Source organism: Pseudomonas sp. PB101 (assembly GCF_009764265.1).
In the GTDB taxonomy this organism is placed as follows: Bacteria; Pseudomonadota; Gammaproteobacteria; order Pseudomonadales; family Pseudomonadaceae; genus Aquipseudomonas.
Window position 1 is genome coordinate 1 of sequence record NZ_RWIR01000089.1, and the last position, 109,629, is coordinate 109,629.

At 60.8% G+C, this 109,629-nt stretch carries 105 protein-coding genes, 2 tRNA genes, 2 pseudogenes and 1 riboswitch; of the genes and pseudogenes, 51 read left to right on the plus strand and 58 right to left on the minus strand.

Annotation, left to right across the window (positions count from 1 at the left end; all coding sequences use genetic code 11):
* Positions 1-73 precede the first annotated feature (73 nt).
* The 7 genes from EI969_RS26810 to rplM form a co-directional block, all read right to left on the minus strand.
* Complete coding sequence (locus tag EI969_RS26810; protein ID WP_160390374.1) at positions 74-487, minus strand: ClpXP protease specificity-enhancing factor; 414 nt, start codon at positions 485-487, stop codon at positions 74-76.
* 16 nt (positions 488-503) lie between these two features.
* Positions 504-1,121: a glutathione S-transferase N-terminal domain-containing protein gene (locus EI969_RS26815; protein WP_007972581.1), complete on the minus strand. Its 618-nt coding sequence runs from the start codon at positions 1,119-1,121 to the stop codon at positions 504-506.
* 150 nt (positions 1,122-1,271) lie between these two features.
* Positions 1,272-2,054: a cytochrome c1 gene (locus tag EI969_RS26820; RefSeq protein ID WP_160390375.1), complete on the minus strand. Its 783-nt coding sequence runs from the start codon at positions 2,052-2,054 to the stop codon at positions 1,272-1,274.
* Complete coding sequence (locus EI969_RS26825) at positions 2,054-3,265, minus strand: cytochrome bc complex cytochrome b subunit (RefSeq protein WP_150727963.1); 1,212 nt, start codon at positions 3,263-3,265, stop codon at positions 2,054-2,056. Before EI969_RS26825 ends, EI969_RS26820 begins: the two co-directional genes overlap by 1 nt.
* Positions 3,265-3,858 (minus strand): ubiquinol-cytochrome c reductase iron-sulfur subunit, encoded by a 594-nt coding sequence (gene petA, locus EI969_RS26830; protein WP_160390376.1) that lies wholly within the window; start codon positions 3,856-3,858, stop codon positions 3,265-3,267. Before petA ends, EI969_RS26825 begins: the two co-directional genes overlap by 1 nt.
* A 268-nt stretch (positions 3,859-4,126) precedes the next feature.
* Positions 4,127-4,519 (minus strand): 30S ribosomal protein S9, encoded by a 393-nt coding sequence (gene rpsI / locus EI969_RS26835; protein WP_003228056.1) that lies wholly within the window; start codon positions 4,517-4,519, stop codon positions 4,127-4,129.
* 14 nt (positions 4,520-4,533) lie between these two features.
* Positions 4,534-4,962, minus strand: a complete 429-nt coding sequence (rplM, locus tag EI969_RS26840) for a 50S ribosomal protein L13 (RefSeq protein ID WP_019693576.1) — start codon at positions 4,960-4,962, stop codon at positions 4,534-4,536.
* Positions 4,963-5,207: 245 nt separating this feature from the next.
* On the opposite strand from rplM, the gene EI969_RS26845 reads away from it, so the two are divergent.
* On the plus strand, positions 5,208-6,248 hold the full coding sequence (locus EI969_RS26845; RefSeq protein WP_150715505.1) for an NADP(H)-dependent aldo-keto reductase: 1,041 nt from the start codon (positions 5,208-5,210) through the stop codon (positions 6,246-6,248).
* 98 nt (positions 6,249-6,346) lie between these two features.
* On the opposite strand, the gene EI969_RS26850 is transcribed toward EI969_RS26845, so the two are convergent.
* Entirely contained in the window at positions 6,347-7,483 is a 1,137-nt protein-coding gene (locus EI969_RS26850; RefSeq protein WP_160390377.1) for an acyl-CoA dehydrogenase family protein, read from the minus strand.
* A gap of 146 nt (positions 7,484-7,629) precedes the next feature.
* Between EI969_RS26850 and EI969_RS26855 the strand changes: the two genes are divergently transcribed.
* Positions 7,630-8,625 carry a GlxA family transcriptional regulator gene (locus EI969_RS26855; RefSeq protein ID WP_160390378.1) on the plus strand — a complete coding sequence of 332 codons (996 nt, stop codon included), beginning with the start codon at positions 7,630-7,632 and terminating at the stop codon, positions 8,623-8,625.
* A gap of 174 nt (positions 8,626-8,799) precedes the next feature.
* On the opposite strand, the gene zapE is transcribed toward EI969_RS26855, so the two are convergent.
* From zapE to EI969_RS26870, 3 genes are all read right to left on the minus strand, one after another.
* The gene (gene zapE / locus EI969_RS26860) at positions 8,800-9,894 is read right to left on the minus strand and encodes a cell division protein ZapE (protein ID WP_033047639.1); all 1,095 of its coding nucleotides are present in this window, start codon (positions 9,892-9,894) and stop codon (positions 8,800-8,802) included.
* 90 nt (positions 9,895-9,984) lie between these two features.
* Positions 9,985-11,340: a tryptophan--tRNA ligase gene (locus tag EI969_RS26865; protein ID WP_160390379.1), complete on the minus strand. Its 1,356-nt coding sequence runs from the start codon at positions 11,338-11,340 to the stop codon at positions 9,985-9,987.
* 24 nt (positions 11,341-11,364) lie between these two features.
* The gene (locus EI969_RS26870; RefSeq protein ID WP_160390380.1) at positions 11,365-11,994 is read right to left on the minus strand and encodes an alpha/beta hydrolase; all 630 of its coding nucleotides are present in this window, start codon (positions 11,992-11,994) and stop codon (positions 11,365-11,367) included.
* Positions 11,995-12,138: 144 nt separating this feature from the next.
* On the opposite strand from EI969_RS26870, the gene EI969_RS26875 reads away from it, so the two are divergent.
* Positions 12,139-12,573, plus strand: a complete 435-nt coding sequence (locus tag EI969_RS26875) for a YhcB family protein (protein ID WP_150715511.1) — start codon at positions 12,139-12,141, stop codon at positions 12,571-12,573.
* Positions 12,574-12,800: 227 nt separating this feature from the next.
* Here EI969_RS26875 and EI969_RS26880 read toward each other — a convergent pair whose 3' ends face one another.
* The 8 genes from EI969_RS26880 to EI969_RS26915 all read right to left on the minus strand — a co-directional run bounded on the left by EI969_RS26880 (position 12,801) and on the right by EI969_RS26915 (position 22,085).
* Entirely contained in the window at positions 12,801-14,186 is a 1,386-nt protein-coding gene (locus EI969_RS26880; RefSeq protein ID WP_160390381.1) for an aspartate aminotransferase family protein, read from the minus strand.
* A gap of 22 nt (positions 14,187-14,208) precedes the next feature.
* Positions 14,209-15,681, minus strand: coding sequence for an NAD-dependent succinate-semialdehyde dehydrogenase (locus tag EI969_RS26885; protein ID WP_160390382.1), 1,473 nt, complete (start codon positions 15,679-15,681; stop codon positions 14,209-14,211).
* Between the two features lie 139 nt (positions 15,682-15,820).
* Positions 15,821-16,300, minus strand: a complete 480-nt coding sequence (locus tag EI969_RS26890; RefSeq protein WP_160390383.1) for an Lrp/AsnC family transcriptional regulator — start codon at positions 16,298-16,300, stop codon at positions 15,821-15,823.
* A 45-nt stretch (positions 16,301-16,345) separates the two neighbouring features.
* A complete protein-coding gene (gene doeB / locus EI969_RS26895) occupies positions 16,346-17,347 on the minus strand; it encodes a N(2)-acetyl-L-2,4-diaminobutanoate deacetylase DoeB (RefSeq protein ID WP_160390384.1) in 1,002 nt (333 codons plus the stop codon).
* Between the two features lie 3 nt (positions 17,348-17,350).
* On the minus strand, positions 17,351-18,541 hold the full coding sequence (gene doeA / locus EI969_RS26900; RefSeq protein ID WP_160390385.1) for an ectoine hydrolase DoeA: 1,191 nt from the start codon (positions 18,539-18,541) through the stop codon (positions 17,351-17,353).
* Between the two features lie 42 nt (positions 18,542-18,583).
* Positions 18,584-19,576 (minus strand): ectoine utilization protein EutC, encoded by a 993-nt coding sequence (gene eutC, locus EI969_RS26905; RefSeq protein ID WP_160390386.1) that lies wholly within the window; start codon positions 19,574-19,576, stop codon positions 18,584-18,586.
* 36 nt (positions 19,577-19,612) lie between these two features.
* Positions 19,613-20,584, minus strand: coding sequence for a hydroxyectoine utilization dehydratase EutB (gene eutB / locus EI969_RS26910; protein WP_160390387.1), 972 nt, complete (start codon positions 20,582-20,584; stop codon positions 19,613-19,615).
* A gap of 106 nt (positions 20,585-20,690) precedes the next feature.
* The gene (locus tag EI969_RS26915) at positions 20,691-22,085 is read right to left on the minus strand and encodes a PLP-dependent aminotransferase family protein (protein ID WP_160390450.1); all 1,395 of its coding nucleotides are present in this window, start codon (positions 22,083-22,085) and stop codon (positions 20,691-20,693) included.
* A 291-nt stretch (positions 22,086-22,376) separates the two neighbouring features.
* On the opposite strand from EI969_RS26915, the gene ehuB reads away from it, so the two are divergent.
* The 4 genes from ehuB (at position 22,377) to ehuA (ending at position 25,494) form a co-directional block, all read left to right on the plus strand.
* A complete protein-coding gene (gene ehuB / locus EI969_RS26920) occupies positions 22,377-23,231 on the plus strand; it encodes an ectoine/hydroxyectoine ABC transporter substrate-binding protein EhuB (RefSeq protein WP_160390388.1) in 855 nt (284 codons plus the stop codon).
* Positions 23,232-23,306: 75 nt separating this feature from the next.
* Entirely contained in the window at positions 23,307-23,966 is a 660-nt protein-coding gene (gene ehuC, locus EI969_RS26925) for an ectoine/hydroxyectoine ABC transporter permease subunit EhuC (RefSeq protein ID WP_110658949.1), read from the plus strand.
* Positions 23,963-24,619 carry an ectoine/hydroxyectoine ABC transporter permease subunit EhuD gene (gene ehuD, locus EI969_RS26930; protein WP_160390389.1) on the plus strand — a complete coding sequence of 219 codons (657 nt, stop codon included), beginning with the start codon at positions 23,963-23,965 and terminating at the stop codon, positions 24,617-24,619. Before ehuC ends, ehuD begins: the two co-directional genes overlap by 4 nt.
* Before the next feature lie 80 nt (positions 24,620-24,699).
* Positions 24,700-25,494, plus strand: coding sequence for an ectoine/hydroxyectoine ABC transporter ATP-binding protein EhuA (gene ehuA / locus EI969_RS26935; RefSeq protein WP_110658961.1), 795 nt, complete (start codon positions 24,700-24,702; stop codon positions 25,492-25,494).
* Between the two features lie 66 nt (positions 25,495-25,560).
* Here ehuA and EI969_RS26940 read toward each other — a convergent pair whose 3' ends face one another.
* The 7 genes from EI969_RS26940 to EI969_RS26970 form a co-directional block, all read right to left on the minus strand.
* Positions 25,561-26,301 carry an OmpA family protein gene (locus EI969_RS26940; protein WP_160390390.1) on the minus strand — a complete coding sequence of 247 codons (741 nt, stop codon included), beginning with the start codon at positions 26,299-26,301 and terminating at the stop codon, positions 25,561-25,563.
* Between the two features lie 103 nt (positions 26,302-26,404).
* Positions 26,405-27,046: an MBL fold metallo-hydrolase gene (locus EI969_RS26945; protein ID WP_160390391.1), complete on the minus strand. Its 642-nt coding sequence runs from the start codon at positions 27,044-27,046 to the stop codon at positions 26,405-26,407.
* Between the two features lie 87 nt (positions 27,047-27,133).
* On the minus strand, positions 27,134-29,872 hold the full coding sequence (locus tag EI969_RS26950) for a LuxR C-terminal-related transcriptional regulator (RefSeq protein ID WP_160390392.1): 2,739 nt from the start codon (positions 29,870-29,872) through the stop codon (positions 27,134-27,136).
* A 176-nt stretch (positions 29,873-30,048) separates the two neighbouring features.
* Complete coding sequence (locus EI969_RS26955) at positions 30,049-31,413, minus strand: DUF1329 domain-containing protein (protein ID WP_160390393.1); 1,365 nt, start codon at positions 31,411-31,413, stop codon at positions 30,049-30,051.
* A 28-nt stretch (positions 31,414-31,441) separates the two neighbouring features.
* The gene (locus EI969_RS26960; protein ID WP_160390394.1) at positions 31,442-33,343 is read right to left on the minus strand and encodes a DUF1302 domain-containing protein; all 1,902 of its coding nucleotides are present in this window, start codon (positions 33,341-33,343) and stop codon (positions 31,442-31,444) included.
* A gap of 338 nt (positions 33,344-33,681) precedes the next feature.
* Positions 33,682-35,364, minus strand: a complete 1,683-nt coding sequence (locus tag EI969_RS26965; protein WP_160390395.1) for a fatty acid--CoA ligase — start codon at positions 35,362-35,364, stop codon at positions 33,682-33,684.
* A 159-nt stretch (positions 35,365-35,523) separates the two neighbouring features.
* Complete coding sequence (locus EI969_RS26970; protein ID WP_160390396.1) at positions 35,524-36,153, minus strand: LysE family translocator; 630 nt, start codon at positions 36,151-36,153, stop codon at positions 35,524-35,526.
* A gap of 92 nt (positions 36,154-36,245) precedes the next feature.
* Here EI969_RS26970 and EI969_RS26975 point away from each other — a divergent pair, with 92 nt between their 5' ends.
* The 3 genes from EI969_RS26975 (at position 36,246) to EI969_RS26985 (ending at position 39,080) form a co-directional block, all read left to right on the plus strand.
* The gene (locus tag EI969_RS26975) at positions 36,246-37,211 is read left to right on the plus strand and encodes a 2-hydroxyacid dehydrogenase (RefSeq protein WP_160390397.1); all 966 of its coding nucleotides are present in this window, start codon (positions 36,246-36,248) and stop codon (positions 37,209-37,211) included.
* 32 nt (positions 37,212-37,243) lie between these two features.
* A complete protein-coding gene (locus EI969_RS26980; protein ID WP_160390398.1) occupies positions 37,244-38,242 on the plus strand; it encodes a class I SAM-dependent methyltransferase in 999 nt (332 codons plus the stop codon).
* A 40-nt stretch (positions 38,243-38,282) separates the two neighbouring features.
* A riboswitch (yybP-ykoY riboswitch) is annotated at positions 38,283-38,405 on the plus strand.
* Between the two features lie 90 nt (positions 38,406-38,495).
* Positions 38,496-39,080, plus strand: a complete 585-nt coding sequence (locus EI969_RS26985; protein WP_008016665.1) for a TMEM165/GDT1 family protein — start codon at positions 38,496-38,498, stop codon at positions 39,078-39,080.
* Between the two features lie 149 nt (positions 39,081-39,229).
* Here the strand turns inward: EI969_RS26985 and EI969_RS26990 are convergent, their stop codons facing one another.
* Positions 39,230-40,048 (minus strand): M48 family metallopeptidase, encoded by an 819-nt coding sequence (locus EI969_RS26990; RefSeq protein ID WP_160390399.1) that lies wholly within the window; start codon positions 40,046-40,048, stop codon positions 39,230-39,232.
* Between the two features lie 1,361 nt (positions 40,049-41,409).
* Between EI969_RS26990 and EI969_RS31095 the strand changes: the two are divergent.
* Positions 41,410-41,607, plus strand: a pseudogene (locus EI969_RS31095) (HAMP domain-containing protein); the annotation flags it as partial.
* 111 nt (positions 41,608-41,718) lie between these two features.
* Positions 41,719-42,462, plus strand: a complete 744-nt coding sequence (locus EI969_RS31100; protein ID WP_371926028.1) for a methyl-accepting chemotaxis protein — start codon at positions 41,719-41,721, stop codon at positions 42,460-42,462.
* 109 nt (positions 42,463-42,571) lie between these two features.
* Here the strand turns inward: EI969_RS31100 and EI969_RS27000 are convergent, their stop codons facing one another.
* From EI969_RS27000 to EI969_RS27010, 3 genes are read right to left on the minus strand one after another with little or no spacing between them, the layout of a single operon-like run.
* Complete coding sequence (locus tag EI969_RS27000; RefSeq protein ID WP_160390401.1) at positions 42,572-43,195, minus strand: SOS response-associated peptidase; 624 nt, start codon at positions 43,193-43,195, stop codon at positions 42,572-42,574.
* Between the two features lie 35 nt (positions 43,196-43,230).
* A complete protein-coding gene (locus EI969_RS27005) occupies positions 43,231-43,491 on the minus strand; it encodes a putative signal transducing protein (protein ID WP_160390402.1) in 261 nt (86 codons plus the stop codon).
* Between the two features lie 9 nt (positions 43,492-43,500).
* Entirely contained in the window at positions 43,501-43,683 is a 183-nt protein-coding gene (locus EI969_RS27010; protein ID WP_160390403.1) for a CPXCG motif-containing cysteine-rich protein, read from the minus strand.
* Positions 43,684-43,822: 139 nt separating this feature from the next.
* Between EI969_RS27010 and EI969_RS27015 the strand changes: the two genes are divergently transcribed.
* Positions 43,823-44,989, plus strand: a complete 1,167-nt coding sequence (locus tag EI969_RS27015) for a 1-acyl-sn-glycerol-3-phosphate acyltransferase (RefSeq protein WP_160390404.1) — start codon at positions 43,823-43,825, stop codon at positions 44,987-44,989.
* 77 nt (positions 44,990-45,066) lie between these two features.
* On the opposite strand, the gene EI969_RS27020 is transcribed toward EI969_RS27015, so the two are convergent.
* Positions 45,067-45,345: a hypothetical protein gene (locus EI969_RS27020; RefSeq protein WP_160390405.1), complete on the minus strand. Its 279-nt coding sequence runs from the start codon at positions 45,343-45,345 to the stop codon at positions 45,067-45,069.
* Between the two features lie 192 nt (positions 45,346-45,537).
* Here EI969_RS27020 and EI969_RS27025 point away from each other — a divergent pair, with 192 nt between their 5' ends.
* Entirely contained in the window at positions 45,538-45,744 is a 207-nt protein-coding gene (locus EI969_RS27025; protein ID WP_085724026.1) for a hypothetical protein, read from the plus strand.
* Between the two features lie 123 nt (positions 45,745-45,867).
* On the opposite strand, the gene EI969_RS27030 is transcribed toward EI969_RS27025, so the two are convergent.
* Positions 45,868-46,452, minus strand: coding sequence for a YajG family lipoprotein (locus EI969_RS27030; protein WP_150715536.1), 585 nt, complete (start codon positions 46,450-46,452; stop codon positions 45,868-45,870).
* 205 nt (positions 46,453-46,657) lie between these two features.
* Between EI969_RS27030 and EI969_RS27035 the strand changes: the two genes are divergently transcribed.
* Together EI969_RS27035 and mqo are read left to right on the plus strand one after the other, a co-directional pair.
* Entirely contained in the window at positions 46,658-46,897 is a 240-nt protein-coding gene (locus EI969_RS27035; RefSeq protein WP_104449387.1) for a hypothetical protein, read from the plus strand.
* A gap of 706 nt (positions 46,898-47,603) precedes the next feature.
* Positions 47,604-49,112 carry a malate dehydrogenase (quinone) gene (gene mqo / locus EI969_RS27040; RefSeq protein ID WP_160390406.1) on the plus strand — a complete coding sequence of 503 codons (1,509 nt, stop codon included), beginning with the start codon at positions 47,604-47,606 and terminating at the stop codon, positions 49,110-49,112.
* A 149-nt stretch (positions 49,113-49,261) separates the two neighbouring features.
* Here mqo and EI969_RS27045 read toward each other — a convergent pair whose 3' ends face one another.
* The 4 genes from EI969_RS27045 to EI969_RS27060 form a co-directional block, all read right to left on the minus strand.
* On the minus strand, positions 49,262-49,549 hold the full coding sequence (locus EI969_RS27045) for a PA4642 family protein (protein ID WP_015096805.1): 288 nt from the start codon (positions 49,547-49,549) through the stop codon (positions 49,262-49,264).
* Between the two features lie 63 nt (positions 49,550-49,612).
* Entirely contained in the window at positions 49,613-50,098 is a 486-nt protein-coding gene (locus EI969_RS27050; RefSeq protein ID WP_160390407.1) for a hypothetical protein, read from the minus strand.
* A 142-nt stretch (positions 50,099-50,240) separates the two neighbouring features.
* Positions 50,241-50,714, minus strand: coding sequence for a WbuC family cupin fold metalloprotein (locus tag EI969_RS27055; RefSeq protein ID WP_160390408.1), 474 nt, complete (start codon positions 50,712-50,714; stop codon positions 50,241-50,243).
* A 3-nt stretch (positions 50,715-50,717) separates the two neighbouring features.
* Positions 50,718-51,275, minus strand: coding sequence for a hypoxanthine-guanine phosphoribosyltransferase (locus EI969_RS27060; protein ID WP_008060214.1), 558 nt, complete (start codon positions 51,273-51,275; stop codon positions 50,718-50,720).
* Between the two features lie 164 nt (positions 51,276-51,439).
* Here EI969_RS27060 and upp point away from each other — a divergent pair, with 164 nt between their 5' ends.
* A complete protein-coding gene (gene upp, locus EI969_RS27065; protein WP_102671705.1) occupies positions 51,440-52,078 on the plus strand; it encodes a uracil phosphoribosyltransferase in 639 nt (212 codons plus the stop codon).
* Between the two features lie 2 nt (positions 52,079-52,080).
* Complete coding sequence (locus EI969_RS27070) at positions 52,081-53,355, plus strand: uracil-xanthine permease family protein (RefSeq protein WP_160390409.1); 1,275 nt, start codon at positions 52,081-52,083, stop codon at positions 53,353-53,355.
* 107 nt (positions 53,356-53,462) lie between these two features.
* Here the strand turns inward: EI969_RS27070 and hemH are convergent, their stop codons facing one another.
* Both hemH and EI969_RS27080 read right to left on the minus strand, forming a co-directional pair.
* A complete protein-coding gene (gene hemH, locus EI969_RS27075; protein WP_160390410.1) occupies positions 53,463-54,485 on the minus strand; it encodes a ferrochelatase in 1,023 nt (340 codons plus the stop codon).
* 13 nt (positions 54,486-54,498) lie between these two features.
* Positions 54,499-55,401 carry a TIGR01777 family oxidoreductase gene (locus EI969_RS27080; protein ID WP_160390411.1) on the minus strand — a complete coding sequence of 301 codons (903 nt, stop codon included), beginning with the start codon at positions 55,399-55,401 and terminating at the stop codon, positions 54,499-54,501.
* A 196-nt stretch (positions 55,402-55,597) separates the two neighbouring features.
* On the opposite strand from EI969_RS27080, the gene EI969_RS27085 reads away from it, so the two are divergent.
* From EI969_RS27085 to EI969_RS27110, 6 genes are all read left to right on the plus strand, one after another.
* On the plus strand, positions 55,598-56,584 hold the full coding sequence (locus EI969_RS27085) for an NAD(P)/FAD-dependent oxidoreductase (protein ID WP_160390412.1): 987 nt from the start codon (positions 55,598-55,600) through the stop codon (positions 56,582-56,584).
* A 154-nt stretch (positions 56,585-56,738) separates the two neighbouring features.
* Positions 56,739-57,698 (plus strand): DUF523 and DUF1722 domain-containing protein, encoded by a 960-nt coding sequence (locus EI969_RS27090; RefSeq protein ID WP_160390413.1) that lies wholly within the window; start codon positions 56,739-56,741, stop codon positions 57,696-57,698.
* Positions 57,698-58,639 (plus strand): MerR family transcriptional regulator, encoded by a 942-nt coding sequence (locus EI969_RS27095; protein ID WP_160390414.1) that lies wholly within the window; start codon positions 57,698-57,700, stop codon positions 58,637-58,639. The genes EI969_RS27090 and EI969_RS27095 overlap by 1 nt, the downstream gene beginning before the upstream one ends.
* Positions 58,640-58,660: 21 nt before the next feature.
* Positions 58,661-60,118 (plus strand): deoxyribodipyrimidine photo-lyase, encoded by a 1,458-nt coding sequence (gene phrB, locus EI969_RS27100; RefSeq protein WP_160390415.1) that lies wholly within the window; start codon positions 58,661-58,663, stop codon positions 60,116-60,118.
* Between the two features lie 99 nt (positions 60,119-60,217).
* Positions 60,218-61,000: an SDR family oxidoreductase gene (locus EI969_RS27105; protein ID WP_160390416.1), complete on the plus strand. Its 783-nt coding sequence runs from the start codon at positions 60,218-60,220 to the stop codon at positions 60,998-61,000.
* 99 nt (positions 61,001-61,099) lie between these two features.
* Complete coding sequence (locus EI969_RS27110; protein WP_056726267.1) at positions 61,100-61,405, plus strand: YkgJ family cysteine cluster protein; 306 nt, start codon at positions 61,100-61,102, stop codon at positions 61,403-61,405.
* Between the two features lie 69 nt (positions 61,406-61,474).
* Here EI969_RS27110 and EI969_RS27115 read toward each other — a convergent pair whose 3' ends face one another.
* From EI969_RS27115 to hemA, 6 genes are all read right to left on the minus strand, one after another.
* Positions 61,475-61,993 carry an acyloxyacyl hydrolase gene (locus tag EI969_RS27115; protein ID WP_160390417.1) on the minus strand — a complete coding sequence of 173 codons (519 nt, stop codon included), beginning with the start codon at positions 61,991-61,993 and terminating at the stop codon, positions 61,475-61,477.
* A gap of 124 nt (positions 61,994-62,117) precedes the next feature.
* Complete coding sequence (gene murI / locus EI969_RS27120; RefSeq protein WP_160390418.1) at positions 62,118-62,909, minus strand: glutamate racemase; 792 nt, start codon at positions 62,907-62,909, stop codon at positions 62,118-62,120.
* A complete protein-coding gene (locus EI969_RS27125; RefSeq protein ID WP_160390419.1) occupies positions 62,902-63,657 on the minus strand; it encodes a molybdopterin-synthase adenylyltransferase MoeB in 756 nt (251 codons plus the stop codon). Before EI969_RS27125 ends, murI begins: the two co-directional genes overlap by 8 nt.
* Positions 63,651-64,481 carry a peptide chain release factor N(5)-glutamine methyltransferase gene (prmC, locus tag EI969_RS27130; RefSeq protein WP_160390420.1) on the minus strand — a complete coding sequence of 277 codons (831 nt, stop codon included), beginning with the start codon at positions 64,479-64,481 and terminating at the stop codon, positions 63,651-63,653. The genes EI969_RS27125 and prmC overlap by 7 nt, the downstream gene beginning before the upstream one ends.
* A complete protein-coding gene (prfA, locus tag EI969_RS27135; RefSeq protein WP_160390421.1) occupies positions 64,482-65,564 on the minus strand; it encodes a peptide chain release factor 1 in 1,083 nt (360 codons plus the stop codon). It abuts the gene before it with no gap.
* Positions 65,561-66,850 (minus strand): glutamyl-tRNA reductase, encoded by a 1,290-nt coding sequence (gene hemA / locus EI969_RS27140; protein WP_160390422.1) that lies wholly within the window; start codon positions 66,848-66,850, stop codon positions 65,561-65,563. Before hemA ends, prfA begins: the two co-directional genes overlap by 4 nt.
* Positions 66,851-67,084: 234 nt before the next feature.
* Here hemA and EI969_RS27145 point away from each other — a divergent pair, with 234 nt between their 5' ends.
* The 8 genes from EI969_RS27145 to ychF all read left to right on the plus strand — a co-directional run bounded on the left by EI969_RS27145 (position 67,085) and on the right by ychF (position 74,001).
* Positions 67,085-68,809 carry a tetratricopeptide repeat protein gene (locus tag EI969_RS27145; protein ID WP_160390423.1) on the plus strand — a complete coding sequence of 575 codons (1,725 nt, stop codon included), beginning with the start codon at positions 67,085-67,087 and terminating at the stop codon, positions 68,807-68,809.
* A 4-nt stretch (positions 68,810-68,813) separates the two neighbouring features.
* Entirely contained in the window at positions 68,814-69,431 is a 618-nt protein-coding gene (gene lolB, locus EI969_RS27150; protein ID WP_160390424.1) for a lipoprotein insertase outer membrane protein LolB, read from the plus strand.
* A 1-nt stretch (position 69,432) separates the two neighbouring features.
* The gene (ispE, locus tag EI969_RS27155) at positions 69,433-70,284 is read left to right on the plus strand and encodes a 4-(cytidine 5'-diphospho)-2-C-methyl-D-erythritol kinase (RefSeq protein WP_160390425.1); all 852 of its coding nucleotides are present in this window, start codon (positions 69,433-69,435) and stop codon (positions 70,282-70,284) included.
* Between the two features lie 36 nt (positions 70,285-70,320).
* Positions 70,321-70,395: transfer RNA gene (locus EI969_RS27160), tRNA-Gln, on the plus strand.
* Positions 70,396-70,440: 45 nt separating this feature from the next.
* On the plus strand, positions 70,441-71,382 hold the full coding sequence (locus EI969_RS27165; protein WP_003171603.1) for a ribose-phosphate pyrophosphokinase: 942 nt from the start codon (positions 70,441-70,443) through the stop codon (positions 71,380-71,382).
* A gap of 142 nt (positions 71,383-71,524) precedes the next feature.
* Entirely contained in the window at positions 71,525-72,124 is a 600-nt protein-coding gene (locus EI969_RS27170; RefSeq protein WP_150715558.1) for a 50S ribosomal protein L25/general stress protein Ctc, read from the plus strand.
* Between the two features lie 169 nt (positions 72,125-72,293).
* On the plus strand, positions 72,294-72,878 hold the full coding sequence (pth, locus tag EI969_RS27175) for an aminoacyl-tRNA hydrolase (protein ID WP_046030136.1): 585 nt from the start codon (positions 72,294-72,296) through the stop codon (positions 72,876-72,878).
* A gap of 22 nt (positions 72,879-72,900) precedes the next feature.
* Entirely contained in the window at positions 72,901-74,001 is a 1,101-nt protein-coding gene (gene ychF / locus EI969_RS27180) for a redox-regulated ATPase YchF (RefSeq protein WP_060539413.1), read from the plus strand.
* A gap of 167 nt (positions 74,002-74,168) precedes the next feature.
* Here ychF and EI969_RS27185 read toward each other — a convergent pair whose 3' ends face one another.
* Positions 74,169-75,386 (minus strand): MFS transporter, encoded by a 1,218-nt coding sequence (locus EI969_RS27185; protein ID WP_160390426.1) that lies wholly within the window; start codon positions 75,384-75,386, stop codon positions 74,169-74,171.
* 334 nt (positions 75,387-75,720) lie between these two features.
* On the opposite strand from EI969_RS27185, the gene EI969_RS27190 reads away from it, so the two are divergent.
* On the plus strand, positions 75,721-77,778 hold the full coding sequence (locus EI969_RS27190) for a methyl-accepting chemotaxis protein (protein WP_160390427.1): 2,058 nt from the start codon (positions 75,721-75,723) through the stop codon (positions 77,776-77,778).
* 15 nt (positions 77,779-77,793) lie between these two features.
* Here the strand turns inward: EI969_RS27190 and EI969_RS27195 are convergent, their stop codons facing one another.
* Positions 77,794-78,699 carry a LysR substrate-binding domain-containing protein gene (locus tag EI969_RS27195; protein ID WP_160390428.1) on the minus strand — a complete coding sequence of 302 codons (906 nt, stop codon included), beginning with the start codon at positions 78,697-78,699 and terminating at the stop codon, positions 77,794-77,796.
* Between the two features lie 226 nt (positions 78,700-78,925).
* On the opposite strand from EI969_RS27195, the gene EI969_RS27200 reads away from it, so the two are divergent.
* The 6 genes from EI969_RS27200 (at position 78,926) to EI969_RS27225 (ending at position 84,539) form a co-directional block, all read left to right on the plus strand.
* Positions 78,926-80,044: an ABC transporter ATP-binding protein gene (locus tag EI969_RS27200; protein WP_160390429.1), complete on the plus strand. Its 1,119-nt coding sequence runs from the start codon at positions 78,926-78,928 to the stop codon at positions 80,042-80,044.
* A 15-nt stretch (positions 80,045-80,059) separates the two neighbouring features.
* Positions 80,060-80,980, plus strand: a complete 921-nt coding sequence (locus tag EI969_RS27205; RefSeq protein WP_160390430.1) for an ABC transporter permease — start codon at positions 80,060-80,062, stop codon at positions 80,978-80,980.
* Entirely contained in the window at positions 80,980-81,786 is an 807-nt protein-coding gene (locus EI969_RS27210; protein ID WP_178120847.1) for an ABC transporter permease, read from the plus strand. The genes EI969_RS27205 and EI969_RS27210 overlap by 1 nt, the downstream gene beginning before the upstream one ends.
* Positions 81,787-81,813: 27 nt before the next feature.
* Complete coding sequence (locus EI969_RS27215) at positions 81,814-82,860, plus strand: extracellular solute-binding protein (RefSeq protein WP_160390432.1); 1,047 nt, start codon at positions 81,814-81,816, stop codon at positions 82,858-82,860.
* Positions 82,861-82,920: 60 nt separating this feature from the next.
* Positions 82,921-84,372, plus strand: a complete 1,452-nt coding sequence (locus EI969_RS27220) for an amidase (RefSeq protein ID WP_160390433.1) — start codon at positions 82,921-82,923, stop codon at positions 84,370-84,372.
* Positions 84,373-84,462: 90 nt separating this feature from the next.
* Positions 84,463-84,539: transfer RNA gene (locus EI969_RS27225), tRNA-Met, on the plus strand.
* Positions 84,540-84,639: 100 nt separating this feature from the next.
* Here EI969_RS27225 and EI969_RS27230 read toward each other — a convergent pair.
* On the minus strand, positions 84,640-85,749 hold the full coding sequence (locus EI969_RS27230) for a M14 family metallopeptidase (RefSeq protein ID WP_160390434.1): 1,110 nt from the start codon (positions 85,747-85,749) through the stop codon (positions 84,640-84,642).
* Between the two features lie 164 nt (positions 85,750-85,913).
* Here EI969_RS27230 and ggt point away from each other — a divergent pair, with 164 nt between their 5' ends.
* From ggt to EI969_RS27245, 3 genes are all read left to right on the plus strand, one after another.
* Complete coding sequence (gene ggt / locus EI969_RS27235) at positions 85,914-87,746, plus strand: gamma-glutamyltransferase (protein ID WP_160390435.1); 1,833 nt, start codon at positions 85,914-85,916, stop codon at positions 87,744-87,746.
* A gap of 175 nt (positions 87,747-87,921) precedes the next feature.
* Entirely contained in the window at positions 87,922-88,224 is a 303-nt protein-coding gene (locus EI969_RS27240; RefSeq protein WP_160390436.1) for a type II toxin-antitoxin system HigB family toxin, read from the plus strand.
* Between the two features lie 3 nt (positions 88,225-88,227).
* Positions 88,228-88,599, plus strand: coding sequence for a type II toxin-antitoxin system HigA family antitoxin (locus tag EI969_RS27245; RefSeq protein ID WP_160390437.1), 372 nt, complete (start codon positions 88,228-88,230; stop codon positions 88,597-88,599).
* A 28-nt stretch (positions 88,600-88,627) separates the two neighbouring features.
* Here the strand turns inward: EI969_RS27245 and ddlA are convergent, their stop codons facing one another.
* Entirely contained in the window at positions 88,628-89,722 is a 1,095-nt protein-coding gene (gene ddlA, locus EI969_RS27250) for a D-alanine--D-alanine ligase (RefSeq protein WP_160390438.1), read from the minus strand.
* A 165-nt stretch (positions 89,723-89,887) separates the two neighbouring features.
* On the opposite strand from ddlA, the gene EI969_RS27255 reads away from it, so the two are divergent.
* Both EI969_RS27255 and EI969_RS27260 read left to right on the plus strand, forming a co-directional pair.
* Complete coding sequence (locus EI969_RS27255) at positions 89,888-90,697, plus strand: AraC family transcriptional regulator (protein WP_160390451.1); 810 nt, start codon at positions 89,888-89,890, stop codon at positions 90,695-90,697.
* Positions 90,698-90,773: 76 nt separating this feature from the next.
* Positions 90,774-91,142: a cupin domain-containing protein gene (locus tag EI969_RS27260; protein WP_110660939.1), complete on the plus strand. Its 369-nt coding sequence runs from the start codon at positions 90,774-90,776 to the stop codon at positions 91,140-91,142.
* A gap of 12 nt (positions 91,143-91,154) precedes the next feature.
* On the opposite strand, the gene EI969_RS27265 is transcribed toward EI969_RS27260, so the two are convergent.
* The 4 genes and pseudogenes from EI969_RS27265 to EI969_RS27275 form a co-directional block, all read right to left on the minus strand.
* On the minus strand, positions 91,155-91,754 hold the full coding sequence (locus EI969_RS27265) for a flavin reductase family protein (RefSeq protein ID WP_160390439.1): 600 nt from the start codon (positions 91,752-91,754) through the stop codon (positions 91,155-91,157).
* Positions 91,755-91,814: 60 nt separating this feature from the next.
* Positions 91,815-92,423: a methyl-accepting chemotaxis protein gene (locus EI969_RS31105; protein ID WP_263986916.1), complete on the minus strand. Its 609-nt coding sequence runs from the start codon at positions 92,421-92,423 to the stop codon at positions 91,815-91,817.
* A pseudogene (locus EI969_RS31110) lies at positions 92,403-93,131 on the minus strand (PAS domain-containing protein); the annotation flags it as partial. The pseudogene EI969_RS31110 and the gene EI969_RS31105, both read right to left, overlap by 21 nt.
* 118 nt (positions 93,132-93,249) lie before the next feature.
* Positions 93,250-94,563 carry an MFS transporter gene (locus EI969_RS27275; RefSeq protein ID WP_160390441.1) on the minus strand — a complete coding sequence of 438 codons (1,314 nt, stop codon included), beginning with the start codon at positions 94,561-94,563 and terminating at the stop codon, positions 93,250-93,252.
* A gap of 201 nt (positions 94,564-94,764) precedes the next feature.
* Here EI969_RS27275 and EI969_RS27280 point away from each other — a divergent pair, with 201 nt between their 5' ends.
* The 3 genes from EI969_RS27280 to EI969_RS27290 all read left to right on the plus strand — a co-directional run bounded on the left by EI969_RS27280 (position 94,765) and on the right by EI969_RS27290 (position 98,111).
* The gene (locus tag EI969_RS27280; protein WP_160390442.1) at positions 94,765-96,183 is read left to right on the plus strand and encodes a TIGR00366 family protein; all 1,419 of its coding nucleotides are present in this window, start codon (positions 94,765-94,767) and stop codon (positions 96,181-96,183) included.
* An 85-nt stretch (positions 96,184-96,268) separates the two neighbouring features.
* Entirely contained in the window at positions 96,269-97,441 is a 1,173-nt protein-coding gene (locus tag EI969_RS27285) for a hypothetical protein (RefSeq protein WP_160390443.1), read from the plus strand.
* A 145-nt stretch (positions 97,442-97,586) separates the two neighbouring features.
* On the plus strand, positions 97,587-98,111 hold the full coding sequence (locus EI969_RS27290; protein WP_160390444.1) for an SET domain-containing protein: 525 nt from the start codon (positions 97,587-97,589) through the stop codon (positions 98,109-98,111).
* 6 nt (positions 98,112-98,117) lie between these two features.
* Here the strand turns inward: EI969_RS27290 and can are convergent, their stop codons facing one another.
* A complete protein-coding gene (gene can, locus EI969_RS27295; RefSeq protein ID WP_103396157.1) occupies positions 98,118-98,762 on the minus strand; it encodes a carbonate dehydratase in 645 nt (214 codons plus the stop codon).
* 168 nt (positions 98,763-98,930) lie between these two features.
* On the opposite strand from can, the gene EI969_RS27300 reads away from it, so the two are divergent.
* Positions 98,931-99,335, plus strand: a complete 405-nt coding sequence (locus EI969_RS27300; RefSeq protein WP_160390445.1) for a serine kinase/phosphatase — start codon at positions 98,931-98,933, stop codon at positions 99,333-99,335.
* A 106-nt stretch (positions 99,336-99,441) separates the two neighbouring features.
* Here EI969_RS27300 and rimI read toward each other — a convergent pair whose 3' ends face one another.
* Together rimI and EI969_RS27310 are read right to left on the minus strand one after the other, a co-directional pair.
* Positions 99,442-99,894, minus strand: coding sequence for a ribosomal protein S18-alanine N-acetyltransferase (rimI, locus tag EI969_RS27305; protein ID WP_007978046.1), 453 nt, complete (start codon positions 99,892-99,894; stop codon positions 99,442-99,444).
* The gene (locus tag EI969_RS27310; RefSeq protein WP_160390452.1) at positions 99,887-100,633 is read right to left on the minus strand and encodes an energy transducer TonB; all 747 of its coding nucleotides are present in this window, start codon (positions 100,631-100,633) and stop codon (positions 99,887-99,889) included. Before EI969_RS27310 ends, rimI begins: the two co-directional genes overlap by 8 nt.
* 232 nt (positions 100,634-100,865) lie before the next feature.
* Between EI969_RS27310 and mksB the strand changes: the two genes are divergently transcribed.
* Genes mksB through mksF form a run of 3 tightly spaced genes read left to right on the plus strand, consistent with a single transcriptional unit; the run spans position 100,866 to position 105,668 of the window.
* Entirely contained in the window at positions 100,866-102,140 is a 1,275-nt protein-coding gene (gene mksB / locus EI969_RS27315) for an Mks condensin complex protein MksB (RefSeq protein ID WP_160390446.1), read from the plus strand.
* Complete coding sequence (mksE, locus tag EI969_RS27320; RefSeq protein WP_007981789.1) at positions 102,130-102,831, plus strand: Mks condensin complex protein MksE; 702 nt, start codon at positions 102,130-102,132, stop codon at positions 102,829-102,831. The genes mksB and mksE overlap by 11 nt, the downstream gene beginning before the upstream one ends.
* A complete protein-coding gene (gene mksF / locus EI969_RS27325) occupies positions 102,828-105,668 on the plus strand; it encodes an Mks condensin complex protein MksF (protein ID WP_160390447.1) in 2,841 nt (946 codons plus the stop codon). Before mksE ends, mksF begins: the two co-directional genes overlap by 4 nt.
* Before the next feature lie 174 nt (positions 105,669-105,842).
* Here mksF and EI969_RS27330 read toward each other — a convergent pair whose 3' ends face one another.
* The 3 genes from EI969_RS27330 to EI969_RS27340 are packed head-to-tail and all read right to left on the minus strand — an operon-like array spanning position 105,843 to position 109,408.
* Positions 105,843-108,146, minus strand: coding sequence for an intermembrane transport protein PqiB (locus tag EI969_RS27330; protein WP_160390448.1), 2,304 nt, complete (start codon positions 108,144-108,146; stop codon positions 105,843-105,845).
* On the minus strand, positions 108,139-108,762 hold the full coding sequence (locus tag EI969_RS27335) for a paraquat-inducible protein A (RefSeq protein WP_160390449.1): 624 nt from the start codon (positions 108,760-108,762) through the stop codon (positions 108,139-108,141). The genes EI969_RS27330 and EI969_RS27335 overlap by 8 nt, the downstream gene beginning before the upstream one ends.
* Positions 108,749-109,408 (minus strand): paraquat-inducible protein A, encoded by a 660-nt coding sequence (locus tag EI969_RS27340; protein WP_150715582.1) that lies wholly within the window; start codon positions 109,406-109,408, stop codon positions 108,749-108,751. The genes EI969_RS27335 and EI969_RS27340 overlap by 14 nt, the downstream gene beginning before the upstream one ends.
* Positions 109,409-109,629: the final 221 nt, after the last annotated feature.

Consider the following 109,629-nt stretch of genomic DNA (forward strand, 5'->3'; position numbering starts at 1 on the left):
TTGAGGGTGCCATCGCCGGCAAGCCGGCTCCTACAGTAATAAAAAAGGCGATCCTTGCGGATCGCCTTTTTTATTACTTCACCACTTTCAGGCTGGGTCGACCGCTAGGACGCGGCGGTTCACTGTCCGGTGGCGGAAGATCGTCATCCGGCTCGATCTCTTCGTCCTCGCCCATCGGCGATTCCAGATCGAACACCATGCCTTGGCCGTTCTCCCGGGCGTAGATACCCAGGATCGACGCAACAGGCACGTACAAGGTGTGCGGCACGCCACCAAAGCGCCCCTCGAAACTGACCGCCTCGTTATCCATGTGCAAATGGCGCACGGCTTGCGGCGAAACGTTCAGAACGATCTGCCCGTCGCTGGCAAAGCCTTGAGGCACCTGCACCGACGGATACTCGGAATTGACCAGCATGTGCGGGGTGCAATCGTTGTCCACAATCCACTCGTAGAGCGCGCGGACCAGATAAGGTCGACTGGAGTTCATAGCGGCTCCTTAAGCCTTAGCGCATGTCGCGTTCGACACCAGACAGACTCGCCTGGAATGCCTCACGCGCAAACTGGCGCTCCATGTAATCAAGCAGCGGCTTGGCTGGCCGCGGCAGTTCTATACCCAGAATCGGCAATCGCCAGAGTATTGGCAATAGGCAGCAGTCCACCAGACTTTGTTCCTCGCTGAGGAAAAACGGCTTGTCGGCGAACAGTGGCGACACACCCGTCAGGCTTTCGCGCAGTTCTTTGCGGGCAACGGCACGGGCTGCTTCCTTGGTCCGCGAATCCAGAATCAGATCCACCAGACCACACCAGTCCCGCTGAATGCGGTGTATCAGCAGGCGACTGTTGGCACGCGCCACGGGATAAACCGGCAGTAGCGGCGGGTGCGGGTAACGCTCATCCAGATATTCCATCACCACAGTCGACTCCCACAACGCCAGGTCGCGGTCGACCAGGGTGGGCAAGCTGCCGTAAGGGTTCACCTCAATCAGTTTAGGCGGCTGGCGTCCAGCTTCCACGTAAATGATCTCGGCGCTGACACCCTTCTCTGCCAGTACGATGCGCACTCGGTGGGAATAGTGGTCGGCGGGGTCGGAGTAACAGGCCAACCGATTGGTCACGCCCATGGCGATCCTCCTCGCTTGTAGAAATTATCGAAAGCTCAAAAACGAGCGCGCCCAGAGGGCGCCTCCCGCAGCGACTGGATCACCAGTTTCGCTACATCTTCAGAGGCGCCCTTGGGCGCGCGCGATTAACAGCAATAGCTTGAAGCTTTATCAGTGCACGTCTTTCCAGTATTCGCGCTTGAGTAGGTAAGCAAATACGAAGAAGAACGCCAGGTACAACAATACGTATGTACCGATGCGCTGATGTTGCAGCTTAACCGGGTTAGCCGAGTAAGCCAGGAAGGTTACCAGATTCTTGACCTTCTCATCGAACTGCTCTTCGGTCAGGGCACCGCTTTTCGGCACGATGGTCAGTTGATCACATGCTTCATGAGTCAATGGCGTGCCGGTCAGCGGATCGTATTGCTTCTTGCCGTCTTCGACGATCTGCACCTGCTTGCAACCAACCACCTGGCGACCTTGCAGGCCGGCCAGGACGTTAGGCATACCCACGTTCGGGAAAACCTTGTTGTTCACACCCCAGGGGCGCGACGGATCTTCGTAGAACGATTTCAGATAGCCATAGAGCCAGTCGGTACCACGAACGCGGGCAACCAGGGTCAGGTCCGGCGGGGCCGCGCCAAACCAGGTCTTGGCGTCCGCCGGCTGCATGCCGATGCTCATGTGGTCGCCGATCTTGGCGCCGGTGAATACCAGTTTCTCCAGCATCAACTCATGGGGAATGCCCAGGTCGTCGGCAACACGCTCATAGCGTTGGAACTTGGCACTGTGGCAACCCATGCAGTAGTTGGCGAACGTACGTGCGCCGTCCTGCATGGCAGCTTTATCGGAAACGTCGATGTCGACTTTTTCAAGCTCGGGGCCACCGTGTTCAGCTGCGAAAGCGAACACCGGCAGCGCAGCAAGCATCAAAACAGCAAATAGTTTTTTCATCAGCCAGTCACCCTTTCCGGAACCGGTTTGGTCTTCTCGAGCCTGGTGTAGAACGGCATCAGAATGAAGTAGGCGAAGTACAGGAAAGTACATACCTGCGACAGCAACGTACGGCCAGGGGTTGGAGCCAATACGCCCAACACGCCCAGGATCACGAACGAGATGCAGAACACCCAGAGCCAGATCTTGCTCAGCCAGCCCTTGTAGCGCATCGACTTGACCGGACTACGGTCCAGCCATGGCAGGACGAACAGCACAGCAATGGCCGCGCCCATGGCGATAACACCCAGGAGCTTGTCCGGAATCGCACGCAAGATCGCGTAGAACGGGGTGAAGTACCAGACCGGAGCGATGTGCTCTGGGGTCTTGAAGGCGTTCGCCACTTCAAAGTTAGGCTTCTCGAGGAAGTAGCCGCCCATTTCCGGGAAGAAGAACACGATCGAACAGAAGATGAACAGGAACACCACCACGCCGACGATATCTTTCACGGTGTAGTACGGGTGGAAGGCAATGCCGTCCAGCGGTATGCCGTTTTCGTCCTTGTGTTTCTTGATGTCCACGCCGTCCGGGTTATTCGAACCCACTTCATGCAACGCCAGGATGTGCAGCACGACCAGACCCAGGATAACGATCGGCAGGGCAACCACGTGCAAGGCGAAGAAGCGGTTCAGGGTAATGCCGGAAATCAGGTAGTCACCACGAATCCACTGGGTCAGGTCGTTGCCGATGACCGGGATCGCACCGAACAGCGAGATGATCACCTGGGCACCCCAGTAGGACATCTGGCCCCACGGCAGCAGGTAACCCATGAAGGCTTCGGCCATCAGCGCCAGGTAGATCAGCATGCCGAAGACCCACACCAGTTCGCGCGGCTTCTGGTACGAACCGTAGAGCAAGCCACGGAACATGTGCAGATAGACCACGATGAAGAACGCCGAAGCGCCGGTGGAGTGCAGCAGACGCAGGATCGAGCCGTACTCGACGTCGCGCATGATGTATTCGACGGAAGCAAACGCCTCTTCCGCCGACGGGTTGTAGCTCATGGTCAGCCAGACGCCGGTAACGATCTGGTTGACCAGAACGAGCAGCGCCAGGGAGCCAAAGAAGTAGAAGAAGTTGAAGTTCTTCGGAGCGTAATACTTGCTGAGATGGTCTTCCCACATCTTGGTCGCGGGAAAGCGTGCATCAACCCAATCCATGAACTTGCTCATCACGCTTTCTCCGTATCGACGCCAATGATAATGATCTCATCGGTCTCATAGGAATGCGGGGGAACTGGCAGGTTCAAAGGCGCAGGTTGCGACTTGTAGACGCGGCCAGCCAGATCGTAGTGAGAACCGTGGCAAGGGCAGAAATAACCGCCTACCCAGTCTTTACCCAAATCCGCAGGTGCCACTTCAGGACGGAAGGTCGGCGAGCAACCCAGGTGCGTGCAGATACCGATCAGCAGCAGGACCTCAGGCTTGATCGAACGGGTTTCGGGATCAACGTAAGTCGGTTGTGTCGAGCTCTTGGAGTCCGGGTCAGCGAGCTGGCCCTCGATCTTCTTCAGGTTCCCCAGGATTTCCGGTGTACGGCGGACGATGAACACCGGTTGGCCGCGCCATTCAGCAATCATCTGCTGGCCTGGCTCGACTTTACTGACATTCACTTTCACCGGTGCACCTGCGGCTTTCGCCTTGGCACTGGGAAACCATGACCCCACGAACGGGACCGCAGCCCCCACCGCTCCTGCAGCACCCACCACGGATGTGGCTGCTACCAAGAAGCGACGCCGGCCTGTATTCACGCCGTCATTGCTCATTCAGTCCTCTCCCATCAGCTTTGTGGCCTGTTAAATCAGGCATCTACTAAGTAAAACTATGTACTTATAAAAATTTTGCCGAATGGTAATGAAAAGCCCCAATTCTGACAAGGTAATTACCGGAGCCCATCACCCCCAAGCCTTGTAGTATAGGGCGTCTGCGGATGTGGCAAGTTGTCACAGCGCAATTCTTTGATAAATCGCAGACATAAAAAAACGCCCAGCTCCGTGAGGAAACTGGGCGTTCTTTTTTGAACGTGAAAGCGAATTAACGCTTCGAGTACTGCGGACGCTTACGCGCTTTACGCAGACCGACTTTCTTACGTTCAACTTCACGAGCATCGCGGGTTACGAAGCCGGCTTTACGCAGGGCGCTGCGCAGAGTCTCGTCGTAGTCCATCAGAGCACGAGTGATGCCGTGGCGGATTGCGCCAGCCTGACCACTCACACCACCGCCGATCACGGTGACGTAGATGTCGAACTTCTCGACAGTCTCAGTCAATTCCAGCGGCTGACGAACTACCATGCGGGCAGTTTCGCGGCCGAAGAAATTATCCAGCGAACGGTTGTTGATGGAGATGTTACCAGTACCCGGACGCAGGAAAACGCGTGCGGTTGCGGTCTTGCGACGGCCAGTGCCGTAATTTTGAGTCGCCGACATAATGTACTATTCCGTTAAAACTTCAGTTCTTGGGGCTGCTGAGCAGTATGTGGGTGTGCAGCGCCCGCATAGACTTTCAGCTTACGGTACATGTCGCGACCCAGCGGGTTCTTAGGCAGCATGCCTTTTACCGCGGTCTCGATCACGCGCTCAGGGGCCTTGGCGATCAGCTTTTCAAAGTTGATCGACTTGATGCCGCCCGGGAAACCGGAGTGGGAGTAGTAGATTTTGTCAGTGGTTTTAGCACCGGTAACACGGATCTGCTCAGCGTTGATTACGACGATGTAGTCGCCGGTGTCAACGTGAGGAGTGTACTCAGGCTTGTGCTTGCCACGCAGACGGCTCGCGATTTCGGTGGCCAGACGACCCAGGGTCTGACCAGCAGCGTCGACGACAAACCAGTCGCGCTTTACTGTTTCCGGTTTAGCAGTAAAAGTCTTCATTCTTTATAGCCTCAGGGGCCGCCCTGTAAATTAGACGGCGGATCTTACTGAATAGTGCGTACTTTGACAAGTCAAAGGCAGCCGGATACAGACGCTTTCGGGGGCTCGGGTCGGCGCGTCCGTTCAACGGCAAGATTCTTCGGCGGCGGCGCATCACTTCCACTGCAGAAAGAGGTGCGCAATTATGCAGATTGCGAAAAATAATTCAACCTGCTTTTATGATTGTTTTGCCCAAGGAGCACCCGATGGACTATCGCCAGCTAGGCCGAACCAATCTGAACGTGAGCGCCATCTGCCTCGGAACCATGACCTGGGGCGAGCAAAACACCGAGGCAGACGCCTTCGCCCAGATCGAGCGAGCCAAGAGCGCCGGGATCAACTTCATCGACACCGCCGAGATGTACCCGGTGCCACCCAAGGCTGAAACCTACGCCACCACCGAACGCTACATCGGCAATTACTTCAAGAGCCGCGGTGACCGCGCCGACTGGATCCTGGCCAGCAAGATCGCCGGCCCCGGCAACACCATCGACTACATCCGCGACAAAAACCTGCGTCACAACCGCCAGCACATCACTGAAGCGGTGGACGCCAGCCTCAAGCGCCTGCAAACCGACTATATCGACCTGTACCAACTGCACTGGCCGGAGCGCAGCACCAACTTTTTCGGACAGCTGGGCTACAAGCACCAGACCGAAGCCAACCTGACCCCGCTGGAGGACACGCTCGAAGCGCTGGACGAGCAGGTCCGCGCCGGCAAGATCCGCCACATCGGCCTGTCCAATGAAACACCTTGGGGCACCATGCGCTTCCTGGCCCTGGCCGAAGCCCGCGGCTGGCCGCGTGCGGTATCGATCCAGAACCCGTACAACCTGCTCAACCGCAGCTTCGAAGTCGGCCTGGCGGAAATCGCCATCCGCGAGCAGTGCGGCCTGCTTGCCTATTCGCCGCTGGCGTTCGGTTTTCTGTCAGGCAAGTACGAAGGTGGCGCGCGCCCGCCAAAAGGTCGCCTGAGCCTCTACAGCCGCTTCAGCCGCTATTTCAACCCGCAGTCGGAAGCAGCCTGCAGCCGTTACGTGGCCCTGGCCCGCGAACACGGCCTGGACCCGGCGCAAATGGCCCTGGCGTTCGTGACGCAGCAGCCGTTCGTGACCAGCAACATCATTGGCGCGACCACGATGGAACAACTGGAGAGCAACATCGCCAGTTTCGACCTGAAGCTGTCGGAGGAGGTACTGGAAGGGATCGAGGCAATTCACAAGGATCATCCGAACCCGGCGCCTTGATTGATTCATAACCCCAATCGCGGGCAAGCCCGCTCCCACAGGGATTACGCCGTACCTGTGGGAGCAACTGTCTTCACCATGCCACTCGTCACCGCAAATCAAAGCGACCGCGCAATGATTTCCTTCATGATTTCATTGGTCCCGGCATAAATCCGCTGCACCCGCGCGTCCGCCCACGCCCGCGCGATCGGGTACTCCCACATGAATCCATAACCGCCGTGCAACTGCACACACTCGTCGAGCACCTTGCATTGCAGGTCGGTGCCCCAGTACTTGGCCATCGCCGCGGTCGGCACGTCGAGCTTGCCTTGCAGGTGCAGTTCCAGGCAGCGGTCGACGAAGACCCGGCCGATCTGGATTTCCGTGGCCATCTCGGCCAATTTGAAGCGGGTATTCTGGAAATCCGCGATCGACTTGCCGAACGCCTTGCGCTCGCGGGTGTAGTCCAGGGTCCACTGCAGCGCCGCTTCAGCTGAAGCCAGCCCGCCAATGGCCACGGTGAGTCGCTCCTGGGGCAACTCCTGCATCAGATAGGCAAAGCCCATCCCGGCCTGGCCCAGCAGGTTTTCCTTGGGCACACGCACGTCCTGGAAGAACAGCTCCGAGGTGTCCTGGGCTTTCATCCCGACCTTCTCCAGACGCTTGCCCTTGTCAAAGCCTGGTGTGTCGGCCTCCACCAGAAACAGACTGGTGCCCTTCGCGCCAGCCTTTGGATCGGTCTTGGCGACGACGATCACCAGATCGGCCAGGTAACCATTGGTGATGAATGTCTTGGAGCCATTGATCACGTATTCATCGCCATCGAGCACAGCCGTGGTTTTCACCCCTTGCAGATCAGAACCGGCGCCCGGCTCGGTCATGGCGATCGCGGTGACCATCTCGCCGGACACCAGTTTCGGCAGGTACTTGTGCTTCAACGCTTCACTGCCGTAATGCAGGATGTACGGCGCCACGATGTCCGAATGCAGGGAAAAACCGATGCCGGTCAGGCCCAAACGCCCCACTTCCTCGATCACCACCGCACTGTAGAGAAAGTCCGCGCCCAGGCCGCCGTACTCTTCCGGCAAGTGCGAGCACAGCATCCCCGCCTCCCCTGCCTTGTTCCACAGCTTGCGGTCGATATAGCCCTGTTTTTCCCATTGCCCATGGAACGGCACCGCCTCTTTTTCGAGGAACGTGCGCACGCTGTCGCGAAAGAGCTCGTGCTCGGAACTGAACAGGGTTCTGGGGATCATGCGGCACCTTTTCTTTGTTTTTAGAAGGAGTTGACCTTCAGAGACTATGCCTCGCTTTCGACACAGGACACTGGACACATCCGACAAAAAATAAGACGATCCAGCCGTCTGGTGACCACTTCCCCCTATAAAAATAAAGTTGAATTATGTCTAACCAAGCCTCCACGCCATTGCGGCGCGTCAGCATCCTGGCCATCGACCGGGTTTTCGCTTCCACCCTCTTGCAAGCCAAGGATTTCTTCCACCTCGCCAGCCTGCGCTACGGCAAACAGCTGGGCCAGGGCCTGACACCGGCGTTCGAAACCCGCCTGGTCAGCCCCGATGGCAAACCGGTCAACACCTTCAGCGATGTGATGATTCCGGTGGACGGCGGACTGGAAAACGCCGATATCATCGTGCTTCCCGCGTTCTGGGACGATTTCGACAGCCTGTGCAAACGCTACCCGCAAGTCCTGCCCTGGCTGCGCCAACAGCATGCGCGCGGTGCCGTACTGTGCGGCGAAGCCACCGGTGTGTTCTGGCTGGCCGAAGCCGGGCTGCTCAATGGCAAGGAAGCAACCACCTACTGGCGCTTCTTCAATGCTTTCGCCGAACGCTTCCCCCAGGTGCAACTCAATCAGGACAAGCACCTGACCGACGCCGACAACCTGTACTGCGCAGGCGGCACCACCTCTGCGTGCGATCTGTACATTTACCTGATCGAGCGCTTCTGTGGCGCCAATGTGTCCCAGGCCGTGGCCCGGGACATTCTGTATGAGGTGCAGCGCAGCTACTCACCAGGACGCATCGGTTTTGGCGGCCAGAAACTGCACCAGGACGTGATCATCCTGCAAATCCAGCACTGGCTCGAAGAACACTTCGCTGACAAGTTCCGCTTCGAAGACGTTGCCCGTGAACACGGCATGAGCATCCGCAACTTCATGCGCCGCTTCCAGACCGCCACCGGTGACAAGCCGCTGCATTACCTGCAGCGCCTGCGCATCGAAACCGCCAAGGGCTTGCTGTCCGGCAGCCGCAAGAGCATCAAGACCATCAGTTACGAAGTCGGCTATGACGATGCGAGCTTCTTTGCGCGACTGTTCCGCCAGCACACGGAGTTGTCGCCGAATCAGTACCGGCAGCAGTTTCAGCAGGCGGCGTAGGCTCAAATCAATTGTAGGAGCCGGCTTGCTGGCGATTCAGACACCGCGGCTGAACAGGCAAACCGTGTAATCGTTCTTCGCCAGCAAGCCGGCTCCTACAGGGATTGCGATGACGGGCGTTTTTGTGCAAAAAAAGGCCTGCAATAGCAGGCCTTTTTGATTTTCCGAAATGTCCTACGGCTTGTGCGCCCGAGCCAGGAATTCGTGGGATTGCATTTCCAGCAGACGACTCAAGGTACGCTGGAACTCGAAGTTCAGGCGGCCACCTGTGTACAGGTCTTTAAGCTCGACTTCGGCGGAAATGATCAGCTTCACGTTACGGTCGTAGAACTCGTCGACCATGTTGATGAAGCGTCGGGCGATGTCGTCGGTGGTGACGCTCATCTGCTCGACATCGCTGAGCAACACGGCGTGGAAGATCTTGCCCAGTTCGATGTAGTCGTTCTGGCTGCGCGGGCCGTCGCACAGCTCGCGGAAGTTGAACCAGGCCACGTCGTCGCAGGTGCGCAGGGCACGGATTTCGCGGTTTTCGATCATCAGCACGTCATTTTCGACCGCCGCCGTGCATTCCGGCGTCAGCGCGCGGAAGCTCTTGCGCAGGCTTTCGTTGGCAGCTTCGTCGAGCGGATAGTGGAACAGCTCGGCCTGTTCGAGGTGACGCAGGCGATAGTCGACGCCGCTGTCGACGTTGACGATCTCGGTATTCTGCTTGATCAGCGCAATGGCCGGCAGGAAACGCGCGCGTTGCAGGCCGTCCTTGTACAGACCGTCCGGCACGATGTTCGACGTTGCGACCAGGGTCACGCCGTTCTTGAACAGCTCTTCCATGAGAGTGCCAAGGATCATGGCGTCGGTGATATCGGAAACGAAGAATTCATCGAAGCAGATCACCCGGGCTTCGGTGGCGAAGCGCTTGGCGATGATGGTCAGCGGGTTTTTCTCGCCGCCCAGGGTTTTCATCTCTTCGTGCACACGCTTCATGAAGCGGTGGAAGTGCGTACGGGACTTTTCCTTGAACGGCAGCGCTTCGAAGAAGGTGTCGACCAGGTAGGTCTTGCCGCGACCTACGCCGCCCCAGAAATACAGGCCCTTGACCGGGGTCTGATCCTTCTTGCCAAACAGCTTGCCCAGCAGGCCCGGTTTGTTTTGCTCGGCCGCGACCAGGTCGTCGTACAGGCGCTGCAAATGACGCACGGCAGTTTCCTGCGCGGCGTCGTGGAAGAATTCCGGGCGTTTCAGATCAGCTTGATATCGTTCTAGGGGCGTCATAATTCGTTAGCAAGGCAACAAAAACGGGCCGACACTGTAGCGACGGCCCCGAGGAATGGCAATCGGCCCTTGGTCGGGCCGGGCCGTTGTTTATTCCTGAACCGGTGTCAGGGCGATGCGCAAGGCTTCGATAGCCGCGTCGCGTGCGGTGCTGTCGGCGAAGGCCGGGCTGTCGGCAACGCACTCGCCTTCGAGCCAGACGCTGAAGTTCAGCGCTTCACTGCGCACGTCCAGTGGCTGACCCGATTGCAGTTGCTTGGTCACCTGACCGGCGGTCTTGCCGTCGGCGAAGTTGCGCGACAGCAGCAGCTGTTCGCCATCGGCCGCCAGCAAACGGAAACGGAAGCTGCCGTCGTCCTCGCGGAAGCTGACAAAACGTGCGGCTTTCGCGGCCTTCTTCTTGGTCGCCGCCGCCACTTGGGTCTGGGCAACGAAGGAGCGCAGGCCCACGGCTTCACGCAGTTCGTTGAGGAACGGCGTCGCTACCGCACGGGCTTTTTTCGCACCGTGTTGCAGGATGTCTTCCAGATCCGCCGGACGCTCGATCAACTGGTTATAACGCTCGCGGGATTCGCCCAATTCGTTGTCGAGCAGCTGGAACAGACGATTCTTCGCCTCGCCCCAACCCAGGCCCTGCAACAATTCGCTGCGGAACTCATCGGCCTGCGCCGGGGTGGCGAATGCCTGGAACAGGGTGAACAGGTGCGAGTTATCAGGATCCTTGGCTTCACCTGGCGCGCGGGAGTCGGTGACGATCCGCGAAATCGCGTCCTTCATTTCCTTGGCGCTGGAGAACAGCGGAATGGTGTTGTCGTAGCTTTTCGACATCTTGCGGCCATCCAGGCCCGGCAACGTGGCGACGCTCTCTTCGATCAACGCCTCGGGCATGGTGAAGAACTCTTTGCCCTGGCCAAACAGGTGGTTGAAGCGCTGACCGATGTCGCGGGCCATTTCCACGTGCTGGATCTGGTCACGACCGACCGGCACCTTGTGCGCATTGAACATCAGGATGTCCGCGGCCATCAGCACCGGGTAGCTGTACAGGCCCATGGTGATGCCGGCATCCGGGTCTTCGCCGGTCTCGACGTTCTTGTCCACCGAAGCCTTGTAGGCATGGGCGCGGTTTAGCAGGCCCTTGGCGGCGACGCAGGTCAGCAGCCAGGTCAGCTCGGGGATTTCCGGGATGTCGGACTGGCGGTAGAAGGTCACACGGTCGACATCCAGGCCACCGGCCAGCCAGGTCGCGGCGATTTCCAGACGCGAGCGCTGGATGCGCAGCGGGTCGTCGCACTTGATCAGGGCGTGGTAGTCGGCCAGGAAGTAGAACGAATCGGCATTGCTGTCACGGCTGGCGACGATCGCCGGGCGGATGGCGCCGGCGTAGTTGCCCAGGTGCGGCGTGCCGGTGGTGGTGATGCCGGTGAGGATACGGGTACGAGTCGTCATGGGTAATCGCTTGTCAGACTGCAATCAATTCGAGAGACGCGGCAGGATCAGATCCTTGAGATCGGTCAGCTTGCCATGAAAAAAGTGTCCGCATTCTGCCACTTTCAGCAGCTCATGGGGACGTTCGAGCTTGTCGGACCATTGGTAAACCAGCTGCGGATCGATCACTTCGTCGGTTTCCGGCTGGATCAGGGTCAGATCGCCCTGTTGCGGCAACTGATCCTGATCGCCCAGGCGCATGACCGCCGGTGCGACCATGAACAGGTGCTTGAGCTGTTCGCCCTGCGCTTCCAGGCGTCCGCCGAGACTTGCTGCAACAAATCCACCGAAGGAGAAACCGAACAGGGTTAGCGGCAATTGCGGGTGTTTGGCGCGAAACCATTCGGCGACTGCCTGGGCATCATCGACTTCACCGGTGCCCATGTCGTGGGTGCCTTCGCTGGCACCGACGCCACGATAGTTGAAGCGCAGGGTAATCAGTCCGGCGTCGCGCGCGGTGCGCTGCAGGGTCGATACCACTTTGTTGAGCATGGTGCCGCCCTGCACCGGGTTTGGATGGCAGATGAGCGCCAGGCCGCGAGGCTGCTCGTTGTCCAGGTACAGTGCTTCCAGTTGACCCACCGGGCCATCAATCACTACAGGGGTTTCACGCATAAGCAAGGAAGGAACTCCGTGACCTCGAATCGGGTCGACTCGTCTAGCAAATTGTCTGTGCCTGTCTATTGCGAGTGAATCGCGGTATACAGCGCAGGTTCGAGCCGTTAACGTAAAGCAAAGCCGTTTATAGAGGAAGGACTCGTGGAACACTCGCTCTTAGTTTGGTTGTTGCCGACTCTTGCCCTGGTTGTGGGTGTCGCCATTGGGTTTCTGATCGCTCGCCTTGCGCCGAATGCCGCGCCTAGCAGCACTCAACGTCAGCTGGACGATATTCAGGAACGTTTCGATAGTTATCAGAACGAAGTGGTGACCCACTTCAATAGCACCGCGACACTGGTCAAGAAACTGACTGCGAGCTATCAGGAAGTGCAGGATCATCTCGCCGAGGGTGCCAACCGCCTGGCCCTGGACGAGCAGACTCGCCAACGCCTGCTGGCCTCCCTGCACGCCGATGCGGCGCAGGCTCCGCGGGAACGCCTGACGCCCCCGCGCGATCAGGAGCCGCCTCGTGACTACGCCCCCAAAACCCCGAACTCGCCAGGCATGCTCGATGAGCATTACGGCCTGAAGAAGTAATCAGGTTTCGCGCGATGTAAAAAGCCCCCGGACATTCATTTGTCCGGGGGCTTTTTTGATTCTGATCCAGTTGCTTATGTGCCCGTACTGGCCCTATCGCGAGCAAGCTCGCTCCCACAGGGTTATTTGTTGAACACAGATGTTGCGTACGACATCAATCACTGTGGGAGCGAGCTTGCTCGCGATAGGGCCGGAACTCACGACACAAAAAGCTGCGGCCGAATGACTTACCCCAAAACCTCCCCCGCCACCTGATCGATCGCGTCCTTGGTGATGCCGACAATCAGGTCCGCTTCAGCCTCGGTCAGGACCAGCGGCGGTGCAAAACCAAGGATGTCGCCATGGGGCATCGCCCGGGCGATCATGCCGCGCTCCAGGCACGCCGCCGAGACTTTGGGACCGACCTTCAGGGCGGCATCGAATGGCGTGCGCTGTTCACGATCAGCCATGAACTCGACCGCCGCGAGCATGCCGTCACCGCGCACTTCGCCCACCAGCGGATGGCCTTCGAGGGTTTCGCGCATGCGCCGATTGAGATAGGCACCGACCTTGTCGGCGTTGGCCGTGAGGTTTTCCCGCTCCAGGATGTCGAGGTTGGCCAAGGCCGCCGCCGCGCAGATCGGGTGCCCGGAGTAGGTCCAGCCATGGCCCATGGCGCCCTGGGACTCGGAAGCCTTTTCGATCACGTCCCAGACCTTTTCACCGACGATCACCGCCGACAAAGGCGCATAAGCGCTGGTCAGGCCTTTGGCCGTGGTGATCAGGTCCGGGCGCATGCCGTAACGCTGGCTGCCCATCTTCGAGCCCAGGCGACCGAAAGCGCAGACCACCTCATCAGCGATCAGCAGCACATCGTACTTGTTCAGCACTGCCTGGATCGCCGCCCAGTAACCGGCCGGTGGAACGATGATGCCGCCGGTGCCCATCAATGGCTCGCCGATGAAGGCGGCAACGGTGTCCGGGCCTTCGGCGAGGATCATTTTTTCCAGCTCATCGGCGCAGTAGCGTACGAACGCCGTTTCATCCACGCCGGTCGGTGCCTTGCGATACCAGTGCGGGCATACGGTGTGCTTAATGCCTTCGGCCGGCAGGTCGAAATGCTGATGGAAGCTCGGCAGGCCGGTCAGGCTGCCGGTCATGATGCCCGAGCCGTGATAACCGCGATCGCGGGAGATGATTTTCTTCTTCTGCGGACGCCCCAGCACGTTGTTGTAGTAGCGCACCAGTTTGATCTGGGTTTCATTGGCGTCGGAACCGGAGAGGCCGTAGTAGACCTTCTTCATCCCTTCTGGCGCCCAGTCGATGATGCGGCTCGACAGCTCGATGATCGCCTCGGTCGAGTGCCCCATGTAAGTGTGGTAGTAGGCCAGTTCCTTGGCTTGCCTGTAGATCGCGTCAGCGACTTCGGTGCGGCCGTAACCGATGTTCACACAGTACAGGCCCGCGAAGGCGTCGATCAGTTCGCGGCCTTCGTGATCGCGGATGCGGATGCCCGAGGCGCCCGTGATGATGCGGCCCTTGAGTGCGCCGCTGGCGTGGTCATGGGCGTGAGTCGAAGGGTGCATGAAGTGCGCACGGTCTTGTTCGAACAGCGAGTCGAGTTCTTGGTTCATGGCAATCTCCTGAGAACTGGCCTTAGAACTGGCCTTGATGATGCAGACAAAAGTATTTGGTTTCGACAAAGGCTTCGAAGCCTTCGGTGCCGCCTTCACGGCCCAGCCCCGAGGCTTTCATGCCACCGAACGGGATCGGATGGCCGGTGAACTTGACGCCATTGACGGCGACCATGGCGTGGTCGAGCCGGCGGATCAGCGGGTAGATCAGGTCCAGGCGATTGGAGCAAATGTAGGCGGCCAGACCGTATTCGGTGTCGTTGGCCATCTCGACGGCCTGATCGAGGGTGTCGAACGGCATCACCCCGGCAATCGGCGCGAAATTTTCCTCGCGGTAGATGCGCATCTGCGGCGTGACGTCGGCCAGCACCGTTGGCTGGTAAAACAAGCCGCCAAGGGCGTGAGCCTCCCCACCCACCAGTCGTTGCGCGCCCTGCTGCAAGGCATCGGCGACACGTTCGGCGGTGACATCGAAGGCCGCCTGATGCATCAACGGGCCGACATCGACCTGCTGCTCGCGATCGCCGATCATGGCCGGACCGACCTTCAGCTCACGCACGGCAACGGCAAAGCGCTTGAGAAACTGCGGATAAACCGATCGTTCGACCATGATGCGGTTTGCCGCGCAGCAATCCTGGCCCGAGGTCTGGAACTTCGCCGCCACCGCGACTTTCACCGCCAGCTCAAGGTCGGCATCGGCACAGACAATGAACGGCGCATTGCCGCCCAATTCCAGCGCAACCTTTTTCACGTCCTGAGCCGCTGCTTGCAGCACCAACTTACCGACACGGGTCGAACCGGTGAAACTCACCGAACGCACGCGGCTGTCCTGCACCAGGGTTTGCATGGCCATCTGCGGCTCGCCCAACACCACGTTGAACACACCGGCCGGGAAACCTGCTTCCTCGGCGAGTTGCGCCAAGGCGAACGCCGAGTACGGTGTTTCATGGGCCGGCTTGATCACCACCGTGCAACCGGCGGCCAGGGCGGCGGCGGCTTTGCGGGTGATCATGGCCGAGGGGAAATTCCACGGGGTCAGCAATGCACAAACGCCGACCGGTTCCTTGACCGTGCCCAGGTGCGCACCGGGAATGTGGCTGGGAATGTTTTGCCCGTAGAGGCGCCGGGCCTCTTCGGCGAACCACGGAATGAAACTGGCGGCGTAGGCGATTTCGCCACGGGACTCGGCCAGGGACTTGCCCTGCTCCAGGCTGAGAATCCACGCCAGGTCTTCCTGATGCTCAAGAATCAATGCCGCCCAGCGCCGCAGAATCACGCCGCGTGCCTCCAGGCTTTGTTCGCGCCAGTCGGCGAACGCGCGGTGCGCGGCATCGACGGCGGCGACGATCTGCGGTTGATCGAGCATTGGTACATGGCCGATCAGTTTTTGATCCGCAGGGTTATGCACCGCGATGCTGTGGCCGCTGTCGCTGTGGACCCAATGGCCGTCGATGTAGCAAAGGGCCTTGAACAGCAGTGGATGTTTGTAGCTCATGGCGTTCACTCCAATCCGTGTGCGTGGAACCATGCTAGGGCAGCCGGGCCCTGGGGATTTGGCGTTTGGATGGGGTGCGGCAGGTGGTTTTTTCTGATTGGGATGGGGTGAACAGCGGATTTTGCGGTTTTCGGCGTGCTCAGGAATCTTGAGAGAGTTCCGCCGGCAAGGCGCCGCCGGTCTTGATGGTTTTGGTGACGATGTAGGTGAAGTAGCGTTCGATGCCCAGGTCGTCGAGCAGCAGTTGGTCGATGAAGCGCTGGTAATAATCGATGTCCGGAGCCTGGATCATCGCCATGTAGTCGACGCCGCCACCGGTGGCATAGCAGAAGGCGACTTCGGGCGCCTCGGTCATGCGCTGTTCGAAGCGGCGCATGTCCTGCGCGGTGTGCCGGGCCAGGGTGATTTCCACCAGAACTTGCTGACTTTTGAACACCGCGTTCCAGTCGATCTGCGCGCGATAGCCCTTGATCAATCCGAGGGCTTCGAGCTTGCGCACACGCTCCCAGGCCGGGGTCACCGAAAGATTGATCGCCTCGGCCAGGCTCGACTTGGTGATACGCCCGTCGTCAGCGAGGATTCGCAGGATTTTCAGGTCATAGCGATCGAGTTTGTGCATGGGTGGCGATCTCGTGAATGTTTAGGAGCCCCAGTGGGATTGTGGTCAGGTCAGTACTTCGGCGATCACCGCAATGGTATCGCCACACCCCACCAACCCCGGAAAATGCCGCGCCGCCAGCAAACCGCTGCGCGCCGCGCGGTATTCCACCGGAGCAACGCCGCTGCGGGTGGCGTCGTAGACGCGGGCGATCACGTCGCCCTTGTTCACGTTATCGCCCAGGTCGCGGCACATTTCCAGCAGGCCGTCGTGCTCGCTGGCGATGAAGCAATCGCCGTCGGGCATGTCGAGCATGATCGACGGCGCCGTCTGCACTTCGCCTTCAAGAATCCCAGCATGCACCAGCAGATTACGTACCCCGCGCTCGGCTATCGCCACGCTGCGCGCCGTGGATGAACCGCCGCCGCCCAACTCGGTCGTGACGAAGACTTTGCCCTGGGACTCGGCGGCGGTGTCGTACATCGCCCCGGCATCGAGTTCGAGCATGCGCATGCTGTACGGCGCATTGAACGCGCGCACGCCGGCCTCGCATTGCGCCTGTTGCTGTTTGTCCGGCAGTACATGACACGCGGCGAACGGCAAGAAATCCAGGGTGCGCCCACCGGAGTGGATGTCCAGCACGATGTCGGCCAGAGGTAGCAAAGTGCGCGTGAAATAATCCGCAATTTTCTCGGTCACCGTACCGTCCGGCTTGCCGGGAAAACTTCGGTTGAGGTTGCCCTTGTCGATCGGCGAGGTCCGCCGCCCGGCGTGGAACGCCGGGGTGTTCATGAACGGAACGATGATCACCCGTCCGCTGACGTCGGCAGCCGTCAGGCTTTGCGCCAGCTTGCTCAGCGCCACCGGGCCTTCGTATTCGTCACCGTGATTACCGCCGGTGAGCAGCGCGGTCGGTCCCTGGCCGCGCTGGATCACCGTGACCGGGATCATCACCGCGCCCCAGGCGGAATCGTCCCGGGAATACGGCAGTTTGAGAAAACCGTGCTGCACGCCTTCGCGGCTGAAATCCACCGTGGCGCTGATCGGGTTGTCTGGCAGTTCACTCATGGCTCAATCCTTCACGAACAATTGGCGCGGCACATTGCACAACGTCTCGACGCCGGTTTCGGTGATCAGAATGCTCTCGGTGATTTCCAGCCCCCAGTCATCCATCCACAGGCCCGGCATGAAGTGGAACGTCATGCCCGGTTGCAACACACTGGTGTCGCCGGGACGCAGGCTCATGGTGCGCTCGCCCCAATCCGGTGGATAACTGATACCGATCGGGTAGCCGCAGCGACTGTCCTTGTGGATACCGAACTTCTCCAGCACCTTGAAAAACGCCACGGCGATGTCGCCGGTGGTATTGCCGGGTTTTGCGGCTTCAAGCCCGGCGGCAATGCCTTCGACCACGGCTTTCTCGCCATCGAGGAAGTGCTGCGGCGGCTTGCCCAGGTAGATCGTGCGCGACAACGGGCAGTGATAACGCTTGTAGCAACCGGCGATTTCAAAGAAGGTGCCGGCGCCCTTTTCGAAGGGTGAATCATCCCAGGTCAGGTGCGGCGCACTGGCATCCGCCCCCGTCGGCAACAGCGGCACGATGGCCGGATAATCGCCGCCGTGGCCGTCCGCACCGAGGATGCCGCTGCTGTAGATTTCCGCCACCAGTTCGTTTTTACGCATGCCCGGTTCGATCCGTTCGAGGATCCGCCCGTGCATCTTTTCGACGATGCGCGCGGCGATGCGCATGTAGGCGATTTCCTGCGGCGACTTGACCGCCCGCTGCCAGTTCACCAGCCCGACCGCGTCGATCAATCGGGCCTTCGGCAGGTTTTTCTGCAGCGACAGGAACGCGGCGGCGCTGAAGTAATAGTTGTCCATCTCCACGCCGATGGTCAGCGCATCCCAGCCCCGGACGCTGATCACCTCACGCGACAGGTAATCCATGGGATGGCGTTCCCGCGACTGCACGTAGATGTCCGGGTAACCGACGATGTTCTCTGGCTGCATGAACACCGTGCGCCGGGCACCGTTGGCGTCCTGGCCGCGCCCGAACCACACCGGTTCGCCATCGAGGGCCAGCAGCACGCATTGATGAACGTAGAACGACCAACCGTCATAGCCTGTCAGCCAGGCCATGTTCGACGGATCGGTGACCAGCAACAGCTCGATGCCCTGCGCCTGCATGGCCGCTCGCACCTTGGCCAGACGCTGGGCGTATTCCTCCCGCCGGAACGGAAGATTGACGACTATCTGAGACATGCACATGCCCTCTGATAAATGACGCACGGATGAAAAAACGGTTTAACTGCCGAACTGAAAACCTTTGCCCGCCGAGCGCGCACGCTCGAAGGCCAGGTTGGCCATGGCCGTGTCCTGGGCACCGGTACCGGTGAGGTCACACAAGGTGATTTGCGTTGAATCCGTGCGACCGGGCCGTTGGCCGGCCAGCACCTGGCCGAGTTCTGCGAAGCCCGATTCGCCGCTGACCACGCCCGCCGCGAGGGCGTGATGCAGCTCGCCGAGGATGCGCGTCTGGCTCAAGCGATCGGCCACGTAGCGGTCGACCTGCGCCAGCGCACGGGGGGAAATTTCGTTCTTGTGCTCGGCGTCCGAGCCCATGGCGGTGATGTGCAGGCCGGGGTGCAAATGGCGCACATCGATCAACGGCTCGCGACTCGGCGTACAGGTGATTGCGATGTCGACATCGGCCATGGCCTCATCGATGCTCGTGCACGGCTTGACCGCCAGGCCACTGTCGCGAGCCAGCTCGACACTGAAGGCCTGCGCCTTGGCGGTGTCCCGCGCCCAGACCCGCACGCTGTCGATCGGCCGCACCAGGCGCAGGGCTTGCAGTTGCAACGCGGCCTGCTCACCGGCACCGATCAGCGCCACGCTGCGGCTGTCTTGCCGCGACAGCGCCCGCGCCGCCACGGCCCCGGCCGCCGCTGTACGCACGGCGGTCAGGTAGCCGTTGTCCAGCAGCAAGGCATCGAGCAGACCGGTGCGCGCGGACAGCAACATCATCATGCCGTTGAGGCTCGGCAAACCGATTTTCGGGTTGTCGAAAAAACCCGGGCTGACCTTGATCGCAAAGCGCTCCAGGCCCGGCAAGTAGGCGGTCTTCACGTCCACTTCACCGTTATGTTCAGGAATGTCCAGGCGCAGGATCGGCGGCATGGCCACAGCGGCAGTGGCGAGCAGCACGAAGGCCTGCTCGATGGCTTCGATGCTCGGCAGATCCAGCGCTACGCAGGCACGCAGATCGGCTTCGCTCAACAAGGTGATTTCACTCATCAACGCGGCACTCCATTGAGTCGTTATTCTGGGAATTCATGCATCGGCGCCGGTCAGCACGCGCAGGTGCTGATCGATATCGACGTTGCGTCCGCTGACCACCACCACGACCGGCCCGCGCGGCTCGATCAAGCCTTCGAGCAGCGCGGCAATCCCCACCGCCGCCGCCCCTTCCAGCACCAGGCGCTCTTCGCGGTAGGCGTGACGGATCGCATTGGCGATGGAGGCTTCGCTGAGCAGATGCAGGTGATCGCAGGTATCGCGGGTCATGGCAAAGGTGAAACGGTTGTCCAGGCCGATGCCGCCGCCAAGCGAGTCAGCCAGGGTCGGCAACTCTTCGACTTCCACGGCACGCCCGGCCGCAAGACTGGCGTGCATGGCCGCGCCGCGTTGCATGCTGATGCCGTGGGTGACGATCTGCGGGTTGGCACTTTTCAGCGCCAGCGCCACGCCGGCGAACAGACCGCCGCCGGACAACGGCACCAGCACATGGGCGACGCCCGGCTGCTGTTCAAGGATTTCCAGCCCCAGCGTGCCTTGCCCGGCGATGATCGCCGGGTGGTCGAACGGTGGCAGCAGCGTTGCGCCTTGCTCATGGGCAATGCGCTCGGCTTCACGCTGGGCGTCATCCTGGGACTGGCCGACGATGCGCACATCAGCGCCAAGATCGCGAATGGCCTGGACCTTGTTGCCCGGCACCAGGTGCGACAGGCAAATCGTCGCCTTCACGCCGTTTTGCGATGCGGCGTAAGCGAGCGCCCGGCCATGATTGCCGGTCGACGCGGCGACCACGCCACGTGCCTTCTGCGCGGCACTGAGCTGCGCCACGGCATTGCTCGCGCCGCGCAACTTGAAGCTGCCGGTGATTTGCTGGGATTCGAGCTTGAGGTACACCGGCACGCCCACATGCCGCGACAGGCTGGGCGAATGCTCCATGGGCGTACACCGGACCAACGCTGCGATGCGCTGGCGGGCGAGGTAAATATCGTTGAGCTGTAGCGCTGACATGACCGCATCCCGAAGAGGTATTGGGCGCAGTCTAAGAGGGCTGGATTGTCGCGCTGAATGTACTAGGGCAATTTAGTCGACAAAATTTCGGCGTCTTTTTTTCACTTCAAAAGTCATGGATTTGCGGGTACTGGCCGAAGATCTCGCGCATGCCGATCAGCGCATCGCGCATTTCCTCGTCACTGCATTCGGCACCGACGCACACTCGCACCGCCCGTGGCCGCGGCGTGCCGCGCACGGTGAACGGGTCGGGCGAAGTGACCGCAATATGCTTGTGCCGTAGTGCGCGCACCAGGCTGTCGACCTCCCAGTGCGGGGGAATGCCGATCCAGGCATTCAAGGCATGCGGATGCTGGCCAAGCAGGTATTCGCCAAGGTATTCGCTGACCATCGCCTGACGCCCGCCCAATAACTTGCGTTGCAACTCCACCAGCGTGTCGGCGCGCCCGTCGCGAATCCAGCGCGTGGCGATTTCCGACACCATGGGCGTGGCCATCCAGCTGTTAACCCGCAAAATGCTTTCGGTGCGCAGCGCCAGACGCTTGGGCATCACCAGGTAACCGACGCGCAAACCGGTGAGCACTGACTTGGTCATGCTGGTGCAATAGAACGACAGCTCCGGCAGGTAATGGCTGATCGGCGGTGCGCGGCGCTCATCGAGCAGCGGCCCGTAGACGTCGTCTTCGATGATGTGCACGCCGAAGCGCCGGGCAATCTCGGCTATTTCGCGCCGACGGTTGTCCGGCATCAGGCTGGTGGTCGGGTTGTTGAGGTTCGGTGTGCAGACCAGCGCGGTGATCCGCTCATTGCTGCACATGTCCTCGAAATGTTCCGGGTCGATGCCGTAGCGGTCCATTTCCAGGCCCTTGAGGGTAAACCCCAGCACCTGGGAATTGCCGATCACGCCGTGGTCGGTCAAGCCTTCGCAAAGCACCACATCATCCGGGCCGGCAAGGGATGCCAACGCCAGGAAAATTCCGTGGGCGGCGCCGTTGGTGATCAGGATGTCGTCGCGCTCGACCCGCAGGCCTTGCCGCGCGATCCAGTGCATTGCCGCTTCACGGTGCGACTCAAAACCGGCAATCGGGCGAAATGCGTGAATCCAGGGTTGATCCTCTTCGGTGCTGAGTTCGCGACAGGTTTCGCGCCAGAACTGATCATGCTCTCGGGTGTGCATGATCCGTGTGATGGAAAAATCCACCAGCGCCCGTTCAGGGCTGTCGAGAATATAAGTGGCGACCCGGTCGCTCATTCGCCGCGAGACAAAACTGCCGCGCCCGACCTCACACCTGACCAGGCCCTGGCGCTCGAGCTCCTTGTAGGCATTGGTGACGGTTTGCACACTGATGCCCATGGCGTCGGCAACATTACGTTGCGGTGGCAACCGCTGATCATTGGCCAGTACGCCCTGCTCGATATCGTCGGCGATCGCCTGGACCAGGATCTTGTATTTCGACTCGCCGCTGCGGGCGATTTCCAATGCTGCCTTCCACTTGTCCATCAGCGCCGAACCCACGTGTTTGCCAGTGCCGACAGCATCCCGCGAGAACCTGTGCAAAGCAATTGTCCTAGTGCAATGCAATGTGGCGCAGGGCTTTTGTATGCTCGGTACAGGGTCGATGCACAGGCTGCTGAACCTGCCGCCAATAACAACCAATCGACCTGTACCGGAACTGTGCCCCCAAGCTTCGGCTCAACAGGACAACGGCTCTCGTACGCTTTGCTCTTGTCACACTGCCTCCTACCACAGAGCCGTCAACGACGGGTCCACAAGAAACAGGAGATTTTATCGATGAGCAATTCCATTCCCCGCACTCCCCATGTCTTGCGTCACCTGTTCGTGGCTTGTGCGATGTTCGGCCTGGCCGTCAGCGCCCACGCCACGACGCTGGAAACCATTACGAAAAACAGCAGCATCCGCATCGGCTACGCCAACGAAACCCCGTTCGCCTTTACCGAGACCGATGGCCGGGTCACCGGTGAATCGCCGGAAATCGCCAAAGTCATCTTCGCCAAAATGGGCATCAAGCAAGTCGATGGCGTGCTGACCGAGTGGGGTTCGCTGATCCCGGGCCTGCGCGCCGGGCGTTTCGACGTGATTGCCGCGGGCATGTACATCACGCCCGAACGCTGCAAGCAAGTCATCTTCACCGATCCGCAGTACCAGTTGCCCGACGCCCTCCTGACCGCCAAAGGCAACCCGAAAAACCTGCACAGCTATGAAGACATCGCCAAGAACCCGGATGTGAAACTGGCGATCATGGCCGGCACGGTCAACTTGAAATACGCACGGGATTCCGGGGTGAAGGACGCACAAATCCTCCAGGTGCCGGACACCACCGCGCAGTTGCAAGCCGTGCGCGCCGGTCGCGCCGATGCCGCCGTGGGCACCCAATTGACCATGAAAGGCCTGGCTGCCAAGGGTGGTGAAAAGGTCGAAGCGGTCACCGAATTCAAGGATGACCCGTCGCATACCGGTTACGGCGCCCTCGCCTTCCGCCCGGAAGACAAGGACCTGCGGGATGCGGTCAACGCCGAACTGAAAAAGTGGCTGGGCTCCGAAGAGCACCTCAAGACGGTCGCCCCGTTCGGCTTCGACAAATCCAACGTGACCAGCAAAACGGCTGCCGAGCTCTGCGCTCAATAGTCGAGGCAGGCATGGCGCTGCGGCGCGATGCCTATCCCTGCTGACTCCGGATGTTGAACCATGCAGGTGTGAACAATGGGTGAATTACTTCCGCTTTTGATACAAGGCGCCTGGGTCACGCTCCAGGTGACCTTCTTCGGCTCGATCCTGGCGATCGTCGCGGCCATTCTGGCGGCGCTGGGGCGCATGTCGCCGTGGCGGCCGCTGAGCTGGTTCTCGGTCGCCTACATTGAAGTGTTTCGCGGCACGTCGTTGCTGGTGCAGTTGTTCTGGCTGTTCTTCGTGTTGCCGCTGCCACCGTTCAATCTGGAACTGAGCCCCTACAGCGTGGCCATCGTCGGCCTTGGCCTGCACATCGGTGCCTACGGCGCCGAGGTGATGCGCGGTGCGATCAGCTCCGTGGCCAAGGGTCAATACGAAGCGGCGACCGCTCTGAACTTCAGCGGCTACAAGCGCTTTCGCCGAATCATTCTGCCTCAGGCCTTGCTCGCGGCCATCCCGCCGGGCACCAACCTGTTGATCGAACTGCTGAAAAACACTTCGCTGGTGTCACTGATCACCTTGTCCGACCTGAGCTTTCGCGCTCGGCAACTGGATCAGGCGACCTTTCAGACTTTGGAAATCTTCAGCCTGGCGCTGGTGATGTATTTCATCCTCGCGCAAGCGATCAACCTCGGCATGCGCAGCATTGAGCGTCGGCTGGCGCGCGGCCGGATGCGTGGAGGTCTGTCATGACCCTGTTCGACTGGACTTATGCCTGGCAGATCCTCCCCGACTTGCTGCGCGCTTCGCTCAACACCGTGGGCATTACCCTGATCGGTTTCCTGATCGCCATCGTGCTGGGGCTGTTCCTCGCCATCGGCCGGCGCAGCCGCCTGTACTGGCTGTCGTGGCCGATCGCCGGGATGATCGAATTCATCCGCAGCACACCGCTGCTGATCCAGGTGTATTTCCTCTACTACGTGCTGCCCAACTACGGCGTCAGCATGTCGGCCATGCAAGTGGGCATCATCGGCATCGGCGTGCATTACGCCTGCTACATCGCCGAGGTCTATCGCGGCGGGCTCGATGCCGTGCCGCGGGCGCAGTGGGAAGCGGTGACCGCGCTGAACATCGCGCCGTACAGCGCCTACCGCAACATCATCCTGCCCCAGGCCTTGCGGCCGATCCTGCCGCCGCTGGGCAACTACCTGGTGGCGATGCTCAAGGACACGCCGGTGCTGTCGGCCATCACCGTGGTTGAAATCATGCAGCAGGCCAAGAACATCGGTTCCGAGAACTTCCGCTACCTGGAGCCGATCACCATGGTCGGTCTGTTTTTCCTCGCCCTGAGCATCGCCCTGGCTTATCTGGTACGGCGCCTCGAACTGCGCCTGGAGCTACGCTAATGACTTCTCCACTCTCGACCTCCAACGACCTTTCCCGGCGCGGCAACCTGACGCCGCTGCATTCGCAAGAGGCCCCGGCCATGCATCAACCGAAAGCGCTCAAGCCGATTGTCAGCTTCCAGGACGTCACCAAAAGCTACGGCAATTTCACGGTGCTCGACCATTTGAACCTGGACGTCACACCCGGCGAAAAAGTCGCGATCATCGGCCCCAGCGGCTCGGGGAAATCCACGCTGTTGCGGGTATTGATGACCCTCGAAGGCATCGATGACGGACTGATCCGCATCGAAGACGATTTGCTGACGCACATGCCCAATCGCAACGGCGTGCTGGTGCCGGCCAATGATCGGCATATCCGCCGTGTGCGCGGCAAGATCGGCATGGTGTTCCAGAGCTTCAACCTGTTCCCGCACATGACGGCGTTGCAGAACGTCATCGAGGCGCCGGTACAAGTGCTGGGCATGAAAGCCGCCGAAGCACGGGAACGCGCGGCGGATCTGCTGGAGCTGGTAGGACTGGGCAGCAAGCTGGGGCACTACCCTTCGCAGCTGTCGGGTGGCCAGCAGCAACGGGTGGCGATCGCTCGCGCATTGGCCATGCGGCCGAAAGTCATGCTGTTCGACGAAGTGACTTCAGCACTCGATCCGGAGCTGTGCGGCGAAGTGCTCAACGTGATCCGCAAGCTCGGTGCCGAACACAACCTGACGATGCTGATGGTCACCCACCAGATGGGGTTCGCCCGGGAGTTCGCTGACCGTGTGTGCTTCTTCTACAAGGGCCAGATCCACGAGCAGGGCACACCGGCACAGATCTTCGAACACCCGCAACAGGAACGTACGTGTGCGTTTCTCAGTGCGGTGAAAGAAGCCAACTGACCGGCCGAACACCCAAAAACAAATGTGGGAGCGAGCTCGCTCCCACAGGTTTTTTTGTCGCGGGTGTTATGGGTATTGCTGAACGTTACCTTGCTGCTGGCCACCATACTGCTGACCCGGAATCGCCTTGAGGTTGACCTCTACACGGCGGTTCTGCGCCCGGCCGTTGACGTCGCCGTTGCTGGCAACCGGGTTATCCGGGCCGGCACCGCGAGCGCTCAGGTTGGCACCACTGACACCCTGCGAGGTCAGGTAGGTTGCCACGCTTTGCGCACGACGCTGGGACAGGTCCATGTTGTGCTGGCGAGCACCGGTGCTATCGGTATAACCGACGATTTCGATCTGGTTCTGGTTGAACTCTTTCAGCGAGCCGGCCAGGTTGTTCAGCGGCTGATAGAAACTTGGAGCAATGTTCGCCGAATCGGTAGCGAAGGTGATGTTGCCCGGCATGATCAGCTTGATCTGGTCGCCCTGGCGCTGCACTTCAACACCCGTGTTGGCCATGCTGGCACGCAGCTTTTTCTCTTGCTGATCGGCGTAGTAGCCGTAACCGGCCGCGGAAGCACCGACCACCGCTGCACCGATCAGCGCGCCCTTGCCGCGGTTATCGTGGTTGATCGCAGCACCGGCCAGCGCGCCGGCCAGAGCGCCGAGGCCACCGTATTTCGCGGTCTTGCTCATGCCTTCGGAGCCGCTGTCCGCCTGCCCCTGAGCCTGGCCTTGAGCGCCGTAAGGGTTAGGCGCGGCACAACCGGACAAAACGGCCACAGCCGTAGCGAGAATAATCAAACGACGCGTGGTGAACATGTAGAGCTCCTACTTTTTTGCATTCTGTGGTGCAACGGACCAAGGCATTAGCCTTTGCGGGCGTTGGATCACTTCCTGGAATAAAAATTCCGCTCGTTACAAATCAGGCCCGTACAAACGGGTTTTCGCGCATTTCATCGCCCAGACGGGTATCCGGACCATGCCCGGCCACCACTATCGCCTCCTCGTCGAGGGTGTACAAACGCTGCTTGATCGAACGCACGATGGTGGCCTGGTCGCCGCCCCACAAATCCGTGCGCCCTACCCCACGCTTGAACAACGTGTCACCGGCAATCAGGAGCTTGACATCGGCAAACCAGAAACTCATCGACCCTGGTGTGTGCCCAGGCGTGTGCAGCGCCACGCCACAGCCGCAGGCCAGCTCTTCATCATCGGCCAGCCAGCGGTCCGGCGACGGCACCGGAGTGTAGGGCACACCGAACATCTGGCACTGCATTTCCAGGTTGTCCCACAGAAACTGGTCTTCCTTGTGCAGATGCAAGGTTGCGCCGGTTTTCTCCTTGAGTTGACCGGACGCCAGGAAATGATCGAGGTGCGCGTGGGTGTGAATGATGCTGACCACCTTCAGCCCCAGGGCATCGAGACGCGCCAGGATCAGCTCATGATTGCCACCCGGATCGACAACAATGGCCTTTTTCGTCACCGGATCGCCGATGATCGTGCAGTTGCACTGCAACGGGCCGACGGGGAAGGTTTCGCGGATGAGAGTGGGTTGCTGGGACATCGGGGGCCTGCTCGATAAACGGGGACGAGCGATTTTCGCACAATTGAGTATCCAGCCAATGGCCGCGACAAGTAACGTGAAAAATCCTTAACCCAGCACTCCCAGTTCCTTGGCCCGCGCCACCGCCTGAGTACGCCGCTCGACCCCGAGCTTGCTGTTGATGTGACTGGCGTGGGTCTTGACCGTGTGCAGGGAGATAAACAGTTGATCGCTGATTTCCTGGTTCGAGCAGCCTTGGGCGATCAATCGCAGGACCGCCAGTTCCCGCGCACTGAGTTGTTCCGCGGCCACGCAGGACTCCACTGCGGTACGGCTGGCCAATGCCGGCAGTTTTTCGCTGAGGCTCAGGGAAACGGGGGTTGGCGGATAATGTTGAAGCTGCCCTCGCAGCCAGTCCGGATGCTCGGCCAGCAAGCACTCAAAGGGTTGCAGCACCCCTCCACCAGCGGCGTCCAGCGCCTGAGCCAGTGCCTTGCGTGCTTCCGGTTCACGGCCGCTGCCCAGCAATAACGCCACCTTCTGGGTCAGCGCCATGGCACTGAGCATCTGGCGACCGCTTTGCTGGCCGTGTTCGAGCAGTGCATTCAATCGTCCTTCGGCCAGCATCGGCTGGCCCTGGATGACTTCCAGCAAGGCTTGCTGCAGTTCGATATGCAACGGCAGTTGCGGGTGGAACTCTGGTGGGGCCGCCGCGTTTTCGCCGTTATAGGTCTGCCCCAGACGCGCCAGCCAGGCTTCGGCCAGATCGGTGCGTCCCTGGGCCAGCCAGAGTTCACATTTGACCAGGGTGATCATGGCCAGGTAGTAGATCGGTGGCACGTCCCAGATGTGCATCAGCCGTTCGGCTTCGGCCAGTTCGGCAAAGGCCTTGGCGAACTCGCCGCTGCTGCCCTCCAGCCTGGCTATCACGCAGTGGCCGATCAGCACGCTGATGTCACGACAGGCGCGCGCCTCGCTCAACCCGGCCTGCAACCGCACTCGCGCCAATTGCGGCTGCATGCGCAGGGCCAGTAAAAAACCTTCATACAAGGTCAGCCGCGCACGAACCGCATACAGCCGTTGCGCAGACAGGCTCTGCAGGCGCTGCATGCCCTGGCGGACCTCCTCCAGCGCCCGACAGATTTCGCCCCGGGCCTGCAACACCCGGGCGCGATCGTAGTGTGCCAGCGCTTCGAACAACGGGTTGCCGACCCGTTGCGCCAGCTCCAGAGATTCGCGGTTCAAGCCCCGTGCCCGCCACAGATCGCCGTCGGCGATGGCCAGGTTGGACAGGGTCGAGAGGCACATCAGGCGTTGCCCGTAGCGCTTGGACGGAAGGCTTTCCAACGCTTCGCGGCAGTACCGCAGCGTCAGTTCGCGGTTGCCGCGCCCACGGGCAATGATGCCGCTCAATGCCAGCCACTGAGCCAACATGGACTTCTGCGCGGTGGCCGACGGAGCGGGCAGGAAACGACTCAAATGGCTGGCCAGTTCCTCGGCGGCATCCAGCTGGCATGCCATGCCCAACGCCCAGCTGTAGAGCACGATCAACCGCGGCGTGCTGATCAGCAAACTGTCAGGCAAGTCCATTTTCCAGCGCAGCAACATGCCGACGTTCTGCTCGGCCAGCAGTTGCTCTTCGGAGAGGTTTTGCACCAGGTTCGCCGCAACGTCCAGGTGACCGGCACGCAAGGCCTGTTCGACCGCCTCATCGAGCAATCCCTGGGCATTGAACCAGCGGCAGGCACGCAGGTGCAGGCTGGCGGCCGGGACCATCGACCGGGAAGGTGGCCGCGTGCGCAACAGATCGGAAAACAGGTGGTGGTATCGATACCAATGGCCATGCTCGTCCAGCGGCACCAGGAACACTTGATGGGCGAGCAGGAAGCGCAAAATCTCCCCGCTGTCATGGGCGTCGCGAACGGCATCACACAGTTCGCTGCAAAAACGTTCCTGAGGCGCCGTGTCATAGAGGAACGACTGGACCTCGGCGGGCAGGCAATCGATGACCTCTTCGAGCAGGTAATCGCGGATCAGCCCTTCCCCGCCGTGCAACGATTGTGGCAGTGCGCCATCGGTGCCCGCCTCCGAGGCGGCCAACAGCCAGAAGCGTAACCCCGCGACCCAACCTTCACTGCGCTGGATCAGGTTCTCCAGTGCCTCGCCCCGCAAGGAGCTGCTGTGCCGATCGAGCAGGCTCAAGGCCTCGTCGTGGGTCAGGCGCAGATCCTGTTCATGCAACTCAAGCAGTTGCCGCGACAGCCGCAGTCGCGCCAGGTGCCAGTCGGGACGCTGGCGACTGGTGACCATCACCAGCAAGCCATCGGGTAGATGATTGAGGAAAAATTGCAGGCAACGGTCCAGCACCGGCCCCTGGGCCAGATGGTAATCATCCAGTACCAGCAGCAATGGCGTTGCAGTGGACAGGTGCACGGCCAACTCGTCGAGCAGGCCATCCAGCCATTCTTCGAATGCGAACGGCTGATGGCGCTGGCGCATTTTCAACAATCCGAGGGACTGCCTGCCCAGGTTCGGGAAATAATCCTGAAGGCCTTCCAGCAGTCGCTCGAGAAAACGTCCCGGGTCACTGTCCCTGGGGCTCAACCCCAGCCAGAGACTTTGCCAGTGCGCCGGCAACCCCTGACAAAACTCCACCGCCAGCGAACTCTTGCCGAACCCTGCCGGTGCACTGACGAGCAGCAGCCTGCCTGCGAGCCCGGCACTCAGACGTTCGCACAAACGTGGACGCAGCACATGGCCGTCGGGCAACGGCGGGCGGAAGAAACGCCCGTCGAGTGTCGCGACAGCAACCTGTGCAGAACCTGGGGGTGTAGACAAATCAGTCATAGCCGGCTCTTGTTTGAATTGCGGGTGGCGGCGTTGCAGATGTCCGCAGACTAGCCGTAAACGGATAGGGAATGAAGGCAATTGCTACAAATGGCTACAAAAAGTCTACAAGCAAAAAAAAACGCCCCGAACCAGTCGGGGCGTTTTCAGAGGGTACAGCCTCTATTCAGTTCACCTTAGCGAACACCATCCTGACGCAAGGCGGCCGGGGTGAAGTCGCTGGTGGTGGCAGTGAAGCCGAAGTCATAAGCCGACTTCTCTTCGTTCTTCATGCCCAGCGCCAGGTAGCGACCCGACTGCAGGTCGTACAGGGCTTCGAGGGCGTACCACGGCACTTGCTTGTCGTAGTAGTTCTCGGCATGCGCCTCACCTACGCGCCACAGCTGGCCACGACCGTCGTAATGGTCGATGACTGCGGCCTGCCAGGTATCCTCGTCGATGTAGAAGTCACGCTTGGCATAGATGTGACGCTGACCTTCTTTCAACGTGGCAACCACATGCCACACCCGGCGCAGCTCGTAGCGCGCCAGATCCTGGTTGATGTGACCGGCCTTGATGATATCGGTGTACTTGAGGTTCGGGTCGTCGAGCTTGTAGCTGTCGGAGGCGATGTACATCTCTTTCTTGCCTTCGAGCTTCCAGTCGTAACGATCCGGCGCACCGTTGTACATGTCCAGGTTGTCGGAAGTACGCAGGCCGTCGGCTGCGGTACCCGGACCGTCATAGGACACTTGCGGGGCACGACGCACACGACGCTGACCGGCGTTGTAGACCCACGCCGAACGCGGCTCTTTCACTTGGTCGAGGGTTTCGTGAACCAGCAGCACACCACCGGCCAGTCGCGCCGGCGCGGTCACTTTCTGCTTGAAGTAGAACAGGATGTTGCCCGGGTTTTTCGGGTCGTAGTCCTTCATCTTGTCGCGGAACACGAACTGGTCCTGGAAGTACACCAGGCTGAACGAGCCGTTCGGCTGTGGCGTGGCCTGGGTTACCAGGCGCGTCACGCTACCACCGCGATAACGGGTGATGTGGTTCCAGATGACTTCCACGCCGGTTTTCGGAATCGGGAACGGCACGGCGGTTTCGAAGTTCTCCAGGCCGTTGCCGCCGGACACCAGGTTGGTGTTGGTGGCGTTGCGCTTGATCGCGGCGAACACGTCATCCGGCACGGTAGCACCGCGATGGGACGGATAGACCGGCATCTTGAAGGTTTCCGGGTAGCGCTTGAACATCGCGTACTGGCCCGGTGCGAGCTTTTCCTTGTACTGGTCGACGTTCTGCGCCGTGATGGTGAACAGCGGTTTTTCGCTGGCGAACGGGTTGGACAGGAAACCTTTGCTGTCGACCGTACCGGCGTTCTTCGCCATGGGTTTCCAGGCCGGGATCGAACCGTCGGCGTTACCCGCCATTTCCGCGCCCATCGGGGTCAGGCTCTTGCCCAGCTTGTCGGCCTCGGCCTGGGGAACCGCCGCGATGACGCTGGTCGCCAACAGCGAAAGCCCCAGAACACCGGCGTGGAACAGACTTTTTGTTATTTTCATATGTGTGTTCGTCCTGAAAATACTGTGCTTAGAAGTTCACGCCGAGGCTGAGCGCAACGAAGTCGCGGTCATCCACTGTGGTGTACTTGCCGTCGAAGAAGTTGGTGTAGGCCAGGCTCGCGGTGTAGGTATTCTGGTATTCGGCATCGACACCCAGGCTGACCGCCTTGCGGCCTTCCTCGAAGTTGCCGCCAGGGCCAGGGGAGTAACCGCTCACGTCATGGGACCAGGCAACGTTCGGCTTGAGGTTCACGCCGGCAAACACGTCGTTGTATTCCCAGATGGCACGACCGCGGTAGCCCCACGAAGTCGCGGTGGTGAAACCTTCGTCGTCGCAGTTGCGGCTGCGGTTGTTGGTCGGCGTACCCGGGCCGGCACCGTTGATGGTGCTGGTGTTGAGCGCCACGCAGGTATCGAGCGCGCCAGAGGCTGGCAACTCACCCGGGCCGTAGACCGGATCGCGGCCATAACGAACGTCGGAAGTGCTTTCCAGGCCGCCCACGTGGGTCACGCCTACTTCGCCTACCAGGGTCAGACGGCTGGCGCCCATGACCTGGTCGAAGAAGTGCGTCAGGGTGGTCTGGAACTGGGTGACTTCCTTGCGACGATAACCGTGCAGGTCCTGACCCGGCACGCCGGTCAGCAGCGATGCATTGGTCAACGGGTTGTTCGGGTTGTTGTTGCCGATAGGACGCACACCGGAGAACAGGATGTCGGTGGAGTTGAGTTGCACCGGAGCGTTCGGACGGTAGCTGATCTCACCGCTCCACGCCGTACCGGTAGGCAGGGTGGTGGAGAAGCTCAAGCCATACAGGCGAATGTCCTCGGGGTATTCGATGAAGTATTGCGAGTTACCTGCCACCAGCAGTGGCGCGAGTGCAGCGAATGGGCCTGGAAGTCCCGCGGCAGTGTTGTAGACCGACTGCGGCGCACCGGTAGCGCTGAAGATCGGCGCACGGCTGTGGTAGTTCATGAAGTAGGCGCCGAACTCGGTGTCCAGCGGATCGAACATGTACTTGAAGGACGCACCCCACTGACCGCTGTCGCGGGCATCACGATCGGGGCCACGACGCACCAGGACACCTTCGTTGTTGACGTCGACGCCGTTGGCGGCCAGAGGCCCCAGGGCAATGGCCGGAATTTGCGAGCGTTTGTTCAGCACGCGCAGGTTGTTGTCGCAGCCATCGGCAACGATGTCTGGCTGGGAGAAGAACGTGCCGCAGTTGTCGACGACAGTCTGGTCCCATTCAATTTGATAGAACGCTTCGGCCGAGAGGTTTTCGGTCAGGCTCTGCGACACATAGAACATGTTGACCGGGATCAGGCCTTCCTTGATCTCGGCACCCGGACGGCGGAACGCCGACACGTCGATCGGGTTGATCGAGTTGATGCCGCCGCCGATGAAGGTACTTTCACCCCAGCTCACGACCTGTTTGCCCAGACGCACGGAGCCTGGTTGATCGGCAATGGAGTAGTTGTGGTAGACGAAGGCATCGAGGATCTGGCCGCCGGCGGACTTGGCGCCTTCCTTGCGGCCCTCGTCGCTGATGTCCTTGAACGGACGGCTTTCGTCTTTCAGTTCAAAGTCGTACCAGTATTTGCCACGGACGAAAACGCCAGTATCGCCGTATTTCAGTTCAAGGTCATGGATGCCCTTGAAGATCTTCGAGAAGGTTTCCCCGCTCTTGAAGTTCAGGTGACCGTCATCAGAAGTCTGGGACAGGCCCTTGCCGCCGTTGTTGACACCGATGAGGTTCTTGTTGGCACTTTCGGTAGACCAACTGGCACCGATGGACAGGGATGAGTCGAACTGACCTTCGATTTCACCGACGTTGAAACTGACGCCGAATGCTGGCCCGGCGAGCGTAGAGGCAAGACTGACTGCCAGGGGCAGTTTCGCCCGGCGCCAGAACTGGTTTACTGATGTCATCGACGCTACTCCATGTGCATTTTATTTTTATGGCATGAGCACTTCTAAAAACGTTGTGGATAACCGGGAGCCATGGCATCCCAAAGTCACTCCAAAGTTGCATCGCCCCGGTTCGTGCGGTTGCCCCGTTCTTAAAAATCCTTGAGCGGACTATAGCCAGCAGGTAGTTGAGCTTGATCCCTCTAAAGTGTGATTTGCACCTGCCAGCCACTCTGGAACAGTCCTTTCGCCAGTCCGACGCCCGTCGGCACGGCAAGGATGGCTGAAAATTTCGATTTGACAAGCCAAGCGCTTGCTTGGTGGGGCTGGCGTGCCCTTTCGGGCACGCCGAGAGGCGCTTAAAGCGTTGAGAGGAAGGTGCTGTTGGTGGCCTGCCATTCGCTGATGTCGACGCGAATGCGCTTCTTGTCGAGTTTGCCGACGCTGGTCTTGGGAATTTCAGTAACAAGGGCGATCTGGCTCGGAATCGCCCACTTGCTCAAGTGCCCCAATTCCACAAACGGCTTGAGGTGTTCCTTGAGCTCCCGCGCCCCGATGGCGTGACCTTCACGCAGCACCAGCAGGGCAAATGGCCGCTCGCCCCACTGCGGATCGGGGATGCCCACCACTGCTACTTCACGTACCGCCACATGACGGCTGATCAGGTCTTCCAGGTCCAGGGAGGAGATCCACTCGCCACCGGTCTTGATCACGTCCTTGATGCGGTCACGAATGTCGATCACGCCCATGCTGTCCAGGGTCGCCACGTCGCCGGTGTGCAGCCAGCCACCGGCCCAGAGTTCGGCGCCCTTTTGCGGCTCGTTGAAATAGCCCTCGGTCAGCCAGGGTGCGCGCAGCACCAACTCGCCCTGGGTCTCGCCATCGGCGGGCAGGAAGTTGCCCTCGGTGTCGACGATCGCCGCCTCCACCAGCGGGCCCGGCACGCCGGCCTTGATCCGGTAGGTGGTGCGTTCGTCTTCGGTGCCGGCCATCAATTCGTCGTTGAGGTGCGCGCACGACACCAGCGGCCCGGTTTCCGACATGCCGTATGCAGCGGTCAATTGAATGCCTTTTGCCTTGGCCGCCTCGTATAGCGTGCGGTTCAGGGCACTGCCGCCGATGACGATTTTCCAGCCACCGAAGTCGACGTTCTGCGCGGCCTTGGCATTGAGGACCATCTGCAGGATGGTCGGTACGCAATGGGAAAACGTGACCTTCTCCTTGCGCCACAACTCCACCAGGTATTCCGGGTCATAGCGACCGGGGTAGACCTGCTTGAGCCCGAGCATGGTCGCCACGTACGGCAAGCCCCAGGCGTGCACGTGGAACATCGGCGTGATCGGCATGTACACGTCGTTGGTGCCCAGCAGGCGCACGCTGTCGATCGCGCCCATGATGGTCGACACGCCCATGGTGTGCAGCACCAGTTGCCGATGGGTGAAGTACACGCCCTTGGGATTGCCGGTGGTGCCGGTGGTATAGAACGTGGTCGCGACCGAGTTTTCGTCGAAATCCTCGAAGTCGTACTGCGGGCTCGCCGCGGCCAGCAACTCTTCGTATTCGCCGACGAGATTCGGCAGGTCCGCGGTTTTTTCCGGCAGGTCAGTCAGCAGCAGGGTTTTGTCGACGGTGGTCAGGTGCCCTTCGATAGCCTTGTACAGGCCGACGAACTCGCTGTTGACCAGTACAAAGCGGTCCTCGGCGTGGTTCATGGTGTAGAGGATCTGTTCCGGCGACAGACGCACGTTGATGGTGTGGATCACCGCGCCGATCATCGGGATGGCAAACATGCATTCCAGGTAGCGATGGCTGTCCCAGTCCATCACACCCACGGCATCCCCGGGCTTGACCCCGGCCGCTGTCAGCACGTTGGCCAGGCGGGCCACCCGTTCGATCAGGGTCGGGTAGCTGTAGCGCAATTTGTCGCGGTAGATGATCTCGCGGGTTTTCTCATAACGGGCACCGGACATCAGCAGCCGCTTGATCAGCAACGGGTACTGGTAAGCGCCTTCGGCCGGGGGGATAACGCGAGTCTGCAACATAAGAATCCCTTTTCTGACTGCACGGACGTGACTGAAAGTACGCACTGTAGTGCCCTTGATCGTCAGCCAAATCAGCCAAAGGAATGATTTGTAGAGCCGCGCAGATACTGGCGTTGCGCCAGTATCTGCGGAAATTTATTGCCTGTGCCGCCTACGCAATCAATGCATTTCGGTAAAGGCGAGCTTCACGCCAATCGCAACCAGCACCGCACCCATGGTCCGGTCGAACCAGTGCCCCATGCGCGCGAACCCGGCGCGTACGCGTTGCTGGCTGAACAACATCGCCACCAGGCAGAACCAGGCCGCTGTCGCCACCGCCAGGTAAACCCCGTAACCGGCCTGCACGGCCAGTGGTGTGTGCGGGTTGATCACCACGGTGAACAGCGAGAGGAAGAACAACGTGGCTTTCGGGTTGAGACCGTTGGTGACGAAACCCGAGGTGAAGGCCCCGCGGGCCGTGCGCTCCCCGGCTTCCTTGTGCAGATCGTCCGCCACAGGCTTGGCCGGCTGTGCGCGCAGCGCCTTGTAACCGATGTACAGCAGGTAAGCGGCGGCGGCCCATTTCAAGGCATTGAACAGCACGATCGACTGGGACACGATCAGGCCGATACCCAACAGCGAGTAACCCACGTGCAGGAAAATCGCCGTACCCACACCCAGCGCGGTCCAGGTGCCCGCGCGGCGGCCGTGGGTAACACTCTCGCGCACCACCACGGCAAAGTCCGGGCCGGGGCTGGCCACGGCCAGCAGGTGAATCAGGGCAACGGTCAAGAACTCTGTCCAGTACATGTGGGGCTCCTTCAGGCCAAGCGTAACTATTTATTTCATCTGGTAGGCTCGGCAGATTACGCCTTCAGTTCATTGCACAAAAGGTACAGTTGATGACGAACACTCGCCGCGCCGTTTTCCTTGATCATCCATCCCTGGACCTCGGCGACCTTGATCTCGGCCCGCTGCGCGATTGTTTCAGCGATTTGCAGTTGTTCGCGCAGACCTTGCCCGATCAAGTCATCGAACACCTCAAGGGCGCCACCGTCGCCATCAGTAACAAGATTCTGATCGACGCCGCCGCCATGGCCGCCAGCCCTGATCTCAAGCTGATCCTGATTACCGCCACCGGCACCAACAACGTCGACCTGGCCGCCGCCCGCGCCCACGGGATTACGGTGTGCAACTGCCAGGGTTACGGCACGCCGTCGGTGGCGCAGCACACGATCATGCTGCTGCTCAACCTGGCCACACGCCTGGCCGATTATCAAAAAGCCGTCGGCGCAGGCCGCTGGCAGCAGGCCAGGCAGTTCTGCCTGCTGGATTACCCGATCGTCGAGCTCGAAGGCAAAACCCTTGGCCTGCTGGGTCACGGCGAACTGGGTGGCGCTGTGGCACGGTTGGCTGAAGCTTTCGGCATGCGCGTCCTGCTCGGGCAAATTCCCGGACGCCCCGACCGGCCGGACCGCTTGCCGCTGAATGAACTGCTGCCGCAAATCGACGCCTTGACCCTGCATTGCCCGCTCAACGAACACACCCGCCACTTCATCGGCGCCCGTGAACTGGCCGCGATGAAACCCGGCGCGTTCGTGGTCAACACCGCACGCGGCGGCCTGATCGACGAACAGGCCCTGGCCGACGCCTTGCGCAATGGTCATCTGGGCGGAGCCGCGACGGACGTGCTGAGCGTCGAGCCGCCCGTCAATGGCAATCCGCTGCTGGCCCACGACATCCCGCGCCTGATCGTCACCCCGCACAACGCCTGGGGCAGCCGCGAGGCGCGCCAGCGAATCGTTGGCCAAGTGACCGAAAACGCACTGGGGTACTTCAGCGGTAAGGCGCTGCGGGTCGTCAGTTGATAAACTGCGGCACTTTTTTTTAAGGAGCAGTTATGGATCCGCGCAGTGAAGTACTGCTTCGTCAGGCCGAGTTATTCCAGGGTTCGGTGTTGTTGGCCGGGTTGCCCGCCGACGACTTGCTGGGCCGCCTGCCAGAGGCGCATGGCTGGTGCTGGCACGCCGGCGATCAGGCCGCGCTGGACGCCCGCTTCGAGGGGCGCAGCCATTTTGGCGTGAATGCACCGGAGCGCGGGTTCGATTGCGCCGTAGTCTTTCTGCCCAAGTCCAAGGACTTGACCGACTACATCCTCAACGCCCTCGCCTCGCGCCTGGCCGGCCGCGAGCTGTATCTGGTCGGCGAGAAAAAAAGCGGCATCGAAGGCGCGGCCAAACAACTCAACCCGTTCGGCAAGCCACGCAAGCTCGACAGTGCACGCCATTGCCAGCTCTGGCTGGTCACCGTGGCCAACGCGCCTGAAGCCAAACCGCTGGAAAGCCTGGCGCAGACCTACGAACTGCCGCTGGCCGAAGGCCCGTTGAAGGTCATCAGCCTGCCGGGGGTGTTCAGCCATGGTCGCCTCGATCGCGGCAGCGCGCTGCTGCTGGAACACCTGGACAAACTGCCCAGCGGTCACCTGCTGGACTTCGGCTGCGGTGCAGGGGTCCTGGGCGCGGCGGTGAAACGTCGTTATCCGCACAATCAGGTCACGATGCTCGATGTGGACGCCTTTGCCGCTGCCAGCAGTCGCCTGACCCTGGCGGCCAATGGTCTGGAAGCCGAGGTGATTACCGGTGACGGAATCGATGCCGCACCCATGGGTTTGAGCGCCATTCTGAGCAATCCGCCGTTCCATGTCGGCGTACACACCGATTATTTTGCTACCGAGAACTTGCTGCGAAAAGCAGCCAAACATCTGAAAAACGGCGGCGAACTTCGCCTGGTCGCGAACAGCTTCCTGAAGTATCAACCGCTGATCGAAGAGCATCTTGGCGTGTGTGCGATCAAGGCCGAAGGACAGGGTTTCCGGATCTACCGGGCCAAACGCGGATAAAAATTTGTACTTGCCGAATGGATTTTGCCTAGGCAGAATCCGCTCCGTCCTAGGGGAGTAGTCTCCCACGAGCGCCACGCTCGTCCGGCATGCGTCAACATACTTGGTCAACAGACCATGGCGCATGCGACCCAAGCATCCACATCAGATGGATCGCAGGGTTTGACAAGACCTATGACACGAACACCTTACCCGGGGCGGGAAGGCTGTACGTGTCATAGCCGTGTCGACCCGCCCCTTAGGAAAACCCCTGATGCTGGATTCATTACTCGTACCCACCGCAATCGTTGCCTTGGCCGAAATCGGCGACAAGACGCAACTGCTCGCGCTCATTCTCGCCGCCCGCTTCCGCAAGCCCTGGCCGATCATTGCCGGTATCGTCGCCGCGACCCTGGCCAACCACGCGGCCGCCGGTGCGGTGGGTGCCTGGGTCGGGAGTTTCTTCTCGGATACGATGCTGCACTGGATCCTCGCCGCGAGCTTCGCCGCCACGGCGTTGTGGACCCTGGTCCCGGACAAGATGGATGACGACGAAGCCAGCACCGCCCGCAAGTTCGGACCGTTCCTGACCACGCTGATCGCGTTCTTCCTGGCGGAAATCGGCGACAAGACGCAGATCGCGACCGTGATGCTGGCTGCGCAATATCCGGAGTTGTGGCTGGTGATCATCGGCACCACCCTCGGCATGCTGATTGCCAACGTGCCCGTGGTATTGGCCGGTAACTTTGCTGCGGACAAATTGCCATTGACCCTGATCCGTCGACTGGCGGCGTCGGCGTTCTTCATCCTGGCGATTGTCGCGGTGTACAAGGCAATGCAGAGCAGCGGGTGGGTTTGACGGAGTACGTCAGTAGACCGCGTTATCGTTCATCGCGGGCAAGCCCGCTCCCACAGTGATTTATGTCGTACACAAATTTTGTGCTCTACAGATAACCCTGTGGGAGCGAGCTTGCTCGCGATGGCGCCATCAGCATCACCGCATGACGATCAGGATTTCTTGGCTTGCTCGTAAAGCGGCATGACCTTCGGAATCGCCGCCTGCAAAGCCGCAATACGGCTCGCCGAGGCCGGGTGAGTGCTCATGAACTCCGGTGGCGCACCGTCCGAGACTTTGCTCATCTTGTTCCACAGGGTGATCGCGGCATTCGGGTTGTAGCCGGCGCGGGCGGCCAATTCCAGGCCGATCAGGTCCGCTTCGTTTTCATTGGCGCGGCTGTTGGGCAAGGTCATGCCGTAGTTGGCCACGGTATCGGCCAGGGCCAGGCTGTCCTGCCCCAACCCGAGCAACGCACCGGCGCCCTGCTTGGCCATTTCGATGCCGTAAGCCTTGGACATCGCCTCACGACCGTGTTCGCGCAGGGCGTGGGCGATTTCATGCCCCATGATCGCGGCGATTTCATCGTCGGTCAGTTGCAGTTTGTCGATCAACCCGGTGTAGAAGATGATCTTGCCGCCAGGGCCGCAGTTGGCGTTGAGCTCATCGCTCTTGATCAGGTTGACCTCCCACTTCCACTGGGCCGCGTCCGGGCGGAAGTTCGGCGCCTGGGCAATCAGCCGGTCGGCAATCGCCTGAACCCGCTTGGCATCATTGCTGGTCTTGTCCAGCACACCCTTGGTGGATGCCTCGCCCACTGTCTTCTGATAGGACTGGGCGTACATCTGGTCGACCTCTTGCGCGGACAACATGCTGAACATGTACTGTTTGCGCTCAACGCCTACGGCACCGCCGCTGGTGGTATTGACCGACTGGCAACCGGCGAGCAGCAGCGCCGCGCCCAGTGCACTGACAACCAAAATCTTGTTCATCAAAAAACTCCCTGAAAGCCTGCCGCGTATCCTAGGCGTGGATATGTATCGACGCCAGATACAATGGACATAAGACGCGCAATTCGGACAAAGCTCTCATCGCCGTAGAAAAAAATTCACATACGGCGACAACCCGCAGTCCATCACGCCGCGCATTGATTCAATTACGACATCCGCCACGCAAAAACAGTCATTCACGTTGCTCGCGCTCATGCCTGCCCGCCTCCCTGCCGATACACCCGGGCAGACGTCCTTTCGCGTGCGGAGCCCCCATGAAATTCAAGTCGATCCAGTTTTCCGTGGCGGCCCTTGCCGGCGCCATTGTCCTTAGTGTCGTGGCCGCGCTGGTGGTGTACGCGCTGTTTTCCGGCGCCCGCACGCAAGACATGGTCCAGGAGCGGACCCAGGCCCAATTCGAGCAAGTCATCGAACAACGCCTGACCTCCCTGGCACAAACCCAGGTCAGCCAGATCCAGCGTGAACTCGAAGCGCCGCTGCTGATTGCCGGTGGGTTGGTGCGGGTCAACGCCCTGATCGGCACACCGGGCGCCGATGGCCAGCCTTCGCTGAGTCTCAGCCGCGAACAACTGATCGGCCTGATCAAGGAAAACGTGGTCAAGAACCCGAAAATCCTCGGCACCTACATCGGTTGGGAAAAAGACGCACTGGATCACAACGACGCGGCCTACGTCGGAACTCAAGTAGTCGGCATCGACGCCGGCAACGGGCGCTTCCTGCCCTGGTGGTTCCGCAACGACGACGGCACCCTGGGCCTGGACAAGCTGGTGGACGTCGACGACCAGAAGACCCTGTCCACCGGCGTGCGCGCCAGCGAGTACTACCTGTGCTCGAAAGAAAGCAAAAAATCCTGCGTGATCGACCCAGCGCCTTACAAGGTCGGCGACAAGATCGTCATGCTCGCCTCCTTTATTGAACCGATCATGCTCAACGGTGCCTTCCAGGGCATCGTCGGCGCCGACCTGTCGGTGAATTTCATTCAGGAAATGCTCCTGGGCGCCAACCACAAGCTTTATGGCGGTGCCGGGGAAATGACCCTGATCGGCGGCAATGGCCGGATCGTTGCCTACACCAAGGATCCGAGCAAATTCGGCGAGAAGGTCAGCGACATCCTCGACAGCAAGCAGATTGCCAACATGGCCAATCTCAAGCGCGGCGAAGTCACCTACAGCGTCGACAAGGCCCAGGGCCGGATCGAGCTGTACCTGCCTTTCGGCATCGGCCAGACCGACGCCCGCTGGACCCTGATGCTGCAATTGCCGCTGAACGCGGTGATGGCGGACCTGCAGAAACTCCAGGGCGACCTGGACGCACAGCGCAAATCCGACACCTTCGGCATGGCGATGGTCGGCCTGGTGATTGCCGCGATCGGCTTGCTGGTGATCTGGCTGGTGGGCCATGGCATCGCCCGCCCACTCAAACAGATGGTGGCCATGCTCGACGATATCGCCCAGGGCGATGGTGACCTGACCCGGCGCCTCACCAGCGACCGCGCCGATGAGCTGGGCTCGATCGCCAAAGGTTTCAACACTTTCCTGGCCAAGTTGCAGGCGATGATCACCCAGGTGGTGACGTCGGTGCAGAGCGTCAGCGACTCGTCGGAACACACCGCCGACATCGCCATCCGCACCAACACCGGCGTGCACAAGCAGATGGCCGAGATCGATCAGGTGGCCACCGCCGTGCAGGAGATGACCGCCACCGCCCAGGACGTGGCGCGCAACGCGACCCAGGCCGCACAGGCCGCCAGCCATGCCGACCAGGCCGCCAGCCAGGGCATGCAGATCGTGCGCGACACCTCGAACTCGATCGGCGCGCTCGCCGTGGAAATCGGCCGGGCCGTGGGCGTGGTGCAAACCCTGGCCAAGGACAGCGAAAACATCAACGCCATCCTCACCGCCATTCGCGGGATCGCCGAGCAGACCAACCTGCTGGCCTTGAACGCGGCCATCGAAGCCGCCCGCGCCGGTGAACAGGGCCGAGGTTTTGCCGTGGTGGCCGACGAGGTGCGCAACCTTGCGCAGAAGACGCAAAAGGCTACCGAAGAAATCCAGGCCATGATCCAGCAGCTGCAACAGGGCACGCGGGATGTGGTGCGGGTCATGGAAGACAGCCAGAACCGCACGGACGAAAGCGTGCAGCACGCGGCCAAGGCTGCCGAAGCGCTGGAAACCATTACCCAGGCGGTGTCGGTGATCAACGACATGAACACCCAGATCGCCAGCGCCGCCGAAGAGCAAAGTGCGGTGGCGGACGATATCAACCGCAACGTGATCAACATCGGGCAAGTGGCCAATGAGGTGGCAAGTGGCGCGGATGAGTCGAGTGCGGCCAGTGCGGATCTGACCAAACTGGCCGAGCAGCAGCGGCGGTTGATCAATCAGTTCAGGGTTTGATCCGAGGGCCCCATCGCTGGCAAGCCAGCTCCCACAGGTTTTGTGAACTCCATAGATCCCTGTGGGAGCGGGCTTGCCCGCGATGGGGCCGGTTCAGCCAGCCAATTACTCAACCCGGAGTGAGACACTCCGGCCCATTGAGCTTCGGATCATTGACCATGTTGGCCAACACCCGCTCGCGCAATGCGGCAGGTTCACTGGCCAGCAATGCCTGCAACGCATGCAAGGGCGTCTCGGGATCCAGCCACGCGGCCTGCCCCGCCTCATCAAGAATCAACGGTCGCCGCTGGCTCGCCGCCGGCTGGGTGATCACCGCGGTACTCAGCCACACCTGCTCTTGCACCGGATACGCCTCCCAGATCGCCGCAAAAAACAGCGACGAGCCCTCCCCCGGCGTCAGCCAGTACGGGCGCTTGCGCGTCGTGCCGCGCCATTCGTAGAAACCATTGGCCGGCAACAGGCAGCGACGCTCGCGCAAGGCCTGGCGAAACATTGGCTGTTCGGCAACGGTTTCGGCACGGGCATGGGCCGGGGTGCGGGACAGATCGGTCAGCCAGGGCGGGGTCAACCCCCAGCGGGCGCGGGCCAGCGAGCGCTGACCGTCAGGCTCGGCCCGCAGCATCAACACCGAATCGTTGGGGGAAATGTTCCACTGCGCCTGCTGGTCGGCGGGAAAACCGGGCAGCGCCGCAAAGGCGGGGTTCCAGCGAAACAGGGCATAACGTCCACACATGGGGCAACACGACTCTTGATCAAACGAACGCCAGCCTAACAGACCAACGTGCCGGGATAGCTGTCCGGTTCATCGCCAGACAGCGGCAGCGCTGCATTGTACGCGGTGATCAGCTCGCGGGCGTATTCGGCCTGGTCGTTATCGACCGACAGCCCGAGCAGGCCATAGATCGGCAACTCGCCGCTGCCCCCGAGCAAGTCACGGCCCACCAGATGCGCCTCGATACCCTCGCTGGCGAGCATGCCTTGCAGCAACTCGCCTTCCATCAGGTTTTCCGGGTCGTAGATGCGCTGCATACACGCTCCTCACTCATTTTCGCTGAAGACTTCGAGATGCCATTCATCTTCATGAACCTGCAATACGAAGGTTATCGGCCTGCAGCACACCTGACAGTCCTCAATATAGGTCTGATCCCCACCGGACAGATCCAGTGAGGTCTCGACTTCCTCCCCACAATACGGACATTCATAAACTGCGCTTTCCAGCATCGCGGTCTCCCAGGTGACTTGTGCGTATAATCGCCGGTCTATTTGCAGGGCTATTTTTGTCTGGCTATTTTTTCAGACCGTGCCCCGCCGGTTTTCGAACAAAACCTTTACTTACCCTAGCCGTTTCTAACAAGAGAGCATGATGGGCGAATTCGATGCCATCCGACCTTACGACGACAGCGAAGTCCCAGCGGTGCTGGATCGGCTGCTTGGCGACAAGGCGTTTCTAGATATCCTCACCCACTTCCGCTTCCCGCGTTTCGCCGGCGCTTTAGGCTGGGCGCTCAAACCTCTTATAGCCCATCGGCTACGCCGTGAGTTTGCCGGCGTGACCTGTGTGGCCACGCTTCAGGACAAAGTCGAGGTTTACGTCGACCACACCATCGAGCGCGCCACCGACGGTGTCACCTATACCGGGGTGGAGCAATTCAAGTCCGGCAGCGCCTACCTGTTTATCGCCAACCACCGCGATATTGTGATGGACCCGGCCTTCGTCAACTACGCCGTGTACCACGCCGGCCTGCCGACCCCGCGCATCGCCATTGGCGACAACCTGCTGCAAAAGCCATTCGTCAGCGACCTGATGCGCCTGAACAAGAGCTTCATCGTGCACCGCTCGATCAGCGGACGCCGGGAGAAAATGGCGGCTTATCAACTGTTGTCGGCGTACATCAACCACTCGATCCGCAACGATTGCGCGTCGATCTGGATCGCCCAGGCCGAGGGCCGCGCCAAGGACGGCGATGACCGCACCGAATCGGCGATCCTCAAGATGTTCCACATGAGCCGCAAGGACGAGCCGTTCGGCGAAGTCATTCAGTCGCTGAACCTGACCCCGGTGTCGATCAGCTACGAGTACGACCCGTGCGATCAGGCCAAGGCCCGCGAGCTTTACATCCGCGCCACCACCGGCAGCTACACCAAGGTGCCGGGCGAGGATGACGTGAGCATCGCCAAGGGCATCACCGGCTACAAGGGCCGGGTGCATGTGAACTTTGCCGCGCCGATCAGCGAACTGTTCGAAGACACCAAGCAATTGGCCGTCGAGATGGACAAGCAGATCCTCAGCGGGTACCGCTTGTTCCCGGTGCACTACCTGGCTTATGCGCAGTGGAAAGACGCTGATCCACAGCTGCAGGTACCGACCGCTGCGCAAGTGTTCCCGGCCGAGGAACTGGCCAAGGCCCAGGAAGAATGGCAACGCCGCCTGGAAGCCTGCCCTGAAGAGCATCGTCCGTTCCTGGTGCTGCAATATGCGACGCCGGTGCGCAATCAGTACCGGGTGAAGGCAGGGTTGCCGCTGTAAGCGGTTTTTGCCAGATGTGAAAACGGCGCCCTTGAGGCGCCGTTTTTGTATCTGTTCATCACAGGTTTTGCGGTAATTCAGACTTGAGTGCTGATCCACGACACCAGCAACGCCAACCCCATGCAGGCAAAACCGAAAATGTAGAAAAACCGGTTCATGCGCAAGGTCGCCCAATCCAGCGTGGGCTCTACGTTGGGGCTGCTCTGGCGCTGCGCTTGCAAGCTGGCCATCGCGCGCAGTTCACGACGTCGGGTGGCGTGCAGCAACCAGCCGCCCGGAAAGGCAAACAGCAAGGCCAGCAGATTGATCAATTTGGCGGGATGGGCGGTAAACAGCGTCATCAAGTGCAGCGACATCACAAACCTCAGGCAAAACAGGCGTGGCAGGTGCCGGACCGGCGACCGCGGCGCGGATTCTACCGAAAGCCTGCGTCCCTGCTCTCTGTTTCCGACAAATAACGAAGCAATTGATCAATGGCTGTCCTGCGTCACGGCTTCGTCATCTGAATCGGCGACCATGCGCGCCTCGAAACCGACACGGACTACGTCATGCTCCACGCCGAAAACCAGGATCGTCTCTACCTCATCACCCCCAGCGAAGAACAACAGGCCCTCGTCGGCAGCCTCGCCTTCAACGTTCAGGACCGCCATTGGCTGGTGTATTGCGCCCTGGGCGGGCATCAACATGCGGATTTGCCGGAAACGGATTTGCTCACGGGTGTGAGTGTGCTGGACTTTTACTCGCAGGCGGCCTGACACCAACGCCCCCTGTAGGAGCGAGCCTGCTCGCGATGGTCGTTAACGATTACGCGGGGAATCTGATACCCCACGGCGCCCTCAAGTCCATCGCGAGCAGGCTCGCTCCTACACGGGCTCGCATTATTCGCCGAGAATCTGACCCACGGTCGGATCCTTGAACAGGCGGGTCAATGCATCGCTCAGCACATCGCTGACCAGCTTGGTGTTGGTTTCCTGGTTCGGCGCCATACCGAAGCGCTGGTCCAGGGACGAGCCATAACGGCCGCTGTAGCGACGGTTGCCGTTCTGTACATCGGAGCGGAAGGTCGCGCCGATGGTGGCTTCAGTCACGTACATGCCTTCCTTGGGCGATTGGTACTTCAGCTCTGCCAGGGTCACGGTCAGTTGCGGAGCATTCATGGCATTGTTCGTCGGGGTAAAGCCCAACAGACGCACCGCGGCTTCAGCCTGGGCCTGCAACTTCGGCAGAATCTGCGCGCCCTGCACGGTGATCGCGCTGGTCTCCGGGTACAGGCCGCCACGGGTGCCCAGTGTCGGCGACGGGCGACCGTCCACTACACGCACCACGACGGGCTGACCATGGCCGACCGGGGCCAGTTGAGTGGTCAGCTTGGGTTCCGGGCTCAGTTGTTGCGGGCTGTGGGCGCAGCCAACCAGGGTCAAACTGGTCACAGTGATCAAACCGAACAACAGGCGTTGCAACATGCTCATCTCTCCAGAATCAGGCACAAAACAGGCCGGCAGTATAGCGGTGCGCCACTGCGGGGAACCAGCACCTCACAGTGTTTGATGAAATCTCTGACAACCCTTGGGGTTTGCGGTTCATGTCACACAGATGTCACCACTCATACACTTGCGCGTAACGGCCTACAGGCAACCTTCTCGAAAGTCACCCACACGGTACTCCGCCATGCGCCATCTGATCTCGCTGTTCGCGCCACGCCCGCTGCACCGCTGCTTCGCCCTGCTCGACCGCAACGGCCACTGCCAGGCCTTCAAGCAGTGCAGCCTACAGCCCATGGGTGATGGCTGGGTCGAAATCGAAGAAATCCGCCTGAACTGGCTGAATCAGCCGCTGCCGGCCGGCGCTCGTGTCGTTTCGCAGCCGCACCAGCCACGCTCGCGGGCACAACAACTGCTGACGACCTGACCAAAGACCTAATAAAAGTCATCAAACACGACCATTTCCCTGCGTTTCTTAGATACAATCTCCCCCCGATTATAAGGACGTCTCCTGATCGGGCCTCGCAGCATCGTCAATGCGCTTGTATTGACACCCCGCACCGCCCACAGAGAGCCGCCCACACAGATCGAGTGAAGCTGGCGCGCTTGCTGTTTTGTTGAGCAAAACCTCCACTTTTCGCGAATCTGCAGAGCTGTCATTACGCTCGGTCACTGAGCTGTCTGCCCGTTTTTCGGGCACGGTGCCAGGCTGGGACAGCCCTTTTTGAGGTTCACGTCTTCAAAAGAGCGTGAAAAAAACGGGTTTTCACAACTTCACAAGAGTGTGGCGAGCAAATGAATAGTTTTGCGTCTGAACATGCACCATTAGCGTCTACAACAGCCCAACGACACAGGACCGAGTATTCCTCGAACACCGGAGCCTGAAGCCTGTCCGCTACGGATTTGGTTGCACAAACGGATGTATCGACCATAAGTCGAATTGCCTCCCGCGCGCTGAAATGAGTTCATATGGCTCATAGGCCCGGCAGGTAGCGTCCGTCGAAGTTGCGATAAATTGCGAAGATTCGGACATGGCGATACTGCCATGAGTTCGAGGGGCATCACTGACTCGCCCCGGAACGCCTGGCAGCCATGCCGTCAATTTGGTGCTGCAGATTTTGGAGACGCGTTAAATGGCGCATAACGAAGCAGTCGACGTAGTACTGGTAGGGGCCGGCATCATGAGCGCCACCCTCGCGGTACTGCTCAAAGAGCTCGACCCCGCGATCAAGCTGGAAGTCGTCGAGCTGATGGATTCCGGTGCCGCGGAGAGTTCCAACCCGTGGAACAACGCCGGTACCGGTCACGCCGGGCTGTGTGAGCTCAACTACACGCCGCAGGCCGCCGATGGCGCCGTCGACATCAAGAAAGCCGTGCTCATCAACACCCAGTTCGAGGTGTCGAAGCAGTTCTGGTCGTACCTGACCAAAAAAGGCACGTTCGGCTCGTGCAAATCGTTTATCAGCCCGGTGCCACACCTGAGCTTCGTGCAGGGCGACAGCGGCGTGTCCTTCCTCAAGGAACGCTTCAAGGTGCTGAGCAAGCACCACGCCTTCAACGACATGGAATACACCGAAGACAAGGCAACAATGGCAGAGTGGATGCCATTGATGATGCCTGGTCGCGACCCTGGCGAAACCCTGGCCGCCACCCGCGTGATCAATGGTACCGACGTCAACTTCGGCGCCCTGACCAACCAGTTGCTCAAGCACCTGACCAGCGCACCCGATGCCCAGGTCAAGTACTGCAAGCGCGTGACCGGCCTCAAGCGCAGCAACGGTGGCTGGACCGTCAGCATCAAGGACGTCAACAGCGGCAACACCCGTGAAGTCGACGCCAAATTCGTCTTCCTCGGCGCTGGCGGCGCGGCACTGCCGCTGCTGCAAGCCTCGGGCATCGAAGAAAGCAAAGGCTTCGGCGGTTTCCCGATCAGCGGCCAGTGGCTGCGTTGCGACAACCCGGAAGTGGTCAAGCACCACCAGTCCAAGGTCTACAGCCAGGCAGCCGTGGGTTCGCCGCCAATGTCCGTGCCGCACCTGGACACCCGCGTGGTCGAAGGCAAGAAGTCCCTGCTGTTCGGACCGTACGCCGGTTTCACCACCAAGTTCCTCAAGCACGGCTCCTTCATGGACCTGCCGATGTCGGTTCGCGCCGGCAACATCGGCCCGATGCTCGCCGTGGCGAAAAACAACATGGACCTGACCAAGTACCTGGTCAGCGAAGTGATGCAGTCGATGGAGCAGCGCCTGGATTCCCTGCGTCGCTTCTACCCTGAGGCGAAAGCCGAAGACTGGCGCCTGGAAGTGGCCGGCCAACGGGTGCAGATCATCAAGAAAGACCCGAAAAAAGGCGGCATCCTGCAATTCGGTACCGAACTGGTCGCGGCCAAGGACGGTTCCCTGGCGGCACTGCTCGGCGCTTCGCCGGGTGCATCGGTGACCGTTTCGATCATGCTCGAGCTGATCGAAAAGTGCTTCCCGAACCAGGCCAAGGGCGAATGGGCTGGCAAACTGGCAGAAATCTTCCCCGCCCGGGAAAAGGTTCTGGAAACCGACGCTGCGCTGTATCGCAAGATCAACACGCAGAACAACGTTGCCCTGGAACTGGTTGAAGCCAGCAGCGAGACCGAAAGCTACGCTTGATTCGGTGACATGAAAAACGCCCCGCTCCTGTAGGAGCCGGCTTGCTGGCGATGGTATCACCCCGGTGGATCTGACAGACCGAGGTGATGCCATCGCCAGCAAGCCGGCTCCTACAAGTTCGGGGCGTTTTTTTGCGCGTCTGAAAGATCTTAGCCGCGGGCTTTTTCGATCAGCTCGATGTAATCCGGCGCGTTGCGCTGATCCTTGATCAGGGCAACGAAGTCATTGCCGTGCTCATCCTTGCCATTCACGTCGTAACCCGCCTCGACGAAGAACGTCAGGAAACGCTCGAAATCGTCGATGCGCAGGCCACGGTAGGCCTTGACCAGTTTGTGCAGGGACGGAGAAGTCGCGTCGACCGGTTCGAAATCGAGGAACAACTTGATCTGCTCGTCGCCGATCTCGTCACCAATCACTTGTTTTTTATCTTTACGCATTGCCGACTCCAGCTCGCAGACATTTCACGGGGCGGGCAGTTTACCCCTGCGCAGGCTCAGGGCTCAACGCGCACGCGTGCTACCGGTGTGCAAGTCAGCCCAGACATGCCCATTGGCGTAGCTGAGAAACTGGCAATACACCGTGTCGTTGCGCAGCAAATCGATCACCACCCGGTATTGCGCCAGCGGGTAATAGAGGGTCAGGGTCTTGCTCGGCTGGTCGTAGACCGGCTTCTTCAGGCTTTTGCTCTCGCCGTCGAAATTGACCAGCACCTGGCTGATAGTGGCGCCCTTGTTCAGGGACTTGCCCTTGAGGCGAATCATCAAAGGCGAAGTGACTGGGATCGGCTGTTGATTGGATTGACGCTGTGCGCCGACCACCACCGAATAATCGGTGACCTGCATCAGTTGCTGCTGTTCGGGAGCGGCATCGCGCAGCGTGAGATCGTCCGGCGGCAGGAATTGACTGTGCATGGGCGCGGGAGCGGCAGCCAACGGCAGGCTGAGGGTCAGCAACAGGGCAGCGCAGCAGCGGATCAACAGGTTCATGACGGGCTCCAGGGGTGAACGCGTCCCCCTGTAGGAGCGAGCATGCTCGCGATGGTCGTCAACGATAACGCGGAAAACCAGATGCCCCGCGGTGTCCTTGGGTTCATCGCGAGCATGCTCGCTCCTACAGGGGGGTAGAAGATCAATCGAACTGCGCGTGCATCCAGGCCTGATACTCGGCGACACCAGGCTCGCCCTCACGCGGCGCCCAATGGGCCAGTTCACCCTCGCCGACCGGACGGTAAGGACCAGCCTTGCATTCGAACATCAGGCTGTCGGCCTCCAGCACCACCAAACCGTGGAACACACCGGTTGGCAGGTCCACGCCAACACAGTCCCCACCGGCCTGCAGCACGGTCTTGCTCAGCACCGCACCGGTCTCATCGAAGATCAGCACGCCCAACCGGCCCTTGAGGACCAGCAGGGTTTCGGCCTTGTTGTCGCCCAAATGCCGGTGAGGCGGGATATACGTGGACGGCTGCAGCCCCACCGCCATGCGATGGCAAGCGTCTTCCATCTGGTGGAAGTTGTGATGCTGGCGCCCGCGAGGACTGGCCGCGGCTTTCCCGGCCAGCTCGGCGAACAAGGTCTGATCCAGAAAGCGAGGCGTATCCATGTCTTACATTCCTTTAACGGCGAAAATCCCGTTGGCGTTACGCCAGTAGCCTTTGTAGTCCATGCCGTAACCGAAGATGTAGCGGTCGATGCATGGCAGGCCGACGAAATCGGCCTTCAGGTCTGGACGAGCCTTGCGGTCGTGGTCTTTGTCGATCAGCACGGCGGTGTGCACTTTACGTGCGCCAGCGTGTTTGCAGAAGTCGATGATCGCGCCCAGGGTGTGACCTTCGTCGAGGATGTCGTCGATGATCAGCACGTCGCGGTCGATGAACGAAACTTCCGGCTTGGCCTTCCAGAACAGCTCGCCGCCGCTGGTTTCGTTGCGATAACGGGTCGCGTGCAGGTAGGACGCTTCCAGCGGGAACTGCAAATGGGTGAGCAGCTTGCCGGCGAAAATCAGCCCGCCGTTCATCACGCAGAACACCACCGGGTTGCTATCCGCCAGTTCATCGTTGATGTGTGCACCGACGCGGGCGATGGCCGCCTCGACTTCAGCTTCGGTGTACAGGCAGTCAGCCTCTCGCATGATTTGACGGATATGCTCGAGATCAGCGGACATGGCGCTCTCCAGGGGGGACGGATTCAGGAAAAGCGGGCAAAGGTACGCATCCAGCGAGGCCAGATCAAGCGTTTGTGGACTAACGTACTGTATGTCTATAGGACAACACCCTCGGATAGATTAATCTAGGCCGGTTTTTTTGCCCGCCGCCGGAGCCTTTCCCCATGCCCATCCATGAGATCCGCCACCCGCTGATCCGTCATAAACTTGGCCTTATGCGCCGCGCAGACATCAGCACGAAGAATTTCCGTGAGCTCGCTCAGGAAGTCGGCGCCCTGCTGACCTACGAAGCCACCAAAGACCTGCCGCTGGAATCCTACGATATCGAAGGCTGGTGCGGCACTGTGTCGGTCGAGAAAATCGCCGGCAAGAAAATCACCGTGGTGCCGATCCTGCGTGCCGGCATCGGCATGCTCGAAGGTGTGCTCAGCCTGATTCCGGGCGCCAAGGTCAGCGCCGTGGGCGTGGCCCGCAACGAGGAAACCCTCGAAGCCCACACCTACCTTGAGAAGCTGGTGCCGGAAATCGACGAACGCCTGGCCATGATCATCGACCCGATGCTCGCCACCGGCGGCTCGATGGTTGCCACCATCGACCTGCTGAAAAAAGCCGGCTGCAAGGACATTCGCGCCATGGTGCTGGTCGCCGCGCCGGAAGGCATTGCCGTGGTCGAGAAAGCTCACCCGGACGTGATCATCTACACCGCGTCCATTGATCAGAAACTGAACGAACACGGTTACATCATCCCAGGGCTGGGCGATGCCGGTGACAAGATCTTCGGCACCAAGCAGAAGGACGCGTGACCATGCAGCAAGAGTTCAACGATCCGCTCTGGCGCACGGTACTGTCGGGTGCACAGATGCTGTTCGTGGCCTTCGGCGCCCTGGTGTTGATGCCGCTGATTACCGGCCTCGACCCCAACGTGGCGCTGTTCACGGCCGGCCTGGGGACGATCCTGTTCCAGATCGTCACCGGGCGTCAGGTGCCGGTGTTCCTGGCATCGAGCTTTGCCTTCATCACCCCGATCATTCTCGCCAAGGGCCAGTTCGGCCTGGCCGCGACCATGGGCGGCGTAATGGCGGCGGGTTTCGTCTACACCTTCCTCGGCCTCGCGGTAAAAATCAAAGGCACCGGTTTCATCGACCGCCTGCTGCCGCCGGTGGTGATCGGGCCGGTGATCATTTCGATTGGCCTGGCCATGGCGCCGATTGCCGCTAACATGGCCATGGGCAAGGCCGGTGATGGCAGCGAACTGATTCATTACCAGACGGCGATGATGATCTCGATGCCGGCGCTGCTGACCACGCTGATCGTCGCGGTTTTCGGCAAGGGCATTTTCCGCCTGGTGCCGATCATCTCCGGCGTGCTGGTCGGTTTCGGCATGGCGTTCTATTTCGGCGTGGTCGATACCGCGAAGATCGCTGCGGCACCCTGGTTCGCCATCCCGCACTTCACCGCGCCGGAATTCAACTGGCAGGCGATCCTGTTCATCGTTCCGGTGGCCCTGGCCCCGGCCATCGAACACATCGGCGGCGTGATTGCCGTGGGTAGCGTGACCGGTCGCGATTACCTGAAGAAACCCGGCCTGCACCGCACCCTGCTCGGCGACGGCATTGCCACCACGGCGGCCGGTCTGTTCGGCGGCCCGCCCAACACCACCTACGCCGAAGTGACTGGCGCGGTGATGCTGACCAAGAACTACAACCCGAAAATCATGACCTGGGCGGCGATCTTCGCCATCAGCCTGGCGTTCATCGGCAAGTTCGGCGCGCTGCTGCAAAGCATTCCGGTGCCGGTAATGGGCGGGATTCTGTGCCTGTTGTTCGGTTCGATTGCGGCGGTGGGGATGAACACGCTGATCCGCCACAAGATCGATCTGGGCGAGGCGCGCAACCTGGTGATCGTGTCGGTGACCCTGGTGTTCGGGATCGGCGGCGTGCTGATCGGCACCGGCACCGGCCCGGACGATTTCGGCCTCAAGGGCATCGCGCTGTGCGCGGTGGTGGCGATCGGCTTGAACCTGCTCCTGCCGGGCAATGACAGCTGGAAGCACAAGAAGGCGGATGAGCCGCTGATCTAAGCAGGCTCAGATTCTTCGTTGACTGAAAGACCCTCTTCGCGAGCAGGCTCGCTCCCACAGTTTTGGAATGCATTTCCCTGTGGGAGCGAGCCTGCTCGCGAAGCTTTTTAAAGCGCCAAAGGTGCTCGCTCGCACAATGTACTCAACGCCCGCGCCCAATGCGCGTCATCGTTGAGGCACGGCACCAGCACCAGGTCCTCTCCCCCCGCTTCGCGGAACTGTTCCTTGCCGCGATCACCGATCTCTTCCAGGGTCTCGATGCAATCGGCAACGAACGCCGGGCACATCACCAGAATCTTTTTCACCCCACTTTTGGCCAACTCATCGAGGCGCGCCTCGGTGTAGGGTTCGATCCATTTGGCGCGCCCCAGGCGCGACTGGAACGACACCGACCACCTGTCCTCCGGCAACCCCAAACGCTTGGCGACCTCTGCCGCCGTACGCAGGCATTGGCCGCGATAACAGGTGGCGACCACCTCGGGTGGCGCTCCGGCGCAGCAATCACCGCCGCCCTCGAAGCTGTGCCCGGGGTTGAGCTTCTTCAGATGCCGTTCCGGCAAGCCATGAAAACTCATCAGCAGGTGATCGAAGTCCTGCTGCAAATGCGGCCGGGTCGTGGCCGCCAGCGCATCAAGGTACTCGGGTTGATCGTAGAACGGCTGGAGCACCGACAACTGCACGTTGAGGTTTTTCTCGCGCACCACGCGCCTGGCCTCTTCGATGACCGTAGTCGTGGTGCTGTCGGCGAACTGAGGATAGAGCGGCGCCAGGGTGATTCGCCTGTGCCCCGCCGCAACCATCCGAACCAGCGTGGATTCAATCGACGGCTCGCCATAACGCATCGCCAGTTCGACCGGGCCGTGCTGCCATTGGCTGCTCATCGCTTGTTGCAGGCGGCGGCTGAGCACCACCAGCGGCGAACCCTCGTCCCACCAGATCGAGGCATAGGCATGGGCCGATTGCTCGGGACGCTTGATCAGGATCAGCGACACCAGCAAGCGTCGAACCGGCCATGGCAGGTCGATCACATACGGGTCCATCAGAAATTGATTGAGGTAGCTGCGCACATCCGCCACCGAGGTGGAGGCAGGTGAACCCAGGTTGACCAGAAGCAACGCGTGATCGGTCATGCAACGTCCTATTTCAAAGGCGACCGGACAGATCGTCCAGAGCCGCACGCAAATCCGTGAACTTAAAAGTGAAACCGGCCTGTAACAAACGCACCGGAGTCGCCCGCTGGCCGCCCAGCAACAACAGTGACAACTCGCCCAGCCCCACCTTCAATGCGAAGGCCGGCATCGGCATGAACGCCGGGCGATGCAGCACGCTGCCCAGCGTCTTGGCAAACTCGCGGTTGCGCACCGGTTTGGGCGCGCACGCATTATAGGGACCGCTGGACTCGTTGCGATGCAGAAGAAAATCAATCAGGGCGATTTGATCGTCGATATGAATCCACGGCATCCACTGCCGGCCGTTGCCGATCGGCCCTCCCAGGCCCAGTTTGAACGGCAGCAACAGCCGCGACAAAAAGCCGCCTTCCGCCGACAGCACCAAGCCGGTGCGGATGAGGATGACGCGAATGCCCAGTGCTTCAGCCCGCTGTGCAGTCTCTTCCCAGGCGATGCATAACTGGCTGGCGAAATCATCGATGACCGGTGGTGACTCTTCGGTCAACTCACGTTCGCCGCCGTCGCCATACCAACCGACGGCCGAACCGGAAATCAACACCCGTGGTTTCTGCTCGCGACTTTCGAGCCACGCCAGCAGGGTTTCAGTCAGCGTGATCCGGCTGCTCCACAACAAGGCTTTACGCTTGTGCGTCCACGGCCGATCGGCAATCGGTGCTCCGGCAAGATTGACGATGGCATCCACCGGCTCCTGCCCCAGATCCTCCAGCCGGGCAATTCCACGCACCTGGGCACCACATGTTTTCGCGACTTTTTCAGGCTGGCGACTCCAGACTGTCAGGCGATATCCCTGCCCCGACCAGTGCCGGCAAAGCTGACGTCCTATCAAACCAGTACCGCCGGTCAGCAATATGTGCATGACTTCTTCCTCGCGTGGCGTTTTACCCTGTCCATTAGTCTATTTTTATAAGCAGGGATCTTTGGTATCGAGCAGGCTCTATGTTTAACAATAGGCCAAGCTGTCAGATCGAGAACGCTAAAAGTTATACCAAAAAACAATATTGTACAGGTTTGAACCCCGGCGTAGTCTGTACAGAAAGGTAAACGAGGCCCCTATGACTGTACCTATCGCAATCATCGGCACCGGCATCGCCGGACTCTCCGCCGCCCAGGCCCTGACCGACCTCGGGCACGTGGTTCAACTTTTCGATAAAAGCCGTGGCAGCGGCGGTCGCATGTCGAGCAAACGCAGCGATGCGGGGGCTCTGGACATGGGCGCGCAATATTTCACCGCCCGCGACCGCCGCTTTGTCACCGAAGTCCAGCGCTGGCAGGCCAGAGGCTGGGTCGCCGAGTGGACGCCGCAGCTGTACACCTACCATGGCGGCCAGCTCAACCTGTCGCCGGACGAGCAGACCCGCTGGGTCGGCACGCCCCGCATGAGCGCCATTACCCGCGCCTTGCTCGGTGACCTTGAAGTGCATTTCGCCTGCCGGATCACCGAGGTCTATCGCGGTGAGGAACACTGGCATCTGCAGGACGCCGAGGGTTTCACCCACGGGCCGTTCAGCCACGTGGTCATCGCCACGCCGGCCCCACAGGCCACGGCGTTGCTGGCATCGGCGCCGAAACTCGCCGGCGCCGCCGCCGGAGTGAAAATGGACCCGACCTGGGCCATCGCCCTGGCCTTCGAAACGCCGCTGGAAACCCCCATGGAAGGCTGCTTCGTGCAGGACAGCCCACTCGACTGGCTGGCCCGCAACCGCAGCAAACCCGGGCGCGACAACACCCTCGATACCTGGGTGCTGCACGCCACCAGCGCCTGGAGCCGCCAGCACATCGACTTGTCCAAGGAAGCGGTGATCGAACAGTTGCACGGCGCCTTCGCCGAGCTGTTGCACGATTCCATGCCCGCCCCCACCTTCAGCCTCGCCCACCGCTGGCTCTACGCTCGCCCCGCCAGCAGTCACGAATGGGGCACCCTGGCCGATGCCGACCTGGGGTTGTACGCCTGTGGTGACTGGTGCCTGTCCGGACGCGTCGAAGGGGCCTGGCTCAGCGGTCAGGAAGCCGCTCGTCGCTTGCATGAACACCTGCAGTAAAGGCATCGACCCGAGCAAATCGCTGCTGTCGCCATGGACAGCAGCCCGCCGAAAAACCTATACATAAAATTTGACTTGTACAACTTCGAATCTATGATGAAGTTATCTTGTACAAACCAGACGGCTTGTACAGGTCCAGATTCGAGGTGTTCCGATGCTCCACTCTCCCGCCAAACCGAAAATAGCCATCAGCGCCTGCCTGATGGGTCTCGACGTGCGTTACAACGGCGGGCACAAGGAATCGCGGTTGTGCAGCCGCACCCTCACTGACTACTTCGACTTCATCCCGGTCTGCCCTGAAGTGGCCATCGGCCTTGGCGTGCCCCGCCAACCGATTCGGCTGGTGGGCAGCGCGGATCAACCCGAAGCCGTGGGCACCCTCGATCACAGCCTTAACGTGACACAACAACTGAACACCTACGGCCGGGACATGGCAGCACAGTTGGGGGATATCTGCGGCTACATCTTCATGCAAAATTCCCCGTCCTGCGGCCTGGAGCGGGTCAAGGTCTACCACACCAACGGCACACGAGCGGACAGAGACGGGCGCGGCATCTACGCCCGGGCCTTCTGCCTGCTGCACCCGGACTTGCCGGTGGAGGAAGACGGCCGGCTCAACGATCCGGTGCTGCGGGAAAATTTCCTCACCCGTGTGTTCGCCTACAGCGCCTGGCAGCAACTGCGCCAGGCGGGCATGACCCGGCGCGGTCTCACGGACTTTCACTCGCGCTACAAATACCTGCTGATGGCCCACAACCCGGTGCAGTACAAAACCCTGGGCAACCTGCTGGGCAACATGGGCAAAACCGATCCGCAGGAACTGGGCCCCCGCTACTTCAGCGAACTGATGGCGGCGCTGAAAAAGTGCGCCACCCGCGGCACCCACACCAATGTCCTGCACCACCTCAGTGGCTACCTGAAACAGGCCATCAGCGGCGAAGACAAACAGGAAATGCAACAGGTGATCAGCCAGTACCGCCGGGGCATCGTCCCGCTGGTGGTGCCGCTGACACTGCTCAAGCATCACTTGCGCCAACACCCCGATCCGTACATCGCACAGCAGGTCTACCTGCAGCCGCACCCGGAAAACCTCAGCCTGCGAAACGCTATCTAATGAAAAATGCACTCGACACCAGCGCCCGCGAAGATCTCGGCGACGACTTTAAAAAGGCGCTGGAGGAAGGCTGGCTGCCGATCCGCGAAGTGGCGCGGCAAACCGGGGTCAATGCCGTGACCTTGCGCGCCTGGGAGCGGCGCTACGGTCTGATCGTGCCGCATCGCACACCCAAGGGGCATCGGTTGTTCTCTGCCGAGCATGTAGAGCGCATCCAGACCATCCTCACCTGGCTCAACCGGGGCGTTGCCGTCAGCCAGGTCAAGCAATTGCTCGACACGCCGCAAGCCTTCAGCGATTGCGTCGACAACGATTGGCACGCCTTGCTGCAGACATTGCTGCAGGCGGTGAGCGGATTGCAGGAGCGCACCCTGGATGACAACGTCAATCAGGCGATGGCGTTGTATCCGCCGCGAACCCTGTGCGAGCAATTGCTGATGCCCTTGCTGGCCGCTCAGGAACAACGCTGGCAAGGCCAGTTCGGTGCACAGATGGAGCGCGTGTTTTTTTGTGCCTGGCTGCGCAGCAAATTCGGCGCACGCATCTACCATAACAATCGTCAGTTGCGCACCGCGCCGCTGCTGTTGATCAACCACTCGGACTTGCCCGTGGAACCGCATCTGTGGCTCACGGCCTGGCTGATCAGCAGCACCGATTGCCCGGTGGAAGTCTTCGACGGGCCGCTGCCTGTGGGTGAACTGGCATTGGCGGTCGAGCTGCTGCGACCCCGCGCTGTTTTGCTGTACTCCAGCAAGGCCATGAACCTGGCGCAACTGCCGAAACTTTTCAAAGGCGTCGGTTGCCCAAAAATGATTGCCGGACCAACGGTGTGCATCCACCACGCCGAGTTGTCCGTAAGCACTACCCAGATCGCTGATTTGTACCTGGCCGCCGATCCATTGTCGGCACACCAGGCACTCGTTCAGCGAGGGCTGATTTAAATGAATCGCGTGGATACCAAAATGCAATTGATCTGGCTGCGCAGCGACTTGCGTCTACATGACAACACCGCCCTCTCGGCTGCTGCGGCTCGCGGCCCGTGCGTGGCGGTTTATCTGCTGAGCCCGGAACAATGGCTGGAACACGACGACGCGCCCTGCAAAGTGGACTTCTGGCTGCGTAACCTGCGCGAATTGAGCCACGAACTGGGTCAATTGAACATTCCGCTGCTGATCCGCCGGGCACCGCGCTGGGATGACGCGCCAGGCGTATTGCTGGACCTGTGCCGACAGCTGCAAGTCGAGGCGCTGTACCTTAACGATGAGTACGGCATCCATGAATCCCGTCGCGATGCAGCGGTCACCCGGACGCTCGGGGCCGAAGGCATCGAGGTTCGCCGCTACCTCGATCAACTGCTGTTCAGGCCCGGGAGCGTGCTGACCCGCACCGGCACTTACTTTCAGGTCTTCAGCCAGTTTCGCAAGGTCTGCTACGAACGACTGCATCACTCGCTGCCCGGCCTGGTCCGTGCGCCGCACAAACAAGCGCCACTGAACATTGCCAGCGATGCGATCCCCACGAGTATCGAGGGGTTCGCATCGCCCGCCGACAGCTTGCGCGCCCTATGGCCGGCGGGCGAAACCGAAGCCCGGTATCGTCTCGAGCGTTTTGCCGATGCGCAGATCGAGCACTATCAAAGCGAACGCGATTTCCCGGCGAAACCCGGCACCAGTGTGCTTTCGGCCTATCTCGCCGCCGGGGTGATTTCCCCGCGTCAATGCCTGCACGCCGCCTTGAACAGCAATCAGGGTGAATTCGAAAGCGGCAACTCCGGCGCCGTCACCTGGATCAACGAACTGCTGTGGCGCGAGTTCTACAAACACATCCTGGTGGGCTACCCACGGGTGTCCCGGCACCGCGCATTTCGCCCGGAAACCGAAGCGCTGGCCTGGCGCGATGCCCCCGCAGAACTGGCCGCCTGGCAACAGGCGCGCACCGGTTTGCCGATCATCGACGCCGCCATGCGTCAACTCTTGGCTACCGGCTGGATGCACAATCGCCTGCGCATGGTGGTGGCGATGTTCCTGACCAAGAACCTGCTGATCGACTGGCGCGAAGGCGAACGTTTTTTCATGCGCCACCTGATCGATGGCGATCTGGCGGCGAATAACGGTGGCTGGCAATGGAGCTCCTCCACCGGCACCGACTCGGCGCCCTACTTCCGGATTTTCAACCCGTTGAGCCAGTCGGAAAAATTCGACCCCGAAGGCCTGTTCATCAAGCAATGGCTGCCGGAACTGGCCAGGCTGAACAAAAAAGAGGTGCACAACCCCGCCAACCTCGGCGGCCTTTTCGGTGTTGTGGATTACCCGTCACCGATCGTCGACCTGAGTGCTTCGCGTACACGCGCCTTGACCGCATTCAAGAATCTGCCATCACGGCGACTGCCTGACGAACCGGCCGGGAGTGCCTATGAATAGTGTCCTGCAGCAACTGGCCCGGTGGGTCATGGCGCACGACAAAGATATCCTGCAACATTTCGCGGACCGGGCATTTGTCTGGCCAAAAAGGAGATTGGGATGAGTCGTACACCCGCGCGACGATACTGGCTGACCGGCGCCGGTAGCGGCATCGGTGCCGCCATGGCCGAAGAAATCCTCAAAACCGGTGCGCACCTGGCCGTCAGTTCACGCACGGTGGCACCACTGAACGACTTGTCGCTCCGTTATCCGGAACAGGTGATGGTGGTCGCCGGGGACCTGACCAACAGCCAGACCGTGCGCGAGATCGGCGAGCAGATCGCCGAGGACTGGGGCTCGCTGGACACCGTGATACTCAACGCCGGCACCAGCGAATATGTGGACCCCAAGCAGTTCGATACGTCGATTGTCGAGCATGTGTTGCGCACCAACCTGTTGGCCAGCAGCTATTGCATCGACGCCGCCCTGCCTTTGCTGCGTGCCGGCACTGCGCCGCATATGGTCGCCATGGCCAGCACGCTGACTTACCTGCCGCTGCCCAAGACAGAAGCCTTTGGCGCCTCGAGGACCGGGCTGCGTTATCTGTTCGAGTCCCTGCGCATCGACCTGGCTCCCGAAGGTATGGAAGTCACGGTGATCAGCCCAGGCTTTGTCGAAACGCCACCGATGGCAAAAGACGACTTCTCCATGCCGTTGAGCTGGCCGGTGGAGAAAGCCGCACGGTACATCTTCGAAAAACTCAAGGATCGCCCGCTGGAAATCGCGCTCCCGGCAGCCTTCATGGCCACCCTCTGGCCGCTCGCCAAACAGCCGGAACAAGTGAAACTGGAGATTGGCAAACCCATGGTGCGCAGCCAGCCACCGAGCAAGGATCAACTGTGAAAATCGTCATCATCGGCAGCGCCCTCCCGGACGCTCCGATACTTGAGCGTCCGTCCGACCTTTCACACAGCACCCGGTGACTGCCTTACACTGCGCGCCATGAAAACCATCCCCCATACGCAAATCGCGGAGCCCGCGGTCACGTGCTCGACCTGCGCAGCCTGCTGCTGCCAGCTCGAAGTCATGTTGATCACCGACACGGGCGTGCCTGAACGGTTTATCGATACAGATGACTGGGGCGGGGAAGTCATGCTGCGCCTGGACGACGGCTGGTGTGCCGCACTGGATCGCAACACGATGATGTGCACCATCTACGAAAAACGCCCGCTGATCTGCCGGGAGTTCGAGATGGGCGCACCGGAATGCATCGAAGAACGCCAGGGGATTTCGACGGCGTATCGCTAGTTTGAAGTTGTCCCAATACCAATGTGGGAGCGAGCCTGCTCGCTCCCACATTTAGTACAGCGTTGAGTCTTACAACGGCATCGTGTAATGCAATGCGTAACTTTCTACACCATCGTTCGGAGTGGTGATCCCGGCGTTGGAATAGTGCGTCGCGCGAATCCCGACCTCATGTCCGCCGGCAAAGCGCAGGCCGAAACCCAGGCGGTCTTCGAACTGGAAGGCGCTGCCCAGATCGTTGCTTTCGATTTCGGTGCTGGCAAACCCCGCCACACCAATCCCGAACTCGACGTAGGGCTTGACGTTCTGGCCGGCAAATTCATAAACAAGCACGGGCGAGAACGACAGGCTGTGGTTACTGGATTTCTCGTCACCTTCCCAATAGGTGTAGGCACCATCCCAGTAACCTGTCAGACGACCCACATCGGTCTGCCACCAGCTCTGGTCCCAAGCGAATTGCATGCCCAGTCGATACGTCATGGTCGAATCGCTGGTCTGACCGACCGAGAATTCCACACCTGCCGCCTGCGCGGTAAAAGTGTGCCCCATTAGTGCGGCCGCAATCGCGGCCAAGCAGAATAGTCGCTTCACTAGAAACTTCCTTTTCCGAACGATTTCGTATGGTTTTTTTTGTTGCCAAGCCCTGCAAAACTATAGAAGTCAGCGATTAATCAGAAGTTCACCCGAATTTTCGTACTCCCCCCTGGGCGCCTTCCTACTTGTTGAAGCTTCGCACAATGCCGGACGTATTCCACAGTATCGGCAAGATATTTCTGAAATGAAGCGGGTCGGCGCTGGTCCAGAACTGCGCTTCACGGGCCGGTCCCTCGGCGAGCAGTTCGCCTTCGGCCAAAAGTCGCTGCAGTTGCCGCGCGACGGCGGCACCGGTGTCGATGAGGCTGATGTCCTCAGGGATCATCTGCCGCAGCATCGGCTTGAGAAAGGGGTAATGGGTACAGCCGAGAATCAGGGTGTCCGCGCCGGCGGCCAGCAGCGGCGCGACATATCGGGCCAACAGCTGACGCAGTTCGGGACTGCGCAGATCGCCGTTTTCAATCAGCTCCACCAACCCGGGACAGGGCTGGGTGATCACTTTCACGTCCGTGGCGAAACGGTCGAGCAACGCGGCGAACTTGGCGCTCTGCAAGGTGCCGGTGGTGGCCAGCACCCCTACCACGCCGGAGCGGGTCGCGGCGGCCGCCGGCTTGACCGCCGGTTCCATGCCGACGATGGGCCATTCGGGGTAATCGCGGCGCAAGTCGGCGACGCCGGCCACCGTCGCCGTGTTGCAGGCCAGCACCAGGGCCTTGGCGCCCTGCTGCTGAAAGAAGTCGGCCATCACGCTGCAACGCTGGCGGATAAACTCCGGGGTTTTCTCGCCATAGGGAATATTGCCGCAATCGGCGACGTACATCAGTGTTTCATTGGGCAGCAAGTGCTGGATCTCGGCCAGTACCGAGAGCCCGCCGACACCGGAGTCGAACACGCCAATCGGCGCTTCACGCATGTTTCGACCCACAGACGCTGCAACCCGGATCGCGCTTGACCCGCAACTCACGGAAGCGCGTGCCCAAGGCATCGATCAACAACAGGCGCCCCACCAGCGGCTCACCGAATCCGGCCAGCAACTTCAGCGCTTCAAGCGCTTGCAGACTGCCGACCAGCCCCACCAGCGGCCCGACCACACCAGCCTCGCTGCAGGTCAGTTCGGCTTCGCTGCCGTGCCCATACAAACAGTGGTAGCACGGGCTCTCGGGGCGACGCGGATCGAACACCGACAATTGCCCCTCAAGGCGAATCGCCGCGCCGCTGACCAGCGGTTTGCCGGCCGCCACGCAAGCGGCGTTGACCGCTTCACGGGTGGAAAAATTGTCGGAGCAATCGAGCACCAGATCCACCCCGGCCACGACGGCAGCCAGGGAATCTTCGTCCAGCGCCGCACGATGGGCGATCAGTTGAATTTCAGGATTGATCGCCGTCAGACGCTTGAGCGCCGAATCGACCTTGCTCATGCCGACGCTGTCGGTGTCGTGAATGATCTGGCGTTGCAGGTTGGTCAGGTCGACCGTATCGAAGTCCGCCAGATGCATCTCGCCAACCCCGGCGGCGGCCAGATACAGCGCCACCGGCGCACCAAGACCACCGAGGCCGACGATCAATACGCGGCTGTCCTTGAGCCGCAACTGGCCATCGATATCGATGTGTTGCAGCAGAATCTGCCGACTGTAACGCAGCAACTCCTGATCATTCAGCACGGCAGGCGCCCCAGACTGATGCGTTGGTGACCGCCCAGATCGGTGCGGCTGTGGACTTCTTCAAACCCGCGGCTCAGCAGCAGATCGCGAACCGCCTCGGCCTGATCATAACCATGCTCGAGCATCAGCCAGCCGCCGGCGTCAAGATGCTCCGGCGCCTGGGCGACGATCAAACGCAGATCGTCGAGCCCGTCGATACCCGCCACCAAAGCGCTGGCCGGTTCGAAGCGCACATCGCCCTCGACCAGATGCGGATCAGCCGCTGCGATATAGGGCGGATTGCTGATGATCAGTTGAAAACGCTGACCTTCCAGGGCGCTGAACCAATGACTGCTCAGTACCTTGGCGTTGTTCAGGTGCAGACGCTGGCGATTGCGCTCGGCCAGGGCCACGGCTTCCAGCACCCGATCCACGGCAGTGACGCTCCAGGCCGGACGCTCGCTCGCCAAGGCCAGGGCAATCGCGCCGCTACCGGTGCCAAGGTCGAGTACTTTGGCCGGTGTGGCCGGCAACAATTCCAGCGCGGCTTCCACCAGCAGTTCGGTGTCCGGACGCGGGATCAGTGTGTGCGGTGCGACTTCCAGGTCCAGCTTCCAGAAACCTTGCTGGCCGAGGATATAGGCCACCGGCTCACCGCCGCGACGGCGCTGCAGATATTCGGCGAAGGTCAGCGCCGCTTCGCTGGGCACGATGCGTTCCGGCCAGGTGTGCAGGAAGCTGCGGGTCTTGCCCAACGCCGCCGCCAGCAGCAATTCGGCATCCAGACGCGCCGTCGGCGAATCGGGTAGATCGGCGGCTCGCAACAAACTGACAATGATCGTCATTTACTCACCTATCGCCGCCAGTTGATCGGCCTGATACTCGGCCAACAACGGCTCGATCACCGCATCGACACCGCCGGCGAGGATCTCGTCGAGGGAATACAAGGTCAGGTTGACCCGGTGGTCGGTGACCCGGCCCTGGGCAAAGTTATACGTGCGGATACGCTCGGAGCGATCACCGGAACCGACCAGCAGCTTGCGTTCGCTGGCGATGGCGTTGGCCGCGGCGGAGGTCTGTTGATCGTTCAGCTTGGCCGACAACCAGGACATCGCCCGGGCGCGGTTCTTGTGCTGCGAACGTTCTTCCTGGCACTCCACCACGATGCCGGACGGCAAGTGCGTGATGCGGATCGCCGAGTCGGTCTTGTTGACGTGCTGGCCACCGGCGCCGGAGGAGCGATAGGTATCGACGCGCAGGTCGGCCGGGTTGATCTCGATGGCTTCCTGTTCGTCCGGCTCGGGCAATACCGCCACGGTGCAGGCCGACGTGTGGATACGGCCCTGGGATTCGGTCGCCGGAACCCGCTGCACGCGGTGCGCGCCGGATTCGAACTTCAGCTTGCCGTAGACGTTGTCGCCCTCGACCCGGGCAATCACCTCTTTATAGCCGCCGTGTTCACCTTCGTTTTCCGAGAGGATTTCCACCCGCCAGCCACGACGCTCGGCGTAACGCGAATACATGCGGAACAGGTCGCCGGAGAAAATCGCCGCCTCGTCTCCGCCGGTGCCGGCACGGATTTCGAGGAACACGTTGCGCCCGTCGTTCGGGTCCTTGGGCAGCAACATGCGCTGCAGGTCGGCTTCGAGCGTAACCAGGCGTTCCTTGGCCTCGCGGACTTCTTCCACGGCCATTTCACGCATGTCCGGGTCGCTGTCCTTGAGCAGCGCCTGGGCGCCTTCGAGGTCATCCTGCACTTTCAGCAGTTCTTTATAGGCGCCCACGATCGGTTCAACTTCCGCGTATTCCTTGGAATAGGTGCGGAACTTGTTCTGATCGGAAATGACCTCGGCGTCGCCCAGCAGGGCGGTCAATTCCTCGAAACGGTCCTGGAGGATATCCAGCTTATTGAGCAGTGACGCTTTCATTGCGGTTTTTTATCCGAAAAGCTATCCGATGGGCCCTCACCGAGGGCAAAGAGTTCCTGGGCCATCGCCAGCGCATCCAGGCGACCTTCGGCAGAGAGCTTTTTCAACTGCACGCTCGGTGCGTGCAACAGTTTGTTGGTCAGCCCGCGAGCCAGTTGCACCAGCACCTCTTCGGCACTGCTGCCGTTGGCCAGCAGGCGCTGGGCCTTTTGCAATTCTTCGTCGCGCAGGCGTTCGCTCTGTTGACGATAGGCCTTGAGCACGTCCACCGCCGCCAATTCACGCAGGCGGATCATGAAGTCTTCGGCGCCGACCGAGACCATCTCTTCGGCGGCCTGGGCTGCGCCCTGGCGGCTCTTGAGGTTCTCGGCGACCACTTCATGGAGATCGTCGACGCTATAGAGATAAACGTCGTCCAACTCACCGACTTCTGGCTCGATGTCGCGCGGAACGGCGATATCCACCATGAAGATCGGTTTGTGCTTGCGCAGTTTCAAGGCGCTTTCCACCGCGCCCTTGCCCAGGATCGGCAACTGGCTGGCAGTGGAACTGATGACGATATCGCTGCGCACCAGCTCTGCCGGAATATCCGACAGCAACACCGCATGGGCACCGAACTGTTCGGCCAGGATGCTGGCGCGCTCCAGTGTCCGGTTGGCGACCACGATGCGCTTTACACCGAGGTCATGCAGGTGCCGGGCGACCAGGGTGATGGTCTCGCCGGCGCCGATCAACAAGGCCTGGCTGCGCTGCAGGTCGCTGAAAATCTGCTTGGCCAGGCTCACCGCGGCAAAAGCCACCGACACCGGATTCTCGCCGATGGCCGTGTCGGTGCGCACCTGCTTGGCCGCATTGAACGTGGCCTGGAACAGCCGCCCGAGCAACGGCCCGATGGTGCCGGCCTCGCGGGCCACGGCATAGGCGGACTTCATCTGGCCGAGAATCTGCGGCTCGCCCAACACCAGCGAGTCGAGCCCGGAAGCCACCCGCATCATGTGACGAACTGCCGCATCATCTTCATGCACATAGGCGCTTTCGCGCAGCTCGTCGTAGCTCAAATGATGATATTCGGCCAGCCAGCGCAGCACGACGTCCGCCGACAGGTGATCCTGTTCTATATAGAGTTCACTGCGATTGCAGGTGGAGAGGATCGCAGCTTCGCGGCTGTCGGTGAGTCGGCAGAGCTGCTGCAAGGCCTCAACCAGCTGCTCAGGGGTAAAAGCCACGCGCTCGCGGACGTCTACTGAAGCAGTCTTGTGGTTAATACCGAGTGCAAGGAAGGCCATTCAAGGTCGCTGATGGTGACGTGAAGCCGGCAATTGTCCTACTTCGACGGAATCAGAACAACTACTCGATATCTATTGCGCCAGTAGGCAACGCCGACGTTGCGAGCGGTTCTCGTTTACAGGGTCGCCAGAATTTGCCGGATCCACTGCGCGGGTAAATTGCCGGGGCGGTTATGTTTGGCCGAAAGCTTGTGTCATGATGATCCGACCGCAGGTTAGTCGTCCTCTTCCTATATGAATAGATCTTCCGCGTTGCTCCTCGCTTTTGTCTTCCTCAGCGGCTGCCAGGCCTTGGCCCCCGTGTCCCCGGACGGTACGCCGCCGGTCGAAGACAGCGCCCCGGCCCCTGAAAAGCCAAAGGTCTACAGTTCCTTCAGCGAGGAAACCGTCTTCAGCCTGTTGAGCGCCGAACTGGCTGGCCAGCGCAATCGTTTCGACATTGCCCTGGACAACTACGTCACCCAGGCCATCAACACCCAGGACCCGGGCATCTCAGAGCGGGCATTCCGTATCGCCGAATATCTCGGTGCCGATCAGGCCGCCCTGGATACCGCGCTGATCTGGGCCAAAAACGCCCCCGACGACCTCGAAGCGCAACGTGCCGCCGCCGTGCAACTGGCACGCGCCGGGCGCTATGACGACTCCATGGTCTATATGGAGAAAGTCCTGCTGCGCAAGGGCGACACCCATTTCGACTTCCTTGCACTGTCTGCGGCCGACACCGACCAGGACACCCGCAACGGTTTGATGAAAAGCTTCGACCGCTTGTTGCAGCGGCATCCGAACAACAGCCAGCTGATTTTCGGCAAGGCACTGCTGATGCAACAGGATGGCGACGCCAAAGGCGCGCTGAAACTACTGGAAGACAATCCGCCTGACGACGGCGAAATTGCCCCGATCCTGCTGCGCGCTCGCCTGCTGCAAAACCTCGATCGCGGTGACGAGGCCTTGCCGCTGCTGCAAAAAAGCATCAAGAAGTACCCGGACGACAAACGCCTGCGCCTGACGTATGCGCGGATGCTGGTTGAACAGGACCGCATGGACGACGCCAAGGCCGAGTTCTCGAGCCTGGTTCAGCAATACCCGGAAGACGACGAATTGCGCTACTCCCTGGCCTTGGTCTGCCTGGAAGCCAAGGCCTGGAACGAGGCCAAGGGTTATCTTGAAGACCTGATCGCCCGGGACAGCCACGTGGACTCGGCGCACCTGAACCTGGGCCGCATCGCCGAAGAACAGAACGACCCGCAAGGCGCGCTGATCGAATACGCCAAGGTTGGCCCGGGCACTGACTTCCTGCCGGCACAATTGCGCCAGGCCGACATCCTGATGAACAACGGCCGGACCGCCGAAGCACAACGCAAGCTGGCGGCAGAGCGCGATGAACAACCGGATTACGCCATCCAGTTGTACCTGATCGAAGCCGAAACCCTGTCCGCCAACAATCAGGGCGACAAGGCCTGGAATGTTCTGCAACAAGCCTTGCAGCAATACCCGGACGACTTGAACCTGCTCTACACCCGCGCCATGCAGGCGGAAAAACGCAATGACCTGGCGCAGATGGAAAAAGACCTGCGCATGATCATCAAGCGCGACCCGGACAATGCCATGGCGCTGAATGCCCTCGGCTACACCCTGTCCGACCGCACCACACGCTACGCCGAAGCCAAGGCCCTGATCGAACAGGCGCACCAGATCAGCCCCGAAGACCCGGCAGTACTCGACAGCCTTGGCTGGGTGAATTACCGCATGGGCAATCTCGACGAAGCCGAGCGCCTGCTGCGCCAGGCCCTGGATCGTTTTCCCGACCAGGAAGTCGCCGCTCACCTGGGCGAAGTCCTGTGGGCCAACGGCAAACAGCGTGAAGCCAGGCAAGTCTGGGGCAAGTTCCTCAAGGAACAACCCGACAGCCCGACCCTGCGCGGCACCATCAAACGCCTGACCGGATCAGAGACTCTTTAAGATTATGCTTTTGCGCCATTTCATCGTTTTCAGTTTTATCGCCCTGCTCGCCGGTTGCGCGGGCGTGGGTCCCCGCGAATCGGTCGAGGGGCACGGCAACGCTGCCCAATGGCGCGAGCACAAAGCGCAACTGACCGGCCTCGATGGCTGGCAAATCGACGGAAAGATCGGCATCCGCGCCCCGAAAGACTCGGGCAGCGGCACGCTGTTCTGGTTGCAGCGCCAGGATTACTACGACATTCGCCTGTCCGGCCCGCTGGGCCGTGGCGCGGCGCGCCTGACCGGCCGCCCCGGCAAAGTGTCGCTGGAGGTCGCCAACCAGGGGCGTTACGAGGCGCCGAACCCGGAAGTGCTGCTCGAAGAACAGCTGGGCTGGAAGCTGCCGGTGTCCAACCTGGCCTGGTGGGTGCGCGGGCTTCCCGCTCCCGACAGCAAAAGTCGCCTGACCCTCGACGGCGACAGCCGCCTGGCCAGCCTGGAACAGGATGGCTGGAAGGTCGACTACACCGCCTACACCCAGCAAAACGGTTTCTGGCTGCCCGAGCGCATCAAGCTCAGCGGCACCGACCTCGATGTCACGCTGGTGATCAAGGTCTGGCAACCACGCAAACTGGGGCAATGACATGCCGGACAATCGCCTGACGCTGCCCTCGCCGGCCAAGCTCAATTTGATGCTGCATATCCTCGGTCGCCGCGAAGACGGCTACCACGAACTGCAGACGATGTTTCAGTTTCTCGATTACGGCGACGAAATCACCTACGCCCTGCGCGATGACGGTGTCATTCGACTGCACACCGAATTCGCAGGCGTGCCCCACGACAGCAACCTGATCGTCAAGGCCGCGAAAAAACTTCAGGAGCAATCCGCTTGCTCGCTGGGCGTCGATATCTGGATCGAAAAAATCCTGCCCATGGGCGGCGGCATTGGCGGTGGCAGTTCGAATGCCGCGACGACTTTGCTCGGCCTCAACCATCTGTGGCAATTGGGCTGGGATGAAGATCGCCTGGCCGGCCTCGGCTTGACACTGGGCGCCGACGTCCCGGTTTTCGTGCGCGGCCACGCGGCTTTCGCCGAGGGCGTAGGGGAGAAACTGACCCCTGTCGACCCCGAAGAACCGTGGTATCTCGTGCTGGTGCCGCAAGTCTCTGTAAGTACGGCAGAAATTTTTTCAGATCCGTTGTTGACACGTAACACTCCGCCCATTAAAGTGCGCCCCGTTCCCAAGGGAAACAGTCGAAATGACTGCTTGCCGGTGGTAACAAGGCGTTATCCAGAGGTACGTAACGCCTTGAATTTGTTAGGTAAATTTACCGAAGCAAAACTCACCGGAACTGGAAGTTGTGTGTTTGGGGGCTTCCCAAGCAAAGCTGAAGCTGATAAAGTCTCGGCCCTTCTGACAGAGACCCTTACAGGTTTTGTAGCAAAAGGAAGCAACATTTCGATGTTGCATCGCAAGCTTCAAGGTCTGCTCTAAAGGAACCGATTACTGGGTAATCGTTGCAACAGATACAGGGGCGTCGCCAAGCGGTAAGGCAGCAGGTTTTGATCCTGCCATGCGTTGGTTCGAATCCAGCCGCCCCTGCCATTTTCCATACTCATCCAGGTTACCCTCAGCCTCTAGGTACTGCGCGTGTCCAAGATGATGGTCTTTACGGGGAACGCTAACCCCGATCTGGCTCGACGTGTCGTACGTCAGCTGCATATCCCTCTCGGTGACATCTCTGTCGGTAAATTTTCCGACGGCGAAATTACAGCCGAGATCAATGAAAACGTCCGCGGTAAAGACGTCTTCATTATTCAGCCGACTTGCGCTCCGACCAACGATAACCTGATGGAACTGGTAGTGATGGCTGATGCCTTCCGCCGCTCCTCGGCTACTCGTATCACTGCTGTTATTCCTTACTTTGGTTATGCCCGTCAGGATCGCCGTCCGCGTTCCGCACGTGTGGCTATCAGCGCGAAAGTCGTCGCTGACATGCTTACCGTAGTCGGCATCGACCGTGTTCTCACGGTTGATCTGCATGCTGACCAAATCCAGGGTTTCTTCGATATTCCGGTAGATAACATCTACGGCTCCCCAGTATTGGTGGATGACATCGAAGATCAGCGCTTCGAAAACCTGATGATCGTGTCCCCGGACATTGGCGGCGTCGTGCGTGCACGTGCCGTTGCCAAATCCCTGGGCGTGGATCTCGGGATCATCGACAAACGCCGTGAGAAAGCCAATCACTCTGAAGTGATGCATATCATCGGTGATGTCGAAGGGCGTACCTGTATTCTGGTCGATGACATGGTCGATACCGCCGGCACCCTGTGCCACGCGGCCAAGGCCCTGAAAGAGCATGGCGCTGCCAAGGTTTTCGCCTACTGCACGCACCCTGTGCTGTCGGGTCGGGCGATCGAAAACATTGAAAATTCCGTGCTGGACGAGCTGGTGGTGACCAACACCATTCCGCTGTCCGCTGCAGCACAAGCCTGTGCACGTATCCGTCAACTGGATATCGCACCGGTAGTTGCCGAGGCGGTCCGCCGCATCAGCAATGAAGAATCGATCAGCGCGATGTTCCGCTAAGGGCCCTGCCCTTCTCGAAATGTCTCGTTGACGAAAAGCGCCCCGCCCCGGCATTCATGTCGGGGCGGGGCTTTTTTGCCCATATCGCCTTTAGCGCTGGTCGCAAACGCTGGGGCGAGTGTGGTTATTTTGGAGATACAACATGAACGATTTTACCCTGAATGCTGAAGTGCGTTCCGACCTGGGGAAAGGTGCGAGCCGCCGCCTGCGTCGTCTCGCCGCCCTGGTTCCAGCTGTAGTTTACGGTGGCGAAAAAGCCCCTGAATCCATCAGCATGCTGGCCAAAGAAGTTGCCAAACTGCTCGAAAACGAAGCGGCTTACAGCCACATCATCGAGCTGAACGTTGGTGGCACCAAGCAGAACGTCGTGATCAAAGCCCTGCAGCGTCACCCGGCCAAAGGCCACGTGATGCACGCTGACTTCGTACGCGTAGTCGCTGGCCAGAAACTGACCGCTATCGTTCCAGTGCACTTCATCAACGAAGAAGCACCGACCAAGAAAGGCGGCGAAATCTCGCACGTTACTTCGGAAATCGAAGTTTCCTGCCTGCCGAAGGACCTGCCTGAGTTCATCGAAGTCGACCTGGCTAACGCCGAAATCGGTTCGATCATTCACCTGTCCGACCTCAAAGCCCCTAAAGGCGTTGAGTTTGTTGCTCTGGCACACGGCGATGACAAGGCTGTTGCCAACGTCCACGCTCCACGTGTTGCTCCAGAAGCTGCAGAAGGCGCTGCAGAGTAATTTTACTCTGTACGCCGGAGTGACCGGAAACATCGCGGACTAGAGCATAGCGAGAAAGCGGGCGAGAACGCGGAGTTTACATCATGGTAAATGAGCAATTTTCGTCCACTTTCGCCGCTTTCCCTGATTGCGGCGATGTTATCCACCACTCCAAGGAAGGGCCCCTATCGTGACTGCCATCAAACTGATCGTTGGCCTGGGAAATCCAGGCGCTGAATACGAACAGACCCGGCATAACGCAGGGGCCCTTTTTGTTGAGCGCATCGCGAACGCACAAGGCGTGAACCTTGTGGCGGACCGCAAATATTTCGGCCTGACCGGGCGCTATTCGCATCAGGGTCAGGATGTTCGTCTGCTGATTCCCACCACGTACATGAACCGTAGCGGCCAAGCCGTAGCGGCACTCGCCGGTTTCTTCCGCATCAAGCCTGAAGAAATTCTCGTGGCGCACGACGAACTCGACCTGCCTCCGGGCGTTGCCAAGCTCAAGCAGGGCGGCGGCCATGGCGGTCACAACGGGTTGCGCGACATCATCGCGCAACTGGGCAATCAGAATACCTTTCACCGCTTGCGGCTTGGCATTGGCCACCCGGGCGTTGCCAGTATGGTTTCAAATTTCGTCCTGGGTCGTGCGCCACGCGCCGAACAGGAAAAACTCGATGCCAGCATCGACTTTGCCCTCGGCGTGCTGCCGGATATCCTCGCCGGGGAATGGAACCGCGCGATGAAAAACCTGCACAGCCAGAAGGCCTGACTCTTATCCGAGGGGAAACACCATGGGATTCAATTGCGGCATCGTCGGCCTGCCTAACGTCGGCAAGTCCACCCTGTTCAACGCCCTGACCAAGTCCGGTATCGCGGCCGAAAACTTCCCCTTCTGCACCATCGAGCCGAACAGCGGTATCGTGCCGATGCCGGATCCGCGTCTGGACGCCCTGGCAGCCATCGTCAATCCAAAGCGCATCCTGCCGACCACCATGGAATTCGTCGACATCGCGGGCCTGGTTGCCGGCGCGTCGAAAGGTGAAGGCCTGGGCAACAAGTTTTTGGCCAACATCCGTGAAACCGATGCCATCGCCCACGTGGTCCGCTGCTTCGAAGACGAGAACGTGATTCACGTCTCCAACAGCGTCGACCCGAAACGCGACATCGAGATCATCGACCTGGAACTGATCTTCGCCGACCTCGACAGCTGCGAAAAGCAACTGCAGAAAGTCGCGCGCAACGCCAAGGGCGGTGACAAGGACGCAGTGGTCCAGAAAGGCCTGCTGGAGCAACTGATCGCTCACTTCACCGAAGGCAAGCCAGCGCGCAGCCTGATGAAGAACATGGGCGCCGACGAAAAAGCGGTGATCAAGGGCTTCCACCTGCTGACCACCAAGCCGGTCATGTACATCGCCAACGTCGCTGAAGACGGTTTCGAGAACAACCCGCACCTGGACGTGGTTCGCGCCATCGCCGAAGAAGAAGGCGCCATGGTTGTTCCGGTGTGCAACAAGATCGAAGCAGAAATCGCAGAGCTCGACGACGGCGAAGAGAAGGACATGTTCCTCGAAGCCCTAGGCCTCGAAGAGCCTGGCCTGAACCGCGTGATCCGCGCCGGCTACGAAATGCTGCACCTGCAGACCTACTTCACCGCCGGTGTCGAAGAAGTCCGCGCCTGGACCGTCCGCGTCGGTGCCACCGCACCGCAAGCCGCTGGCGTGATCCACACCGACTTCGAAAAAGGCTTCATCCGCGCCGAAGTGATCGCCTACAACGACTTCATCCAGTACAAGGGCGAAGCCGGTACCAAGGAAGCCGGTAAATGGCGCCTGGAAGGCAAGGACTACATCGTCAAGGACGGCGACGTGATGCACTTCCGCTTCAACGTTTAACGTTACCCGCCCAAGAAAAAGCCGCGTTTGATACGCGGCTTTTTTGTGCCTGACATCTCCGTATCCCGTAGGAGCCGGCTTGCTGGCGATCCGGACACCGCGGTTATCAAGGCAAACCGCGTAATCGTTCATCGCCAGCAAGCCGGCTCCTACAGGTCTCCCGCTACTCAGGCCTTCTTGGTTCGCGGCAGGAAAATCGCCAGCACGCCAAACAATGGCAGGAACGAACACAGGTAGTACACATATTCGATGCCATGAATGTCCGCCAGATGCCCGAGCAGCGCCGCGCCAATCCCGCCGAAACCGAACATCAGGCCGAAGAACACCCCGGCGATCATCCCGACATTGCCCGGCACCAGTTCCTGGGCGTACACCACGATCGCCGAGAACGCCGAGGCGAGGATAAAGCCGATGACGACGCTGAGGATGCTGGTCCAGAACAGGTCGACGTGGGGCAGCAGCAATGTGAACGGTGCAACGCCGAGGATCGAGAACCAGATCACCGCCTTGCGCCCGATCCTGTCGCCGATCGGTCCGCCGAAGAACGTCCCCGCCGCTACCGCGCCGAGAAACAGGAACAGGTGCAACTGCGAACTGGCGACCGACAGGTCGAACTTCTCGATCAGGTAAAAGGTGAAGTAGCTGGTGAGGCTCGACATGTAGAAATACTTGGAGAACACCAGCAACCCGAGTACCACCAGCGCACTGGTCACTCGGCCCTTGGACAGGCCGTGGGTCGCCGCCTGGCCTTGCTTGAGCTTGAACAGGTTCAAGTGGTTGGCGTACCAGCGGCTGATCCGGTACAGCACGAACAGCGCAAACACCGCGAACAGCCCAAACCACGCCACGTGCCCTTGTCCGTAGGGAATGATGATCGCCGCCGCCAGCAACGGACCGAACGCCGACCCTGCGTTACCGCCGACCTGGAAGGTCGACTGCGCCAGCCCGAAGCGCCCGCCCGAAGCCAGGCGCGCCACGCGGGACGCTTCCGGGTGGAAGGTCGAAGAACCGATGCCGATCAGGCCCGCCGCCAGCAGAATCAGCGGGAAGCTGGCGACCACCGACATCATCAGAATGCCGATCAGGGTGCAGACCGTACCCGCCGGCAACAACCACGGCTTGGGATGGCGGTCGGTGTAGTAACCGACCCAGGGCTGCAGCAGCGAGGCCGTCAACTGGAACGTCAGGGTGATCAGGCCGACCTGGGTGAAAGTCAGGCCATAGTTGGCCTTGAGCATCGGATAAATCGACGGCAGCACCGACTGGATCAGGTCGTTGATCAAATGCGCCAGCGCCACCGCGCCGATGATGCGCATCACCAGGGGACTGCTTTGGGGCGTAGCGGACGCCGGCACTGAGCCGGACTGGGCGTTGCTGATAGCCATGGGAATTTCCAGACAACAGGAGGTACAAACGGGCAGGTGCGTCAATGTGCCATTTTTCAGTGCAGCAACGCCATCCCCTTAGCCTGCTAACGACTTGGTTTTTTCATCGCCACAACCTTGATGGCGCAAAGCCATGGTCTGAATCTTGCCTTCTTTGTCGGCTTGAACGCGGCTTCCTTACAAAGGAGGCCGACAATGGGAAGTTTCGCCACAGAGTCGGCCTACAGCGCGGACAAGGGTGAACTTTCGAGGCCTTTTTAGAGGGCACGAGTCGGCGGTGCGACAACCGCCGACGCACGCCAATAGTGCGTGGTGTCCAGAGGAGTCATGGGGCATGCAGGCTTTTTTATCGCCGGGGATCGGGCTGCTGGGGCGTTTTGGTTTTGCACGCAAATTCCAGCTGCTGTTTCTGCTGTTTATCCTGCCGCTGGCCGGCAGCCTGTGGATGATCGGCCAGGATTATCGCGACAAACTCAGCCTGATCTCCGGCGAACGCGCCGGGGTGCGGCAACTGCTGGCGCTCGATGCGCTGGATGACCTGCTCGCCGCCCAGCGTGATCGCGCCGCCCGCTGGCGCGCCACGGAAACCAATCGCCAGCCGACGCCGGCCACTCTCGCGGCGATGGCTGCGTTCGATGCGGTGCAACCCGCCGTCAGCCAGGCCACTGCCGAGCTGGGCAATGCCCTGCAAAAAGAAGCGGCCGAGGGTGAAACGCTGTCGCGTTATCAGGCCCTGCAAACCGCCCTCGACGGCCTCGACTCAAAAAGCCTGAGCAATGTCGGTTGGTGGCCGGATGGCTACGATCGCTTCACCAATGCCTTGAGCGCCCTGCAAGCCTTGCGCGAGCAGATCGCCATGGACAATCGCCTGACCCTGGCGCCGTGGCTGGAGACCTACCTGTTGACGCAGATCTCCACCCAACACGCACCGGACCTGATCGAACGAGTCGGTCGTCTGGCGGCGGTAGGTCAGGCCTCGGTGGTGTCCGGTCAGTTCACCCTGCAAAGCCGCCTGCAACTGCGCGACCTGCGCAGCCGCATCGGCGATGCGCGAGAGCAGTTGGTGAAAACCGCAGGCCTGCTCGAAGCGCGCTTGCCCAGTGCCCTGCAAACCTGGGCCGGGCAATATCACGACAGTCTCAAGCATCTGGACGCTGGCCTGAAGGTGTTGGATGACGGCGTGTTCGGCGGCAGCATCAACCTCAAGCCGGATGACTTCGAGCGCAGTCTCGATGCCCTGCTCTCCAACCTCGCCTCGTTGCGCCAGCAGTCGCTGCTGTCGCTGGACCAACGTCTGGATTACTACCACGATTCGGCGATCCGCCAGTTCATTGTGGTGGCTGCCGTGTTGGGTTGCCTGCTGTTGGCCGCGCTGTATCTGTTCATCTGTTTGCAGGCCTCGATCCGTCGCAGCGCCAGCGGCATCACGGTACTCGCCGAGGCCTTGCGCGATGGCAATCTGAGCCTGCAAGTACCGGTTCAGGGACGGGACGAACTGGCGGCCATCAGCACCGCGCTGAACGTCGCCGTGGTGCAACTGCGCACCAGCCTGCAAGGGGTGGATCACGAAACCCTGCAACTGAGCCACGCGGTGCAAACCCTCAACCATCATTCCAGCGACGCCCTGGGCGAAGTCGAAGCCCAGCAGTTGCAGATCAGCCAGATTGCCGCAGCGGCGACGCAACTGGCCGCCACCTCACAAGGGGTGGCCCAGAGTTGCGAACAGGCGTCCGGCAGTGCCCAGCACACCCAGCGGATTGCCGCCGACAGCAGCCGTGACAGCCAGCGCACCACCGCGAGCATCCAGCAACTCAACCAACGCTTGAACGAAACGGCAGCGGCGCTGGGCCGGGTCAGCGAGCAGGGACAGCAGATTCAGCTGGTGGTCGACACCATTCGCGGTGTCGCCGAGCAGACCAACCTGTTGGCCCTCAACGCCGCCATCGAGGCGGCCCGGGCGGGCGAACAAGGGCGTGGCTTTGCGGTGGTGGCCGATGAAGTGCGCAGCCTGTCGCAACGCACGCAATCGTCGACCGCACAGATTGCCGGCACGGTCGACAGCCTGCGTCACACCGTGAATGAGGCCGTCAATCTGATGGAGGCCGCGTGCACTCAGGCAGAGAGCGATGCACAAGCGGTCACCGGCCTCGGTGAACGGCTCGGGGAAATCGCCAGTGCGGTGCAGAGCGTCACCGATACCCTGGCGCAGATCGCCACGGCGGTGGATGAACAGGCCAGCACCGCCGACGAGGTCAGCGGCAATATCCAGCAGGTCGATCAAGCGGCGGTGCGCTTGCTCGAAGGTGCCCGCGCGGTGAACCAGGCAGCGGACACCTTGAGCCACGGCAGCAAGGCCCTGAGCGACAACACCGGGCGCTTCCGCTTGAGTTGAGTCCGCCAGGACTTCTCAGGCGCGGATCACCGCCTCCGGGAAGTCCTGCTCCAGTTCGGTCTTGAGCCAGTCGATAAACCACGCCACGTCCGCCGAGAGCTCGGCGGACGGCGTGAGCACCCGATAGCTTTCCAGCTTCACTTGCGCGTCCACCACCCGCACCAGCTTGCCGGTTTGGAGCTCTTCGCGCACCAGCACTTCGTTGGCCAGCGCAATGCCCTGCCCACTCTCGGCCACCGACAACGCGTGGTCGTTGTTGACGTAGAGCATGTCCGAATTGAGATGGATGTCGAGGTCGTTGGCGGCGAACCACAGGTTCCACCATTCGCCGTCATCGACGTGGATCAGGTTGTGTTTCACCAAGTCCGCGGGGCTGCCGATGGGCTCGACGCTGGCCAGGTAATCGGGGGAGCAGATCGGAAACACCCGCGGGCAAATCAGGCTGGTGCGCGAGTGGGCATACTGGCCGTCCACCCCGTAGACGATGCCCAGGTCAGCGCTTTTACCGTCGACTTCAGTGAAGGTGGAGTTGGGTTCAATGGCGAATTTCAAACCCGGGCGCAGATGCCGCATGGCCTCGATGCGCGGCATCAGCCAGCGCTTGGCGAACCCCGGCACCACCATGATGCGTAGCCAGCGCTCGGCATGCCTGGGCTGCGCTTCTTTGCCGGCTTCGATGATCAGTTGCAAGGCGGCGCTGATCTTGCGGTGGTACTTCTCCCCCGCCGCCGTCAGGTTGACCCCGCGAGAGGTGCGCTCGAACAGTTGGATGCCCAGCCAGTCTTCCAGCAGCTTCACATGGCGGCCGATGGCCGGCTGGGTCACGTGCAGGGCCTTGGAGGCTTCGACATAGCTGCCCAACCGGGCCGCGGCATCAAAGGCACGTACCGCGTTGAGCGGCGGCAAACGGTGGTCGGGCATGGTTTCCGGGCGCCTTTTGCTGTTAAATTTTTTAACAACCCCTATGTTAAAATTGAAGTTTCGCCCCCGCAACCCCTCGCTGATAATCGAGCCACAGCAGAACAAAACAACAGCTGGTTACAACACCCGAACGCAATCTCGATCCTGCCCAGAAAAATAATATCCATGGTCCGAAGGCCCGGCTGTCTACAGCACTCGCGGACGATGGGGGAATCGGAGGTAACGCATGAATGCCCTGCATTCGCTGCAAACGCTGGCGGTATCCATCCGCTCAGTGCGCAAAGTCTACGGTGATCCAAAGACTGGCCCGGTGGCGCTGAAAAGCATCGACCTGGACATTCGCGACAACGAGTTCTTCACCCTTCTCGGCCCTTCGGGCTGCGGCAAAACCACCCTCCTGCGGATGATCGCCGGCTTCGAGTTTCCTACCGAAGGCGAGATTCTGCTCTACGGCGAAAACATCGCCGACCGCCCGCCCTTCCAGCGCCCGGTCAACACGGTGTTCCAGCATTACGCGTTGTTCCCGCACATGACCATCGCCGAGAACCTGGCCTTCGGTCTTGAATCCCACCCGATGGGCAAGGTCCTGAACAAGACGCAAATGGCCGAACGGGTACGCGAGATGCTCGCCTTGGTGCAGATGGAGCGCTTCGCCAACCGCAAGCCGGCGCAACTGTCCGGCGGCCAGCAACAGCGCGTCGCTCTGGCTCGCGCATTGGCGCCGCATCCCAAAGTCTTGCTGCTCGACGAACCGCTTTCGGCGCTGGACCTCAAGCTGCGCCAGGCCATGCGCGAAGAGCTGAAAACCATCCAGGCGCGCACCGGCATCACCTTCATCTTCGTCACCCACGACCAGGAAGAAGCCCTGACCATGTCCGACCGCATCGCCGTGTTGTCCGAAGGCGAAGTGCAGCAGGTCGGCCGTCCGGAAGACATCTACGAACGCCCACGCAATCGCTTTGTCGCCGACTTCATCGGCGAAACCAACTTCATAGAAGGCACGGTCACCCGCGTCGAAGACGGCCTGGCCTGGTTCGCCGGCCCCGCCGGACATCCACTGCCCGCGCAGCCGTGCAGCGATGTGCGGGTCGGCACCAGCGTCGCGTTGTCGGTGCGCCCCGAGCGTTTGCATCTGGTGCCAGCCAGCACTGAGACCGCTCTGCCGTGCCGGATCGAAGCGCAGATCTACCTCGGCACCGACCTGCAATACCAGGTCAGCCTGAGCGACGGTTCGCGCCTCACCGTGCGCACCCCCAACTGCGTCGACCAGAGCAAGCGTTTCGCCGTCGGCAGCCAGGCCGGTCTGTTGTTCGACCAGGGCAGCGCCAGCGTCCTGCACGATTGAGCACGAGGAATTGCCATGCACGCTTTACCGATTGCCAATACCCTGGAACGTCGGCGGGCCTTCCAGAGTTTCCTCGGGGTCAGCCCGGCGCTGACCGCCATCGGCCTGTTCCTGATCGTGCCGATCCTGATCGTCATCGGCTACTCGCTGATGGAAGCCAACCCCTACGGCGGGGTGAACAAGGTCTTCAGCACTGACGCCTACACCTCGCTGTTGTTCGAGCGGCAACTGGACGACAGCCTGGCCTTCGCCGACTCCTACCTGATCATCGCCCTGCGCTCCATCGGCATCGCCGGGTTGACCACGATCATCACGTTGCTGATCGGCTTTCCGGTCGCGGTGTGGCTGGCCATGCAGCCGGCGCACCGTCGGGGCCTGCTGATCTTCCTGATCACAGTGCCGTTCTGGGCCAACCTGCTGATCCGCACCTATGCGTGGATTCTGCTGCTGCGCAACACCGGGGTGATCAACAACAGCCTGATGGGCCTCGGGGTCATCGACCAGCCATTGCAACTGCTCTACACCGACGGTGCGGTGCTGCTGGGGCTGGTCTACACCTACGCGCCCTTCGTCGTGCTGCCGATCTACGCCACGCTGGAAAAGATGGATACCCGCCTGCTCGAGGCCGCCCAGGACCTCTATGCGGGACGCCTGCGGACCTTGCGCAAAGTGGTGTTGCCGATCGCCAAGCCTGGAATCATCGCCGGCGCCATCCTCACCTTCGTGCCTTGTCTGGGTGCGATGATCGCCCCGGAACTGCTCGGTGGCGGCACCCGGATGATGCTCGGCAACCTGATCTTCCGGCAGTTCAGCGATGCGCGTAACTGGCCGTTCGGCGCAGCGCTTTCGCTGGTGCTGATGGCCGCGGTGATGTTGGTTCTGACGGTCTATGCCCTGCGTGCCGAGCGCCAGCGCATCGCCAAGGGAGGTGCGTGATGATCGGCCTGTTCAAACGCAATACGCTGGGCGTGCAGGACTTCCCCGGCTTCGGCGGCTTCAGTTTCCTGTTCTACCTGTACCTCTACGCGCCGATCGTGGTGCTGGTGGTGTTCTCGTTCAACGCCAACCAGTCGGCCACGGTCTGGACTGGCTTCAGCCTCGACTGGTACCGCGCGGCGTTCGCCAACCAGGCCCTGCGCCAGGCGGCCGGCAACAGCCTGTTGATCGCGGTCTGCGCCAGCATGGTCGCCACGGCCATCGCCACCCTCGCCGCCCTCGGCACTTCACGGGGGGCGAAGTTCAAGGGCCTGCAATTGTCGATGGGCGCGATCATGTTGCCCTTGGTGCTGCCGGAAATCGTGGTCGGTGTCGCCACCCTCGCGCTGTTCTCCACCATCGGTCTGTCCCTGGGCTACGGCAACCTGATCATCGCGCACACGGTGTTCTGCATTCCGTTTGCCTTTCTGCCGATTCGGGCACGCCTGAACGACATGGACCTGTCCCTGGAGCAGGCCTCGGCCGATCTCTATGCCGGCCCGTGGCGGACCTTCCGCAAGGTCACCCTGCCGCTGCTGATGCCGGGGATTTTCTCCGGGCTGATGCTGGCCTTCATCGTCTCGCTGGATAACTTCGTGATCTCGATGATGGTCTCCCAGGCCGGCACCACCACCTTGCCGATCTTCATCTTCGGTCTGTTGCGCATGGGCGTGACACCCGACGTCAACGCCGTCTCAACGCTGATCCTGGGCGTCTCGGTGCTGTTCGTCACGCTCTCTTATCTGCTGGGCAAAAAGAAAACCTGAACCTTCTACGTACTGTGGGGAAATAGCATGAGCAAGTGGATTAAAAGCATCGGCGCATCGTTGTTCCTGACCCTGCCGCTGACCATGGCCGGCAGCGTTCAGGCCGCAGAAAAACTCAACGTGGTGAGCTGGAGCGGTTACTTTTCGCCGGAGATTCTCGCCAAATTCCAGAAGCAGACCGGCATCGAAGTCACCGTCGACTCCTACGATTCCAACGAAACCCTGTTGGCCAAATTGAAACAGGGCGGTGCCGGTTATGACGTGGCAATCCCGTCCCACCAGTTTGTGCCGATCCTGATCAAGGAAAAACTGCTGGAGCGTTTCGACCCGGTCAACGAGCCCTACTACGCCGGCGTCGTCGACAACCTGAAAAAACCCACCTGGGACCCGGAAGGCGCCTATTCCGTGCCGTTCATCTGGGGCACCACCAGCGTGGTGCTCAACACCGAGCGCTACAAGGGCCCTGCCGACAGCCTCAAGGTGCTTTACGAGCCGCCGGCCGAGCTGCAAGGGCGAATCAACATGTTCGACTCGGTCAGCGACGTGGTGGACATGGCCAGCCTGTACCTGAACATCCCGCTGTGCAGCGAAGACCCGAAGCAGATGCAGCAGATCCTGACCCTGCTCAAGGCGCAGAAACCCTTCGTCAAGACCTACAGCTCCAAGGCCGGTTCGATCCGCGAAAACCTCGCCTCGGGCGAAATCGACATGTCGACCTTCTGGGGCGGTTCGTCGATGCGCGCCCGCGAGATGAAACCGAGCCTGAAATACCTGTACCCGAAAGAAGGTGTGCTGGCCTGGGTCGACAACATGGTCATCCCGACCGGCAGCAAGAACCCGGCGAACGCCAAGGCCTTCATCGCGTTCCTCAGCCAGCCTGAAAACGCGGCGATGACCCAGAACTTCCTCAAGCACCAGAGCCCGATCAAGGGTGTGGAACCCTTCCTCGACGCGGCCCTCAAGGACGCGCCGGAACTGCACATTCCCGAAGGTACTCCGGTGGTGTTCAGCAAGACCTGCGGCGAAGGCGCAATCCGCCTGGCCGACCGTCTCTGGACCAACCTGATGCGTTGATCGCCACCGCCCCGACGCAATGGCGGGGCGTTTTTCCAGCCGTCTGAAAGGCCGCTTGCAATGAACTCTAACAACATCAGCGAACTGGTCCTGCTGCAGGCCCATGAGCTCGCCGAACGCATCCGCCTGCGCCAGGTTTCCTGCCGGGAAGTGATGCAGACTTATCTTGCCCATATCGAACGCTTCAACCCGCAGGTCAATGCGCTGGTGAGCCTGCAAGCGCCAGAAGACCTGCTGGCCCAGGCCGATACCCGCGACGCCGAGCTGGCGAAAGGCCAATACCGTGGCTGGATGCACGGACTGCCCCACGCCATCAAGGACTTGTCCCTGACCCAAGGCATCCGCACCACCCTGGGTTCGCCGCTGTACAAGGACTTCATCCCCGAGCGCGACGGCATCATGGTCGAGCGGATCAAGGCCGCCGGCGCGATCATCATCGGCAAGAGCAACACCCCGGAATTCGGCCTCGGCTCGCAAAGCTATAACCCGCTGTTCGGCGCGACCGGTTGCGCCTACGACCCGAGCAAGACCGCGGGTGGCAGCAGCGGCGGCGCGGCGGCGGCGCTGGCCATGCACCTGGTGCCGGTGGCCGACGGCAGCGACATGATGGGCTCGCTGCGCAACCCGGCCGCGTTCAACAACATCTTCGGTTTCCGTCCGTCCCAGGGCCGTGTGCCCTTCGATGACAGCGCCGACCTGTTCATCGACCAACTTGGCTACGAAGGCCCCATGGCGCGCAGCGTGCGCGATGCGGCGTTGCTCCTGTCGGTGCAGGCCGGGGCCGATGCGCGGGCGCCGCTGTCGATTGCCGAATCCGGAAGTGCCTTTACCGCACCGCTGGAGCGGGACTTCAAAGGCACGCGCCTGGGCTGGCTCGGCGACTTCAACGGCTACCTGCCGATGGAAAAAGGCATCCTCTCGCTCTGCGAAAAGGCCTTTGCTGATTTCGAAAGTCTGGGTTGCAACGTCGAGCACGTTCAGTCCGAATTCGCGCCAGAGAAGCTGTGGAGCAGTTGGCGCACGCTGCGTCACTGGATGGTTGCCGGCTCATTGGGCGCGACCTATGCCGACCCGCAAAAGCGCGCCTTGTTGAAACCGGAAGCCTGCTGGGAAGTGGAAAACGGTCTGAAACTCTCGGCCACCGACGTGTTTGCCGCGTCGGTGACGCGCAGCGACTGGTATCGAGCGATCTCCAGGCTGTTCGAAAAATACGACTACCTGCTGCTGCCCAGCGCCCAGGTGTTCCCGTTCGAAAAGACCCAAGCCTGGCCCGCCTCCATCGAAGGCGTGAGCATGGACACCTATCACCGCTGGATGGAGGTGGTGATTCCCGGCACCTTGTCCGGCTGCCCGGTGGCCAACGTACAGGTCGGCTTCAACGCCACCGGCCTGCCCATGGGCCTGCAAATCATCGGCAGACACCAGGCCGACTTCGCCGTCCTGCAATTGGCCCACGCGTACGAACAGGCCAGCCGCTGGTTCCAGCGCTGCCCTTCGCCACTGCTTGGATGAGAGATTTTGATAAACGGTTGAAAGCGTAGAGAAATATTTTAGATTTATGCTTGACGCATCCCCGTTACCGGTGAATAATGCGCGCCACTTGGCTACATAGCTCAGTTGGTTAGAGCATAGCATTCATAATGCTGGGGTCCGGGGTTCAAGTCCCTGTGTAGCCACCAAGTACTAAAAACGGCTTACCGCAAGGTAGGCCGTTTTTTTATGCCTCGAAAAAAGTGCGCTGCGGTGACAGGGAAATCCTGCACCGCATACGCGCCTCGATCAGCGGCGAACCGTCGGCAATACCGACAACGCCTTCTCCCAGATCTGCCATGTGCGCAGCCAGACCATCGCCTGCCAATCGCTGTCCGCCGGGTAGAACTGCTCCAGCAGATTCAACTTGATCCCGCGCCCTGTCGCGTCATTCGGATTACCGTGCAGATGCAGCCAGTGGTCATCACGCAGATGCCGGTGAACGTCCGGCCCGGGATAGGTCCCGCACTCGATGACGAAAGGCATCAGCCGAACCTGTGGCAGCGCATTGATCAACGCCTGCGAGGTGTAGCCGGTTGCCGTCGCGGCCACGCCGGTTTCGCTGACAGTGTCGGCGCCGGTTTGCAGGCTGTAGAGCCACGGGCCATAGATCGCCTGCGCATCGGGCAGCGCCGGATAGGCGGACTCGGTGATGGTCAACAGCATCGGATGACCGTACTCGCCCGCCCCCGTGTGCAAGTCGAAACACATGGCGACCTCGGCATGGGCCATATGCTTTTGCATGATTTGGTGCAGCATGCGGTTCGACCAGCTCGGCGCCAGCCCGCCGAAAAACAGACCGTCGGGATGCGCATGCTGACCACCCTCGACGATCGACATGACGGCTGGCCAGCCGTGCAGGCGAATCTGCTCGTCGAGCAAGGCATCGGCACGCTCACGCTCGGGGCCGTGCAACTGCGGGCAGGCATAGATTGCATGCAGGGCGTTGTAGGCCTGGTTGTCCGGCAGCGGGCGCTGGAAATCCAGGTGATTGCGGTTGAGGTCGATGTTGTCTTCGTTGACCCGACGCAACCACGCCATGCCCCAGGGGTTGATGGCGTGGATCATGACCACGGCGACATCCGCCGGCAGGGTGCGCTTGCCCAACTCTTGCAGCCATTTGATCTGGCAGCCCGAGCCATAGAAGCCTTCGACCCCGTGGGTGCCGCTCAGCGCGATCAGCAACCGCTTGGCGCCCGGATCACCCAGCACCGCCACGTCGGTGCTCAGTTGTTCGCCGAACGGTCCTGTGAGCGGGTGTGGATACTCTGTCAGCGTTGCGCCTGCGTCAGTCGCTGCCGCCAGGAACTGTTCGCGCTGAGTGCGATAACTCGGCTGGGTGGGGAACTCGGTCTGCATGTCTGCCTCTTGTAAATTTTCTGGCCTGCCTGTGGCAATGACCCTACAGAAAATCCTGCGATTGATGAAGGACAAAAACATCGGTGCCCTGGACCCGGTTTGCGTCCCTCCCGGTCGGCCGATAAAGTCCACTGATCCCAGATCCAACGGACGGAGTGCCCCACGTGTTCTCAACCCTCCCCTTGCGCCGCTATCGCCTGCCTGCCCTGCTTCTGCTCGCCAGTGCCTTGAACCTGGCCGCCTGCAACAACGCTACGGTGCCGACGCTACCGCTCGCACCGGAAAGCGCTTCGGGCTTTCGCACCGACCTGAAGACTCAGCACGCCGAGAAATACATGGCCGCGGCGGCCAACCCGCTGGCGGCCGAAGCCGGGCGGGAGATGCTGCGCCGGGGCGGCTCGGCCATCGATGCCGCGATTGCGATGCAAGCGGTGTTGACGCTGGTCGAGCCACAGTCTTCGGGCATTGGTGGCGGTGCGTTGATCGTGCTCTGGGACGGCAAGGCCGTGCGCACCTACGACGGCCGTGAAACCGCCCCGGCCGGCGCCACCGAGAAGCTGTTCCTGCAAGCCAACGGGCAACCGATGGGCTTCAAGGAGGCACAGATCGGTGGTCGCTCGGTGGGTACACCCGGTGTGCTGCGCGCTTTGGAACTGGCCCATCAAAAACACGGACGCCTGCCCTGGGCGCAGCTGTTTGAGCCGGCCATCCAGCTCGCCGAGCAAGGCTTTGCCATTTCGCCGCGCCTGCACCAGTTGATCGCCGCGGATTCGTCCATGCCGCGCTCGCCGGAAATGATGGCCTACTTTCGCAATGCCGATGGCAGCCCCAAAGCCGTCGGCACGAACCTGAAGAACCCGGCATTGGCCGCCGTGTTCAAACGCATCGCCGACGAAGGTCCGGATGTCTTGTACAAAGGCCCGGTTGCCGAAGAAATCGCGGCCAAGGTGCAGGGGCACGTCAACCCTGGCAGCTTGTCCGTGAGCGACCTCGCCCATTACCAGGCCAGGGAGCGCGCGCCGCTGTGTACCGACTACAAGCGCTGGCAAGTCTGCGGCATGCCGCCACCGTCGTCGGGCGGGATCGCCGTGGCGCAGATCCTCGGGACCCTGCAAGCCCTGGAAGCTCGCGACAAGCGCCTGGCGCTGGCGCCGCTGAAACCGGTCAAGACCACCGCCCCGGCTGGCATCGAACCCGACCCGCAAGCCGTGCACCTGATCTCGGAAGCCGAACGCCTGGCCTACGCCGACCGCGCACAGTACGTCGCCGACACCGACTTCGTACCCGTGCCGGTCAAGGGCCTGGTCGACCCGACCTACCTCGCCAGCCGCGCCTCCCTGATCGGCGAGCGCAGCATGGGCACGGCCAAACCCGGCACTCCACCGGGCATTCAGGTGGCCTACGCGCCGGACCGTTCGCCGCTGCGGATTTCCACCTCGCAAGTGGTGGCCGTCGATGACGCGGGCGGCGCCGTGTCGATGACCACCACCATCGAGTCAGCGTTCGGCTCGCACATCATGGTTCAGGGTTTCATGCTCAACAACGAGATGACCGACTTCTCGTTCATCCCCGAGGAGAACGGGCAGAAAGTCGCCAACCGCGTCGAACCCGGCAAACGCCCGCGCTCCTCCATGGCGCCAACCCTGATCTTCGATCGCCAGAGCGGTGAATTCCTCGCGACTGTCGGCTCCCCCGGCGGCTCGCAAATCATCGAATACGTGGCCAAGTCCGCCATCGGCCTGCTCGACTGGAACCTCGATGCCCAGGCGGCCATCAACCTGCCCAACTTCGGCAGCCGCAATGGCCCCACCGAACTGGAACAGGGCCAGTTCAGCCCCGCGCTGATTCAGGCGCTGAAGGACAAAGGGCACAGCGTGAGCGAGATCGACATGACCAGCGGCACCCAGGCGATTGTTCGGGTCAAGGACGCGCAAGGCAAAGCGTCGCTGACAGGCGGGGCCGATCCACGGCGTGAAGGGCAAGCGCAGGGGGATTAATTCGTACGCTGGAATGAAAAATGGCTTACCGGTAGGTAGGCCTTTTTTATAGATAAAGAGTCCAGGACGCCTCGATCCCGCTGCTTTTTCCTACCCACAAACAATTGCGTCCTGGTTAGAGTTTCCGCGCCTCCACAGACTTGCATCAGTCCCGCCTTGGGACTAGGATCATGCCATGAGAATCATCGCCATCAGTCATCTGAAGCAATTTTGGGAGAGATACCCGAGCGCGGAACAACCCTTGTTGGCCTGGATTGACGAGGTAAGGAATGCAGCCTGGAGAACACCTACCGACATAAAGCTGCACTTCGCTACAGCCAGTATCCTCAAAAGCCGCAGAGTCGTGTTCAACATCAAGGGTAACGATTTCAGACTGATAGTCGCCGTGGCCTATCGCTTTGGCGCCGTGTACATAAAATTTGTCGGAACTCACAAGCAGTACGACGCAGTCGACGCTGATAACGTCGAAATGGAGTAACCCATGAACATTCGCCCGATTCACACCGAAGAGGATTACCGCGCCGCTCTCAAGAGCGTGTCTGCACTGTTTGAGAATGAACCAGAAATTGGCACTCCCGAGGGAGATTACTTTGACATCATGATTACGCTGATCGAATCGTATGAGTCGAAGCACTTCCCGGTCGACTTACCCAATCCTATCGATGCGATCAAGTTCAGGATGGAGCAGTCCGGGTTGTCCGCTGCCGATCTTGCGCCTGCCATCGGCCGCACAAATCGTGTTTATGAAGTACTCAATGGCAAACGAGCGTTGACGCTTCCGATGATCTGGAAACTGCACGAGCTATTCGGGATACCCGCCCAGAGCCTGATCAAACCGGTCAAGCACGTTTGATCGGGCTCAGCTGTTGCCAGAACTCCGCTCAACGACTGATCTTCAACTCCTGCCGAACCTGGTGCCTTTCCAGCGCCAGCTCGATCAAGCGCGTCACCAGCTCGCTGTAGGTCATGCCGGTGGCCTGCCACAGTTTCGGGTACATGCTGATGCGGGTGAAGCCGGGCAGCGAGTTTATTTCGTTGATCAGCACTTCGCCGCTGTCGGTCAGGAACACGTCGACGCGGGCCAGGCCGGAGCAGCCCAGCACCTGGAACGCCTCTACGGCCAGGGCGCGAATGCGCTCGCTCGCCTCGGCGCTGATGTTGGCCGGCACCACGACTTCTGCTGCGGTGTCGTCGATGTATTTGCTGTCGTAGGAATAGAACCCGCTGCGCACCACGATCTCGCCGCAACCGCTGGCGATGGCCTCTTCATTGCCGAGTACCGCACATTCAATCTCACGGCCGCTGACGGCAGATTCGATCAATACCTTGGTATCGAAACTCAACGCCAGCTCCACCGCTGCGCTGTATTCAGCCTCGTCGGTAACCTTGCTCACGCCCACGGACGAGCCCTGGTTCGCCGGTTTGACAAACAATGGTAAACCGAGCCTGGACTGAACCTCGGCGAAGCCGGTGCGTGCTGCCGTGGCACGGGTCAATGTAACGAACGGCGTCACGGCCAGGCCGGCATCGCGCAGCAGGCGCTTGCTGATGTCCTTGTCCATGCACACGGCCGAGCCGAGCACATCGGAGCCGACAAACGGCAGATCGGCCATGCGCAGCAAGCCTTGCAGGCAACCGTCCTCCCCCAGGGTGCCGTGGACGATCGGGAAGATCACATCGACGTGGCCGAGCATTTCCTGGCTGGAGGTTTCCACCAGTTGCTGGCTGGCCTTGCCCGGCACCACGGCCAATTCGCGATTGGACTGGTTGAGGGCAATCAGCGCCGGGTTTTCCTGATTCAGCAAAAAGTTGGACGGGTCGTTGAGGTGCCAATGGCCTTGTTTGTCGATGCCGATCAGCACCGGTTCGAAACGCGAGCGATCCAGCGCATCGACAATGTTTTTCGCCGATTGCAACGACACTTCATGCTCGGCCGAACGGCCCCCGAAAATGATCCCCACGCGCAACTTGCTCATGACCTGGCCTCATCCTGACAAATAAAAAAGGACCTGTAGCGAATGCGCCCCACAGTGCAGTATTTGCCCTTGGTTTTCTAGCGGGCAAACCGCCATCCGATCAGAAGACAGGGAACCGTTGGCTGGGTTACCGTGTTGCGCAACAAACTTAAGACGATCATCACCATGGCCAAGCAACTGCCCCGCAATGACTGGTTCCATCGCGCGCCCGATGTCGGCGGGCTACAGCGTTTCGAGGCGTTTTTTGCCGGCCATGGCTACGACCTTCACCGCCACGACACCTATGCCATCGGCCACACCCTGGCCGGGGTGCAGAGTTTTCAGTATCGCGGTGGCAGGCGTCACAGCCTGCCGGGCAAAACGATCGTGCTGCACCCGGACGAAGCCCACGATGGCGAGGCCGGCACCGAGTCCGGTTTCCAGTACCGGATGATGTACATCGAACCCGCACTGATCCAGCAGATGCTCGGCGGTCAGCCGCTGCCGTTCATCAAGACCGGGCTGTCGAACGACCCCCGTCTGTTCGCCGCCACGGGAGCGCTGCTGCGCAGCCTGGATTGCCCGCTCGACCCACTGGAAGAGCAGGACGCGCTGTTCGATCTGGCACAAGCCTTGAGCACGGTTGGCGGTGTCCCGACCAGACGCTCTGGGTTCGACTACATCGCTGCGCAGCGCGCCCGGGAATACATCCACAGCGCCCTTGATCGCACGGTGACCCTGGATGAACTGGCGCAGCACAGTGGCCGGGATCGCTGGAGCCTGTCGCGGGATTTTCGCCTGTTGTTCGGCACCAGCCCCTATCGCTACCTGACGATGCGGCGCCTGGACATGGTCCGCGCGCTGCTGATTCAGGGGCAGACGCTGGTCAGCGCGGCGCTGATCGCCGGCTTCACCGACCAGAGCCACATGACTCGGCAATTCAGCAAAACCTACGGCCTGTCTCCGGCCCGCTGGATGAAGATGCAGCGCCGCTGAGCCACGCACAATCGTACAAGAAGCGCATCGAGCCGCTGGCTATCGTGGGTTCACCAACAACCGCGAGAGCTGTTTCATGACTGCTTACGAAAGCCTGAACTTCGCTGAAAAAATCAGCCGGATCGATTCCCACTGGTCACCCCGGGTCATCGCCGAAATGAACGAGTACCAGTTCAAGGTGGTGAAGCTGCTGGGGGATTTCATCTGGCACGACCACGTCGATACCGACGAAACCTTCATCGTTCTGGAAGGCCGGTTGCGCATCGATTTTCGTGATGGCCACGTGCTGCTGAACGCCGGGGAAATGTATGTGGTGCCCAAAGGCGTCGAACACAAACCCTGCGCCGATCAGGAGGTAAAGCTCCTGCTGATCGAACCCAAGGGTGTGCTCAACACCGGCAGCGAAGGTGGCGAGCGCACGGCCGAGAATGATCTGTGGATTTGAGCGCCAACTGGCTCACACCGGCAGGGTCTTGCCGTCCACCGGATCGCCGATCTTCAGGAAATGCCCGCCCGCGACATGGTGCAAGGTGCGCAAGGCATCCTGCCCTTCGAAGTGCCAGCGGCCTTCGCTGAACACGCGATCGTCGGCTTGGGCGGCAATCACCTCGGCCAGGAACAGGTCGTATTGCTGGTGATTGTTCGGCTCCGGCAACAGGCGACATTCCAGCCAGGCCACGCAACCTTCGAGCATCGGCGCATCGACCGACTCGCCGGTGAAGGTCTGCAAGTCGTAGGTCTCGAACTTGTCGCGGCCCTGGCCCCGGGTCAATTCCAGGCCGGAGGTCGAGCCGACGGTCTGCACGATGTCGGCCTGGGCAGCGCAAGGCACGTTCAGCACAAAAGTGCCCGCGGCTTCCAGCAACTGGCGAGTCCAGGTGGACTTGTCCAGTACCACGGCAATTTTCGGCGGCTCGAAATCCAGCGGCATGGCCCAGGCTGCCGCCATGATATTGCGCTGACCACCGTGGGCCGCGCTGACCAGCACGGTCGGGCCGTGATTGAGCAGACGATAAGCCTTGGACAAGGGAACCGGACGGCGGTGGGAAACGCTCATGGAAGTCTGCTCCTGGGGGAAAAGAGCCGATTGTAGCGCCCACCAAGAGCTGATCGCAGGTCAGTTGGTGAGTTGATTGGCAAACTGCCCCACCGCATTGACCACTTTCTGCGCACCGTCCTGGATCTCGACAATCACCGTGCCCGCTTCCGCCGCCAGTGCCAGGCCCTGCTCGGCCTGGAGCTTGCCATCGGTCATCAGGGCCACGGCGTTGCGCGCCATGTCCTGGTTCTGCCGCACCACGAGGACGATTTCGTCGGTGGCCTGGCTGGTGCGCGACGCCAGTTGCCGGACTTCATCCGCCACCACGGCGAAACCCCGTCCCTGTTCGCCCGCACGCGCCGCTTCGATGGCCGCGTTGAGCGCCAGCAGGTTGGTCTGCTCGGCAATGCCACTGATGGTCTTGACGATAGTGCCGATCACCAGCGACTGCTCGTTCAAGGCTTCGATGCCATCGCCGGCGGTTTGCATGTGTTTGGCCAGGTCGCGCATCACGTCCACCGCCTGGGTCACCACGGCGTTGCCGCGCTGGGCGCTCTGGTCGGTTTGCTGCGAAGTGCTGTAGGCAATGTTGGCGGCCTCGGCCACGGCCTGTTCCTGATTGACCTGATCGGTAATCACCGTGGCGAACTTCACCACTTTGTAGAGCTTGTTGTTGGCATCGACCACTGGGTTGTAGGACGCCTCCAGCCAGACCGTACGACCATGGCTGTCGACACGTTTGAAACGCTCGGCCACGTACTCGCCCGCGTTCAGGCGACGCCAGAAGTGCTGGTATTCGGCGCTGTTGTACTCCTCCGGCAGGCAGAAGGTGCGGTGATGCTTGCCCTTGATCTGGGCGAGGCTGTAACCCATGCCACTGAGGAAGCGGTCGTTGGCGGTCAGCACGTTGCCGTTGAGGTCGAATTCGATCACGGCCGTGGAGCGCACCAGCGCACCGATCAGGTTCTCGTGTTCGCGGGAGGCCTCGATGGTGCGGGTCAGGTCGCTGGAGAAGATCGAAAAACACTTGATCCGCCCGTCCGCCGAGCGCACCGGTTGCAGGATCGAACGCAACCACGCCTCCTGGCCCGTACCGCGCAACAGGCGCACCGCGCCGGCGAAGTGCTCGCCACGGGTCAGTGCGTTCTTGAAGCGCTGGTGGAATTCGTCGGATTTGACGTGATCCGGGACCAGTTCGTCGATGTGCCGGCCGATCAGGTCGCCGCTCTTGTAGTGCATTTCGCCGAGGAAATTCTGATTGACCGACTGAACCCGTCCGTCGCTGTCGAGGGTCAGCACCAGCATCTCGCTTTCCAGACTTTCCTTCACTTGCTGGAGGCTGGAGAGTTCTTCACGAAGAGCCGACAGCTCCTGCTTCAAGCGTTTATTGAACATGGGAAAGCACCGATGGACAGGGGTAGAAAGCGATATGCAGCCTAACCATCGGCCTTGGAAACATTTACTTAAGCGTGTTTCAGGATCGTCCTACAAAAATAGTGACGACTCGCCAAATTCAATGCGCGCCAGCGGCCGAACAGCCAGCAGTTTTCGGCATACGCACACCGAAGTACGCCGCACTGACCACGCCCACCGTCCCCATCACCACACTGAATATCACGCAGACCCACGGGCTCCACGGCATCAGACCGATCAACAACAGCGGTGTGATGCTCGCCCATGCGGCATAGGCAATGTTGTAGGTGAACGAGATGCCCGAAACGCGAATCCGTGCCGGGAACAGGCTGACCATCACCGATGGCACCGCGCCGACCACCCCGCAGGCCAGCCCTGCCACGGCGTAGGCCAGGCCGATCCAGTCGCCGCCTGTGATCAGGCAGCTGTAAAGCACGCCGATGCCCAGCGGCAGCAGCAGGCTATAGAGCATCACCGTGCGCCAGGCGCCGATGCGGTCGACCAGCAGCCCGGCGAGCACGCAGCCGATGTTCAGGAACACGATGCCCAGCGCGCTCAAGGCGAAGGTATGGCTGGCGGTCATGCCGAAGGTTTTCTGCATCATGGTCGGGGTGATGACCACGAACACCACCACGGCCGAGGTCAGCACGCAGGTGAGAATCATCGCCGGCAAAATGGCCAGGCGATGCTCGCGCAAGACCGTGCGCAGCGGCAGCTCACCGGCTGCCTCGCGCTGCGCCTGCATGGCCATGAACACCGGGGTTTCGCTGAGCCAGCGACGCAGCCACACGCCAATCACCCCGAACACGCCGCCGAGCAGGAAGGGGTAACGCCAGGCGTAATCGAGGATTTCCTGCGGGGTGAAGGCCTGCGCCAGGAAAGTCGCGGTCAAGGCACCGATCAGATAGCCGAAGGTCAGCCCCGCTTGCAGGAAGCCCAAGGCATAGCCGCGATGGGCGACAGGCGCATGCTCGGCGACGAAAACCCAGGCACTCGGCACTTCGCCGCCCACCGCCGCCCCCTGGAGGATGCGCAGGGCCAGCAGCAGCAAAGGTGCGAAATAGCCGATTTGCGCGTAGGTCGGCATGATCCCGATCAGCAGGCAGGGCAACGCCATCATCAGGATGCTCAGGCTGAAGACTTTCTTGCGCCCCAGACGGTCGGCGAAGTGCGCCATCAGGATGCCGCCCAACGGCCGCGCCAGGTAACCGGTGGCGAAGATCCCGAAGCTTTGCAGCAGGCGCAGCCACTCGGGCATTTCCGGTGGGAAGAACAACTGGCTGAGGGTCAGGGCGAAAAACACGAAAATGATGAAATCGTAGATTTCCAGCGCCCCGCCGAGTGCAGCGAGCCCGAGGGTCTTGTAGTCCGAGCGGCTGAAGGGTGCCGCGCGCGAATCGGTGTTGGCAGTCATGTAAAGAACTCTGGCACAGGCAAAAACCAAGGCGCCCATGGTCTACGCAAACGCATCGGCGGACAACCCGTTAGACCAAAGTCCCATAGCCACAAAACAGCCCCGCAAAAATCCTCGGCTTGAATTAATGTTGGCGTCTGTCCAGACGGGCGGTTACTGCCCCGAAGACCACAACAAACATAAAAATCCGAGGTACCCCCCGTGGCCGCTGATATCGAAGATAGCCGCTCCGCCCGCTTTGCCCTGCGCTGCTCCAGTTTTGCCGAACGCTGGTTTCCCGATTCCTGGGTGTTTGCTGCCCTGGCGGTGATTATCGTGGCCTTGGCTACCATGGCCATGGGCGCCAAACCCACCGACGCCGCCATGGCCTTTGGTGACGGGTTCTGGAGCCTGATCCCCTTCACCATGCAGATGGCCTTCGTGGTCATCGGTGGATATGTGGTCGCCAGTTCGCCGCCAGCGGTGAAACTGATCGATCGCCTGGCGAAAATCCCGAAAAACGGCCGCTCTGCCGTGGCCTGGGTCGCCCTGATTTCCATGGTCGCATCGTTGCTGAACTGGGGCTTGTCCCTGGTGTTCGGCGGACTGCTGGTGCGCGCCCTCGCCCGTCGCACCGATCTGAAAATGGATTACCGTGCCGCCGGCGCCGCCGCGTACCTGGGTCTCGGCGCCGTATGGGCCCTGGGCCTGTCGTCATCGGCCGCTCAACTGCAAGCCAACCCGGCGAGCCTGCCGCCATCGATTCTGTCGATCACCGGGGTGATCCCGTTCACCCAGACGATCTTTCTCTGGCAGTCCGGCGTGATGTTGCTGGCCTTGATCGTGATCTCGCTGATCATCGCCTACGCCACCGCCCCCGGCCCGAATTCGGCGCGTGACGCCAAGGCCTGTGGTGTCGATCCGAGTTTCAACCTGCCGCCGCTGCAACCACGCACCCGCCCCGGCGAATGGCTGGAACACAGCCCGCTGCTGACGATTCTGCTGGTATTGCTGGCAGCCGGGTGGCTGTTCCACGAGTTCTCGACCAAACCGGCGATCAGTGCGATTTCCGGGCTGAACACCTACAACTTCCTGTTCATCATGCTCGGCGCCCTGTTGCACTGGCGTCCGCGCAGCTTTCTGGATGCCGTGTCCCGTGCGGTGCCGACCACCACTGGCGTGTTGATCCAGTTCCCGCTGTACGGCTCGATCGCCGCCCTGATGACCACGGTCAAGGGCGCCGATGCGCAGACCCTGGCGCACCACATCTCGACCTTTTTCGTCAGCATTGCCTCCCACGACACCTATGCCCTGCTGATGGGCGTGTACTCGGCGATCCTCGGCTTCTTCATTCCGTCCGGCGGCGGCAAGTGGATCATCGAGGCCCCGTACGTGATGCAGGTGGCCAACGACCTGAACTATCACCTGGGCTGGGCCGTGCAGATCTATAACGCCGCCGAAGCGCTGCCGAACCTGATCAACCCCTTCTACATGCTACCGTTACTGGGTGTGCTGGGGCTGAAGGCGCGGGACCTGATCGGTTTCTCGTTCGTGCAGTTGCTGGTGCACACGCCACTGGTGCTAGTGTTGTTGTGGGCACTGGGGACGACGCTGGCGTATTTGCCGCCGGTCATGCCGTAACCATGAAAAAGGGCCGGTAGTGATGTCGGCCCTTTTTGTTCTGCCCGTCGGTTCTGCTGGTCTATACGCTGAAAAGGATCCGAGCATGGTCAAACTCGCGGCACTCACCCTCGCAGCCCTCACCCTGAGCACCATCGCCCACGCCGATGTCAATTTGAAGCTGGGCACTACCGAACGCGTTACCCGCCTCTTCGCCTACCCCAACAATTGCAGCGTGATCTGCTTTCGCAACTGGACGCTCGAGCAAACCGTCGAGCATTACCTGACCCAAAGCGTGCAGCGCGATGGCTACGGCGATGCGAAGGTTCTGGTCAAAACCGACAATGGTCAGCTCCACGCGCAAATCATCGGCGTGCCCGACAGCTACGAAAAGCCTTTGGCAGCGCTGCTCGACGCCGGCGACCTGGCCTATGACGGCGCCAGCAAACTGAATGCCGACGGCAAGTGGGCGTACAGCTGGAACCTGTTCCTGCCATTGGGCATGGCCCTGGAGAACCGCAAAAGTGTCGAGCTGCTGCACTTCCCGCCCGACTATTCGTTGACCCAGGCCCAGGATTACCTGAAGTCCGCCACCACCGATCGTTGGGCCACGCTGCTCACCGCCAATGGCATCCCGGCCGAGCAGACACCGGCCTTCCAGACCATCATCGACATCGCCCCTATCGCCGCCCCGTCCAACGCCGGCAAGGACCTGGAGGGCGTCTACAGCTACTTCAACGATTACCAGACCACCATGGTCAAAAACGTCAGCCTGCACGCCAACGGTGAGACCTTGCCGATGGTGGCCTTCGGCACTCCGGTACGTAACTGGCTCAAGCAACAATACGGGGCGAGCGTGAACGTGCTGGGCCTGGCGACGATCAGCCCGAGTGACGGGGTGAAAGTGCGGGTGCTGGGTTCCAACCACCCGAGCTATATCTGGTACGCCGCCGACCCGGCGAGCTATTCCGGCACTGATGCCAAGGCCAAGGCCGATGCGGCGGGGCTGAAAGTCATGGGTCAGGATCTGAGTGCCGCGTGCTGGCAGGCCGTCATGGGCCGCCAACCGGACAGCAATGCCGATGTCGAGCTGAAAACCTGCACGCAAACCTGGCAAGTGGCCGACAAGGAAAAAACCTGCGCGCTGTTCTACACCTCGATTCGCAACCTGACCCCGGGACAGGCGGCGGGCAAATGCTCGACGGCGGCGATCCAGTTGCAGCTCAAACAGCTCAAGGCGCCTGCGCCCGCCACTGCCCTGCCGGCTCCACCGCTGTAAACCGGCCATTGGCAGTCCATCTGTCAGTTATGACAGTAGACCGCCCACGATATCTGCGAGAGGCTTGGGCCGTAACCCATGTGCTGCAGCACTGACAGGATCGTCAGCCGATGGAAGTCGCAGCCCCCAGCCGACAGGGACCGTTATGAAAGCCGATGCACTGCGCAAGTCTCTCGCACCAGCGCCGCAGGGTATTTACCCTTTTGTGGAGCTCCCCCTTCACCTCGGATATCCATCCCTGGACGATTTCGAGATTCTCTCGAACGACCAAGGCGCACCCATGGCTGCGGCGGCGCTGCGCGAGTTTCCCCGCATAAGCCGGATCTGCCGGGTATCGGGGCGGTTGCTGCCCGGTCGCGGCCGACATACCCGGCAACTGGCCCGGGATGTTCATGTCCATGACCCACACTTCTGCGGGCTGCTGCGCCACTCGTGCGACCCGAACGTGTTTCTCGACTTGAGTGAGCTGTGGTTATGGGCGCTGAAAGACATTCACAAGGGTGACTGGCTATCGATGGATTACGCCGCCACGGAAGACCAACTGCAGCGCCAGTTCGCCTGCCGCTGCGGCTCGTACAACTGCCGGGGCTGGATCACCGGTTACGATGAAGCGCCGAACGCCGACGGCCAGCTGTTTTTGCAACAGTGGCGTCGGCAAAGTCCGTACTGAAGGGATTTACAGGGGTTCGAACGGACGCAGGCGGTACTGCGGCGGCAATTGCTCGAAACCACTGATGGTGGCATTCAGGCTCTTCCAGCGGCCGTCCTTGATACCGTAGATGCAGCCATGGATCGACAGGCTCTGCCCGCGGTGCCAGGCGTTTTGCACAATGCTGGTATGCCCGACGTTAGCCACCTGCTGGATCACGTTGAGCTCGCAGAGACGGTCGACCCGCTCTTCTTCGGTCGGCAACTTGGCAAGCTCTTCGCGCTTTTCGTAGTACAGGTCGCGAATCGAGCGCAGCCAGCCGTCGATCAGGCCGAACTGGCGATCCTGCATCGAGGCGCGCACGCCGCCGCAGCCATAGTGGCCGGTGACGAGGATATGTTTGACCTTGAGTACATCGACCGCGTACTGGATCACCGACAGGCAGTTGAGGTCGGTGTGCAACACGACGTTGGCCACATTACGGTGTACGAACAGATCACCCGGCAACATGCCGACGATCTCGTTGGCCGGCACCCGGGCATCGGAACAGCCGATCCACAGGAACTCCGGGGTCTGTTGGCGAGCCAGCTTGGCGAAGAAGTCAGGATCTTCCTCCTTGATCGCAGCGGCCCAACGCTCGTTGTTATCAATCAGATCTTGTAATTCGTTCATGCAATGAAGCCTCAAGAATGATGCGCAGCTTTGACTGACAACCGTCCGTCGGGGTCACGCGCGAAATGCAGATGCTTTCCTGATCCGGAACACGGGGCTCCATGCCGGTTGAATTCTCGGTAGCCACGTGGGTCAACCGTAGTAAGGCCTACAGTATGAGGAATTACCATGAATGATTCACGACGTCCGTACGATGCGGTGCAACCGGAACCCATCGATGACAACGAAGACCGCATGGGTTCGGTGCGCGAGCTGGATTTCGAAACCGAAGAACCCAGCGCCAGGATCGGTGACGAACTGCCGGACGGCGAGCGCGAGCAGTTGATGCCAGGCCAGCGCGTACGTAAAGCGGGCCTGACCGGCGCCTCGACCGGCGACCATCAACCTACCGACGACGACATGAGCCCGGAAACCCTGATCCGTGAAGATGGTGCCCGGGATGCCCGGGAAGCGGGTAATAACAGTCGCGCGGATTGGGACCTGAGCATCGTCGATGAGGACGATATTGGCGGCGGTAATGGCCTGGATGAAGCGGAACTGGCGCGGCGCGATCCGATGGACGGCAAGCGCTGATCTTCGGTGTCTGTCAGGCCCTCATCGCGAGCAAGCTCGCTCCCACAGGTTTTATCTACGACACAAATCTCTGTAGGAGCTAGCCTGCTAGCGAAGAGCTTCAAGCTCAATCCACCAAAGTGCAGGCCATGACCACCGCATCTTCGCGCCCACCCACCGCCGGGTAGTAATCCCGGCGTCGGCCGATCTCGTTGAAGCCATAACGCTCGTACAACTTGAACGCCGCGGTATTGCTGTCGCGCACTTCCAGGAAACACTCCCGGGCGTCGGCCTTGTAGGCAATCGACATCAAATGCTCGAGCAAGGTCAGCCCCAGGCCACGGCCCTGGTTTTCAGGCTTGACCGTAATGTTCAGCAGGTGCGCCTCGTCGAGGATGATCTGCACCACGCCGTGGCCCACCTGCTGCTGACCTTCGAACATCAGCCAGATCTGATACTTGCCCAGGCCGTCGAGGAAAATCCCGCGGGTCCAGGGATGGCTGTAGGCCGCGTATTCGATTTTCAGCACGGTTTCCAGGTCCGCCTCGGTCATCGGGCGAAACGATACAGCATCACTCATTCGATTCTTTCCAGCGCGCCATCAGCCGACGCATGGCTTGCCAGACATCAGCCTTACGCTGTGGCTCATCCATTAATAATTCCAGGCCCGGCACCGCCCAGGCCGAGCCCAGGCCTTCGATCTGCAACTCACGATTGAACGCCTCGGCATCCGCTTCGCCGGCAAACCGCACGGCGGGCAGGCCGATCAGCCACAGGCAGGCGCATGGCGTTTCTTCCATGCGCACCGAGAGAAAACCTTGCACAAAGTCACGGGCCGCTTCCGGGCCCTGATCCATCGTGCCACGCACCAGAAGCGGCCAGCGTACCGGCTCACCGACGATCTGCGGGCTGTCCGGCAGACCGGCGGCGCGCAACATGTCCTTGAGCAACAGGTAAGCAGGGTCACGGGTCTGGAAGGGTTCGCCTGTGGGTAACTCCACCAGCAGCAGGCAGCGCCCGGCCCGCAGCAGCTGCAGGGCGAAACGCGGTGGCGGCACGACAGGCGCCTTGGCCACGACCGGCGCCTCTTCGGCCTCTTCCACCGGCTTGGCACCGGTGCGCGTGCTTGCCAACGATGGCCGCGGCACTTCGATCTTCACCCGCTCGGCCGGTTTGACCACCGGTGCCACGGATGCTTCAGCCACGACAGCCGGTACGACAGGCGCGACTACAACCGGCTCGGGGATCTCCAGCAGTTCGGGCCGCGACGGCGCGGCAAAGGGCAATTCGGTGCGCGGCAGCCAGTTGACCACCTGCATGGCGGCCAGATAAGCGCGACGACGGGACTCGATAAGCAAAGGTCGGCCACTTGTGGATAACTAAAAGTGCGCTGATTCTACCGCCGTTCGCTCAAGATCGCTTGCTGTTGATCGATAGCCTCGACCGATGCTCTTTATCGAAAGAATGCGACAGCCCGTCCCGGGATTGAATCGCATCGCGCCCGATGCAGTACAATCGCGGCTTTTAATCGCCAACCAGCCGGCCATTCCGATGATCGAACCCAAGCGCGTCTTGCGCGCCCTCGCTGAACACTGGGCACTTCTGGAGCCACTGTGCGAGCACTTCGACCAAGGCACACTGAGCCTCAACGAACTGCGCACGCAACTGGCCGCCCAGCAACTCGACAGTACGCCGCAGGACATCACCAGCCTGCTGGATGTGTGGATTCGCCTCGATATCCTGGTTCCCGTGGCCAAAAGCCCGAACCGTTTCGAGCTCAATGCGCAGATTCACGACTTCCTCGCCTATCTGCGCCGTGAACACCGTCTGGGCCTGTGCCTGGAGATCGAAGCCTACCTGCGCCACCTGGAGCGTCTGGCCGGTTATATCCAGGACGCGTTCGACATCCGCGACGGCAATGACCTCGCCCGCCAGCTGCGTCTGCTCGACATGCGCGTGCGTGACGTGCTGAAAAAACTCGATAACGACGAACAGGCACTGGTGGCCGTCGCCGAACGGGCGAAAACCAGCGACCGGCAGATTCCGTTGCGCCAGCGTTATGCTGAAGTGCTGGCGACCTGGGACGAATACGTCGAGCCGATGATTGATCTGGTGAACGCCGACGGCGCCTTCGAACAAGGCGTGCGCAAGGTCGAAACGGTCCTGCTGAAGATGCTCAGCGAGCAGCAGCGCCTCGGCCATCTGGTCGACGACGACATGCTGCTGCGCACCCACGCACGCATCCTCGAAATGCAGACCAGCGCCCAACTGACCCTGCGTCATGCCCGCGAACTGCTGCTGCCGCTGCGTGAAGAAGCGCGCCGGCACAACGCCGTGACCCGTGGCGCGGCGCTGGCCCTGTCGATGATCCGTCGCAAGGGCATCGACGCCGTGCCACAAGCGGCGATGCCGATGTTCACTCGCCCGCAAAGCACCTTCCTCGGCAGCGCCAGTCAGGTCGAAGCCTATGTTTATGCCCTGGCACGCTTCGAACCGAAACCGGCGCGCTTCCCCAAGGCGCACAAGACCCACAAAGGCGAAGCGCCACGGGCGCCACGCACGGTTCGGGAAATGCTCGAACGCTGCGAAGACGCCCTGCCGATGCCGGACCTGATGACCTGGCTGCTGGAGCAGGAGCCGGACGGCGCCACCGACGAATTGCTGTACTGGTTCTCGCGCCTGTCGCGGGAAAAACGCTTCAAGCGCGAGCGTCTGGAACGCCGCGAATACCATACTCACGAGCACCAGGTCAGCCTGCGCTCCTTCGCCCTGCTCTCGGTCAGCGACGCCTCCGAGGATTCTGCGAGCACTCCCTATGCATCTTGATCTTTCCGAACTGTCTCAGCTGGCGCCGATCTTTCGCGAGCTGTTCAAGGGTTACCACGTCAGCCGCCGCGATCCGGAGCTGTACGCGCAACTGTCGAACTTCCAGGACCAGTACCGCACGCTGTTCAAGGCCCTGGGCTTTGAACTGGTCTGCGACACCCGCGGCTTCTACTACTTCGTGCCGGACCTCGCGGCCGCGGCGGTGAACAAGACCGCCCAGCGTCTGGCGCTGTTCACCTTCATCCTCGTCGAACACCTGGCCGACCAGGGCCGCGACCCGATCGCCGTGCTCGACGGCGGCAGTCTCGGGCGTGATGAGTTGCCGTCGCTGCTGGAGAAATACCGTGACCTGTTCATCCAGGCCGAAGTGCAGACCCAGGACGAGCTCGAAGAAAAGATCATGCGCCGCATGACCCAACTCGGTTTCGCCAGCGAAGAAAACGGCATCTACCGTTTCCTGCCGCCGATGCACCGCTTCCTCGACGTCTGCCTGTCGGTTCAGCAGGACCGCGACCTGGCCGCCAGCCTGCACAGCGTATTGCCGCTGCCAGTGCCGGTGCTGATCGACGAAGACAGCGACGAAAAACTGCTGCAGACCGACGACCCGCTCGACCTGGCGGAGTTTGCCGATGAAAGCGAAGAAGACGCCCTGGCCCGCGCCATTGCCGAAGAACAGGAGCTCGACGCATGAGCAAGGAACGTTACGGCATCCGCCGCTTTGCCCTTTTGAACACCGCCGGCTACAGCCTCGGCCTGTTCCCGCTGGAAGAACCGCTGTCGGTGTACGGCGCGAACAACCTCGGTAAATCCGCCTCGATCAACGCCTTGCAGTTCCCGATCCTGGCGCGCATGTCGGACATGAGCTTCGGCAAGTACAGCCTGGAGCAGTCCCGGCGCTTCTACTTCGCCTCGGACACCAGCTACATCCTGGTCGAGGTGAACCTGCCCCACGGCCCGCACGTGATTGGTGTAGTCGGTCGCGGCCCGGGGGGTGGTTTCGGTCACCAGTTCTTTGCCTACGCGGGCAAACTGGACCTGGCCCACTACCAGAAGAACGACACCTGCCTGCGCCAGAAAGAACTGTTCACCAACCTCGAACGCGAAGGCCTCAAAGCCTACGAGCTCAAGCCGGATGAACTGCGCCGTTTGCTGGTCGGTGGCCACACCTCGATCCCGCTGGACCTGACGCTGATCCCGCTGCGCTCCACCAGCGAGCAGAGCCTGAAGACCTTCCGCGCGTTGTTCATCAACCTGCTGCACATGCGCGAAATCACCGCGGCCAAGCTCAAGCAACTGTTCCTCGATGCCTTCGAACACAGCCTGCGTTCCGGCAGCGTCGATTACATTGCCGCGTGCGAAGAAGCCTTCCGCGATGTGCGCCGCATGGAGCAGGACTACAACTCGCTGGTCGCCGCCGGCCCGCTGGTCGAAGCCCTGGCCAACGGTGTGAAGCAACGCGACATCCTGCGCGGCAAGCTGCACCGGATCTCTCCCCTGCTCGACTCCTTGCTCGGCACTTGGTCGGACTACGCCAGTGCGCGCAAGGAAGAGCTGACCATTCAGTCCGAGCACTACCGCAACGAGCAAGACGCCCTGCAAAACGACCAGCGCGGCGGCACTCAGGAACTGATGCGCCTGGAGCGGGAAATCACCGGCATCCAGCGCTGGCTCGGCGAACTGTCGGTGCTCAAGCATCGCTTTGCCCTGGTCGATGACGTCAAGGTACTGGAGCAGCAACTGCTGGCCGCCAAGGACGCCCACGACGAACTGGCCGGCGCGCTGGCGCAGTCCCGACAGTTCAGCGCCGAAGACCTCGAAGAGCGTCTGCGGGATCTGGAAAAACGCCTGAAGTCGGTCAAGCAGCAACTCGATCACGCCGACAACAACAGCTATGCCCGCCTGCGCGAAGAGTTTTCGCAGCAAGACGTCGAACGCCTGATGCGCCTGTTCAACAGCGCACTGTTCAGCCTGCCGCTGGGTGAACACGGCATCACCCTCGACGACGACGGCGAGTGGGTAAAATCGGTGGAGCTGATCCTCGACGGCTTCAAAGGCGAGCGTTTCGAAGTACCGGGCCTGTCCATCGACATCTCCCACATCGAGCCGCCGGCATTGCAGGCCCTGGCTGACCGCGCAGCCCTGCGCGACCAGAAGGAACGCCTGGACAAAGAACTCAAGCAACTGAAGACCCAGCAGGCCGTGGCCGCCGACCGCGCCGCGAGCAAGACCCAGACCGAAGCGCTGTACCAGCAAGTGCTGAACGCACAAAAAGCCCTGGAAGACTTCCGTCGCGCGCAAACCCTGAGCGCCGAGGAAGGCGACAAGCTCGAGCAACTGGCGCAGATGGAGGCTGCACAGGACGAATTGAAGCGTTCCAGCGACGCCTTTACCGAGCGCGTCCAGCAACTGTCGGCCAAGCTGCAACTGGTCGGCCGTCAGATCGGCGACATGGAAGCCAAGCAACGCACCCTCGACGACGCCCTGCGCCGCCGTCAGCTGTTGCCGGCGGACCTGCCGTTCGGCACACCGTTCATGGACCCGATCGACGATTCCATGGACAACCTGCTGCCGCTGCTCAATGACTATCAGGACAGCTGGCAGGGCCTGTTGCGCGCCGACGGCCAGATCGAAGCGCTGTACGCCCAGGTGCGCCTCAAGGGCGTGGCCAAGTTCGACAGCGAAGACGATATGGAGCGTCGCCTGCAACTGCTGATCAACGCCTATGCGCACCGTACCGACGAAGCCCTGACCCTGGGCAAGGCGCGCCGTGCAGCAGTTACCGACATCGCCCGGACCCTGCGCAACATTCGCAGCGACTATGACAGCCTCGAACACCAGTTGGCGCTGTTCAACCGCGAGATCAACAAGCGTCAGGTCTCCAACCTGCAAAGCTTCCGCATCGTGCTCGCGCCGAACAAGGAAGCGCTCAAGCACATCGACCAGATCATCCACAGCGCCGGTCAGTACGAAGAAGGTGAAACCCTGTCGGTGTTCGACCTCAGCCAAAGCGCCGAGCAGGACAACAAGAACGAAGAAGCCAAGGAATACCTGGCGCGGCTGGTGGCGGCGAACCACAACCAGCTCGGCCTCAAGGACTTGTTCGAGCTGGCGTTCGAGATCACCAAGGTCAACGGCCAACCGGTGATCCACACCGACATCGATGGCGCGGCGTCCAACGGCACCACCATGACCATCAAGGCGCTGACCAACATGTACTTGTTGCTGCACTTGATGGACCGCGACCAGGCCGGTCGCGTGCGCCTGCCGTACTACCTCGACGAGGCGGCGGACATCGACGAGAAGAACCAGGCCGCGCTGCTGGAAACCAGCCTGCAACTGGGCTTCGTGCCGATCCTGGCGAGCGTGAAGCCGCAGGTCTGCGCCAGTGTCGCCATCGACCTGGAAGGCGGCAGCGGCCCGGCCGGCATCTACATCGACGAGGCGGACTGGAAGTACATCCGTCGTCACGATCAGGTGAAGGCGACAGTCAACGAACAAGCGGATGAACCGGAGCTGGATGCGGTCTGACGCTTGAATCGAAGGCAATGAAAAAGGCCGCGGTCCAATGGATCGCGGCCTTTTTCATAGGTGTGTCATTTAGCTTTGCAGTGAACTTCAGGGCCTCTTCAGGAACAACCCAGTCCCCTGTGGGAGCTGGCTTGCCAGCGATGGCGTCATCACTGACGCCACATAACCCTCAGACTATTTACCCAGCGAAATCTTCGGCGCCCAGGTCAGCCATTCGTCTTCGAACTTGTCGAACAGCGCGAACGTCTGCTCCGGTCGCGCCGGGCTGCCCATGCGCTCACCGTCCGGTGTGGCAAAGGCGACACCGCCCTGAATCATCGTCTCCAGGGACTCGGTACGCACCGTCGCACCTCTGAACAGGCCGACATCGAAGTCGAACCCACTGGTGTTCCAGAACCGCGTGCCGCTGCGTACCAGCGGGGCGTACTTCGGCTCGATCAGGATGTGGATCAGCACACGATCAGCGGTCTGGCCCAGTTCATATCCGGTCACCTTGCCCACGGTGATTTCGCGATACGTCACCGGCACACCGGCCTTCAGCGAGCCACGACGAGCAGCGCTCAACACCAGACTCAAACCGTCTTCACGCTTTACAGCTTCAGGTGCGCTGGCCAGGGCCACGAAGCTTTTCTGTGGTCCCTGACTTTTCGCAGCGGGCATTACTTCGATGTATTGCCCGGTCACCAGGGTTTCCAGGTTCGAGGTCTTGATCAGCCCCAGTTCAGGCTTGACCACCCAGAACTGACTGCCGACCCGGGCGATGCGCTCCGGCACTTCCGAAATCCGCGCGGTCAGCAGCACCGATTGCAGATCCTCACTCAGGTCAACGTCCTCGATCTTGCCGACATCCAGGCCCTTGAAGCGAATCGGCGTGCCCGTACGCAAACCATCGGCGCGATCAACCTTGATGGTGATCAACTCGCCCTTTTGCGTGGCGTCGTCATGGTTGGCGAACAAGCGGAAACGCGGAATGCGCTTCTGTAGCGGCGCCTTGGCTTCCGGGGTTTCAAAGGCGATACCCCCGGCCATCAGGCTTTGCAGCGATTCACTCTTGACTTGGACCCCACCGGTCAATCCGCCCGTGAGCGTGATGCCGCTGGCATTCCAGAAGCGTGTCGAGGCGTTGACCAGATCCTCGTATTCCTTCTCGATGTGCACGCCGATGATCAGTTGCTTCTTGGTGCGCGAGAACTGATAGCTCTGTACCGAACCGACCTTGACCTGCTTATAGAGAACCGGGCTGCCGACTTCCAGCGAGCCAAGGTTTTCGGTGAACAACACCAGGTGCAGGCCCGGTGCCCGCAGATCCAGCGGTGGCGCCTTGGGACGCGCGACGAATTCACGTTGCGGTGCGGCCCCCTTGTCGCCGGGACGCACAGCGATGTAGTTACCTTTGACCAGCGCTTCCAGGCCGGTAATCCCCGCCAGGGAAATCGACGGTTTGACTACCCAGAATTGCGTACCGTCCACCAGATAGTCTTCAGCCAACGGGTCCATCGTTAACTCGGCGGTAGCCCCGGACAGATCGGGATCGACCTTCAGCGCCTTGAGATTGCCGACCTGAATGCCTTTGTACATCACCGGCGTACGACCGGCCTGCAAGCCTTCGAAGTCGCTGAGCTTGACCTTGACCCGGATGCCGGCCGCGGCTGCATCGAAGTCTTCGTAGAGCCTGAATGGCAGGCTCGGATCGGTAGGCGGGCTGTCCTTGCGGTTCTCAGGCGTAGCGAACGCAATACCACCGGCAACGATGCTGGCCAACGACTCGCTGCGCACTTTCACGCCTGACAGATTGGCGTCGATGCTGATGCCGCTGGCGTTCCAGAAACGTGTGTGTTTGCGCACCAGTTTGGCGTAGGTCGGCTCGATGAACACCTTGAGTTCAACGGTGCTCTGGTCTTCGGACAGCACGTAGCTCTTGATCTGGCCCACCTTGATCTGTTTGTAGAACACCGGGCTGCCACGGTTCAGCGAGCCCAGGCGATCAGCCTTGATGGTCAGGTGCAGACCCGGCTGGGCATCGGATAGCGGTGGCTCCTGAGCCAGGGCCTTGAACTTGCGAACCGGTTCCCCCTCACCAGGACTGATCGCAACGTAGTTGCCCGAAACCAGCGTCTCCAGGCCCGTGATACCAGCCAGCGTCACGCTCGGCTTGACCAGCCAGAAACGTGTGCTGGTGCGCAGGTATGGCTCTACGTCCTTGTTCATCTCGATGCTGGCAATCACCCCCTTGGAACTGCCCTCATCATCGAGTTTGAGGCTTTTGACCTTGCCGACCGGCATGCCCTTGTAGACGACTTCCGTCTTGTTGGCCTGAATGCCTTCGCCACTCTCAAAGCGCACCTGAATCTCGATGCCGGTCTCGTTGTAAGCACGCCAGCCGAGCCAGCCGCCAATGATCAAGGCAATCAGGGGCAACACCCAGATGGCAGACCAGTTCGAGGCCGGTCGGGTTTTCGCTACAGGCAAATCAGTCATGGTCGTCGTCCGACTCCGTGTTATCCCAAATCAGTCGGGGATCGAAAGTTACAGCGGCAAGCATCGTCAGTATCACCACCGTGGCGAACGCGATGGCGCCAAGATTGGCTTCAATGCTGGCAAGCCGTCCAAAATTCACGACCGCCACCAGGATGGCGATCACAAAGATATCGAGCATCGACCAACGGCCGATGAACTCGATGAAGCGGTACATCCAGATACGCTGGCGCGCCGAAAGTGGTTGGCGGCGCTGCACGGAAAACAGCAGCAACGCGATACCCACCAGTTTGAAGGTGGGCACCAGGATACTGGCGATAAACACCACGGCCGCAATGGGGAACATCCCGTAGTGCACCAACTCGATCACACCCGCCATGATCGTACTGGGCGCTCCCTTGCCCAGGGAGTTCACGGTCATGATCGGCAACAAATTGGCCGGTATGTAGAGAATGGCGGCGGTAATCAGCAATGCCCAGGTCCGCACCAGGCTATTCGGGGTGCGGGCATGCACCAGCGCTCCGCAGCGCGTACAGACTTGCTCATCGGTATCGGCTTCCTGCCTGTTCAATTCATGGCACTCCTTGCAAATCAGAATGCCTGCATCAATCGCCCGCATGGGCATCCTCTCCTGATAACGCTTGCCAGATCTGGTGAGGCGACATGACGACCTCCAGCCAGACTTGAATAAGCAACAAACCAATGAAGCACGCCAGGCCGAGGCCTACGGTGATTGCTGCCATATCTGCCAGCTTGACGATCGCCACGAGTACGCCCATGAAGTAAACCTCGAGCATCCCCCATTCTCGTATGTGGTGATAAATGCGATAGAGCAACAAGCCGTAGCTGCGCCCGACATTAAATCGGATGCTCAACAATACGGCTAATTGGCACAGCAGCTTGAGCAGCGGAATTCCCATGCTGCACAGGAACACGACCACTGAAACGCTTTGCATGCCGCTGTCAAAAAGGGCGACAACACCACTCCAGACAGTATCGTGCGAAGACTGCCCGAGCAGATTGAGTTGCATGATGGGTAAAAAGTTCGCCGGGATAAACAACAACAGGGCAGCGATGACCAACGCGAGGCTGCGTTGTACGACGTTGTAGCGATGGGCATAAAGCTCGTAGCCACAGCGCGGGCACAAGGCTTTTTCGCCATGGGCGAGTTCGGGTTTGCGCATGAGCAAGTCGCACTCATGGCAGGCAACCAGATTGTCCAGTGGTAATTCTGACAGCTCTTTGGCGTCAACCGAATCCGGCATAAGCGCTCTGACTCTGAAAAAGTTGGACCTATTCTAGTGCCATGGGCTGAAAATAACTGTGCGAAATGTGCAACAACCAGCCCTCTTTTCTTCACGCACAAAAACAAAACCCCAACTGCTTTCGCAATTGGGGTTTCGGAATTTAATCTTGACGATGACCTACTCTCACATGGGGAAACCCCACACTACCATCGGCGATGCATCGTTTCACTGCTGAGTTC

Bases quoted from the DNA above. Each gene is read 5' to 3' on its own strand.
- EI969_RS26810 (WP_160390374.1), bottom strand. From the start codon at position 487: ATGAACTCCAGTCGACCTTATCTGGTCCGCGCGCTCTACGAGTGGATT.
- EI969_RS26815 (WP_007972581.1), bottom strand. From the start codon at position 1,121: ATGGGCGTGACCAATCGGTTGGCCTGTTACTCCGACCCCGCCGACCAC.
- EI969_RS26820 (WP_160390375.1), bottom strand. From the start codon at position 2,054: ATGAAAAAACTATTTGCTGTTTTGATGCTTGCTGCGCTGCCGGTGTTC.
- EI969_RS26825 (WP_150727963.1), bottom strand. From the start codon at position 3,265: ATGAGCAAGTTCATGGATTGGGTTGATGCACGCTTTCCCGCGACCAAG.
- petA (WP_160390376.1), bottom strand. From the start codon at position 3,858: ATGAGCAATGACGGCGTGAATACAGGCCGGCGTCGCTTCTTGGTAGCA.
- rpsI (WP_003228056.1), bottom strand. From the start codon at position 4,519: ATGTCGGCGACTCAAAATTACGGCACTGGCCGTCGCAAGACCGCAACC.
- rplM (WP_019693576.1), bottom strand. From the start codon at position 4,962: ATGAAGACTTTTACTGCTAAACCGGAAACAGTAAAGCGCGACTGGTTT.
- EI969_RS26845 (WP_150715505.1), top strand. From the start codon at position 5,208: ATGGACTATCGCCAGCTAGGCCGAACCAATCTGAACGTGAGCGCCATC.
- EI969_RS26850 (WP_160390377.1), bottom strand. From the start codon at position 7,483: ATGATCCCCAGAACCCTGTTCAGTTCCGAGCACGAGCTCTTTCGCGAC.
- EI969_RS26855 (WP_160390378.1), top strand. From the start codon at position 7,630: ATGTCTAACCAAGCCTCCACGCCATTGCGGCGCGTCAGCATCCTGGCC.
- zapE (WP_033047639.1), bottom strand. From the start codon at position 9,894: ATGACGCCCCTAGAACGATATCAAGCTGATCTGAAACGCCCGGAATTC.
- EI969_RS26865 (WP_160390379.1), bottom strand. From the start codon at position 11,340: ATGACGACTCGTACCCGTATCCTCACCGGCATCACCACCACCGGCACG.
- EI969_RS26870 (WP_160390380.1), bottom strand. From the start codon at position 11,994: ATGCGTGAAACCCCTGTAGTGATTGATGGCCCGGTGGGTCAACTGGAA.
- EI969_RS26880 (WP_160390381.1), bottom strand. From the start codon at position 14,186: ATGAACCAAGAACTCGACTCGCTGTTCGAACAAGACCGTGCGCACTTC.
- EI969_RS26885 (WP_160390382.1), bottom strand. From the start codon at position 15,681: ATGAGCTACAAACATCCACTGCTGTTCAAGGCCCTTTGCTACATCGAC.
- EI969_RS26890 (WP_160390383.1), bottom strand. From the start codon at position 16,300: ATGCACAAACTCGATCGCTATGACCTGAAAATCCTGCGAATCCTCGCT.
- doeB (WP_160390384.1), bottom strand. From the start codon at position 17,347: ATGAGTGAACTGCCAGACAACCCGATCAGCGCCACGGTGGATTTCAGC.
- doeA (WP_160390385.1), bottom strand. From the start codon at position 18,541: ATGTCTCAGATAGTCGTCAATCTTCCGTTCCGGCGGGAGGAATACGCC.
- eutC (WP_160390386.1), bottom strand. From the start codon at position 19,576: ATGAGTGAAATCACCTTGTTGAGCGAAGCCGATCTGCGTGCCTGCGTA.
- eutB (WP_160390387.1), bottom strand. From the start codon at position 20,584: ATGTCAGCGCTACAGCTCAACGATATTTACCTCGCCCGCCAGCGCATC.
- EI969_RS26915 (WP_160390450.1), bottom strand. From the start codon at position 22,085: ATGGACAAGTGGAAGGCAGCATTGGAAATCGCCCGCAGCGGCGAGTCG.
- ehuB (WP_160390388.1), top strand. From the start codon at position 22,377: ATGAGCAATTCCATTCCCCGCACTCCCCATGTCTTGCGTCACCTGTTC.
- ehuC (WP_110658949.1), top strand. From the start codon at position 23,307: ATGGGTGAATTACTTCCGCTTTTGATACAAGGCGCCTGGGTCACGCTC.
- ehuD (WP_160390389.1), top strand. From the start codon at position 23,963: ATGACCCTGTTCGACTGGACTTATGCCTGGCAGATCCTCCCCGACTTG.
- ehuA (WP_110658961.1), top strand. From the start codon at position 24,700: ATGCATCAACCGAAAGCGCTCAAGCCGATTGTCAGCTTCCAGGACGTC.
- EI969_RS26940 (WP_160390390.1), bottom strand. From the start codon at position 26,301: ATGTTCACCACGCGTCGTTTGATTATTCTCGCTACGGCTGTGGCCGTT.
- EI969_RS26945 (WP_160390391.1), bottom strand. From the start codon at position 27,046: ATGTCCCAGCAACCCACTCTCATCCGCGAAACCTTCCCCGTCGGCCCG.
- EI969_RS26950 (WP_160390392.1), bottom strand. From the start codon at position 29,872: ATGACTGATTTGTCTACACCCCCAGGTTCTGCACAGGTTGCTGTCGCG.
- EI969_RS26955 (WP_160390393.1), bottom strand. From the start codon at position 31,413: ATGAAAATAACAAAAAGTCTGTTCCACGCCGGTGTTCTGGGGCTTTCG.
- EI969_RS26960 (WP_160390394.1), bottom strand. From the start codon at position 33,343: ATGACATCAGTAAACCAGTTCTGGCGCCGGGCGAAACTGCCCCTGGCA.
- EI969_RS26965 (WP_160390395.1), bottom strand. From the start codon at position 35,364: ATGTTGCAGACTCGCGTTATCCCCCCGGCCGAAGGCGCTTACCAGTAC.
- EI969_RS26970 (WP_160390396.1), bottom strand. From the start codon at position 36,153: ATGTACTGGACAGAGTTCTTGACCGTTGCCCTGATTCACCTGCTGGCC.
- EI969_RS26975 (WP_160390397.1), top strand. From the start codon at position 36,246: ATGACGAACACTCGCCGCGCCGTTTTCCTTGATCATCCATCCCTGGAC.
- EI969_RS26980 (WP_160390398.1), top strand. From the start codon at position 37,244: ATGGATCCGCGCAGTGAAGTACTGCTTCGTCAGGCCGAGTTATTCCAG.
- EI969_RS26985 (WP_008016665.1), top strand. From the start codon at position 38,496: ATGCTGGATTCATTACTCGTACCCACCGCAATCGTTGCCTTGGCCGAA.
- EI969_RS26990 (WP_160390399.1), bottom strand. From the start codon at position 40,048: ATGAACAAGATTTTGGTTGTCAGTGCACTGGGCGCGGCGCTGCTGCTC.
- EI969_RS31100 (WP_371926028.1), top strand. From the start codon at position 41,719: ATGGCCGAGATCGATCAGGTGGCCACCGCCGTGCAGGAGATGACCGCC.
- EI969_RS27000 (WP_160390401.1), bottom strand. From the start codon at position 43,195: ATGTGTGGACGTTATGCCCTGTTTCGCTGGAACCCCGCCTTTGCGGCG.
- EI969_RS27005 (WP_160390402.1), bottom strand. From the start codon at position 43,491: ATGCAGCGCATCTACGACCCGGAAAACCTGATGGAAGGCGAGTTGCTG.
- EI969_RS27010 (WP_160390403.1), bottom strand. From the start codon at position 43,683: ATGCTGGAAAGCGCAGTTTATGAATGTCCGTATTGTGGGGAGGAAGTC.
- EI969_RS27015 (WP_160390404.1), top strand. From the start codon at position 43,823: ATGATGGGCGAATTCGATGCCATCCGACCTTACGACGACAGCGAAGTC.
- EI969_RS27020 (WP_160390405.1), bottom strand. From the start codon at position 45,345: ATGTCGCTGCACTTGATGACGCTGTTTACCGCCCATCCCGCCAAATTG.
- EI969_RS27025 (WP_085724026.1), top strand. From the start codon at position 45,538: ATGCTCCACGCCGAAAACCAGGATCGTCTCTACCTCATCACCCCCAGC.
- EI969_RS27030 (WP_150715536.1), bottom strand. From the start codon at position 46,452: ATGTTGCAACGCCTGTTGTTCGGTTTGATCACTGTGACCAGTTTGACC.
- EI969_RS27035 (WP_104449387.1), top strand. From the start codon at position 46,658: ATGCGCCATCTGATCTCGCTGTTCGCGCCACGCCCGCTGCACCGCTGC.
- mqo (WP_160390406.1), top strand. From the start codon at position 47,604: ATGGCGCATAACGAAGCAGTCGACGTAGTACTGGTAGGGGCCGGCATC.
- EI969_RS27045 (WP_015096805.1), bottom strand. From the start codon at position 49,549: ATGCGTAAAGATAAAAAACAAGTGATTGGTGACGAGATCGGCGACGAG.
- EI969_RS27050 (WP_160390407.1), bottom strand. From the start codon at position 50,098: ATGAACCTGTTGATCCGCTGCTGCGCTGCCCTGTTGCTGACCCTCAGC.
- EI969_RS27055 (WP_160390408.1), bottom strand. From the start codon at position 50,714: ATGGATACGCCTCGCTTTCTGGATCAGACCTTGTTCGCCGAGCTGGCC.
- EI969_RS27060 (WP_008060214.1), bottom strand. From the start codon at position 51,275: ATGTCCGCTGATCTCGAGCATATCCGTCAAATCATGCGAGAGGCTGAC.
- upp (WP_102671705.1), top strand. From the start codon at position 51,440: ATGCCCATCCATGAGATCCGCCACCCGCTGATCCGTCATAAACTTGGC.
- EI969_RS27070 (WP_160390409.1), top strand. From the start codon at position 52,081: ATGCAGCAAGAGTTCAACGATCCGCTCTGGCGCACGGTACTGTCGGGT.
- hemH (WP_160390410.1), bottom strand. From the start codon at position 54,485: ATGACCGATCACGCGTTGCTTCTGGTCAACCTGGGTTCACCTGCCTCC.
- EI969_RS27080 (WP_160390411.1), bottom strand. From the start codon at position 55,401: ATGCACATATTGCTGACCGGCGGTACTGGTTTGATAGGACGTCAGCTT.
- EI969_RS27085 (WP_160390412.1), top strand. From the start codon at position 55,598: ATGACTGTACCTATCGCAATCATCGGCACCGGCATCGCCGGACTCTCC.
- EI969_RS27090 (WP_160390413.1), top strand. From the start codon at position 56,739: ATGCTCCACTCTCCCGCCAAACCGAAAATAGCCATCAGCGCCTGCCTG.
- EI969_RS27095 (WP_160390414.1), top strand. From the start codon at position 57,698: ATGAAAAATGCACTCGACACCAGCGCCCGCGAAGATCTCGGCGACGAC.
- phrB (WP_160390415.1), top strand. From the start codon at position 58,661: ATGCAATTGATCTGGCTGCGCAGCGACTTGCGTCTACATGACAACACC.
- EI969_RS27105 (WP_160390416.1), top strand. From the start codon at position 60,218: ATGAGTCGTACACCCGCGCGACGATACTGGCTGACCGGCGCCGGTAGC.
- EI969_RS27110 (WP_056726267.1), top strand. From the start codon at position 61,100: ATGAAAACCATCCCCCATACGCAAATCGCGGAGCCCGCGGTCACGTGC.
- murI (WP_160390418.1), bottom strand. From the start codon at position 62,909: ATGCGTGAAGCGCCGATTGGCGTGTTCGACTCCGGTGTCGGCGGGCTC.
- prmC (WP_160390420.1), bottom strand. From the start codon at position 64,481: ATGACGATCATTGTCAGTTTGTTGCGAGCCGCCGATCTACCCGATTCG.
- prfA (WP_160390421.1), bottom strand. From the start codon at position 65,564: ATGAAAGCGTCACTGCTCAATAAGCTGGATATCCTCCAGGACCGTTTC.
- hemA (WP_160390422.1), bottom strand. From the start codon at position 66,850: ATGGCCTTCCTTGCACTCGGTATTAACCACAAGACTGCTTCAGTAGAC.
- EI969_RS27145 (WP_160390423.1), top strand. From the start codon at position 67,085: ATGAATAGATCTTCCGCGTTGCTCCTCGCTTTTGTCTTCCTCAGCGGC.
- lolB (WP_160390424.1), top strand. From the start codon at position 68,814: ATGCTTTTGCGCCATTTCATCGTTTTCAGTTTTATCGCCCTGCTCGCC.
- ispE (WP_160390425.1), top strand. From the start codon at position 69,433: ATGCCGGACAATCGCCTGACGCTGCCCTCGCCGGCCAAGCTCAATTTG.
- EI969_RS27170 (WP_150715558.1), top strand. From the start codon at position 71,525: ATGAACGATTTTACCCTGAATGCTGAAGTGCGTTCCGACCTGGGGAAA.
- ychF (WP_060539413.1), top strand. From the start codon at position 72,901: ATGGGATTCAATTGCGGCATCGTCGGCCTGCCTAACGTCGGCAAGTCC.
- EI969_RS27185 (WP_160390426.1), bottom strand. From the start codon at position 75,386: ATGGCTATCAGCAACGCCCAGTCCGGCTCAGTGCCGGCGTCCGCTACG.
- EI969_RS27190 (WP_160390427.1), top strand. From the start codon at position 75,721: ATGCAGGCTTTTTTATCGCCGGGGATCGGGCTGCTGGGGCGTTTTGGT.
- EI969_RS27195 (WP_160390428.1), bottom strand. From the start codon at position 78,699: ATGCCCGACCACCGTTTGCCGCCGCTCAACGCGGTACGTGCCTTTGAT.
- EI969_RS27200 (WP_160390429.1), top strand. From the start codon at position 78,926: ATGAATGCCCTGCATTCGCTGCAAACGCTGGCGGTATCCATCCGCTCA.
- EI969_RS27205 (WP_160390430.1), top strand. From the start codon at position 80,060: ATGCACGCTTTACCGATTGCCAATACCCTGGAACGTCGGCGGGCCTTC.
- EI969_RS27210 (WP_178120847.1), top strand. From the start codon at position 80,980: ATGATCGGCCTGTTCAAACGCAATACGCTGGGCGTGCAGGACTTCCCC.
- EI969_RS27215 (WP_160390432.1), top strand. From the start codon at position 81,814: ATGAGCAAGTGGATTAAAAGCATCGGCGCATCGTTGTTCCTGACCCTG.
- EI969_RS27220 (WP_160390433.1), top strand. From the start codon at position 82,921: ATGAACTCTAACAACATCAGCGAACTGGTCCTGCTGCAGGCCCATGAG.
- EI969_RS27230 (WP_160390434.1), bottom strand. From the start codon at position 85,749: ATGCAGACCGAGTTCCCCACCCAGCCGAGTTATCGCACTCAGCGCGAA.
- EI969_RS27240 (WP_160390436.1), top strand. From the start codon at position 87,922: ATGAGAATCATCGCCATCAGTCATCTGAAGCAATTTTGGGAGAGATAC.
- EI969_RS27245 (WP_160390437.1), top strand. From the start codon at position 88,228: ATGAACATTCGCCCGATTCACACCGAAGAGGATTACCGCGCCGCTCTC.
- ddlA (WP_160390438.1), bottom strand. From the start codon at position 89,722: ATGAGCAAGTTGCGCGTGGGGATCATTTTCGGGGGCCGTTCGGCCGAG.
- EI969_RS27255 (WP_160390451.1), top strand. From the start codon at position 89,888: ATGGCCAAGCAACTGCCCCGCAATGACTGGTTCCATCGCGCGCCCGAT.
- EI969_RS27260 (WP_110660939.1), top strand. From the start codon at position 90,774: ATGACTGCTTACGAAAGCCTGAACTTCGCTGAAAAAATCAGCCGGATC.
- EI969_RS27265 (WP_160390439.1), bottom strand. From the start codon at position 91,754: ATGAGCGTTTCCCACCGCCGTCCGGTTCCCTTGTCCAAGGCTTATCGT.
- EI969_RS27275 (WP_160390441.1), bottom strand. From the start codon at position 94,563: ATGACTGCCAACACCGATTCGCGCGCGGCACCCTTCAGCCGCTCGGAC.
- EI969_RS27285 (WP_160390443.1), top strand. From the start codon at position 96,269: ATGGTCAAACTCGCGGCACTCACCCTCGCAGCCCTCACCCTGAGCACC.
- EI969_RS27290 (WP_160390444.1), top strand. From the start codon at position 97,587: ATGAAAGCCGATGCACTGCGCAAGTCTCTCGCACCAGCGCCGCAGGGT.
- can (WP_103396157.1), bottom strand. From the start codon at position 98,762: ATGAACGAATTACAAGATCTGATTGATAACAACGAGCGTTGGGCCGCT.
- EI969_RS27300 (WP_160390445.1), top strand. From the start codon at position 98,931: ATGAATGATTCACGACGTCCGTACGATGCGGTGCAACCGGAACCCATC.
- rimI (WP_007978046.1), bottom strand. From the start codon at position 99,894: ATGAGTGATGCTGTATCGTTTCGCCCGATGACCGAGGCGGACCTGGAA.
- EI969_RS27310 (WP_160390452.1), bottom strand. From the start codon at position 100,633: ATGCAGGTGGTCAACTGGCTGCCGCGCACCGAATTGCCCTTTGCCGCG.
- mksB (WP_160390446.1), top strand. From the start codon at position 100,866: ATGATCGAACCCAAGCGCGTCTTGCGCGCCCTCGCTGAACACTGGGCA.
- mksE (WP_007981789.1), top strand. From the start codon at position 102,130: ATGCATCTTGATCTTTCCGAACTGTCTCAGCTGGCGCCGATCTTTCGC.
- mksF (WP_160390447.1), top strand. From the start codon at position 102,828: ATGAGCAAGGAACGTTACGGCATCCGCCGCTTTGCCCTTTTGAACACC.
- EI969_RS27330 (WP_160390448.1), bottom strand. From the start codon at position 108,146: ATGACTGATTTGCCTGTAGCGAAAACCCGACCGGCCTCGAACTGGTCT.
- EI969_RS27335 (WP_160390449.1), bottom strand. From the start codon at position 108,762: ATGCGGGCGATTGATGCAGGCATTCTGATTTGCAAGGAGTGCCATGAA.
- EI969_RS27340 (WP_150715582.1), bottom strand. From the start codon at position 109,408: ATGCCGGATTCGGTTGACGCCAAAGAGCTGTCAGAATTACCACTGGAC.